105 protein-coding genes and 3 tRNA genes are annotated in these 105,884 nt (G+C 69.1%); 71 read left to right on the top strand and 37 right to left on the bottom strand.

All coding sequences use genetic code 11. The features are described from left to right. Nucleotides 1–119: 119 nt before the first annotated feature. The gene (locus ABT304_RS19250; RefSeq protein WP_350717566.1) at nt 120–776 is read right to left on the bottom strand and encodes a GNAT family N-acetyltransferase; all 657 of its coding nucleotides are present in this window, start codon (nt 774–776) and stop codon (nt 120–122) included. A 67-nt stretch (nt 777–843) separates the two neighbouring features. Between ABT304_RS19250 and ABT304_RS19245 the strand changes: the two genes are divergently transcribed. Next, complete coding sequence (locus ABT304_RS19245; RefSeq protein ID WP_160026114.1) at nt 844–2,160, top strand: aminotransferase-like domain-containing protein; 1,317 nt, start codon at nt 844–846, stop codon at nt 2,158–2,160. Between the two features lie 227 nt (nt 2,161–2,387). On the opposite strand, the gene ABT304_RS19240 is transcribed toward ABT304_RS19245, so the two are convergent. From ABT304_RS19240 to rsmG, 3 genes are all read right to left on the bottom strand, one after another. Continuing rightward, nucleotides 2,388–3,428: a ParB/RepB/Spo0J family partition protein gene (locus ABT304_RS19240; RefSeq protein ID WP_350717564.1), complete on the bottom strand. Its 1,041-nt coding sequence runs from the start codon at nt 3,426–3,428 to the stop codon at nt 2,388–2,390. 213 nt (nt 3,429–3,641) lie between these two features. Continuing rightward, nucleotides 3,642–4,634, bottom strand: coding sequence for a ParA family protein (locus ABT304_RS19235; RefSeq protein ID WP_350717562.1), 993 nt, complete (start codon nt 4,632–4,634; stop codon nt 3,642–3,644). Nucleotides 4,635–4,746: 112 nt separating this feature from the next. Further along, complete coding sequence (rsmG, locus tag ABT304_RS19230; protein ID WP_350717561.1) at nt 4,747–5,487, bottom strand: 16S rRNA (guanine(527)-N(7))-methyltransferase RsmG; 741 nt, start codon at nt 5,485–5,487, stop codon at nt 4,747–4,749. Between the two features lie 344 nt (nt 5,488–5,831). Between rsmG and ABT304_RS19225 the strand changes: the two genes are divergently transcribed. Continuing rightward, on the top strand, nt 5,832–6,161 hold the full coding sequence (locus ABT304_RS19225; protein ID WP_350717559.1) for a GIY-YIG nuclease family protein: 330 nt from the start codon (nt 5,832–5,834) through the stop codon (nt 6,159–6,161). A gap of 394 nt (nt 6,162–6,555) precedes the next feature. Next, on the top strand, nt 6,556–7,311 hold the full coding sequence (locus tag ABT304_RS19220) for a L,D-transpeptidase family protein (protein WP_350717557.1): 756 nt from the start codon (nt 6,556–6,558) through the stop codon (nt 7,309–7,311). A 112-nt stretch (nt 7,312–7,423) separates the two neighbouring features. Here the strand turns inward: ABT304_RS19220 and ABT304_RS19215 are convergent, their stop codons facing one another. Genes ABT304_RS19215 through rpmH form a run of 5 tightly spaced genes read right to left on the bottom strand, consistent with a single transcriptional unit; the run spans nt 7,424 to nt 9,787 of the window. Continuing rightward, on the bottom strand, nt 7,424–7,918 hold the full coding sequence (locus ABT304_RS19215) for a Jag family protein (protein ID WP_201451176.1): 495 nt from the start codon (nt 7,916–7,918) through the stop codon (nt 7,424–7,426). A 23-nt stretch (nt 7,919–7,941) separates the two neighbouring features. Beyond that, entirely contained in the window at nt 7,942–8,931 is a 990-nt protein-coding gene (gene yidC, locus ABT304_RS19210) for a membrane protein insertase YidC (RefSeq protein ID WP_160026111.1), read from the bottom strand. A gap of 4 nt (nt 8,932–8,935) precedes the next feature. Continuing rightward, on the bottom strand, nt 8,936–9,274 hold the full coding sequence (yidD, locus tag ABT304_RS19205; protein WP_350717555.1) for a membrane protein insertion efficiency factor YidD: 339 nt from the start codon (nt 9,272–9,274) through the stop codon (nt 8,936–8,938). Further along, entirely contained in the window at nt 9,271–9,624 is a 354-nt protein-coding gene (gene rnpA / locus ABT304_RS19200; protein WP_350717554.1) for a ribonuclease P protein component, read from the bottom strand. Before rnpA ends, yidD begins: the two co-directional genes overlap by 4 nt. 25 nt (nt 9,625–9,649) lie before the next feature. Beyond that, the gene (gene rpmH / locus ABT304_RS19195) at nt 9,650–9,787 is read right to left on the bottom strand and encodes a 50S ribosomal protein L34 (protein ID WP_091044043.1); all 138 of its coding nucleotides are present in this window, start codon (nt 9,785–9,787) and stop codon (nt 9,650–9,652) included. Between the two features lie 545 nt (nt 9,788–10,332). Between rpmH and dnaA the strand changes: the two genes are divergently transcribed. The 3 genes from dnaA (at nt 10,333) to gnd (ending at nt 14,775) form a co-directional block, all read left to right on the top strand. After that, entirely contained in the window at nt 10,333–12,078 is a 1,746-nt protein-coding gene (gene dnaA / locus ABT304_RS19190) for a chromosomal replication initiator protein DnaA (RefSeq protein ID WP_350717552.1), read from the top strand. Nucleotides 12,079–12,685: 607 nt separating this feature from the next. Next, a complete protein-coding gene (gene dnaN, locus ABT304_RS19185; protein ID WP_008355535.1) occupies nt 12,686–13,825 on the top strand; it encodes a DNA polymerase III subunit beta in 1,140 nt (379 codons plus the stop codon). Between the two features lie 59 nt (nt 13,826–13,884). Next, nucleotides 13,885–14,775 (top strand): phosphogluconate dehydrogenase (NAD(+)-dependent, decarboxylating), encoded by an 891-nt coding sequence (gnd, locus tag ABT304_RS19180; protein WP_350717550.1) that lies wholly within the window; start codon nt 13,885–13,887, stop codon nt 14,773–14,775. Between the two features lie 42 nt (nt 14,776–14,817). Here gnd and ABT304_RS19175 read toward each other — a convergent pair whose 3' ends face one another. Continuing rightward, on the bottom strand, nt 14,818–15,264 hold the full coding sequence (locus ABT304_RS19175) for a DUF2752 domain-containing protein (protein WP_350717548.1): 447 nt from the start codon (nt 15,262–15,264) through the stop codon (nt 14,818–14,820). Next, on the bottom strand, nt 15,239–15,661 hold the full coding sequence (locus ABT304_RS19170; protein ID WP_350717546.1) for an NINE protein: 423 nt from the start codon (nt 15,659–15,661) through the stop codon (nt 15,239–15,241). Before ABT304_RS19170 ends, ABT304_RS19175 begins: the two co-directional genes overlap by 26 nt. Nucleotides 15,662–15,690: 29 nt before the next feature. On the opposite strand from ABT304_RS19170, the gene recF reads away from it, so the two are divergent. The 7 genes from recF to ABT304_RS19135 all read left to right on the top strand — a co-directional run bounded on the left by recF (nt 15,691) and on the right by ABT304_RS19135 (nt 24,129). After that, on the top strand, nt 15,691–16,845 hold the full coding sequence (recF, locus tag ABT304_RS19165; protein ID WP_350717545.1) for a DNA replication/repair protein RecF: 1,155 nt from the start codon (nt 15,691–15,693) through the stop codon (nt 16,843–16,845). Further along, nucleotides 16,838–17,407 carry a DciA family protein gene (locus ABT304_RS19160; protein WP_350717543.1) on the top strand — a complete coding sequence of 190 codons (570 nt, stop codon included), beginning with the start codon at nt 16,838–16,840 and terminating at the stop codon, nt 17,405–17,407. Before recF ends, ABT304_RS19160 begins: the two co-directional genes overlap by 8 nt. 356 nt (nt 17,408–17,763) lie before the next feature. Then, nucleotides 17,764–19,827: a DNA topoisomerase (ATP-hydrolyzing) subunit B gene (gyrB, locus tag ABT304_RS19155; protein ID WP_350717698.1), complete on the top strand. Its 2,064-nt coding sequence runs from the start codon at nt 17,764–17,766 to the stop codon at nt 19,825–19,827. A 49-nt stretch (nt 19,828–19,876) separates the two neighbouring features. Then, a complete protein-coding gene (gyrA, locus tag ABT304_RS19150; RefSeq protein WP_350717541.1) occupies nt 19,877–22,576 on the top strand; it encodes a DNA gyrase subunit A in 2,700 nt (899 codons plus the stop codon). Beyond that, complete coding sequence (locus ABT304_RS19145) at nt 22,576–23,130, top strand: DUF3566 domain-containing protein (RefSeq protein WP_350717540.1); 555 nt, start codon at nt 22,576–22,578, stop codon at nt 23,128–23,130. The genes gyrA and ABT304_RS19145 overlap by 1 nt, the downstream gene beginning before the upstream one ends. Before the next feature lie 156 nt (nt 23,131–23,286). Continuing rightward, a tRNA-Ile gene (locus ABT304_RS19140) sits at nt 23,287–23,360 on the top strand. 109 nt (nt 23,361–23,469) lie between these two features. Beyond that, the gene (locus ABT304_RS19135) at nt 23,470–24,129 is read left to right on the top strand and encodes a YdcF family protein (RefSeq protein WP_350717538.1); all 660 of its coding nucleotides are present in this window, start codon (nt 23,470–23,472) and stop codon (nt 24,127–24,129) included. A gap of 540 nt (nt 24,130–24,669) precedes the next feature. Here ABT304_RS19135 and ABT304_RS19130 read toward each other — a convergent pair. Next, nucleotides 24,670–25,599, bottom strand: coding sequence for an MBL fold metallo-hydrolase (locus ABT304_RS19130; RefSeq protein ID WP_350717536.1), 930 nt, complete (start codon nt 25,597–25,599; stop codon nt 24,670–24,672). A gap of 72 nt (nt 25,600–25,671) precedes the next feature. Between ABT304_RS19130 and ABT304_RS19125 the strand changes: the two genes are divergently transcribed. The 4 genes from ABT304_RS19125 to ABT304_RS19110 all read left to right on the top strand — a co-directional run bounded on the left by ABT304_RS19125 (nt 25,672) and on the right by ABT304_RS19110 (nt 27,709). Beyond that, nucleotides 25,672–26,619, top strand: a complete 948-nt coding sequence (locus ABT304_RS19125; protein WP_350717535.1) for a hypothetical protein — start codon at nt 25,672–25,674, stop codon at nt 26,617–26,619. Nucleotides 26,620–26,699: 80 nt separating this feature from the next. Next, entirely contained in the window at nt 26,700–26,819 is a 120-nt protein-coding gene (locus ABT304_RS19120; protein WP_008355567.1) for a DLW-39 family protein, read from the top strand. Nucleotides 26,820–26,836: 17 nt separating this feature from the next. Beyond that, nucleotides 26,837–26,912: transfer RNA gene (locus ABT304_RS19115), tRNA-Ala, on the top strand. 17 nt (nt 26,913–26,929) lie between these two features. Next, complete coding sequence (locus tag ABT304_RS19110; protein WP_350717533.1) at nt 26,930–27,709, top strand: protein phosphatase 2C domain-containing protein; 780 nt, start codon at nt 26,930–26,932, stop codon at nt 27,707–27,709. A 46-nt stretch (nt 27,710–27,755) separates the two neighbouring features. Here ABT304_RS19110 and ABT304_RS19105 read toward each other — a convergent pair whose 3' ends face one another. From ABT304_RS19105 to ABT304_RS19090, 4 genes are read right to left on the bottom strand one after another with little or no spacing between them, the layout of a single operon-like run. Next, nucleotides 27,756–28,352, bottom strand: coding sequence for an SRPBCC domain-containing protein (locus tag ABT304_RS19105; protein ID WP_350717531.1), 597 nt, complete (start codon nt 28,350–28,352; stop codon nt 27,756–27,758). Between the two features lie 3 nt (nt 28,353–28,355). Beyond that, nucleotides 28,356–28,688, bottom strand: coding sequence for an ArsR/SmtB family transcription factor (locus ABT304_RS19100; protein ID WP_160026093.1), 333 nt, complete (start codon nt 28,686–28,688; stop codon nt 28,356–28,358). A gap of 47 nt (nt 28,689–28,735) precedes the next feature. Then, entirely contained in the window at nt 28,736–29,233 is a 498-nt protein-coding gene (locus ABT304_RS19095; protein ID WP_350717530.1) for a hypothetical protein, read from the bottom strand. A 33-nt stretch (nt 29,234–29,266) separates the two neighbouring features. Next, nucleotides 29,267–29,668 carry a DUF1304 family protein gene (locus ABT304_RS19090; RefSeq protein WP_350717528.1) on the bottom strand — a complete coding sequence of 134 codons (402 nt, stop codon included), beginning with the start codon at nt 29,666–29,668 and terminating at the stop codon, nt 29,267–29,269. A 169-nt stretch (nt 29,669–29,837) separates the two neighbouring features. Between ABT304_RS19090 and ABT304_RS19085 the strand changes: the two genes are divergently transcribed. The 7 genes from ABT304_RS19085 (at nt 29,838) to ABT304_RS19055 (ending at nt 35,297) form a co-directional block, all read left to right on the top strand. Then, entirely contained in the window at nt 29,838–30,257 is a 420-nt protein-coding gene (locus ABT304_RS19085; protein WP_350717526.1) for a MarR family winged helix-turn-helix transcriptional regulator, read from the top strand. A gap of 350 nt (nt 30,258–30,607) precedes the next feature. Beyond that, on the top strand, nt 30,608–31,612 hold the full coding sequence (locus tag ABT304_RS19080; RefSeq protein WP_160026088.1) for a TauD/TfdA family dioxygenase: 1,005 nt from the start codon (nt 30,608–30,610) through the stop codon (nt 31,610–31,612). Between the two features lie 94 nt (nt 31,613–31,706). Continuing rightward, nucleotides 31,707–32,609, top strand: a complete 903-nt coding sequence (locus ABT304_RS19075; protein ID WP_350717524.1) for a hypothetical protein — start codon at nt 31,707–31,709, stop codon at nt 32,607–32,609. 22 nt (nt 32,610–32,631) lie between these two features. Beyond that, on the top strand, nt 32,632–33,468 hold the full coding sequence (locus ABT304_RS19070; RefSeq protein WP_350717522.1) for an SURF1 family protein: 837 nt from the start codon (nt 32,632–32,634) through the stop codon (nt 33,466–33,468). Further along, nucleotides 33,465–33,797, top strand: a complete 333-nt coding sequence (locus ABT304_RS19065; RefSeq protein ID WP_160026085.1) for a DUF3817 domain-containing protein — start codon at nt 33,465–33,467, stop codon at nt 33,795–33,797. Before ABT304_RS19070 ends, ABT304_RS19065 begins: the two co-directional genes overlap by 4 nt. Before the next feature lie 78 nt (nt 33,798–33,875). Next, a complete protein-coding gene (locus ABT304_RS19060; RefSeq protein WP_350717520.1) occupies nt 33,876–34,385 on the top strand; it encodes a peptidylprolyl isomerase in 510 nt (169 codons plus the stop codon). 105 nt (nt 34,386–34,490) lie between these two features. Continuing rightward, a complete protein-coding gene (locus ABT304_RS19055; RefSeq protein WP_350717518.1) occupies nt 34,491–35,297 on the top strand; it encodes a rhomboid family intramembrane serine protease in 807 nt (268 codons plus the stop codon). A gap of 144 nt (nt 35,298–35,441) precedes the next feature. On the opposite strand, the gene ABT304_RS19050 is transcribed toward ABT304_RS19055, so the two are convergent. After that, a complete protein-coding gene (locus tag ABT304_RS19050; RefSeq protein WP_350665255.1) occupies nt 35,442–35,903 on the bottom strand; it encodes a cell division protein CrgA in 462 nt (153 codons plus the stop codon). A 43-nt stretch (nt 35,904–35,946) separates the two neighbouring features. Between ABT304_RS19050 and ABT304_RS19045 the strand changes: the two genes are divergently transcribed. Continuing rightward, nucleotides 35,947–36,735, top strand: a complete 789-nt coding sequence (locus tag ABT304_RS19045; RefSeq protein ID WP_160026082.1) for a DUF881 domain-containing protein — start codon at nt 35,947–35,949, stop codon at nt 36,733–36,735. A 34-nt stretch (nt 36,736–36,769) separates the two neighbouring features. On the opposite strand, the gene pknB is transcribed toward ABT304_RS19045, so the two are convergent. The 7 genes from pknB to ABT304_RS19010 are packed head-to-tail and all read right to left on the bottom strand — an operon-like array spanning nt 36,770 to nt 45,525. After that, entirely contained in the window at nt 36,770–38,578 is a 1,809-nt protein-coding gene (gene pknB, locus ABT304_RS19040; RefSeq protein ID WP_350717516.1) for a Stk1 family PASTA domain-containing Ser/Thr kinase, read from the bottom strand. Beyond that, nucleotides 38,571–40,118 (bottom strand): serine/threonine protein kinase, encoded by a 1,548-nt coding sequence (locus ABT304_RS19035; RefSeq protein ID WP_350717514.1) that lies wholly within the window; start codon nt 40,116–40,118, stop codon nt 38,571–38,573. Before ABT304_RS19035 ends, pknB begins: the two co-directional genes overlap by 8 nt. After that, entirely contained in the window at nt 40,115–41,581 is a 1,467-nt protein-coding gene (locus ABT304_RS19030; protein ID WP_350717512.1) for a peptidoglycan D,D-transpeptidase FtsI family protein, read from the bottom strand. The genes ABT304_RS19035 and ABT304_RS19030 overlap by 4 nt, the downstream gene beginning before the upstream one ends. Beyond that, complete coding sequence (locus tag ABT304_RS19025) at nt 41,578–42,984, bottom strand: FtsW/RodA/SpoVE family cell cycle protein (protein WP_350717510.1); 1,407 nt, start codon at nt 42,982–42,984, stop codon at nt 41,578–41,580. The genes ABT304_RS19030 and ABT304_RS19025 overlap by 4 nt, the downstream gene beginning before the upstream one ends. 23 nt (nt 42,985–43,007) lie before the next feature. After that, nucleotides 43,008–44,342, bottom strand: a complete 1,335-nt coding sequence (locus ABT304_RS19020; RefSeq protein ID WP_160026077.1) for a PP2C family protein-serine/threonine phosphatase — start codon at nt 44,340–44,342, stop codon at nt 43,008–43,010. Next, complete coding sequence (locus ABT304_RS19015) at nt 44,339–44,821, bottom strand: FHA domain-containing protein FhaB/FipA (RefSeq protein ID WP_141802030.1); 483 nt, start codon at nt 44,819–44,821, stop codon at nt 44,339–44,341. Before ABT304_RS19015 ends, ABT304_RS19020 begins: the two co-directional genes overlap by 4 nt. Further along, nucleotides 44,818–45,525: an FHA domain-containing protein gene (locus ABT304_RS19010; RefSeq protein WP_045550788.1), complete on the bottom strand. Its 708-nt coding sequence runs from the start codon at nt 45,523–45,525 to the stop codon at nt 44,818–44,820. Before ABT304_RS19010 ends, ABT304_RS19015 begins: the two co-directional genes overlap by 4 nt. Nucleotides 45,526–45,769: 244 nt before the next feature. On the opposite strand from ABT304_RS19010, the gene ABT304_RS19005 reads away from it, so the two are divergent. The 12 genes from ABT304_RS19005 (at nt 45,770) to ABT304_RS18950 (ending at nt 57,807) form a co-directional block, all read left to right on the top strand. After that, nucleotides 45,770–45,853, top strand: a tRNA-Leu gene (locus tag ABT304_RS19005). A gap of 664 nt (nt 45,854–46,517) precedes the next feature. After that, nucleotides 46,518–46,991 carry a hypothetical protein gene (locus ABT304_RS19000; RefSeq protein WP_350717508.1) on the top strand — a complete coding sequence of 158 codons (474 nt, stop codon included), beginning with the start codon at nt 46,518–46,520 and terminating at the stop codon, nt 46,989–46,991. Further along, a complete protein-coding gene (locus ABT304_RS18995; RefSeq protein WP_350717506.1) occupies nt 46,978–48,096 on the top strand; it encodes a protein kinase domain-containing protein in 1,119 nt (372 codons plus the stop codon). Before ABT304_RS19000 ends, ABT304_RS18995 begins: the two co-directional genes overlap by 14 nt. A gap of 468 nt (nt 48,097–48,564) precedes the next feature. Beyond that, nucleotides 48,565–48,807 carry a hypothetical protein gene (locus ABT304_RS18990; protein ID WP_350717505.1) on the top strand — a complete coding sequence of 81 codons (243 nt, stop codon included), beginning with the start codon at nt 48,565–48,567 and terminating at the stop codon, nt 48,805–48,807. A 524-nt stretch (nt 48,808–49,331) separates the two neighbouring features. Continuing rightward, nucleotides 49,332–50,024 (top strand): dual OB domain-containing protein, encoded by a 693-nt coding sequence (locus tag ABT304_RS18985; RefSeq protein ID WP_350717503.1) that lies wholly within the window; start codon nt 49,332–49,334, stop codon nt 50,022–50,024. An 18-nt stretch (nt 50,025–50,042) separates the two neighbouring features. Further along, on the top strand, nt 50,043–50,651 hold the full coding sequence (locus ABT304_RS18980; protein ID WP_350717501.1) for a DUF488 domain-containing protein: 609 nt from the start codon (nt 50,043–50,045) through the stop codon (nt 50,649–50,651). After that, nucleotides 50,651–51,091 carry a DUF488 domain-containing protein gene (locus ABT304_RS18975; protein WP_350717499.1) on the top strand — a complete coding sequence of 147 codons (441 nt, stop codon included), beginning with the start codon at nt 50,651–50,653 and terminating at the stop codon, nt 51,089–51,091. The genes ABT304_RS18980 and ABT304_RS18975 overlap by 1 nt, the downstream gene beginning before the upstream one ends. Before the next feature lie 389 nt (nt 51,092–51,480). Next, nucleotides 51,481–51,852, top strand: a complete 372-nt coding sequence (locus ABT304_RS18970; RefSeq protein WP_350717497.1) for a DoxX family protein — start codon at nt 51,481–51,483, stop codon at nt 51,850–51,852. A gap of 135 nt (nt 51,853–51,987) precedes the next feature. Continuing rightward, nucleotides 51,988–53,340, top strand: coding sequence for a phosphoribosyltransferase family protein (locus tag ABT304_RS18965; protein ID WP_350717495.1), 1,353 nt, complete (start codon nt 51,988–51,990; stop codon nt 53,338–53,340). Continuing rightward, nucleotides 53,337–54,650: an erythromycin esterase family protein gene (locus tag ABT304_RS18960; RefSeq protein ID WP_350717493.1), complete on the top strand. Its 1,314-nt coding sequence runs from the start codon at nt 53,337–53,339 to the stop codon at nt 54,648–54,650. Before ABT304_RS18965 ends, ABT304_RS18960 begins: the two co-directional genes overlap by 4 nt. A gap of 92 nt (nt 54,651–54,742) precedes the next feature. Further along, nucleotides 54,743–57,295: a helix-turn-helix transcriptional regulator gene (locus ABT304_RS18955; protein WP_350717491.1), complete on the top strand. Its 2,553-nt coding sequence runs from the start codon at nt 54,743–54,745 to the stop codon at nt 57,293–57,295. A gap of 65 nt (nt 57,296–57,360) precedes the next feature. Next, nucleotides 57,361–57,807 carry a cupin domain-containing protein gene (locus ABT304_RS18950; protein WP_350717489.1) on the top strand — a complete coding sequence of 149 codons (447 nt, stop codon included), beginning with the start codon at nt 57,361–57,363 and terminating at the stop codon, nt 57,805–57,807. 90 nt (nt 57,808–57,897) lie between these two features. Here the strand turns inward: ABT304_RS18950 and ABT304_RS18945 are convergent, their stop codons facing one another. Both ABT304_RS18945 and ABT304_RS18940 read right to left on the bottom strand, forming a co-directional pair. Then, nucleotides 57,898–58,029 (bottom strand): methionine/alanine import family NSS transporter small subunit, encoded by a 132-nt coding sequence (locus tag ABT304_RS18945; protein ID WP_160026071.1) that lies wholly within the window; start codon nt 58,027–58,029, stop codon nt 57,898–57,900. After that, nucleotides 58,026–59,579, bottom strand: a complete 1,554-nt coding sequence (locus ABT304_RS18940; protein WP_160026070.1) for a sodium-dependent transporter — start codon at nt 59,577–59,579, stop codon at nt 58,026–58,028. Before ABT304_RS18940 ends, ABT304_RS18945 begins: the two co-directional genes overlap by 4 nt. Nucleotides 59,580–59,764: 185 nt before the next feature. On the opposite strand from ABT304_RS18940, the gene ABT304_RS18935 reads away from it, so the two are divergent. Both ABT304_RS18935 and ABT304_RS18930 read left to right on the top strand, forming a co-directional pair. Next, nucleotides 59,765–60,958: a cytochrome P450 gene (locus ABT304_RS18935; RefSeq protein WP_350717487.1), complete on the top strand. Its 1,194-nt coding sequence runs from the start codon at nt 59,765–59,767 to the stop codon at nt 60,956–60,958. Next, complete coding sequence (locus ABT304_RS18930) at nt 60,955–61,500, top strand: TetR/AcrR family transcriptional regulator (protein WP_350717485.1); 546 nt, start codon at nt 60,955–60,957, stop codon at nt 61,498–61,500. The genes ABT304_RS18935 and ABT304_RS18930 overlap by 4 nt, the downstream gene beginning before the upstream one ends. Before the next feature lie 5 nt (nt 61,501–61,505). Here the strand turns inward: ABT304_RS18930 and ABT304_RS18925 are convergent, their stop codons facing one another. After that, complete coding sequence (locus tag ABT304_RS18925; RefSeq protein ID WP_350717483.1) at nt 61,506–62,444, bottom strand: helix-turn-helix transcriptional regulator; 939 nt, start codon at nt 62,442–62,444, stop codon at nt 61,506–61,508. Nucleotides 62,445–62,585: 141 nt separating this feature from the next. Between ABT304_RS18925 and ABT304_RS18920 the strand changes: the two genes are divergently transcribed. The 4 genes from ABT304_RS18920 (at nt 62,586) to ABT304_RS18905 (ending at nt 66,660) form a co-directional block, all read left to right on the top strand. Continuing rightward, a complete protein-coding gene (locus ABT304_RS18920; protein WP_350717481.1) occupies nt 62,586–63,818 on the top strand; it encodes a cytochrome P450 in 1,233 nt (410 codons plus the stop codon). A gap of 3 nt (nt 63,819–63,821) precedes the next feature. Next, on the top strand, nt 63,822–64,844 hold the full coding sequence (locus tag ABT304_RS18915; protein WP_350717479.1) for a 2Fe-2S iron-sulfur cluster-binding protein: 1,023 nt from the start codon (nt 63,822–63,824) through the stop codon (nt 64,842–64,844). A 107-nt stretch (nt 64,845–64,951) separates the two neighbouring features. After that, nucleotides 64,952–66,052, top strand: coding sequence for an S-(hydroxymethyl)mycothiol dehydrogenase (locus ABT304_RS18910; protein WP_350717477.1), 1,101 nt, complete (start codon nt 64,952–64,954; stop codon nt 66,050–66,052). Next, nucleotides 66,049–66,660, top strand: a complete 612-nt coding sequence (locus ABT304_RS18905; protein WP_350717476.1) for an MBL fold metallo-hydrolase — start codon at nt 66,049–66,051, stop codon at nt 66,658–66,660. The genes ABT304_RS18910 and ABT304_RS18905 overlap by 4 nt, the downstream gene beginning before the upstream one ends. Nucleotides 66,661–66,673: 13 nt before the next feature. Here ABT304_RS18905 and ABT304_RS18900 read toward each other — a convergent pair whose 3' ends face one another. Beyond that, nucleotides 66,674–67,252, bottom strand: coding sequence for a PadR family transcriptional regulator (locus ABT304_RS18900; protein WP_350717474.1), 579 nt, complete (start codon nt 67,250–67,252; stop codon nt 66,674–66,676). Between the two features lie 16 nt (nt 67,253–67,268). On the opposite strand from ABT304_RS18900, the gene ABT304_RS18895 reads away from it, so the two are divergent. After that, nucleotides 67,269–68,072 (top strand): alpha/beta hydrolase, encoded by an 804-nt coding sequence (locus tag ABT304_RS18895; RefSeq protein ID WP_350717472.1) that lies wholly within the window; start codon nt 67,269–67,271, stop codon nt 68,070–68,072. Here ABT304_RS18895 and ABT304_RS18890 read toward each other — a convergent pair. Continuing rightward, nucleotides 68,053–68,841 (bottom strand): IclR family transcriptional regulator, encoded by a 789-nt coding sequence (locus tag ABT304_RS18890; protein WP_350717470.1) that lies wholly within the window; start codon nt 68,839–68,841, stop codon nt 68,053–68,055. The two genes, ABT304_RS18895 and ABT304_RS18890, sit on opposite strands and share 20 nt — an antisense overlap. Before the next feature lie 134 nt (nt 68,842–68,975). Here ABT304_RS18890 and ABT304_RS18885 point away from each other — a divergent pair, with 134 nt between their 5' ends. The 15 genes from ABT304_RS18885 (at nt 68,976) to ABT304_RS18815 (ending at nt 83,896) form a co-directional block, all read left to right on the top strand. Beyond that, nucleotides 68,976–70,268, top strand: a complete 1,293-nt coding sequence (locus ABT304_RS18885; protein WP_350717469.1) for an MFS transporter — start codon at nt 68,976–68,978, stop codon at nt 70,266–70,268. Continuing rightward, nucleotides 70,265–71,005 carry a fumarylacetoacetate hydrolase family protein gene (locus ABT304_RS18880; protein WP_350717467.1) on the top strand — a complete coding sequence of 247 codons (741 nt, stop codon included), beginning with the start codon at nt 70,265–70,267 and terminating at the stop codon, nt 71,003–71,005. The genes ABT304_RS18885 and ABT304_RS18880 overlap by 4 nt, the downstream gene beginning before the upstream one ends. Further along, nucleotides 71,002–71,961 carry a sugar kinase gene (locus ABT304_RS18875; protein ID WP_350717465.1) on the top strand — a complete coding sequence of 320 codons (960 nt, stop codon included), beginning with the start codon at nt 71,002–71,004 and terminating at the stop codon, nt 71,959–71,961. The genes ABT304_RS18880 and ABT304_RS18875 overlap by 4 nt, the downstream gene beginning before the upstream one ends. Before the next feature lie 32 nt (nt 71,962–71,993). Beyond that, nucleotides 71,994–72,923 carry a 2-hydroxyacid dehydrogenase gene (locus ABT304_RS18870; RefSeq protein ID WP_350717463.1) on the top strand — a complete coding sequence of 310 codons (930 nt, stop codon included), beginning with the start codon at nt 71,994–71,996 and terminating at the stop codon, nt 72,921–72,923. Between the two features lie 89 nt (nt 72,924–73,012). After that, nucleotides 73,013–73,117 (top strand): mycofactocin precursor MftA, encoded by a 105-nt coding sequence (gene mftA, locus ABT304_RS18865; RefSeq protein WP_008355686.1) that lies wholly within the window; start codon nt 73,013–73,015, stop codon nt 73,115–73,117. Beyond that, nucleotides 73,117–73,401 (top strand): mycofactocin biosynthesis chaperone MftB, encoded by a 285-nt coding sequence (gene mftB, locus ABT304_RS18860; RefSeq protein WP_141802063.1) that lies wholly within the window; start codon nt 73,117–73,119, stop codon nt 73,399–73,401. The genes mftA and mftB overlap by 1 nt, the downstream gene beginning before the upstream one ends. Next, nucleotides 73,398–74,642, top strand: coding sequence for a mycofactocin radical SAM maturase (mftC, locus tag ABT304_RS18855; RefSeq protein ID WP_350717460.1), 1,245 nt, complete (start codon nt 73,398–73,400; stop codon nt 74,640–74,642). The genes mftB and mftC overlap by 4 nt, the downstream gene beginning before the upstream one ends. After that, nucleotides 74,639–75,841: a pre-mycofactocin synthase MftD gene (gene mftD / locus ABT304_RS18850; protein ID WP_350717459.1), complete on the top strand. Its 1,203-nt coding sequence runs from the start codon at nt 74,639–74,641 to the stop codon at nt 75,839–75,841. Before mftC ends, mftD begins: the two co-directional genes overlap by 4 nt. Continuing rightward, nucleotides 75,825–76,520, top strand: a complete 696-nt coding sequence (gene mftE, locus ABT304_RS18845) for a mycofactocin biosynthesis peptidyl-dipeptidase MftE (protein ID WP_350717457.1) — start codon at nt 75,825–75,827, stop codon at nt 76,518–76,520. Before mftD ends, mftE begins: the two co-directional genes overlap by 17 nt. Further along, nucleotides 76,517–77,923, top strand: a complete 1,407-nt coding sequence (gene mftF, locus ABT304_RS18840) for a mycofactocin biosynthesis glycosyltransferase MftF (protein WP_350717456.1) — start codon at nt 76,517–76,519, stop codon at nt 77,921–77,923. Before mftE ends, mftF begins: the two co-directional genes overlap by 4 nt. A gap of 102 nt (nt 77,924–78,025) precedes the next feature. Next, the gene (gene mdo / locus ABT304_RS18835; RefSeq protein ID WP_160026054.1) at nt 78,026–79,318 is read left to right on the top strand and encodes an NDMA-dependent methanol dehydrogenase; all 1,293 of its coding nucleotides are present in this window, start codon (nt 78,026–78,028) and stop codon (nt 79,316–79,318) included. Nucleotides 79,319–79,403: 85 nt separating this feature from the next. After that, nucleotides 79,404–80,594 (top strand): AAA family ATPase, encoded by a 1,191-nt coding sequence (locus ABT304_RS18830; RefSeq protein WP_350717454.1) that lies wholly within the window; start codon nt 79,404–79,406, stop codon nt 80,592–80,594. A 19-nt stretch (nt 80,595–80,613) separates the two neighbouring features. Continuing rightward, nucleotides 80,614–82,134 carry a VWA domain-containing protein gene (locus tag ABT304_RS18825; protein WP_350717452.1) on the top strand — a complete coding sequence of 507 codons (1,521 nt, stop codon included), beginning with the start codon at nt 80,614–80,616 and terminating at the stop codon, nt 82,132–82,134. Then, complete coding sequence (gene mftM / locus ABT304_RS18820; RefSeq protein ID WP_350717450.1) at nt 82,131–83,051, top strand: mycofactocin oligosaccharide methyltransferase MftM; 921 nt, start codon at nt 82,131–82,133, stop codon at nt 83,049–83,051. Before ABT304_RS18825 ends, mftM begins: the two co-directional genes overlap by 4 nt. A 242-nt stretch (nt 83,052–83,293) precedes the next feature. Continuing rightward, nucleotides 83,294–83,896: an acetate uptake transporter gene (locus ABT304_RS18815; protein WP_350717449.1), complete on the top strand. Its 603-nt coding sequence runs from the start codon at nt 83,294–83,296 to the stop codon at nt 83,894–83,896. A 17-nt stretch (nt 83,897–83,913) separates the two neighbouring features. Here the strand turns inward: ABT304_RS18815 and ABT304_RS18810 are convergent, their stop codons facing one another. Genes ABT304_RS18810 through ABT304_RS18795 form a run of 4 tightly spaced genes read right to left on the bottom strand, consistent with a single transcriptional unit; the run spans nt 83,914 to nt 88,482 of the window. Beyond that, a complete protein-coding gene (locus ABT304_RS18810) occupies nt 83,914–84,627 on the bottom strand; it encodes a MadR family response regulator transcription factor (RefSeq protein WP_350717447.1) in 714 nt (237 codons plus the stop codon). A 19-nt stretch (nt 84,628–84,646) separates the two neighbouring features. Then, nucleotides 84,647–86,014, bottom strand: a complete 1,368-nt coding sequence (locus ABT304_RS18805) for a MadS family sensor histidine kinase (protein WP_350717445.1) — start codon at nt 86,012–86,014, stop codon at nt 84,647–84,649. Between the two features lie 10 nt (nt 86,015–86,024). Then, on the bottom strand, nt 86,025–87,269 hold the full coding sequence (locus ABT304_RS18800) for an iron-containing alcohol dehydrogenase (RefSeq protein WP_350717443.1): 1,245 nt from the start codon (nt 87,267–87,269) through the stop codon (nt 86,025–86,027). Nucleotide 87,270: 1 nt separating this feature from the next. Next, the gene (locus ABT304_RS18795) at nt 87,271–88,482 is read right to left on the bottom strand and encodes a helix-turn-helix domain-containing protein (protein WP_350717442.1); all 1,212 of its coding nucleotides are present in this window, start codon (nt 88,480–88,482) and stop codon (nt 87,271–87,273) included. Nucleotides 88,483–88,628: 146 nt separating this feature from the next. Between ABT304_RS18795 and exaC the strand changes: the two genes are divergently transcribed. From exaC to ABT304_RS18770, 5 genes are read left to right on the top strand one after another with little or no spacing between them, the layout of a single operon-like run. Continuing rightward, nucleotides 88,629–90,152 carry an acetaldehyde dehydrogenase ExaC gene (exaC, locus tag ABT304_RS18790; protein WP_350717440.1) on the top strand — a complete coding sequence of 508 codons (1,524 nt, stop codon included), beginning with the start codon at nt 88,629–88,631 and terminating at the stop codon, nt 90,150–90,152. Continuing rightward, complete coding sequence (locus ABT304_RS18785; protein WP_141802077.1) at nt 90,152–90,544, top strand: DUF779 domain-containing protein; 393 nt, start codon at nt 90,152–90,154, stop codon at nt 90,542–90,544. The genes exaC and ABT304_RS18785 overlap by 1 nt, the downstream gene beginning before the upstream one ends. Before the next feature lie 37 nt (nt 90,545–90,581). Further along, nucleotides 90,582–92,543 carry an acetate--CoA ligase gene (acs, locus tag ABT304_RS18780; RefSeq protein ID WP_350717438.1) on the top strand — a complete coding sequence of 654 codons (1,962 nt, stop codon included), beginning with the start codon at nt 90,582–90,584 and terminating at the stop codon, nt 92,541–92,543. Nucleotides 92,544–92,550: 7 nt separating this feature from the next. Beyond that, nucleotides 92,551–92,823, top strand: coding sequence for a hypothetical protein (locus ABT304_RS18775; protein ID WP_350717436.1), 273 nt, complete (start codon nt 92,551–92,553; stop codon nt 92,821–92,823). Between the two features lie 23 nt (nt 92,824–92,846). Beyond that, nucleotides 92,847–92,969 (top strand): hypothetical protein, encoded by a 123-nt coding sequence (locus tag ABT304_RS18770; RefSeq protein WP_350662686.1) that lies wholly within the window; start codon nt 92,847–92,849, stop codon nt 92,967–92,969. A gap of 49 nt (nt 92,970–93,018) precedes the next feature. Here ABT304_RS18770 and ABT304_RS18765 read toward each other — a convergent pair whose 3' ends face one another. The 3 genes from ABT304_RS18765 to ABT304_RS18755 form a co-directional block, all read right to left on the bottom strand. Then, complete coding sequence (locus ABT304_RS18765) at nt 93,019–93,240, bottom strand: heavy-metal-associated domain-containing protein (protein ID WP_350717434.1); 222 nt, start codon at nt 93,238–93,240, stop codon at nt 93,019–93,021. Between the two features lie 62 nt (nt 93,241–93,302). Next, nucleotides 93,303–94,745: an MFS transporter gene (locus tag ABT304_RS18760; RefSeq protein ID WP_350717432.1), complete on the bottom strand. Its 1,443-nt coding sequence runs from the start codon at nt 94,743–94,745 to the stop codon at nt 93,303–93,305. 58 nt (nt 94,746–94,803) lie between these two features. Next, complete coding sequence (locus tag ABT304_RS18755) at nt 94,804–97,887, bottom strand: ATP-binding protein (RefSeq protein ID WP_350717430.1); 3,084 nt, start codon at nt 97,885–97,887, stop codon at nt 94,804–94,806. Nucleotides 97,888–98,033: 146 nt separating this feature from the next. On the opposite strand from ABT304_RS18755, the gene ABT304_RS18750 reads away from it, so the two are divergent. The 4 genes from ABT304_RS18750 (at nt 98,034) to ABT304_RS18735 (ending at nt 103,352) form a co-directional block, all read left to right on the top strand. Beyond that, the gene (locus tag ABT304_RS18750; RefSeq protein ID WP_350717428.1) at nt 98,034–98,930 is read left to right on the top strand and encodes a DUF8832 domain-containing protein; all 897 of its coding nucleotides are present in this window, start codon (nt 98,034–98,036) and stop codon (nt 98,928–98,930) included. Nucleotides 98,931–98,973: 43 nt separating this feature from the next. Further along, nucleotides 98,974–99,180: a heavy-metal-associated domain-containing protein gene (locus ABT304_RS18745; RefSeq protein ID WP_350717426.1), complete on the top strand. Its 207-nt coding sequence runs from the start codon at nt 98,974–98,976 to the stop codon at nt 99,178–99,180. 72 nt (nt 99,181–99,252) lie between these two features. After that, on the top strand, nt 99,253–101,520 hold the full coding sequence (locus ABT304_RS18740) for a heavy metal translocating P-type ATPase (protein WP_350717424.1): 2,268 nt from the start codon (nt 99,253–99,255) through the stop codon (nt 101,518–101,520). A gap of 128 nt (nt 101,521–101,648) precedes the next feature. Next, nucleotides 101,649–103,352, top strand: a complete 1,704-nt coding sequence (locus tag ABT304_RS18735; protein ID WP_350717422.1) for a cation:proton antiporter — start codon at nt 101,649–101,651, stop codon at nt 103,350–103,352. 1 nt (nt 103,353) lies between these two features. On the opposite strand, the gene ABT304_RS18730 is transcribed toward ABT304_RS18735, so the two are convergent. Continuing rightward, nucleotides 103,354–103,758: a winged helix-turn-helix transcriptional regulator gene (locus ABT304_RS18730; protein ID WP_350717420.1), complete on the bottom strand. Its 405-nt coding sequence runs from the start codon at nt 103,756–103,758 to the stop codon at nt 103,354–103,356. 87 nt (nt 103,759–103,845) lie between these two features. Between ABT304_RS18730 and ABT304_RS18725 the strand changes: the two genes are divergently transcribed. The 3 genes from ABT304_RS18725 to ABT304_RS18715 all read left to right on the top strand — a co-directional run bounded on the left by ABT304_RS18725 (nt 103,846) and on the right by ABT304_RS18715 (nt 105,751). Then, nucleotides 103,846–104,211 (top strand): DoxX family protein, encoded by a 366-nt coding sequence (locus ABT304_RS18725; RefSeq protein ID WP_350717418.1) that lies wholly within the window; start codon nt 103,846–103,848, stop codon nt 104,209–104,211. Nucleotides 104,212–104,311: 100 nt separating this feature from the next. Beyond that, complete coding sequence (locus ABT304_RS18720; RefSeq protein ID WP_350717416.1) at nt 104,312–105,193, top strand: sigma-70 family RNA polymerase sigma factor; 882 nt, start codon at nt 104,312–104,314, stop codon at nt 105,191–105,193. Nucleotides 105,194–105,280: 87 nt separating this feature from the next. Continuing rightward, the gene (locus ABT304_RS18715; protein WP_350717415.1) at nt 105,281–105,751 is read left to right on the top strand and encodes a carboxymuconolactone decarboxylase family protein; all 471 of its coding nucleotides are present in this window, start codon (nt 105,281–105,283) and stop codon (nt 105,749–105,751) included. Nucleotides 105,752–105,884 lie beyond the last annotated feature (133 nt).

Below are 105,884 nucleotides of genomic sequence, written 5' to 3'. Positions count from 1 at the left end.
GTGGTCTCGACAGGCTCGACCACCGGGGCGGGTCGTGGTCTCGACAGGCTCGACCACCGGGGCGGGTCGTGGTCTCGACAGGCTCGACCACCGGGTGACCACCGTTTCACGGGAAACATTCACTCGCCGTCGCGGTGCAGCTCGGTGGAGGCAGGCGACGGGTGGCTGCGGGGGCGTACGACCTCCCGCAGCCGCTCCCAGGCGGACTCGAAGTCGTCGATCCAGGTGACCGTCTGCTTCAGGTCCATCCGCATCCGCGGGACGGTGGGGTGGTCCCGGTGGGTCTTGAACCCGACCCGGCCGAGGAAGTCGGCCGGGGCAGCGCAGCGGCGACCGTGGATGCCGCTCATCGGCCCCACGTCGCCGAAGGCCTCGATCGCCCGGAACTCGCCGCGTTGTACCAGGTCACGGGCCATTCCCTGGACCAGCATCCGGCCGATCCCGCCGCCGGCTCGGCGCGGGTCGATCCACACCGTGGTCATCAGGACGGCGTCGGCGGAGACCGGTCCGGAGGGGAACGAGGCGACCCGCGGGACGAAGACCGGCGGCGCGTAGAGCACGAACCCCGCCGGCGTACCGTCCACCACGGCCACGCGCCCGCACGATCCCCACTCGCGGAGCACCTCGGAGATCCATGCCTCCTTGACCCCGACCGTCTCGGCGGAATCGACGCGGCGATGGCCGACGGGATCACGCTCCCAGAACAGGCAGGCGCGGCACGGCGCCGGGACCTCGGCGAAGAGATCCAACGTCAGCGGAAGAATGCGGCGTGCCATGTCTCACCCTTGATACTCGGTTAAGGGTCTGTTACCAGCGTATGCGATCCTTCATGATGGTGACACCATGACTGATCTTCCCCAGCGCGCAACATCATCCCGCCTCGATCCGTACGCCGACCGTTATGCCGCACGCACCGCGGGCATGACGGTCTCCGAGGTCCGAGCACTCTTCGCAGTCGCTGCGCGCCCGGAGGTCGTCTCGCTGGCAGGCGGCATGCCCAACATCTCCAGCCTCCCGCTGGACGTGGTCGGTGACTCGATCAAGGACCTGATCCTGACCCAGGGGCCGACCGCCCTGCAGTACGGCGGCGGCCAGGGCGATCCTGTCCTGCGCGAGCAGATCTGTGAGGTCATGCGCCTGGAGGGCATCGAGGCCCACCCCGACGACGTCGTCGTCACCGTCGGCTCCCAGCAGGCCGTCGACCTGGTCACCCGCGTCTTCTGCGACCCCGGCGACGTGGTGATCTGTGAGGCTCCTTCGTACGTCGGTGCTCTGGGTGTCTTCAAGGGCTACCAGTGCGACATCGTGCACGCCGAGGTCGACGCCGACGGCCTGATCCCGAGCGCGCTCGAGCAGGCGATCGTCTCCACCAAGTCCGCGGGCCGCAAGGTGAAGTTCCTCTATACGATCCCGAACTTCCAGAACCCGACCGGCGTCACCATGACGCCTGAGCGCCGCACCGAGATCCTCGAGATCTGTCGGCGCCACGACATCCTCGTCCTCGAGGACAACCCGTACGGCCTCCTCGGCTTCGACGACGAGCCCCGCCCGGCGATGCGCGCCCAGGACCCGGGCGTCATCTACCTCGGCTCCTTCTCCAAGACGTTCTCCCCCGGCCTGCGGGTCGGCTGGGCGCTGGCCCCCTCCGCGATCCGCGAGAAGCTCGTCCTCGCGCAGGAGTCCGCGACGCTCTGTCCGCCGCCGTTCAACCAGATGGCCGTCTCCGCCTACCTCTCCAACCACGACTGGCAGGGCCAGATCAAGCAGATGCGGGAGATGTACCGCGAGCGCCGCGACGCGATGCTCGACGCGCTCGAGGCCTACATGCCCGCGGCCTGCACCTGGACCAAGCCCGACGGCGGCTTCTTCGTCTGGCTGACTCTCCCCTCCGGCATCGACAGCAAGGCCATGCTGCCTCGCGCGGTCACCTCGCGAGTCGCGTTCGTCCCCGGCACCGGCTTCTTCGCCGACGGCTTCGGCGCCTCCTCGATGCGGATCTCCTACTGCTATCCCACCCCGGAGCGGATCCGAGAAGGCGTACGTCGCCTGGCCGGCGTCATCGAGGCCGAGATGGAGCTCCTGGAGACGTTCGGTGCCACCGGCCCGATCCCGGGTCTCCCCATCCGCGGCGCCGAGCACCCCTCGACGAACACGCAGTAGCTCAGCCTCCGGTGGTCGAGCCTGTCGAGACCACCGCCCTGGCGAAGCGTCATCTCGACAAGCTCGATGACCGGCAACCCCGGTGGTCGAGCTTGTCGAGACCACCGATCCCGGCACAAGGGTCATCTCGACAGGCTCGATGACCGGGCGGCGCTCGATGGCCCGGGGGACGCTCGAGGCCCAGGGTAGAAATCTATTTGTCGACAAAGCGCTTTAGCGCTTGATGTCTAAATGGCTTTGTCGGGTGCGGGTGACATGAGCTCGACGATGCGGCGCAGGTCTTCCAGCGTGGCGAACTCGACGGTGATCTTTCCCTTGGAGCGGCCCAGATCGACCTTGACCCGGGTGTCGAAGCGGTCCGAGAGCTTGTCGGAGATCTCCTTGAGCCCAGGAGCAGTCGGCTTGGCTCGCCGCACACGCGGCGTGGCAAAGGCGTCGCCGTCAGGATCGCCCAGGGCGACGATCTCCTCGAGGCCACGTACGGAGATGCCCTCGGCGACCACCTTCTGAGCCAGCTTGTCCTGCTGCGCCTCGCCGTCGACGGCGAGTAGCGCCCGGGCGTGACCGGCCGAGAGCACGCCGGCGGCGACACGCCGCTGGACCGACGGGGACAGCTTCAGGAGCCGGATCGTGTTGGAGATCTGCGGTCGCGACCGACCGATCCGCTGAGCGAGCTCGTCGTGTGTGCACTCGAAGTCGTTGAGCAGCTGCTGGTAGGCAGCCGCCTCTTCGAGGGGATTCAGCTGGGAGCGGTGGAGGTTCTCCAGGAGCGCGTCCCGGAGCATGTCGGTGTCGTCGGTCTCGCGGACGATCGCCGGGATGACATCGAGGCCTGCCTGCTGAGTCGCGCGCCACCGGCGCTCACCCATGACCAGCTCGTAGGAGTCTGCCGCCACTTTCCGGACGACGATCGGCTGCAGAAGGCCGATTTCATTGATCGAATGGACCAGTTCGGCCATCGCTTCCTCGTCGAAGACCTGACGAGGCTGCACGTGGTTGGGGTGGATCTGTTTGACCGGCAGCTCGGCGAAATATGCGCCGTCGACGGGGGCCAGATCCGAATTCTCGATCTGGCGGCCTTCTGCCGAGTCGGCGGACCTGGGGTCCACGGATGGGCCAGAAGTCGCTCCAGCGGAAAGGTCCGAATGACGGACGTCCGGCTGGACAGCAGCGCTGTCCGCCGACTCATTTCCACCGGCCGGTGGAGCGGTCGGGATCAGCGAGCCCAGACCTCGTCCGAGACCACGCTTCGGCGGCTGCTTACTCATATCTGGATGTCCCCCATGTCAGTTCCATGCTGCTGATGGTGGTCTCGACAGGCTCGACCACCAGGATTCTTCATGTCGGTTCCGTGCTTGCGTGTTGACGTCTCGACAAGCTCGACCACCGGGATTCTTCATGTCAGTTCCGTACTGATGGTGGTCTCGACAGGCTCGACCACCGGGTCATGCTCTGCTGTGATCTCGACAAGCACGATCACCTCAGTGCTCGCTCTGTTTGGCGAGCTCCTTGGCGGCCTCGAGATAGCTCAGCGCACCCGGCGAGCCGGGGTCGTACGTCATCACCGTCTGCCCGAACGACGGCGCCTCGGACACGCGCACGGCGCGGGGGATGAACGTGCGCATGACCGTGTCGCCGAAGTGCTCGCGCACCTCCTCGGCGACCTGAGACGCGAGGCGGGTGCGGGCGTCGTACATCGTGATCAGCATCGAGGAGACCCTGAGCGACGGGTTCAGCGCGGCGCGCACCATCTCGACGGTCTTGAGGAGCTGGCCGAGACCCTCCAGCGCGTAGTACTCCGCCTGGATCGGAATCATCACCTCGGTGCTGGCGACGAGCGCATTGACCGTGAGCAGGCCTAGCGACGGCGGGCAGTCGATGAGGACGTAGTCCCACCGGTCCTCCGCATCGCCCACACGGGGAGACCTGGCCAGCGCCTCCTTCAGGCGCTGCTCGCGTCCGTCCTCCTCGACGAGCTCGACCTCGGCGCCGGCCAAGTCGATGGTCGCCGGCACCAGCTCGAGGCCCTCGAGCTTAGGAACAGGCACGACGACGTTCTCGAGGCTGGCTCCCTCGACGAGGACCTCGTACGTCCCTGGGGTGCCCTGGAAGTGGTCGACGTCGAACGCGGTGCAGGCGTTGCCCTGCGGGTCGAGGTCGATGACCAGAACTTTCTGACCGAGCTGCGCCAGGGCCGCGGCGATGTTCACCGTCGAGGTGGTCTTGCCGACGCCGCCCTTCTGGTTGGCGGAGACGATCACGCGCGTGCTCGCCGGGCGTGGCAGCGGCGGCCGGTTACTCGCAGCACCACGCGCCAGAAGCGTGTGCTCGGCAGCGGCCGCCAGCGGCGTCGCCTCCGTGTCGAAGTCGTTCTCGAAGGACGCGATGTCCCCGGCCGTACGGAGCCTGATCGACACCGGTTCGTCGGTTTCACGTGAAACGGCGTTCTGTGCGCTCTCGTCGTCGTACGGCATGTTCCTCATCCTCATCGTTCGGTCATCGAGCCTGTCGAGATGCGGTGTATCGAGCTTGTCGAGATGACGTCTCACGCCCGAAATCTCGTGGTCTCGACAAGCTCGACCACCTTCAGCGGCGGCGCTTCTTCTTTCGAGACCCGCCCTTGGGCCCCTTCTGGCCGCCCTTCGGGACCGGCGGCCAATCTACCCGTGCGGGATCCGACCAAACCACCCGAACCGCGACAGTTGTCGTCTCCAAAACGCCTACACCGAGCTCGGAGGTCGTCGGGGGCGCGCATCCCCACTTCTTCAGCACCGCGTCGGCCTCGTCGATCTCCGCCTCGATGCTCGACCCCTTCATCGCGACCAGCGCGCCCGTCGGGACGACCAACGGCATCGACCAGTCGAGCAGCTTGCCCAAGCCGGCCACGGCTCGCGAGGTCACCACGTCGAACCCGAGCTCGCCGTGGAAGGCATCCGCCCTCCCCCGCAGCACCGTCACGTTCTCGAGGCCGAGATCCTCGGCAACCTCCTCGAGAAAGGTCGTACGCCGCAGCAGCGGCTCGATCAGCGTGATGTGCAGATCCGGGCGGGCGATCGCGAGGACCAAGCCGGGGAGTCCAGCACCAGACCCGATATCCGCCACCGCGACTCCCTCAGGGATCACCTCCCCCAGCACGGCGCAGTTGAGGATGTGCCTGTCCCACAGCCGCGGAACCTCCCGCGGCCCGATCAGACCGCGCACCACCCCCGCGTCGGCCAGCCAGGCGGCGTACCTCTCCGCGAGCTCCAGTCGATCGGCAGGAAAGACCTTCTCCGCCCGAGGATCCACCTCGCCCAGACCACCCAAGTCCCCACATTCCTCGCTCACACACAAACTGTTTCACGTGAAACGCACAACCAAGAACTCCCGGAGTCGAGCGTCATCTCGACAAGCTCGATGACCGATGGTCGAGCGGCGGTCGAGCGGCGGTCGAGCGGCGGTCGAGCGGCGGTCGAGCCTGTCGAGACCACCCCACACACATCCACGTCATCTCGACAAGCTCGATGACCCGGTGGTCGAGCCTGTCGAGACCACCACCCCACTGAACAGAGAGGTCTCTACAAGCTCGATGACCCGGTGGTCGAGCCTGTCGAGACCACCACCCCACTGAACAGAGAGGTCTCTACAAGCTCGACCTCCAGACTGTCGGTGGTGCCGCTCATGATGAGGACATGGCTTACACATACATGCTTCTCTGCGCAGACCGGACCCTCTACGTCGGCAGCACGACAGACCTCGAACGCCGGATGACCGAGCACCGAGTCGGCCTCGGGTCCGAGTACACCCGACATCGCCTCCCGGTGGAGCTCGTCTGGTACGAGCAGTACGACAACGTCGAGCATGCGTTCATACGGGAGAAGCAGATCCAGAACTGGGGCCGGGCGAAGCGGCTCGCGCTCATCCGAGGAGACCTCGGCGAGCTCCCACGCTTGGCCAACACATCGACGACCCCGCACCCCTTGCCCACTCCACGGCAGGGGTCATCTCGACAAGCTCGATGACGGCATGACGTACGTGACGTCATCGACAAGCTCGATGACCTACAGGGCGTACGCGACGTCATCTCGACAAGCTCGATGACCGGGCGGTGGTCGAGCTTGTCGAGACCACTACCTGCACGCACACGCGGTGATTCCAGCGGCTCGACGACCACCCGCGTTTCACGTGAAACCCACTCCCCGAAGACGCCTGGACGAACGTCTACCCAACGAATCGGCAGACGGGATCCCAAAGGCGTCGTCGGGGCGTCGGGTGCGCTAAAGTCCGCGAGCAGCCTCGCGAATCTGATGCAACCGCGCACGCTGCTCGAACGTCTTTCTCGTAGAACGTCGCACTCGGGGTGCGACTCCAGCGGCCCGTGCGACCGGGCCACCATCCATGACCCACGGAGCTGATGTGAACGTCCGTAGAACCCCGGTGGCGATCTTCCTCACCACCATCCTCGCCTTGGGATTCTCCCTGGGCTCGATCGCGGCGCCGAGCAGCGCCCAGGCCACTGCACCGTCGGCCTCCGTCGGGCAGATCGGACTGCACACGGCGTACACCGTCCTCTACCAGCAGGGCTCGACCGGCCTCGGGGTGCGCAAGATCCAGGCGCGCCTCAAGGAGCGGAGGATCTACAGCGGCCGAGTCACCGGCAACTACGGCTCGAAGACGACCGGCGCCGTGAAGGTCTTCCAGCGCAACCAGCGGCTGGCCATCACCGGCAAGGTCAACCAGCGCACCCTCGACCGGCTCCGCTCGCTGACGAGCACGCCGACCGACGCGGCGCTCTACAACCTCGACCGTCGCTGCCTCACCGGCCGCGTGCTCTGCGTCGACAAGACCGACCGCCGGATGCGCTACGTACGCGCCGGCAAGATCGTCCGGGCGATGGACGCCCGCTTCGGTTGCGCCGACACCAAGACCCGCGAGGGCGCGTTCAAGGTCTACCGGAAGAGCCGCAACCACGTCTCCTCGATCTACCACACGCCGATGCCGTACGCGATGTTCTTCAACGGCGGCCAGGCGGTGCACTACTCGTCCGACTTCGCTGCCCGCGGTTACAACGGCTGCTCCCACGGCTGCGTGAACGTACGCAACAAGTCGTCCATCGCGTGGGTCTTCGACCAGATCCGCATCGGTGACCGGGTCGTCGTCTACTGGTCCTAACCCCACCGGTGATCGAGCCTGTCGAGATCACCGCACGTTCCACGTGAAACACCCAGAAATGAGAATCGCCCCTCGTGCACACGGCACGAGGGGCGATCTCTTTGTGTCAGCGTCACTCAGGCAGGACGACCACGTAACGTCGCGGCTCCACACCGGAGGACTCGGAGGTCAGTCCAGCAGCGGCGACGGCGTCGTGGACGACCTTCCGCTCGAAGGGCGACATCGGCTTGAGCGAGACCGGGGCACCGGACTCCTTGACCTTCGCGACGGTCTCCTCGGCGAGCGCCATGAGCGTCGAGCGACGGTCGGCACGGTAGCCGCCGACGTCGAGCATCAGGCGGGACCGCTCGCCGGTCTCGCGGTAGACCGCGAGCCGGGTCAGCTCCTGGAGCGCGTCCAGGACCTCGCCGTGACGGCCGACCAGCTGCTGCAGGTCGCCACCGACGATCGAGACGGCGGCACGGTCGCCCTCGACGTCCATGTCGAGGTCGCCATCGAGGTCGGCGATGTCGAGGAGCTCCTCGAGGTAGTCCGCCGCGATGTCACCTTCCTGCTCGAGCTGCTTGAGGCGCGTCTCGTCGCTGACCTCCTCCACAGGCTCGGTCACGGTCTCGCTCACATCCTGAGTCGTCACTTGGTTCCCCCGTCCTTCTGGGTCGTGGAGCGACCGGCGGTCGTGCCGGCCTTCTTCCGCTGGCTCCTGGTCTGGCTCTTGGGCTGGGTGCGCTGCGCGGGACGCTTCTCGGCCGCGGCCTCGTTGGCCTCGGCGATGTCGATCTCCGCGTCGGGCAGACCCTTCTTACGGCGCTTCTCCCGCTCGCGCTCCTGCTTGGCGTCGAACGCCGGCGTCCCCGGTGCGGGGTTGTTGCGGATCACGTAGAACTGCTGGCCCATCGTCCACAGGTTGGAGGAGGTCCAGTAGAGGATCGTTCCGACCGGGAAGGCGATACCACCGACGGCGAACACGACGGGCAGCACGTAGAGGAGCAGCTTCTGCTGCTGGGCGTACTGACCGGTCATGGCGTCGGCCGGCATGTTCTTCGACATCAGCTGACGCTGGGTCAGGAAGGTGGTCGCGATCATGGCGACGACCAAGAAGCCGGTGAGGAAGTACGTGCTCATGTGGTCGGCCGTCGTGAACTGGTCCGAGAGCAGCGAGCCCAGCCAGGTCGACGTCGCGAACTCGTGCGCGGCCTCGTCGCTCAGGAAGCCCTTGCCGACACCGTCCGAGGCGTGCTCGAGCATGCGGAACAGCACGAAGAAGATCGGCATCTGCAGCAGCAGCGGCAGGCAGGACGCGAACGGGTTGGTGCCCGAGTCCTTGTAGAGCTTCATCGTCTCGTTGGCGAGCTTCTCGCGGTCGTGACCGTACTTCTTCTGCAGCTCCTTGACCTTCGGCTGCAGCAGCTGCATGTTGCGGCTGGAGTTGATCTGCTTCACGAACAGCGGGATCAGCAGCGCGCGGATGGTCACGGTCAGGCCGACGATGGCCAGGGCCCACTGCCAACCTTCAGACGGGATGACGTACGAGAACGCCTTCTGCCAGACGAGCAGGATGCCCGAGATGGCGTAATACAGCGGTGTTGCGATCCATCCGAACAGATCGCCTATGGCTCCCACGGAATCAGGCTCCTCGGTTTGGGGAGTCCGCACTTACACGGACCAGGTCTTCAGGGTCTCTTCGATACTTCTTCGGGGTCGGTACGGGATCGAAGCCCCGGGTCTTGGCCCAGGGGACGCAACGGGCCAGACGGCGCGCCGTCAGCCAGCTCCCGCGCCAGGGGCCGTGCGTCTTGACGGCCTCGAGCCCGTACGCCGAGCACGACGGGTAGTAGCGACACACATCGCCGTAGAGCGGACTGATCAGAGTCCGCCACACGTGAAGCAGCCCGATCAGGACGGCCGCGACCAGGTGGTCGAGCTTGGCCAGACCACCACGTACGACGCGGGCCGCGGTACTCATCGGAGCACCCGCTCCAGGCAGCGCCGCAGATCGGCGCCCAGGGCGTCGTAGTCGGCGTCGGCGGCAGCAGGAAGTGCACGGACCACAAGCACAGCAGAGCCCGGGAGTCCGCTCAGGGACTCCCGGGCCTGGTGACGCAGTCTGCGCTTCACGCGATTCCGGACGACGGCCGGACCGACGGCCTTGCTCACCACGAAGCCCACCTGCGGCTCGCTCTCCCGGTCGGCAGCTGGGCCGGTGCCGGGGACGAGCAGGTGGACCACCAGGCTCTTCGAGCCCGCGCGCTTGCCTCGTCGTACTGCTTCTTTGAAGCCCGACGAATCGACCAGTCGGTGGCGACGTGGCAACACGCGCGTGGTGGCTGAGGCCGCGGCCTCAGACGGTCAGGCTCTTGCGACCCTTGCCGCGGCGCGCAGCGAGGATCGCGCGGCCGGCACGGGTGCGCATGCGCAGGCGGAAACCGTGCGTCTTGTGACGGCGGCGGTTGTTCGGCTGGTAAGTACGCTTGCTCACGGGTGCTTCCTTAGTGGTGTGGTGTGGGCCGGTCGCTCGTCCGGCACTATGGGGTCGCCCTCGGTGGTTCCAGGCGGGCCGATTCAACAAGCACCGCCCGTCCGCGCCTCGGCGACCGAGGCGTGGACATGCGGCACCCGTAGATCCGGGCGACCTAGTAACGGTACGTGGACGGCGAAACCACGGTCAAACTCGCGCCCTATCACATTCCTGTGATTAGGCCTCCACCTGTGGAGGACGGGTTGCCCATGACCCTCGCCAGCCGGTAGTTTCGTCCTCTACCGAGGTTTCCCTGCACATCGTCAGGAGCGTCGGCCGCATTCGGGGGGATGCCACGCAGGGAACTAGTTTTCCCGCCTGACCTGCCGAAACGGTCGGATTCTCGAGGACGGCGACGTGTCTCGGTTGGTCTCCGATGCCTACATTCGGGGATGCTCCACAGCTTGTGGAAAAGTCTGTGGAGGATGTAGACCGGACCGCTGCACGAATCCAGGCTGCATCAATACAAGACCACCCACCCGAGCCATCAGGGAAGGCAGGAACCTGTGGAGCACTCCGGCCTCGCGCCAGAACCACAGCCAGATCTCCAGTCCGCATGGACGAAGGTGGTCGCCGAGCTTCCGCCGAACCAGCGGGCCTGGCTCCGGGACAGTGAGCCTCTCACTCTGCACGGGTCGACCGCGATCGTCGAGGTCCCCAACGACTTCACCCGCAACCAGATCGAGGGCCGCCTGCGCGGCTCCCTCGAGAGGTCCCTGGGCGAGATCTTCCGTCGCGAGATCCGTATCGCGGTCACCGTGAACCCCGATCTCGACGTCACGCCGGATCCCGACACACAGGCGATCATGATCTCCGAGCGGGAGATCGCCGCCGCGGACGCGGCCGCCGCCGCTGCCCTGCAGCAGCAGTCGCCGTTCTCGAACAGCGCGGCCCCGCACCAGTCGGCCTTCCCGCACCAGTCGGTCTACCCGCCCAGCTCGCCCGGCCTGATCCCCGGCGTCCCGCCGGCGAGCGCGCCGCACGACGAGCAGGGCGCGCCCGCCGCGTACTCGGCGCCGCAGGCTCCCGTCGTTCCGCCTGCCGCGCAGCAGCAGGCTCCGCCCGCCGCGCATGAAGACGTACGTCCTGGATATGGCGACATGTCGACAAATCCCCCGGCACCTCCGGTGGCTCCCATCGAGGAGCCGGTCCCGCCGCGGCCGCTCGTCCCGGGTCCGCCCACGCGGCCGAGCGAGCCGAGCCACAACGTCCTCGAGACCCGGCTGAACCCGAAGTACACCTTCGAGACGTTCGTCATCGGGTCCTCCAACCGATTCCCGCACGCGGCCGCGGTCGCGGTCAGCGAGGCCCCGGGCAAGGCCTACAACCCGCTGCTCGTCTACGGGGAGTCGGGTCTGGGCAAGACCCACCTGCTGCACGCGATCGGCCACTACGTGCGGAGCCTCTACTCCGGGGCGAAGGTGCGCTACGTCAGCTCGGAGGAGTTCACCAACGAGTTCATCAACGCGATCCGCGACGACCGGCAGGACCGGTTCAAACGGCGCTACCGCGATGTCGACGTCCTGCTGATCGACGACATCCAGTTCTTGGAGGGGAAGACCCAGACGCAGGAGGAGTTCTTCCACACCTTCAACACGCTCCACAACGCCAACAAGCAGATCGTGCTCACCTCCGACCGGCCGCCCAAGCGGCTCGAAGCGCTGGAGGACCGGCTGCGCAACCGGTTCGAGTGGGGCCTGATCACCGACGTCCAGCCGCCTGACATCGAGACCCGGATCGCGATCCTTCGGAAGAAGGCCGCCATGGAGCGGCTCACCGCGCCGCCGGACGTGCTCGAGTTCATCGCGAGCAAGATCCAGACCAACATCCGTGAGCTCGAGGGTGCGCTGATCCGGGTGACGGCGTTCGCCAACCTCAACCGGCAGGACGTCGACCTGACCCTGGCCGAGATCGTGCTCAAGGACCTGATCCCCGAGGGCGGCGAGCCCGAGATCACCGCCGGCCTGATCATCGCCCAGACCGCGGCCTACTTCGGGCTGTCGATCGACGAGCTCACCGGGCCCTCCCGCGGGCGTCACCTGGTGATGGCCCGTCAGATCGCCATGTATCTGTGTCGTGAGCTCACCGAGGACTCCCTGCCCAAGATCGGCAAGCACTTCGGCGGCCGCGACCACACCACCGTCATGTACGCCGAGCGCAAGATCAACCAGCTGCTCGCCGAGCGCCGGGCCGTCTTCAACCAGGTCTCCGAGCTCACCAACCGGGTCAAGATGCAGGCACGCCAGGCCTGACCGAACCAGCAGTCGTACGCGGCCGCCGCCCCTCCCGGGCCGGCGGCCGTTTCGCGTTTTGGGATTTCCAAAACCCACAGGACGAGATTTCCCAGGTTGTCCACAGCCCACAGGCTGGGTGGAACCTGTGGAGAACCGGCCGTTCAAATGGGATGGAAAAGGGGATGGCCTGTGCACAAAACACTGGAACGGGCCGACAACTCTCCACAGCCCACAGTGACGTGCGTCATTTCAGCATGGCGTCCACATCCCCTGTGGAATCACATTTCCGGTCGTGACCAGGGAAGACGCCACTCATCCACATTTCCCACAGATGCTCTTACGACGTACGAAACTATTTAGATCCATGGATCCTCCGTGAAATTCCACGAACGCCCTTTCCTGGGGACAACCCGCTCGACGAGCTGAGTGCACAGGTACGCCTGTGCAGACCCGACACTGCTGAGCGCTTACCGGTTGTCGGCGGTCCGTGGCAGGATGCGTACTCCAGGTCATGTCAACGCGGGGGCGTTCCGGAACCGGTGGCGTCTTCCCCCAGGTTCAAGCACAGCCCGGGCCGCATGCCCTCAAACGCCCCGATGTCGAGTTAGAAGAAGGACAGGTCATCGTGAAGTTCCGCGTCGACCGCGACGTGTTCGCGGATGCCGTCGCCTGGGCTGCCCGCAGCCTTCCGGTCCGCCCCAGCACCCCGGTGCTCTCAGGTCTCCTGATCGAGGCGGGTCACGAGGGCCTGGTGCTCTCGACATTCGACTACGAGACCTCCGCGCGGGCGACGCTCTCGGCCGAGGTCGCCGATGAGGGCAAGGCACTGGTCTCAGGCAAGCTGCTCGCCGACATCTGCCGCAGCCTTCCGGCCAAGCCGGTCGAGATGGTCACCGATGGGGCCCGCGTCTCGCTCACCTGCGGGAGCGCGCGGTTCAGCCTCCAGACCATGCCGGTCGAGGACTACCCGACGCTGCCGGAGATGCCGACCGCGGCCGGCACGGTGAAGTCGGAGCTGTTCGCCCACGCTGTGGCCCAGGCCGTGACCGCCGCCGGTCGCGACGACATGCTGCCGGTGCTGACCGGTGTGCGGCTCGAGATCGAGGGCTCCACGATCTCGCTGCTCGCCACCGACCGCTTCCGGCTCTCCCACCGCGAGCTCGAGTGGAACCCGGCGACTCCCGACGAGAGCCTGGCGGCCCTCGTGCCGGCGAAGGTCCTCGGTGACACCGCCAAGTCGCTGACCAGCGGCAGCGAGGTCACCCTCGCGCTGTCCACGACCGGCACCGGCGAGGGCATCATCGGCTTCGAGGGCGCGGCTGCGGGTGGCGTACGACGCACCACGACGCGCCTGCTCGACGGCGAGTTCCCGAAGGTGCGCAGCCTCTTCCCGGCCGAGCACCTCACCACCGCGCTGGTCGACAAGGCCTCCCTGGTCGAGTCGGTCAAGCGCGTGGCTCTGGTCGCCGAGCGCAACACCGCGGTCCAGATGGTCTTCGAGGACGGCGTGCTCACGCTCGACGCCGGCTCCGGCGACGAGGCCCAGGCGTCCGAGTCGATCGAGGCGACCATGGAGGGTGAGGGGCTGACCACCGGGTTCAACCCGCAGTTCCTCCTCGACGGGCTGCAGGCCATCGACGAGCAGGTCGTCGAGCTCGCCTTCACCCAGGCTCCGAAGCCCGTGGTGATCAGCGGCAAGCCGGCCGAGGGTGGCGAGGAGCCGGGGTTCCGCTACCTGTTGATGCCGCGCCGCCTGCTTTCCTGACATCTGTCGCTCGTAGGGTGGTCTCGACAAGCTCGACCACCGTGGATTGGAAAAATCGCATGCATATCGGACTCGTGGGTCTCGGCAAGATGGGTGGCAACATGCGCACCCGGCTGCGGGAGGCTGGTCACACCGTCGTCGGCTACGACCGCAACCCCGATCTCGCCGACGTGGCGAGCCTGGCGGAGATGGTCGAGGCGCTGCCCAGCCCCAAGGTGGTCTGGGTGATGGTGCCGGCGGGCGACCCGACGCGTTCCACGATCGCCGAGCTCAAGGAGCTCCTCGGCGAGGGCGACCTGGTGGTCGACGGCGGCAACTCGAAGTACACCGATGACGCCAAGAACGCCGCGAGCCTGGCCGAGAAGGGTATCGGCTTCGTCGACTGCGGCGTCTCCGGCGGCGTCTGGGGCCTGCAGAACGGCTATGCGCTGATGTACGGCGGCTCCGACGAGGACGCCGCCAAGGTGATGCCCGCCTTCGAGGCGCTCAAGCCGTCCGGCACCGAGGACGGCCTGGTCCACTGCGGTGTGACTCCCGGCGCAGGTCACTTCTCCAAGATGGTCCACAACGGCATCGAGTACGCGATGATGCAGGCCTACGCCGAGGGCTGGGAGCTCCTCGACAAGGTCGACATCGTCGACAACGTCCCCGAGATCTTCGCCTCGTGGCGGACGGGCACCGTCGTACGTTCCTGGCTTCTCGATCTTCTCGTCGACCAGCTGCGCGCCGACGAGCACCTCGACAAGATCAAGGGCTACGCCGAGGACTCCGGCGAGGGTCGCTGGACCGTCGAGGCAGCGATCGAGAACGCCGTCCCGATGCCGGCGATCTCGGCATCGCTGTTCGCGCGGTTCGTCTCTCGCCAGGAGGACGACCACGCCATGAAGGCGATCGCCGCGATGCGCAACGGGTTCGGCGGGCATGCGGTGATCTCGGAGTCGGAGGCCTGAGCACCCCGCTTACGCGGGGGTGGTCTCGACAGGCTCGACCACCTAGATGGCGGGGATTGCTCCGGTCATGGTGAGGATCAGGCGTACGGCGCCGTAGGCGACGAAGAGGGCGAAGAAGCCGAGGATGATCGGGCTTCGCACCAGCTTGTCGAGGTCTGCGGGGCGTCTCCGGTTCAGTCGGGCGCGCACCGAGACCACGGCCAGGACGAGGATCGCCAGGATGAGCACCGGCCCGAACCAGTTGCTCGCCAGAGACGAGCCGATGTCGCCGTGCATCAGATAGACCCACGACCGGGTCAGTCCGCAGCCGGGGCAGGGCAGTCCGGTGAGGGCACGGAACGGGCAGAGCACCGGGCCGTCCTCGATGCCGCCGGCCGGCAGTAGTGCCGCGATGACGATCCCGCCGACGCCGATGGCGGCGGTGACCTCCGTGGAGCTCACCGCCGCGATGCGCTGATGCAGGTCAGGCGAGGGGTTTGCCGTCGGCATCCGGGAACTTTCGCACGATGACGAGGATGAGGTCGACGATCGTCCAGATCCCGAAGCCACCACAGGTGATCAGCTTGAGGATGCCGAGGCCGATCTGTCCGACGTAGAACCGGTCCACGCCGAAGGAACCCAGGAAGATCGAGAGCAGCAGGGTGACGAGCCACTCGCGGCGCGAGAAGACACCCGGGATCTGTTTCACGGGAAACCACTGCTGGTCGGTGCCGAGGCTGGCCGGGGTGTCTGACTTGATCTGCCCGGCGGCAGCCATCTGGGCGAGCTGCTGGACCGGGTAGGGCCCGTGGACCTGGCCCATGACCGACAGATAGAAAGGTCCGGCCGGCTCGCTATAGGCGGGTTGCCCTGGAGGCGGGCCGTACGGGTTGGGAGACTGGGTCATGCAGGCACCTTAACGAGAGAGGAAACTCGATGTACGTCTCACACCTCTCTCTCCACGACTTCCGTTCCTATCCGAGCGTCGAGGTCCCGCTCGAGGCGGGCGTGACCGCCTTCGTCGGGAGGAACGGCCAGGGCAAGACCAACCTGGTCGAGGCGATCGACTACCTCTCCCGCCTGCAGTCCCACCGGGTCGCCACCGATGCGCCGCTGGTCCGGGCCGGCGCCGAGCAGGCGGTCGTGCGCGCCGCCGTCGTACGCGACGGTCGCACCGCCACGCTCGAGGTCGAGATCAACGCCGGCCGCGCCAACAAGGCCCGGATCAACAAGAGCCCGCTCCCCCGCACCCGCGACCTGGTCGGCCTGGTCCGCACCGTCGTCTTCTCCCCCGAGGACCTGACCCTCGTCAAGGGGGATCCCTCCGACCGGCGGCGCTTCCTCGATGACCTGATGATCCTGCGCGCACCCCGTCTGGCAGGCGTACGCAGCGACTACGACCGCGTCCTCAAGCAGCGCAACTCGCTGCTGAAGACCGCCGGCCTCGCGCGCGGCTCCGCCCGCGAGGGTGCGCTCGCCACCTTGGCCGTCTGGGACGACCACCTCGCCGCCATCGGCGCCGAGATCCTCGCTCAGCGGCTCGCTCTGGTGGAAGCGCTGCGGCCGTACGTCGGCAAGTCCTACGAGACGGTCGCCCGCGGCGCGAGCCGCGACGACGCTGAGATCACCTACAAGTCTTCGGTGGTCGAGCCTGTCGAGACCACCCCGAGCGTGGAGTCGCTTCGCCAAGCGATCCTCGCCGAGCTCGCCCGACGCCAGAAGGACGAGCTCGACCGCGGGATCAGCCTGGTCGGTCCCCACCGTGACGATCTGCTGCTGTTCCTCGGCCACGGTGCCGGCGCTGAGCGCCTCCCGGTCAAGGGCTACGCCAGCCATGGCGAGTCCTGGTCCTTCGCGCTGGCGCTCCGGTTGGCGGCGTACGACCTGCTCCGAGCGGACGGCGACGACCCGATCCTGATCCTCGACGACGTCTTCGCCGAGCTCGACAGCCAGCGCCGGGTCCAGCTGGCCGAGCTGGTCGCCGACGCCGAGCAGGTCCTGGTCACCGCGGCGGTCCCCGAGGACGTACCTGCCGCTCTCGCCGGTGCCCGCTACCACGTCAAGGCAGGCGAGGTGACCCGCGATGAGTGACGAGGATCCGCCGGTGGTCGAGCCTGTCGAGACCACCCCGGAAGAGGAAGAACCAGAAAAGCGCCCCGACGGCCTAGACCTCGCCCGCTCCCTGACCCGAGCCACCGCCAAGATGCCCGCGCCCAAGGCGGGGATGCGCAAGAAGAGGCGTACGCCCGACAACGCCACCCGGCGCGGCACGGTCTCCGGCGCCCGGCCCGATGATCGCGACCCCCAGCTCATCGACTCGGTGGTCAGCCGGATGGTCAACGACCACGGCTGGGACACCTCGCTGCGCGTCCACGGCGTGATGGCCCGCTGGCCCGACATCGTCGGCGAGGAGATCGCCGACCACACCACCCCGGAGTCGTACGCCGACGGCAAGCTCTCCGTACGCACCGACTCCACCGCCTGGGCCACCCAGCTCAAGCTGCTGGCGCCCACCCTGGTGAAGCGTCTCAACGAGGAGCTCGGCCATGGAACCGTCCTCGTCATCGAGGTGCTCGGCCCGCATCTGCCCTCGTGGAAGAAGGGTCCACGAGGCGTACGCGACGGTCGCGGACCGCGCGACACCTACGGCTGAGACCCAGGCCGAGAGCAGGGCATGAACATGTGTTCGAGGCCCGGCGCGTGAGCCGCGATCTGCCGCTCTAGGCGCCCCGAGGACGTATAGGGACTCACCGAGCCCCCTGCTGAGGGCGCAGAGACACCGTCAGGAGACGTACAGACGCTCATTTCGATCACAGTTCCCCCTCAGGAACGGCGGCGTGCGTGGAATCCGGGCTTCCACGGGGTAAGATGGGGGTTGGGTCGATCGTCCTAGGTTTTACTTCCCCGGCGCTGGTCGGCCCGTTGCATGCCCGACCGACACCATGTCCGATTCCGGACCGAAATGACAGGTGGATCGCACCGGTGACCGCTGCCGACCAGACGACTCCTATGCCGGACGACAAGACCACAGACGGAGTCGAATACGACGCGTCTGCCATCCAGGTCCTCGAAGGGCTCGAAGCGGTCCGCAAACGACCGGGTATGTACATCGGCTCGACCGGAGCCCGCGGCCTGCACCACCTGATCTGGGAGATCGTGGACAACGCGGTCGACGAGGCTCTCGCCGGCTACTGCGACACCATCAAGGTGACGCTGCGTGAGGACGGCTGGGTGAGCGTCTCCGACAACGGCCGAGGCATCCCGACCGACACCGCGGCCGGCCAGGAGATCCCCGCGGCGACGCTGGCGCTGACCGTGCTGCACGCCGGCGGCAAGTTCGGCGGTGGCGGCTACAAGGTCTCCGGTGGTCTGCACGGCGTCGGCTCGTCCGTGGTGAACGCGCTCTCGACCAACCTCCACATGGAGATCAAGAACCGGGGCCGCCTGTGGGAGCAGGAGTTCACCCGCGGCGTACCCGACTACGACCTGCGCGAGGTGCGCGAGCTCGAGGAGGGCGAGCGCACCGGCACCACGATCTCCTGGAACGCCTCGAGCGACATCTTCGAGTCGACCGACTACAACCTCGAGACCATCTCGAGCCACTTCCGTGAGACCGCGTTCCTCAACAAGGGTCTGCGGATCGAGCTGCGCGACGAGCGCCCGGAGGCCTCCGCCCTCGCCGAGGCCGTCGAGGACGGCACGATCGAGTCCGACACCGACAGCGCCGACGAGCTGCACAGCTCCGGCAACGGTGAGCGGGTGCTGGAGCAGTCCTTCTACTACGAGCGCGGTCTGGCCGACTACGTCGACCACCTCAACAAGCGCAAGACCCCGGTCTCCAGCATCATCGCGTTCGAGACCGAGACCGACGACAAGGCGCCCAACCCGATGAGCGTCGAGATCGCCATGCAGTGGCAGGCGTCCTCGTACAACGAGTCGGTCCACACCTTCGCCAACACGGTCAACACCCCCGGCGGCGGCACCCACGAGGAGGGCTTCCGCGCCGCGCTCACCACCCTGATCAACCGATGGGGCGAGGAGTGGGGTCTGATCAAGAAGAAGGAGGACCGGCTCACCGGTGACGACATCCGTGAGGGTCTCACCGCGATCATCTCGGTGAAGATCAGCGAGCCGCAGTTCGAGGGTCAGACCAAGGACAAGCTCGGCAACACCGAGGTCAAGGGCTTCGTGCAGGGCGCCGTCAACGACCAGCTCGGCGCCTGGCTGGAGCAGAACCCGGCCGAGGGCAAGGAGGTCATCCGCAAGTCGATGGCCGCGGCCTCGGCCCGGATCGCCGCCCGCAAGGCCCGCGACCTGGCCCGCAACCGCAAGGGCATCGGCGGCGGTGGCGGCCTGCCGGGCAAGCTCGCCGACTGCCAGTCGACCAACCCCGAAGAGTGCGAGATCTTCATCGTCGAGGGTGACTCCGCGGGTGGCTCGGCCAAGTCGGGCCGCGACCCGCGCATCCAGGCGATCCTCCCGATCCGAGGCAAGATCCTCAACGTCGAGAAGGCCCGGATCGACAAGGTGCTGGCCAACCAGGAGGTCCAGTCGATCATCTCCGCGCTGGGCACCGGCGTGCACGACGACTTCGACATCAACCGGCTGCGCTACCACAAGATCGTGATGATGGCCGACGCCGACGTCGACGGCCACCACATCAACACGCTGCTGCTGACGCTGCTGTTCCGGTTCATGAAGCCGCTGATCGAGCAGGGCTACGTCTACCTGGCCCAGCCGCCGCTCTACCGCCTGCGCTGGAACAAGCCGGCCGAGCACGAGTTCGTCTACTCCGACTCCGAGCGGGACGCCCTCATGCGCGACGGCATCGAGCAGGGCAAGAAGCTGCCCAAGGAGAACCCGGTCCAGCGCTACAAGGGTCTGGGCGAGATGAACGCAGACGAGCTGTGGGAGACCACGATGGACCCCTCGCAGCGGCTGCTGCTGCAGGTCACCCTCGAGGACGCCGCCCACGCCGACGAGATCTTCTCCATCCTCATGGGTGAGGACGTCGCCGAGCGACGCTCCTTCATCCAGCGCAACGCCAAGGACGTCCGATTCCTCGATATCTGAGTCTCGCTGAGCCCCTAGATACCGATAGACGCACGCAGAAAGTGAAATCGTGACCGAGACTCCTCCGGAAGGCTCCGGGCAGACCGCTGCCGGCGGCCGGATCGAGACCGTCGAGCTGCAGGCCTCGATGCAGTCGAGCTACATCGACTACGCGATGGCCGTCATCGTCGGCCGCGCGCTGCCTGACGTACGTGACGGGCTCAAGCCCGTCCACAGGCGCGTCCTCTACGCGATGTACGACGGTGGCTACCGTCCCGACCGCGGGTTCTCCAAGTGCGCCCGTGTCGTCGGTGAGGTGATGGGTAACTACCACCCCCACGGTGACACCGCGATCTACGACACCCTGGTCCGGCTGGCGCAGCCGTGGGTGATGCGCAACCCGCTGATCCACGGGCAGGGCAACTTCGGTTCGCCCGGCAACGACCCGGCCGCGGCCATGCGTTACACCGAGTGCCGGATGGCGCCGCTGGCGCTCGAGATGGTCCGCGACATCACCGAGGACACCGTCGACTTCGGCCCCAACTACGACGGCCGCTCCCAGGAGCCGGCCATCCTTCCGGCCCGGTTCCCCAACCTGCTGGTCAACGGCTCGGCCGGCATCGCGGTCGGCATGGCGACCAACATCCCGCCGCACAACCTGCGTGAGGTCGCCTCCGGCGCCAAGTGGGCGCTCGAGCACCCCGACGCGACGCGCGAGGAGCTCCAGGACGCGCTGCTCGAGCGGGTCAAGGGCCCCGACTTCCCCAACGGCGCGCTGATCGTGGGCCGCGAGGGCATCGAGCAGGCCTACCGCACCGGCCGCGGCTCGATCACCCAGCGTGCGGTGATCGAGGTCGACGAGGACGCCAAGGGCCGCACCAACCTGGTGATCACCGAGCTCCCCTACATGGTGAACCCGGACAACCTCGCCCAGAAGATCGCCGACCTCGCCGACACCGGCAAGGTGCAGGGCATCGCGGACGTCAAGGACAACACCTCCTCCCGCACCGGGCAGCAGCTCGTGGTCGTGCTCAAGCGCGATGCCGTCGCCCGCGTCGTACTCAACAACCTGCTCAAGCACACCGAGCTGCAGACCAACTTCTCCGCCAACATGCTGGCGCTGGTCGACGGTGTGCCGCGCACGCTCTCGATCGACCAGTTCATCTCCAACTGGGTCGAGCACCAGATCGACGTCATCCGGAGGCGTACGGCATTCCGGCTGCGCAAGGCCGAGGAGGACGCCCACATCTGGCGCGGCCTGGTCAAGGCGCTCGACCAGCTCGACGCCGTGATCGCGCTGATCCGCTCCTCCCCCGAGGTCGACGACGCCCGCCAAGGCCTGATCCGGCTGCTCGAGATCGACGAGGTCCAGGCCAACGCGATCCTCGACATGCAGCTGCGCCGCCTCGCGGCGCTGGAGCGGCAGAAGATCGTCGACCGTCTGGCCGAGCTCGAGGTCATCATCGCCGACCTCGAGGACATCCTCGCCAACGTCGCCCGCCAGCGTCAGATCGTCGGCGACGAGCTCGACGAGATCGTCGCGAAGTACGGCGACGACCGCCGCACCCAGATCATCGCGGCCGACGGCGACCTCTCCATGGAGGACCTCATCCCCGATGAGGAGCTGGTCGTCTCGATCACCCGCGGCGGCTACGCCAAGCGCACCCTCGCCGGTGAGTACCGCACCCAGAAGCGCGGTGGAAAGGGCGTACGCGGCGCCACCCTGCGCGGCGACGACGTGGTCGAGCACTTCATCTCGACCACCAACCACCACTGGCTGCTCTTCTTCACCACCGCCGGCCGGGTCTACCGGATCAAGGCCTACAACCTGCCCGAGGCGGCGCGTGACGCCAAGGGCGGTCACGTGGCCGGGCTGCTCTCGTTCCAGCCGGACGAGTCGATCGCGCAGGTGCTCGCGATCCGCGACTACGAGCAGGCGCCCTACCTCGTGCTGGCCACCCGCTCCGGTCTGATCAAGAAGACGCGGCTCGGTGACTACAACTCACCTCGCCAGGCCGGCGTCATCGCTATCAACTTCCGCGAGGACGACGACGAGCTGATCGGCGCCGAGCTGGTCAACTCCGAGGACGACATCCTGCTCGTCTCCCGCAAGGGCCAGGCGATCCGGTTCCGCGCCGACGACAACCAGCTGCGGCCGATGGGCCGGGCGACCTCGGGTGTCACCGGCATGAAATTCCGGGAGAGCGACTCGCTGCTGTCGATGTCGGTCATCCGGGCCGAGCACGTCGCCGCCGAGATCGCGGCCGGGCTCTCCGAGGCCAACGAGGACACCGCGGACGTCGCGGCGCCCGTCTCCGGCGCCGAGTCGCCCGACGAGGTCAAGGAGCAGTTCGTCTTCACCATCACCGACGGCGGCTTCGCGAAGCGTACGAAGATCTCCGAGTACCGGCTGCAGTCCCGCGGCGGTCTGGGCATCAAGACGATGGCACTGGCCAACGCCGACCGCGGCGGTCTGGTCGGTGCGTTCATCGTGGTCGACGGCGACGAGATCCTCTCGATCACCGCGACCGGCCAGGTCGTACGCAGCCCGATCAACGCCGACTTCCGGGCAACCGGTCGCTCCACCCAGGGCGTCAAGTTCGTCTCACCCAAGAAGGGTGACTCGGTCGCCGTCGTGGCGCGTTCCGTCGAGGCCCGCGAGGTCGACGATGACGCTGTCGCTGGGACAGAGGTTGTCGAGGATGCAACAATCGGTGGAGACGGCGTGGATGAGACGTCGCCCGAGACCACTACGGAAGATGAATCCTGATGGCGGACCGCACCGCAGAGCACACGACCGGGGGAGTCGCGATGACCGAGCGGAATGAGACCGCACAGCCGGTGACCCAGCGGATCACGGACACGGTCGCCAACGCGGCCAGGCGTACGACTTCGGCGGTGGCCTCGACCGCCCGCACCTCCGGCCCTGCCGGCGCGGAGCGGGACGCGGTCAGCGGCTCGGCTCGCCGGGCCCGCCTGAGCCTGAGCCGCATCGACCCGTGGTCGGTCATGAAGATGGCCTTCCTGCTCTCGATCGCGCTCAGCGTCGTGGTGATCGTCGCCGTCTTTGTGATCTGGTCCGTGCTCGGCGCCGCCGGTGTGTGGGACTCGATCAACCAGGCGGTCCAGGACGTCGTCGGTGACTCCAGCGCCGGCTGGAACGTGCAGGACTACCTCGGTCTCTCCCGCATCATGGGATTCACCATGGTCGTCTCGGTCGTCAACATCGTCCTGATGACCGCCGTCGCCACCCTCGCCGCGTTCCTCTACAACATGGCCGCTGCCCTCCTGGGCGGCGTCGAGGTGGAGCTCACCGAGAACTGAGCCGCAACACGCATCGAACGTAGGAGGGCAGGAGTCTCACCGAGGCTCTTGCCCTCCTACGTCTCAGGGCTCGCTTCGTTTTGGTGGTCGACTGGGCTGCCAGGTAATGTTTCCTCTCGCCCGCTGGTAGGGGCTTCCACCCTCCAGTTGGCGCCTGCGCTTATAGCTCAGACGGTTAGAGCACCACACTGATAATGTGGGGGTCGGAGGTTCAAGTCCTCCTAAGCGCACAGCAGTTTCACCAGGTCAGAGGCTCCTTCGGGGGCCTCTTCCTCGTTTTCAGGGCCATCGTTCGAGGTTGTCCTGGAGCGGCACCTTCGCCATGCCAGACTGATAGGCATGCCTGCGCTCATGGAGGACGCCCGGACGCTGTGGGAGTTCCACCAGATGCACCACGAGCCACGTGAGACCGACGTCGCGATCGGCCTGGGCAGTCACGACATCGGCGTGGCCGAGCACGCCGCGGAGCTCTACCGCCAAGGGCGGTTCCCGCTGATCGTCTTCACAGGTGCGAACGCCCCGACGACCGTCAACGACTTCCCTCGAGGTGAGGCGGTCGAGTTCGCGGAGCGGGCCGAGGAACTAGGTGTTCCCGCCTCCGCGCTGCGGATCGAGCCCCGAGCAACCAACACGGGCGAGAACATCACGTTCACACGTGCTCTCCTCGAGGACGAGGGCATCACGCCACGCACTGCAACCCTGATCAGCCGGCCCTACCAGCAGCGACGGGCGTACGCGACAGCCCGCAAGGTCTGGCCGGAGCTCGAGGTGATCTGCTCCGCACGTGTGCAGGAGCTGTCCGACTACATCGTCGGCATCGGAAGCACTCGTCGCGTCCTCGACATGCTCGTCGGAGACACGCAACGCCTGTGGGTCTACGCCGACCGTGGCTTCGCTACTCCTCAGCAGATCGACGACGACGCGTATGCGGCGTACGAACGGCTCGTGGCTGCCGGCTACACCGGCCGACTGCTTGAATCGAACGCACGTTCGATATGATGAGGTGTGTCGGCCAACCCTCCTAAGAACGACGCCTGGCCTGCTCCCAGGAACTGGCTGCACGTCTGGGTGCACCGCCGCCGACGGAACTATCCGCCGCCGATGCCCGGTCTCATACTCAAGTGGGAGCTCCACAAGGGCGTGGCGCGCGTGGGTGATCTGGGTCGACACCACGTACGACAAGCCCGAGATCCGGTGGGACTGGTTGGGTGTCGACGAGATGCGGCCCGCGAAGAGCGACATCAACGTATGGAACGACCGGAGACGCAGGTAGCCATACGTGCGCTCTCCAGCCCTCCGAGGCGCCCGCCAGAGGGTCGCTAACTAGACCGCGGTCCCGGGTCGGTGCCCGAGACCACGGCACCAGCGGAACACTTCGTGGTGTCACACTCCACGTAGGAGAAGTCACCCAGATGGCCCGTTGGCGCTGAACACGGTAACCAGTCACGCGCCTTGGATGCACGTGGCGGCGTCCAGTCCGTGATACCCAGACGATCCCGGCTCCAGGAGATGGGCCGATGGCGCGGGGGTTCCTTGCTCCTAGAGCTTGCTGGACGCGTCGTGGTCGTGGGTGGGGACGACCCGCATCAGGTGGCGAGCCAGGTGCAGGCGGTGGAGGGTGGCGAAGGCGGCGTCTCGGTCCTCGTCGACGAGGTCTCCGGGGAAGGCCGGCTTCTGCCTGATCAGGTCGACCTGGTCGTAGTGCCAGGCGGCGTCGCCGGCGATCAGGACCCAGCCCGACGGGGTTCGGGCGAGGACGCCGATGCTGCCCGGCGTATGGCCGGCGAGCTCGACGAGCAGGACGGAGCTGTCGCCGAACAGGTCGTGGGAGGCGGTGAAGGTCGCGACGGGCGGGCCGTCGAGGTCGTACGTCTCCACGGGGCGGCCATCGGTCAGGGCCGGGCGGACGCCGCCGACAGGAGGCTGACCCGGGCCGAGGATCCAGTCGCGCTCGATGGTCCGCAGGCGTACCGGCAGGCCGGGGAGATCCAGGAGGCCGCAGACGTGGTCCCAGTGTGCGTGGGTCGGGAGGGCGAAGTCCGGCTTGACCAGCGCCGTCTGCAGTGAGTCGACGGTGGCAATGGTGTCCGCCGGCGGCGTGACCAGGCGTCGCAGCATGCCCGGGAGCTCGCTCAGGGCTCGTTCGGGGGCGTCGCGGCAGTAGGACGGATCGACGACGAACGTCGCCTCGGGATGAGTGATCACGAAGCAGGTCATCGCGTTGCGTACGCGCCGGCGGAGTCCCGCGCCTTCGATGAGGCCGCCGGCGGGCAGGCTGCGTGGGACCTGAGGCATCGTGCTGACCGTCACCGTTCGGTCGCCCGGGGGCAGGCCGGCGTCGGTGATCGAGGAGAGAAGTCGTTCGTCCGGGCGTCGCGGCCGCAGCATGCCGCGCCCGAATCCGGTCAGGGCGCCGCTCAGCTCTCGAGCCGTCGGCGTGGCAGGGGAAGCAGTGGGGTCGCTCGTCACACAAAGAACCTAGCGACCAGGGCACGGTACGCCATCCGACCGCGGTAGGAACCGCATGCGAATATCACCATCATGACGAAGATCGACCTTCCTTTCGACCTCGACTCCATCCCGGGACGTACTCGCCGGTGGGTCAGAGGCGGGATGAAGCGCACCGAGAGGTGGGGGAAGCGGATGGGCGGTCGGGTCGGCCCGCTCATCCCCAACACGCTCGCCACCGGGGGCACCGACGACTGGACGCCGCAGGGGCTGGGCTACGGCCCGGACACCAACATGCTGGCCCAGAGCTACTACTCCCACGACAAGGGGTCGGCGCTGGTGCTGGTCGACCTGAAGAGCGGGAAGACCGCCGCCGAGGTGCTGCTCGTGGGTCACAACGGCAAGGCCGGTCCCGGGCACGCCGGCGGGGTCGCGATCGACGGTGACGACGTCTGGGTCTCCAAGGGCGCCGGCGGCGGCAAGGGTCGGCTCTACCGCTACTCGCTCTCGGCCATCCGGAATGCGGCGAAGGGCGCCGAGGTCGAGCCGATCGAGGCACCGGCGAAGGTCGCGGCCGGCTCCTACTGCCGGATCCGTGGAAACCGCCTCTATGTCGGCGGCTTCGGAAACCAGACGATGTTCGCCTACGAGAAGGACGCGAACGGTGAGTGGGACTTCTCCGAGCCGGTCCTCTCGACCACCACCCCGCCCAAGGTCCAGGGCGTCGTCGTGCGCCGCGACGAGTACGTCTTCTCCTCCTCGTTCGGCCGGCACCGGCCGAGCACGATCTTCGTCTGCGAGCGGAAGCCCGACGGCGGTGTCGGTGCGGTGCGCCGCAAGTTCAGGTTCCCCAACATGGCCGAGGCGATCGTCGAGGTCTCGGGCGAGCTCATCACCACCTACGAGTCCGGCGCCTCCCCCTACAGTCGGCCCTCGGCGCGAGGGTTCGGCATCCTGATCGGCCGGATGTGGGCGAGCACCCACATGACCTGCACCCCGATCGCCTCCCTGGGCCTCGCCCCCGACCCCGAGGCCGGTTGATTTCGTACGCTTCATGGCGGGCCGGTACGCTTTCCTGGTCTAACGGGCAGCGATGTCCACCACGACCTGCAGGAGAAGACATGAAGAAGATCGTCCTCGTACTGCTGGCCGCGGCTGGCATCGTCCTCGCCAAGAAGAAGCTCGACCAGTCCAACCCCGAGAAGGGTCACTGGGCCGCGGCGACCGACAAGGTGAACTGACCGACGGACACCCGTCCGGGGCGTTGGCGCAATTGGTAGCGCACCTGCTTTGCAAGCAGGGGGTTAGGGGTTCGAGTCCCCTACGCTCCACCAGGATTCGAGGTTGCTGCGTGAGCACCCGTCTCAGCAGCGAGGTCTACACCGAGACCTCACCGACTCATCAGGTCAACGAGGACTTCGTGCTCGTCGGGCAGGACTTCGTCATCGTGCTCGACGGTGCCACACCGGTCGCCGGGCTCGAGAACGGCTGCAGCCATGACGTGCCGTGGCTGGTGCGTCATCTCGGCCTCCATCTGGCCGAGGGCTTCATCGCTCCTGGCGACGCCAGCTTGGTGAGCATCCTCGAGGATGCGATCCGTCGAGTCTGCGAGGCTCATGCCGACACGTGCGATCTCGACGACACGAACAGCCCGTCCTCGACGGTCGCGCTCCTCCGCCTCCGGGGCGAGCGCGCGGACTACCTGGTCCTGGCGGACTCGTCGGTCGTGTTCCGGATGACCGACGGCAGCATCCTCCCGATCACGGACGACCGACTCGACCATCTCGACGACTACTCGGTCGCCGGCGTCGGCGCGGTTCGCAACACCGCCGAGGGGTTCTGGGTCGCCAGCACCAAGCCGGAGGCCGCGCGGCAGGCGATCACCGGCAGCGTCGACCTCGGCTCACGCTCGGTCCATTCCGTCGCTGTGCTGACCGACGGTGCCGCGACGCTCGTCGAGAGGCATGGCCGGACGTGGGCGGAGCTCTTCGCCGTCCTCGACCTCGGTCCGGAGGCGCTGGTGCGGCGTACGCGGGAGGCCGACGAGGCCGCCACGGCCGAGTTCCGGGGCAAGCGGCACGACGATGCGACCGCCGTGCTGTGCCACCTCGTCGACGGCGACATCCCCTGACGGCGTACGAACGAAAATTCGTTCGTACGCCGGTCACCCGCGCCGGCTATGAGAGCAGGGTCGTGTACGTCGGTCGCAGCTCGTCGGTGCGGTCCTTGACGTGCTGGACGACGCGGGCTGAGGCCTCCTCGGTGATGGGCGAGGGGCCCTTGTCGAGGAGGTCGGCGAGCTCGTCCAGGCAGACGTGCCAGCCGACGGCGGTGTCCGTGTTGCCGGTGGGGCTGCCGAGCCAGGTCGTGAAGGTGAGGCGGGTGCCGTCGTCGGTGGGCTCGAGGTCGAAGCGGAGCAGATCCGTCAGGTCCTCGCGACCGTCCATCCCCCAGGTGAACTCGAAGGCCCGAGGCGGGTCCCAGACCCGCAGCTCCCCCTCCGAGACGTAGTTGCCCGGGTCGACGCCCATCTCCTCGATCGCCTCGGTGGTGCTCGCCAGCTCCAGGCCCTCGGGCCAGAAGGGGAGGCTCAGCCGCGCCCCGACCGTACGCTCGCCGACGATGTCGGTCGGAAACCAGTGCCGCAGGCCGTCCGTCTCGGTCAGGGCCCGCCACACCTTCTCGGGTGAGTGGCGGAGCAGACGTACGTAGCGAAGACCCCTCCGCTCGCCGTCGATGAGCACCTCGCCCATGGGTCCGGTCGTCGTGGTCATCTTTCAGTCCTCCTTGTGGTCGGGGTCGTCGAGCTGGTCCAGGTGCCGCTCGAGCGCATCGAGACGGTCGGCCCACATCCGGCGGTACGGCGCCAGCCACTCCTCCAGCTCCCGGAGCCGCTCGGGACGCAGCCGGTAGTGACGGCGCGGTCCGTCGATGCGTACGTGAACCAGGTCCGCCTCGCCCAGTGTCCGTAGATGCTTGGAGACATTCGGCTGAGCGAGCCCGAGGGTCTCGACCAGCTCGCCCACCCCCATCTCGCGCTGACAGAGCAGGTCGAGGATCTGCCGACGGGTCGGGTCGGCGATCACGCTGAAGACGTCTCGGGTGGGCACTTCACAAATATGCCTCTATGGGAATATGCCTGTCAAGGCATGTGTTTTCAGTTCAGCAGCTGATCGGCGGCGAGCCAGATCGCGAAGACCGCGAAGCCGCCGGCCAGCAGACCCAGACCTACCGAGGCGTACGCCCGGAGCGGTAGCGACGAACGAACACGTCGTGGGGCGTGCCAGGGCGATGTAGGGCCTGTCGGGAGAACCGGGGGCAGTGTGCCGGGCGTCGGCGGCTTGCTCCTCTCGTCCGTCCCGAAGATGTCGTCCATGGTCGCGGGTCCCCTGTCGGCGGGTACGTGCGTGCCGTCGGGTATTGGCATGGGGGCGAGGGGCGTCGCACCGGTCAGGGCGCTCAGGTGCTCGGCCTCGGCGGCGAGGGCGGCGTCCAGGTGGACACGCGCCGGATGGCCGTACGGAAGATCCTTGAGGATCTGGGTGTAGCGCTCGATCCGGCTGAGGACCCGGGCCTGTCGGCTGCCGTTCTGCAGGCCCCAGGCGAGGCAGGCGAGCGCTACAGCGAAGAGTCCCGAGACGATCGCGGTACCCATGCTCAGGAGCGTAGTGGCCCGGGTGCGTTCCCGCTATGAGACCGCGATCGCGATCAGCGCGATGGCGGGGAGCACGGACGCGGCGATGGTCCCCTTGATGCTGCCGCCGCGTGGGAGCCAGTATCCGAGGGCGTCGGCGATCCCCATGAACAACGAGGCGAGCAGCATGTAGATGGTGGTGACGACCACGACGGTGACACCGGTGGACTCGTCGCCGAAGTTCACCATCCAGAGGCCGACGAGCGTGCCGACGCCGGCGAGAGCGTTGCGGGCGCCGATGCAGAACGACCACAGGTGGACGTTGCGGATCCCGTTCGGTTCGATCCCGAGGAACCGCTGGACCTCGGGGCGATGGATGAGGAAGGCCTCGAAGGGGAAGACGGCGATGAGGATCAGCGCGGCGATGGCGGCACTGAGCTGAGCGACTGCGTTCATGGGGACCTGCTTGCGACGGGCCCCGACGCGCGAGGCTGTGGCGATCGTGGATGCAACACGCGTCCGGCGGAGCCCCGTGAACAGACGACTGTGTCTGGACACCGGAAAGCGATATAGTCAGTCTTACTGACTATATTGACGAGGGCGCCGCACGGTGTCAAGGGGTTCGATGGACGTCGCAACGCTCATGCTCATCGCCTACCGGGCGATGGACGAACGGGTCATCTCCGCGATGCGGGACGCGGGCTATGACATCACCGTCGCGCAGGCCCGGCTGGCACAGCGGATCGCCGAGACCGGCTCGCGCCTGGTCGATCTGGCCGAGCAGGCCCAGGTCACCAAGCAGACCGCGAGCGTGCTGGTCGCGGCACTGGAGAGCAAGGGGCTCGTGGAGCGGGTCCCGGACCCGGTCGACGGCCGGGCGCGCCTGATCAGGTTCACCGCCACCGGGCAGGATGCCGCCGACCGCGCTCGCGAGGTGGTGATGAGTGTCGAGCAGGAGTGGAACGACCACCTCGGCCCCCATCTGGCCTCAGCCCTGCGTGAGGCGCTCACCTCGCTGCGCGAGCTCGTCGATCCTTACCAGTGATGCTTGGCCGATGGCCGGCCAGTGGGAAGCCCCGAGGAGGTAGCGGCCTCGACGGGCCGCGTACGGCCCTCAGAACCCGGGCTAGACGGGCAATTCGTCGGTAACTGGTAAACCGCAGGGGGGATACATTCCCTAAACAGGTTCGCGGCGATTACGCAAGGGGCCTAATACCTATCGTCTCGATATTTGGACCTATCACTCGTTTGAATTCCGTACGGCGGAACAAAGTGGTCTCGAACTTAGGAAACCCTTTGGTGCGGGCGCCAGAAAACGCTTCTGACGAACCCTTCCACCGCAAAGTCCGAGAGGTCAATGTCGTGGGCGCAGAGTCCGTAGTCACCCGGGTCGAGATGACCCCAGCAGAGTCCCAGGCCGCAGCCGAACTGTCGGAGTCCTTGCTCGCCCGGTTCGAGAGCCCGGTCTCCTCGGAGTTCCTCGAGACCGCGCCCTTCCTCGGCGGCGAGCTTCCCGACAGCGTCGCCAAGGCGATCCGCGCCTTCCGCTACGGCGATGCGACCGACGCCCTGGTGATCAGCGGACTCCCGGTGACCGCCGGCCCGACTCCGCCGCACTGGAACCACCCCGACGCTCAGGCGCCGCACATGGCCGACTTCTGGCTCGCCCTGATCATGGCCCAGCTCGGCGACGCCGTCTCCTGGTCCTCGCTGCAGGGTGGCCAGCTGGTCAACAACATCCTGCCGATCCAGAAGCAGGAGAGCCTGCAGACCGGGCACAGCAGCGACGTCGTGCTCGACCTGCACATCGAGGACGCGTTCAGCAACCTTCGCTGCGACCACCTCGGGCTGATCTCGCTGCGCAACGAGGACATGATCCCGACCACCGCGGTCGGCATCAGCTCGATCGACGTGACCGGCCCTGAGTACGCTCCGCTGTTCGAGCCGCGCTACGTCATCCACCCCGACGACGAGCACCTGCGCAACCTTCGCGAGGCCGGCGTCAACGAGGGCGAGCTGCTCGCCGCGCCGACCGCCGTTCTCTCCGGCTCGCCCCAGGCTCCCGATGTCCGGCTCGACCCGCCCTACATGGCGGCTCTGCCGGGTGACGTCGAGGCCGACCGGGCGCTCCAGCTGCTCATCATGGAGCTCTCCGCGAACGTCGAGGACGTCGCGCTGGCCCCCGGCGAGATCCTCATCGTCGACAACCACCGTGCTCTGCACGGCCGTAAGCCTTTCACGGCTCGCTACGACGGCACCGACCGTTGGCTCCGCCGCCTCACGACCGTCAAGGACCTGCGCCGCAGTCGGGTCGCTCGGTCCGAGGCCTCCTCGCGGATCATCGACCCGGTGCTCGAGCCTCTTCCCGCATCCCTTGAGCTCACAGGCGCTGGTCGCTGACGCTCGGGATCAGGAGGCCGCAGGCGCGTTCCGCCTGCGGCCTCCATCTATTTCGTGCCGCCGACCGTGACAGGGATCCGGAATACTCGTTGGGGTGAACGTGAGGCGATGGGGCATGTGCGTGCTGGCCGTTGGGCTGGCCCTTGCGCTGGTCGGCTGTGGGGACGACAGCGAGCCGAAGAAGCCGGAAGCGGCGCCGTCGGAGGACACCTACCCCGTGTACGCCGCGACCATGGGCCCCGTCGAGGCGGCCATGACGTTCGTGCCGGAGAGCGCGAAGACGCTGGCGGTGACCGACTACGACGAGGTGAAGTCGCTCTTCGGGCTCGACGACATCACCGGCCGGTCGAGCCCCGCGGACCAGAGTGACCTGTGGAACCGGGCCGACAAGGAGGCCGCCCAGGTCAGCGGTGGTCTGCTGCGAGGTGTCGACCAGCGTCTGCGCGACACGTACCAGTGGGGCGCGGCCGATGTCGTCTGGGAGGCCAGGTTCACCGGCGGCGGCAAGGACGGGTACGTCATCAAGGTCGCCGACCGGGTCAAGCCCGGACCGGCGATCAAGGCGGGCGTCGGCCCGCTGAAGGGCGCGACGTTCGACCCGGAGACCCACCTGATCACCAAGAACACCGCACGCCCGGACGCGGAGAACTGGGCGGCGCAGGAGGTGATGGTCGCCATCGCCGGAGGCCCTGCGACCTCGACGTACGTCGTCAAGGGCTGCGCCGAGGGTGGGCCGAAGGAGAAGACCCGGCTGGCACCGGTCGAGGCCTACTCGGTCGAGTTCGGCGGCGGGCTGGCCACCCTGCGTCTCGGCGAGGACCGTGACGACCTGTTCTATCGGCTGAAGCTGGGCGATCAGGTCGCGGCGTACGAGAAGGTCTTCACCAACGGTGTCGCCGATCCGTCCACGGGGCGGATCGGGTTCCGGGTGACGAACCCGGTGACCGCGGCCACCCTGGTCACCACGGAACCCGTCCCGTTCGCGGTCTGTGACTGAGGGGCCGTACTCTGGAAGGGCTATGGCCGCCCAGACCAGTCCCCCGCGAAGCATCCTCTCCCCCAGGTTGTGGGGTGCGCACGCGCTGGTGGTGATCTTCGTGACCGGCGCGGTGCTGCTCGGGGTCTGGCAGTACCAGTCGAGCCAGCAGGACAAGCAGGACCAGGTCGCGGAGCTGGTGCACGCGAAGCCGAAGGCGTTCACCGACCTGATCGGACCCAACGACGCCTTCCCGTGGGAGCAGATCGGCCGTCCCGTGACCGTCTCCGGGATCTGGATGCCCGAGGAGACCATCTTCATCGACGGGATGGAGCGAGGCTCTCAGGTCGGCTTCTGGGCCGTCACACCGGTGCTCGTCGAGGACACCGAATCGGCCGTCTACGTCGTGCGCGGCTGGACCCCTGAGGTCGGCAGCGCACCGCCCGCGCCGCGCGGCCACGTCACCGTCACCGGTTGGCTGCAGCCCAGCGACTGGACCGACGTCGCCGACGACCGCAAGTCCGACAACGTCTTCCCGCAGCTGGACGTCTCCGACCTGATCTCGCGCACCAGCTACGACCTCTACAGCGCCTACCTGGTGCGCGCGCCGGTCGAGGACAACTGGCCGGCCAGCTCGATGCCGGTCAACGACGGGGCCACGGACGTCGCCGACGTGCCCGCCCCGCAGCTGCCCGAGCCGGAGGCCACGACCGGGCTCCGCAACCTCCTCTACGCGATCGAGTGGTGGCTGTTCGGCATCTTCGGGATCTACGTGTGGTGGCGCTACGTGCGCGACACTCTGCGTCCCCGTGATGACGGCGAGGACGAAGAAGACCCTGAGAAAATCACTCAGGATGAGCGCGTACCCTCGGACGCGTGAACAAGCTGTTCGGCACCTACAAGGTGCTTGCGTACGTCGTGGGTGTGCTGCTGCTCGTCGGCACGATCTCCTCGCTGTTCAAGTATCTGCTGCCCGAGGGCACCGCCCTGCAGTCCTTCGGCGAGGCGATGACGCCACTGTGGGTCGCGCACGGCTGGATCTTCATCATCTACGTGATCGTCGCCTTCCTGTTGACGCAGAAGGCCCGCTGGACGATCCCCGAGTTCCTGCTGATGATGATCGCCGGCCTGATCCCCGGTCTGATCTTCTGGGTCGAGCGCCGCGTCGCCGACCGGATCGCTCCCAAGCTCGCTGACGCGGCCTCCTGACCTCAGGTCCGCGACCGACACTGTGGGAGGATCGAGGAGTTACATCCCGTACCAATCCCAATGTCGGAAGGGCAGGTCATGGCTGACCAGAAGGCCATCCTCCACACCAATCACGGTGACATCACGATCACCTTGTTCCCCAACCATGCTCCGGAGACGGTCGCCAACTTCGTCGGCCTCGCCACGGGGACCAAGGAGTACACGGACGACGCCGGCCGCTCCGGTGTTCCCTACTACGACGGTCTCGGCTTCCACCGTGTCATCGCAGGGTTCATGATCCAGGGCGGTTGCCCCCTGGGCACCGGTACGGGCGGCCCGGGCTACACCTTCAAGGACGAGCCGCACCCCGAGCTCACCTTCGACAAGCCCTACCTGCTCGCGATGGCCAACGCCGGTCCCGGCACCAACGGCTCGCAGTTCTTCATCACCACCGGCCAGGCGCCGTGGCTGAACTTCAAGCACACCATCTTCGGTGAGGTCGCCGACGAGGAGTCGAAGAAGGCCGTCGACTCGATCTCCGGCACCAAGACGGGTGCGATGGACCGCCCGGTCGAGCCGGTCGTCATCGAGAAGGTCGAGATCGTCTAGTTGTCCGACTCGACCCCGGTCGGGGTGCCGGTCTGCTACCGCCACCCCGACCGTGAGACGCATATTCGCTGTCAGCGATGCAGCCGGCCTATCTGCCCTGACTGCATGACGCCCGCCTCGGTCGGCTTCCAGTGCCCCGAGTGCGTGCGTGAGGGCCACAAGTCCGTACGCCAGCCCAAGCGCTTCACCGGCGCGCGCGTGAGCTTCCGGGCGCTCCCGGTGACCTTCTCGCTGATCGGCGTCAACGTCCTGGTCTGGCTGAGCATCGTCCTGACCGGTGGATCCGGGTCGAGGATCGCCGACTTCCTCGCGATCCGGCTACAGGGCTACTGCCTGACGCCTGACGGCGGGTTCGCGGTGCCGAACGACGTCTGCCGGGCGAGCGGCTACACCTGGATGCCAGGGGTTGACGACGGAGCGTTCTGGCAGCTGCTGACCTCGACGTTCACCCATGTCTCGATCATCCACCTGGCCGTGAACATGCTGTCGCTCTACATGCTCGGCTCGTTCCTCGAGCCGATCGTGGGCAGGCTGCGGCTCCTGGTCTTCTACCTGATCTCCGGCCTGGCAGGCTCCGCCCTGGTGGTCTGGGCGTCGGCACCGGCCGGGTCGACAGTGGGCGCCTCCGGTGCCATCTTCGGCCTGCTGGGTGTCCTGGTGGTGCTCTTCGTCAGGGCCGGGCAGTCGCTCTCCCCGCTGCTGCCTGTGCTCCTGATCAACGCGGGCATCACCTTCTTCGGCAACGGCATCTCCTGGCAGGGGCACGTCGGTGGCTTCATCGGCGGGCTCGTCGTCGCGGGCATCTTCACCTCGCTCCGGGCCGATCGGAAGGCACCGTTGCAGTGGGCTGCCCTGGGTGCCTTCACGTTGGGCTTGCTTGCCCTGATCGGCGTACGGATCATGCTGTTCTGACGCCTTCGAGGCAGGTGTTTTCGGGGCGTTTTCACCGCGTGGACAAATCCACAGGTGTGGATGGCCCTGTGGAGAACTACATCCGTGTAACGCAAAGCGGCGCAAACCAAAGGTTTGCGCCGCTTTCGCTGTCTAACGAGAGGGTCACTCCCACTTCGTGGCGAAGGTGAAGCCCACCGCCATGAAGCCGATGCCGACCAGGAGGTTCTTCTGGCCCAGGTCGTTGAAGACCCAGATCTTGTCCAGGTGGTCGTTGGCGAAGACGTAGAAGACGCAGATCCAGATCAGGCCGATGACGAAGCAGCCGAGCATGCCGACCACGACGCCGCGGCCGCGGCCCAACGGCGTCTTCGGGTGGGCGGCGACGGCCAGGCCCAGGAAGAGCAGGATGAAGCCGATCAGGTAGTTCCACCCCTCGAGCTTCTGCACCGGTTTCGGCCCGGTGAAGTCGCCACCGACCTCATTGGGGCGGACCCCGACGTAGTAGTAGGCGATCCAGCCGATGCCGAGGGCGATCAGCAGCAGGGCGACCCCGAAGCGCGGAGTGAAGATCGGCTCCTTGGGAAGGTCGAGATCACTCTTCTTCGAGAGCTTGAGCTTGGCCACGGGTGATGCTCCTCAGACAAATGTGATTGCTGCGCATACCCTAATGGTCGTGAGCTCCGGAACCCAGGCGAACCCCACACCTAAACCAAAGCGCTGGTCCCGCGTGACCTCTTGGAGGCTTGGTACGCCCGTCGTGGTGCTGCTCTGTGGCGGCCTGCTCGCGGTGAGTTTCGTGAACGCCGACGGCACCGACCTGCGTCCGGGCCGCTACGAGGACCTGGCGACGCTCGTCGACGGGGAGCGGATCCGCTACAACCGCCTCGAGGCCCAGCTGACCGACCTGCAGAGCGAGGTGGACCAGCTCACCAGCGGCGTCACCGACAAGGACGTCAAGAAGCTCCAGCACCAGTCCGCGCGGCTGGCCGACCCGGCCGGCACCTCCGACCACAGCGGCGCCGGCATGCAGATCGTCCTCGGCGACGCGCCCTCGGAGGTCCAGGAGAGCTACACCGGTGACGACCCCAACTCGCTCGTGGTGCACCAGCAGGACATCCAGGCCGTCGTCAACGCGCTCTGGGCCGGCGGCGCCGAGGCGATCACCATCGCCGGCAAGCGGATCATCACCACCACCGGCATCAAGTGCTCCGGCAGCACCGTGCAGCTCGACGGCGTCCCCTACCCCCAGCCGTACGTCATCGAGGCGGTCGGCGACCCCGACCGGCTGCAGGCCGCGATCGACCGTGACAACCACGTGCAGAACTACCGGGCCGACGCCCGTGACCCCAACGTCCAGATCGGCTGGTTCCTCAAGCCCCTGACCTACCTCACCGCGCCGGCCTACGACGGCCTGCTCGACGTGAAGTACGCAAAGCCCCTGCCTCAGGAGAAGTGAGACAGGGGCTTCGGCTGAGCCTCGGCGTCCGGGGCTACGGCGCCGCCGGGGTGCTCGGCGGGAGCGCCGGGTCGCACGTCGGCGGGTCACCCGGGTCGGCGGTCTGCGTGGCCGAGGCCGACGGGTTGGCCGGGTCCGTGCCGGGCACCAGCGTCTGACAGCTCGGCAGGGCCTCCTCCTTCGTCGAGACGAAGATGATCACCTCGCCGTCCTGCGCGAGCGGCGTGCCCTTGGCCGGTGTCTGCTCGACGACGGTGCCCTTGGGCTTGTCGGCGTTGGGCTCGTCCTTGCGTACGGGCGTGAACCCGGCGTTGCGGAGGATCTCCTCGGCCTGCTCGGCCGTCTTCCCGACCACGTTCGGGACCTTGTTCGGGCCCTTGGAGACGGTGAGGGTGACCACGGTCGACTTGCCGGTGGTGACGCTCTCGCCGTCGACCGGGTCGGACTCGATCACCGTGCCCTTGGGCTTGTCGGACTCTTCCGTCTCGATCTTCACCGTGAAGTTGTAGGGATCACCCTCGAGCAGCTCCTTGGCCGTCTTCTGCGGAGATCCGATCACGTTGGGCATCTCCCGGTTGGGTGGCCCGGTGGAGACAGTCAGGGTGACGGTGCTGCCCTCTTCGACGTCCTCGCCGGCGGACGGGTCCTGGGAGATCACGACGCCCACGGCGACGGTGTCGCTCGACTCCTGCTTGATCGCGCCCTTCAGCTTGGCCGTGCTCAGCTCGGCCATCGCCTTCTCCTGGGTCAGACCGGTCACGTCGGGCGCAGGGGTGGTCTGCGGGCCGAGGGCCGCAGGCAGGAAGTAGGCACCCAACCCGATGAGGCCGACGATGACCAGACCGAGCAGGATGAGCACCCACGGGCGAGGGCCTTCGGGGCGGTCGTCCTGGGGCGGGTAGTAGCCACCGTTGGTGGGGTCGCCACCGTAGGCGCCGACAGCGCGGTTCTGGGCGACCTGCGTCTGGTCCATGCTCGGCGGCACGGTCGCCTGGACCGGACGCCCGGCGAGGTAGCGCTCGATGTCGGTGCGCATCGCCTGCGCGGACTGGTAGCGGTCCTCGACCCGCTTCGCCAGCGACTTCATCACGATCGCGTCGAGCTCACGGGTCAGTGTCGGGTCGTGGGCCGAGGGAGGCTGAGCCTGCTCGCGTACGTGCTGGTAGGCCACCGACACCGGCGAGTCGCCGACGAACGGCGGACGACCGGTGAGCAGCTCGTAGAGGAGGCAGCCGGCCGAGTAGACGTCGGAACGGGCGTCGACCTGCTCGCCACGGGCCTGCTCGGGGCTCAGGTACTGCGCGGTGCCGACCACGGCCGCGGTCTGGGTCATCGTCGACTGGGCGTCGTTGAGAGCCCGGGCGATGCCGAAGTCCATCACCTTCACGTCACCGGCCGGCGTCAGCATGACGTTGCCCGGCTTGATGTCGCGGTGGATGATCCCGTTGCGGTGGCTGTAGTCGAGAGCGTTGAGTACGTCGGAGCTGATCTCCAGCGCCCGCTCGGGCAGGATCTTGCGACCCTCACGGAGTACGTCGCGCAGCGTGCGGCCGGCGACGTACTCCATCACGATGTAGGGCTGGGCGACGCCGTCGTCGGACTTCTCCTCGCCGGTGTCGTAGACCGACACGATCGAGGGATGGTTGAGCTTGGCCGAGGACTGCGCCTCGCGCCGAAAACGGGCCTGGAAGGTCGCATCGCTGGCGAGATCGACCCGCAGCCGCTTGATCGCGACCACGCGGCCGAGCCGGTGGTCGGTGCCCTTGCGGACCTCCGCCATGCCGCCACGGCCGAGCAGCTCGCCGACCTCGTAGCGACCGGCCAGGAGAGCTCCCTCAGCCATTGCCGCCCCCGTTGCCGTTGCCGCCGCCGCCATCGGTGTTCTCGTCGCCCGGAAGATCAGGGATGCCCCAGTCGGAGGACTCTCCGTCGGTCGGCTCCTCCTCGTCGGGCTCTTCCTCGTCGGGCTCCTCGGCGGGAGGCTGCTCGACCACGGGGCGCTCGCCGTAGTAGCGGATGGTGATCGGGTCGCCCTCGTAGAGGTTGCGGGTCGGGTCGAGGCCGGCGACCGTGTCGGGCTCGTAGCTGCCGTCGTTGTCCTGGACCGCCACCTTGACCTTCAGGCCGAGGTCGTTCAGCTCGGAGCGCACCTCATCGACGTTGCGGCCGACGTAGTCGTCCTCGTTGATCTCGACGGCCTTCGGCTCCTCTTCGGCCTCCTCCGACGGGGTGGGAGTGGGGGAGGCCGACGGGGTGGTGGACGTGTCGTTGGCCGGAGGAGTCTTCGGGTCCGCCGCGAGGGTCGAGATGATCCAGATGATCGCGACGATGACGGCCACGAGCATCAGGATGATGACGATGTTGAACGGCTTCTTGTACCAGGGCTTCTGCTCGTCGTCCTCGTCGTACCGGTCGTACGGGTCCTGGTAGCGAGGCGGCGGCGGACCCTCGGGCCCGCCCGCGGCGCCCTGCATGCCGACGTAGTTCTGAGTGGGCGACGGGACCGGGTCCATGACCGACGTCGCGGTCGCGTCGGTCGGAGCCGCGGCGACGACCGTGGTGGCATCCGCGTCCGGGTCGGAGGCGCCGTGGCCGATCATCGCGCTGGTGAACGCGGCCGCATCGGCGTAGCGGAGGCTCGGGTCCTTCTGCAGGCTCCGCATCACGATCGCGGCCAGGTCGGCCGGGACGTGGTCGGGCAGCGGCGGGACCGGGTCGTGCAGGTGGGCGATCGCGGTCGCGACCGGGGTCTCCTTCTGGAACGGCCGGTAGCCGGCCAGGCACTCGAAGGCGACCACGCCGAGGGAGTAGACGTCGGAGGCGGGCGTGGCCTTCTCGCCACGCGCCTGCTCGGGGCTGAGGTACTGAGGCGTGCCCATCACCTGGCCGGTGCCGGTGATACCGGTCGAGGCCTGCGCACGGGCGATGCCGAAGTCGGTGACCTTCACCTTCCGCTGCGGCGTGATCAGGAGGTTGGCGGGCTTCACGTCACGGTGCACGATGCCGGCCCGGTGCGCGGCGGCCAGCGCGTCGCCGGCCTGACCGAGCAGGTCGCGGACGACCTCGGGGGCCAGTGGCCGCCCATCACGGATGAGCTCCGAGAGCGGCTTGTGGTCGACCAGCTCCATCACCAGGAACGGTCGCATCAGGCCGGAGGCGGTCGGCATCTCGCCGACGTCGTAGACGGCCACCACGTTGGGGTGGTGGAGCGCCGCGGCATGCTTCGCCTCGGACTCGAACCGGGACCGGCCGATCGGGTCCTCGGCGTGCTCGGGCTTGAGGAGCTTGATCGCGACCTCGCGGTTGAGGGTCGTGTCAGTCGCTCGCCACACCTCGCCCATCCCGCCGGTGCCGATGAGCTCGTGGAATACGTAACGACTCATGAGATCGCTGCCTCCATCATGGCCTTCGCGATTGGGCCGCCCAGCCGTCCGCCGGCGATCTCGCTGCGTTCGGTGCCGCTCTTCTGGACCATCACGGCGACCGCGATGGACGGGTTCTCCGCCGGGGCGAACGAGGTGAACCAGGCGTACGGCGGCTTGTCGGGCGTGGTCTGTGCGGTGCCGGTCTTGCCGGCGACGCTCACGCCGTCGATGGCCGCCGCCTCGGCGGTGCCGTTGTCGACGGTGCTGACCATCATCTGGGTCAGGATCTCGGCGGTGTCCTGCGAGACCGCCGGCTGGTTGTCGATCGGGGTCGGGTTGCCCTGGTCGATGACGTCGAGCGAGGAGGACGTCACCCGGTCGACGAGGTAGGGCTTCATGACCTCGCCGCCGTTCGCGATCCCTGCCGAGACCATCGCCATCTGCAGCGGGGTCGCGATCACGCTCTGCTGACCGATCGCGGCACGGGCCTGCTCGGCCTTGCCGTCGTTGGGCGGGTACTGGCTCTTGGCCAGCGGGCCGATGTCGTCGAGGTAGTCCTGGCCGAAGCCGAACCCCTCGGCCTGCTCCTGCATCTCCTCGTCGGAGAGCTCCATACCGAGAGAACCGAAGGCGGTGTTGCAGGAGACCTCGAGAGCGTGGGTGAGGGTGATCTGCTCGCCGCCGCAGCTGGTGCCGTTGAGGTTGGGCAGGTCGGTCGTGGTGCCGGGGAGGTCGAGCGACGCGCCGCCGTAGACCATGCTGTCACCGTCCATGCCGAGGTTCTCGATCGCGGCCGCGGCGGTGACCAGCTTGAAGGTCGATCCCGGCGGCAGCGCGGTCTGGATGGAGCGGTTGAGCAGCGGCTCGTTCTCGTCCTTCGAGAGCTGGTTGTAGGACTTCGTCGCAGCACCGAAGTCGTGGTTCGCCAGCTTGTCCGGGTTGTAGGTCGGCGTGGAGGCCATCGCCAGGATCTTGCCGGTGCTCGGCTCGATCGCCACCGCCGCCGCCTGGACGTCGTCGCCGAGAGAGGTCAGGCCCTCGTACGCAGCGTCCTGGACCTTCGGGTCGATGGTGAGCTCGACGTTGCCGCCGGCCGGCTCGGAGTTGGTGACCAGGTCGACCAGACGGTTGGTGAAGAGCTTGTTGTCCTGACCGGACAGCACCGAGTTCTGGGAGCGCTCGATCCCGGTCTGGCCGTAGGAGTAGGACATGAAACCGGTGATGGGGGCGTATTTCTTGCCGCCGGGGTAGGTGCGCTGCCACTCGTACTTGTCGTCGCTCGGCTTGCTGGTGGCGATCGCCTTCTTGCCGACCAGGATGTCGCCGCGCTGCTGGGAGTAGGCATCTTCGGTGACCCGCCGGTTGTCGGCTCGGTCGTTGTACCAGTTCGCCTTGAAGAACTGGACGTACGTCAGGTTCAACATCAGCGCCACGAACAGGAGCAGGCAGCCGACGCTGAGCGTACGGATGGGGCGGTTCACTTGCTCATCGCCCCTTTGTCGAGCTTGACGATCTGGGTCTCCTCAGCGGCGAGGTCTTCATCGGACGGCGCCGTCGGCAGTGGACGGCGGGACTGGTCCGAGACGCGCAACAGCAGGGCCACGATCACCCAGTTGGCGACCAGCGAAGACCCACCATACGAGAGGAACGGTGTGGTCAGACCAGTCAGCGGGATGAGCCCGGTCACGCCACCGACGACCACGAAGGTCTGCAGCGCGATCGAGGTGGCCAGGCCAACGGAGAGCAGCTTGCCGAAGTCGTCGCGGGCCACGATCGCCGTGCGCAGGCCGCGCTCGACGATCAGGCCGTAGCAGAGCAGCAGAGCCAGGAGCGCGGTCAGACCGAGCTCCTCGCCGATCGCCGGGACGATGAAGTCGGAGTTGGCGTACGGGATTCGCCAGGGCTCGCCCGAGCCGAAGCCGCGGCCGATCATGCCGCCCCAGGCCATCCCGAACAGCCCTTCGACCAGCTGCCCCGACGAGGTCACGCCATCTTCGCCCACGGGGTAATACTTGAACGGGTCCAGCCAGGTGAACACCCGGACGCGGACGTGGCTGAACAGGGTCAGAGCAGCGAAGACACCACCTGCGAAGAGCAGGCCGCCGACGACGATCCAGCCCTTGCGCTCGGTCGCGACGTACAGCGTCACCACGAAGAGGCCGTAGAACAGCAGGCTGGAGCCGAGGTCGCGCTGCAGCACCAGGATCGCGAGGCTGATCGCCCACATCATCAGCAGCGGGCCGAGGTCGCGGCCGCGGGGCAGGTCGATGCCGGCGAATCGGCGCCCCGCCAGAGCGAGCGCGTCGCGGTGGACCGCCAGATAGCCGGCGAAGCAGATCACCAGCAGCACCTTGGCGACCTCACCGGGCTGGAAACCCACCGGACCGATGTTGATCCAGATCCGGGCGCCGTTGATCTCCTTGCCGATGATCGGGAGCATCGGCAGGATCAGCATGACCACCGCGCCGAGGCCGGCGGTGTAGGTGAACCGCTGCAGCATCCGGTGGTCGGGCACGAAGAAGAGCGTGATCAGGAACAGCGCCACGCCGATCGTCATCCAGGTCAGCTGCTGGCCTGCGAAGTCCGCATTCTCAGCCGCCGGGCGCGACAGGTCGAGCCGGTGGATGACCGCCAGACCGAAACCGTTGAGCATCGCCACCAGGGGAAGCAGCACGGGGTCGGCGTACGGAGCCAGCAGACGTACGCCGATGTGGGCCGCCACCAGGAGCGCGACCAGCCAGGTGCCGTAGCCGACGATGTCGACCGGGATCTCCTCCTTCACCCCCAGACCGACCGCGGCGTACGCACCGATCCCGACGACCAGGGCCAGGATCAGCAGGACCAGCTCCGCTCCTCGCCGCGAACGGTGGACGAAAACGGGCATGGAGCTAGCCGGAGTGAACCCGCTCATGACCCGCTTCCCGCGTCCGCGGCGCTCTGGTCCGCGAGAGACTGCACCTTCTCCTGGGCGCCGGCGAGGTCCTTGCTGTGGATCCCGTCCTCGAGCTGGTTCTGGTAGGTCTCGGCCAGGTCGGCGACCTTCAGGTTGGAGGTCTGGTAGGGCTCGGACAGATCGAGGCCGATCATCGTGGTGGGTACGCCACGGAAGATTGTGACATTGCCGTCCTGCTCGCCGATGTACCACTGGTTCTGCGACCAGACGAACGCGGTCGCAACGGCGATCCAGACGACACCGAGAAGGGTCAGCAGGCCGAAGGCCCAGCGCAGCTTCAGATACTTGGCCGGCGCCTGGAGCGCGTAGCGCATCTCCTCCGGGTCGGCCGCGATCGCGCCGTCGGGGATCTCCTCGTCGATCGGGTCCAGCTCGCCGGTGTCGCCCATCCGGTGACCGCGGAACAGGGCGGTCATCTGGCCGGTCTTGGTGGTCTTCCGCTTGAGCTCGGCCGCCGCGCCCACCATCTGGGCCTCGAGGCCGGGGGACGGGATGGTGTCGCTCGGCACCACGTCGGCGACCACGCAGGTCACGTTGTCGGTGCTGCCGGAGTCGAGGGAGACGCGGACCAGCTCGACGGCTGCGTACTCGGGCGTGCCGGTGGCCAGGATGTCGGCGATCCGCGGGTCGTCGACGTAGCCGCAGACACCGTCGCTGCAGAACATCAGCCGGTCGCCGGCGACGAGGTCGACGATGAACAGGTCGGGCTCGAGCTCCCGGGTGCCGTCGAGGGCCTTGAGGATCAGGTTGCGGTGGGGGTGGGTCTTGGCCTCCTCCTCCGTGATCCTCCCCTCGTCGAGAAGCGTCTGCACGAAGGTGTGGTCGTGGGTGACCTGGTGGATCGCGCCGTTGCGGAGGAGATAGGCGCGGCTGTCGCCCACGTGGCCGACGGTCAGCTTGGAGCCGTCGAAGAGGCCGACGGTCGAGGTCGTGCTGGTGCCGTTGAGCGTCGGGTCGTGGTCGACCAGGTGGCCGATCTCGTCGTGGGCCATGTGCAGCGCGTGGGAGACCAGGCCGATCAGGTCGTCGTCGACCAGCCCGAGGGCCGGCTCCTCGTCGAGCTTGCGCAGCTGCTGGACGGCCGTGCTGGAGGCGATGTCACCGCGGGCAGCGCCGCCGACACCGTCGCAGACGGTCAGCAGCCAGGGTCCGGCGTACCCGCTGTCCTGGTTGTCCTTGCGCACCCGGCCGACGTCCGAGACCGCCGCGAACTCGAGGCGGAAGGGACGTCCGTCGGCAGAGCCGGGACTGGGTGCGGGGTCGGGGGTGGGGTCGGTCGCAGCGGTCACTTGCGCAGCTCCAGGATTGTCTTACCGATCCGCACCTGGGTCCCGAGAGAGATGGCGGTCGGCTGATTGATCCGGACGGACCCGATGTAGGTGCCATTGGTCGATCCGAGGTCCTCCACGAACCACTGGTCGCCGGAGACGGCGATCCGGGCGTGGCGGGTGGAGGCGTAGTCGTCATCGAGGATGATCGCGGCATCGCTGCCGCGGCCGATGACGATGGGTGCCTGCGAGAGAGGCACGGTCACCCCGGCGTTGGAGCCGGTGGTGACGGCGACATGCGTGGGTACGCCGCGCCGCGGTGCGCGCGCCGCGGCAGCCTTGCCGCGAGCCGGCGGGGCCGCGGGCTGGCCGCCGGCGGAGGCGTTGGTGACCCGCGCGCCGAACATGTCGGAGCGGATCACCGACAACGCGGCCAGCACGAAGATCCACAGGATCGCCAGATAGGCGACCCGGATGAGGAAAAGGGTCAGCTCGCTCAACGGCGCTCCTCCACGATATGCGCGGTGATGACGGTGGTGCCGATGCGCACCTGAGAGCCGTCGTCCAAGGTGGCACTCGCCATCTTCTGCCCGTTGACCAGCATGCCGTTGGTCGAGCCGAGGTCATAGACCTCGACGCGCACACGGTCGCCGGCCTGCTTCGAGCGGAACTCGATGTGGCGGCGGCTGATGCCGGGGTCGTTGATGCGCAGGTCGGCGTCGGTGCCCCGGCCCACGACGAGGTTGCCGTGGAGCGGGTGCCGGGTGCCGTTGATCTCCAGGTAGGCCTGCGCGCGGCTCACCTGGGTGTCGCTCATGTCGGCGCCGGAGACGGCGGCCTGGGCGCGGCTGCGCACCCGGAACCGGCCGATCGTCAGGTCCTTCGCCTCGCCGAACTCGATGCTCACGCGGCCGGGGAAGACGAACCCCTGCGCCTCGGCGTGGTCCATCAGTTGGCGCTTCAGCTCTTCCTTGAGGTGGGGGCCGTACGACTCCAGCTTGCTCAGGTCGCTGGAGGACAGCTCCACGAAGAAGTCGTTGGGGACCAGGCGCCGCTGGCGGCTGAGCACCTGGGCGTTGTTGTCGATCTCGCGCTGGAGCGCGGCGACGATCTCCACCGACTTCACCTCGGAACGGAACGCCTTCGCGAAAGCGCCTGAGATGAGCTGCTCCAACTTCTGCTCGAACTTCTGCAGGCCGCTCACGTTGTTGCGCTCCTCTCAGGTGCCGGGGGTGGGCCGGTCGGGGTGGGTGGTCAGTCGCGTACGGGCACAGTGGTCCCCGGGATTCGGCCCGATCGTATCGGTGCACCCTAGGGGATCTGCCACTTCCCGCATTCTGCGTGGTTTCGATCCTCCCACGATCGGGTGACCACCAGCGTCAAGGCGACCGGGGTGCCGTCGTTTTGGGTCGGTGGACGCCCGTGGGCTAACGTTTCCTCTGCTGCACGCGCGAGTGGCGGAATAGGCAGACGCGCACGGTTCAGGTCCGTGTGTCCGAAAGGACGTGGGGGTTCAACTCCCCCCTCGCGCACGTGGAGCGGTTCACGAACTAGACCGCTCGATTGCACAGACTGAATCTGGCCCCCGACCTGGGAAAGGTCGGGGGCCAGATTCGTTTCGTGGGGCTAGTGGCGCTGCGGGCATTGAGCGTGCAAGTCCGCCTCGCGGCGATCAGAGGGCGAGTGATGCGCGAACCGAAGGATCCGGTGCTGGTCGCACTCGGCTGGCGAGTCGATAGTGAGGTCGACCTTGGGTTCGGCCTCTCTGCTTTCCCTGGTCGCTCGCGTTCAGGTTCCGACCGAGGTGACCGGGCGGATAAGCCCCACGCTCTATGTAATGCAGGCCGGCTGCGGTCAGTGTTGCATGCCATCGAGGGCCACGGCCCCTGATCTTGACGAACTTTCGCCTCTCCAAGGCGCGTGCCGTCAGCCGCTGGTTGGTCGCCTCGCTGGCGCCGGGCTCTCCCGCAAGCCAGTTGAGCATGGCCACCTGGGTGACGTTGAGTCGTGCTGTCACGTGCCCTGAGCCTAGGGCGATGAATCGGCGACCATCGAGCAGAATCGCGCGTAAATAGGCCCGTCCGTCCAAATTGTGCAGCGTGTGATGGGACCTCGGACCTGTTCGGCCAAGGCTGATTGCGGTCAGCACCACGGTTTGTACTCATAGCGCCGGTTTCGAGGCCTACCATCCGTCTTGTGACGACCTTGGGAGTTAACTCGGCCAGTGACATCATGTGGTTGGCGTCTGCCGCCGGGGACACGGTCGCCGCAACCGACCCAATCAAGCTCGAACTACCTACCGGCCTCGAAGCTGGTCGGCAGCTTGCCGCCCTTGCTGAGGACACCGAGCGGGTATTGCGGGCTCTGAATATCGACAACGTTGTCATCCTCGACCCGGAGCCGAACAACCGACTCACGTTCGCCCAGTCGCGACGGCGAGTGACCGGCGAGACCTTGGTGGCGCTGGCCGCAGCACGCCTCGATCGCTCATGTGACCACCTCTCCCGACGGCGACTGCGATCACTCCTTGATCTGCCGGCGGGCGGAGACTTGTCAACCCTGTCGGCGAGCGTGATCGACCTGCCGCTGGCGCCGCACTGGAAGAGGAAGCGTGATCTGGCGGCGTTGGCTGCGCTCGCCGGTGAGAGGGAGATCCATGCTGCGGGGTGAACGGCTTGACCGGCCGACCTACTCGTTCCTTCGGACCATCACCGACGAGGGCAACACCGCTATCTGCTCGCGTGGGATCCACGAGATCTACGAATGCGAGGTCGTTCAGAAAACGATCTCAACGCTGGGCATGCCCGATTCGATCGCCCGCGAGCCCCAGTTACTCAAGGAGGTCAAACACGAACGGATCATCGAGGTCTGGGAAGCACAGTGGGACCCCCAGTACCAGGAACTACAAGCGATCACGTTCGTCACGCCCTACATGGCCGGCGGCAGCATTCACACGGCACTGACCGAGGGCGAAAGGTTCAGCATCCAGCAGGTGGTGCAGATTGCGTGCGACGTGCTGGTCGCACTCGACGCCCTTCACGACCAACACCAGATCCTTCATCGCGACGTCAAACCCGGCAACATCCTTCTCGAACCGGATCGGCGTCGAGCACTCCTCGGTGACCTAGGCAGTGCCGCGCGAATGGGTGGCGAGGATTGGGGCGCCGACGCACACGCGGGATCCCCCCTCTACCGGTCCCCCGAAGCGATGTCGACCGGTCGTGTCACCGCCCGATCAGACCTCTACTCGCTCGGTGTGACGATGATCGAGATGCTCAACGGCCCGTTCCCCTACGAGTACCTGGACCGCGACAACATCGACCAGCGTCTGGCCAACGGCCGCCGCCCACTGGCGGATCGCAGTTACAAGCCGGCGCCGTGGGTTCCGAAGCCGCTGGCCACCTTCATCCGAAGCCTGATCAACGTCGACCCCGACAAGCGCCCCGTCGATGCGGCCACCGCTCTGCGCACCCTGCGGGCCCTGCGCCTCATCGACTGGCGACGGACCAGCGGTTCAGACCTCGTGGGCAAATGGTTGGGCTACTGGCCTCCCCAGGAACGACGTCAGCGTCAACGCATGATCGAGATCGAGACCACCCTCGTCGAGCGCGGTGTCAACAAGGGACGTATCGCTGCCGCCGCTCGGTGGCGTACCGCCAACGGCAAGTGGCGAAACTACGCCCGGCTCAACGCGCGACTCGAGGCGACGCCCGAGGCGCTCGCGACATACTTCAACGAGGTCGAGCGCGCCGCCCAAGCAGCACCAACGAGGTAGACCGCGGCGGCCGCATCCGCGGGAAGCCGCCCAAGCTCGCGCTGCGCCGCCATCCTGCCGCGGCCGCTCGGTGCGTACCAGGCCCGAGGCCCATCTTCGATGGCCTCGAGCATGCCAGAGTTGGCGGCATCCCACAGCGCGCGCGTCAATCCGGTCACGCGGCGGCCGACATCAGGGTCTGGACGAGAATCGATCTGCGTGTGGAACCGCTTCAACAGTTCCTCAGCCCCCTCTTCATCGGCTCCATGCAAGGACAGAAGTGCTTCATGTGCCGCTCGAGGATCGTGCGCGTCTAGCGCGGCCACGCCTCCGGCCGTCATGATGGTGACGACCAGGGCGGACAGACCTTGCATAGACATATATTTATCCTACCTTCGAGGTCCGACAATGGCAGGCGAACGACACTCGGTCCAGGCCGACGAGAGGCTCGATGCGAGTCGAGATCGACAGGTGTCTTTCCGCCTACCGATGGCCCTCGATAAGCGGCTCGATGCGCTGGTCGATCGCGCCCTCGACGCCGGGGAGCGGACCAACCGTCGCGAGTTGCTCAGCGCACTGCTCCTCCAAGCAGCACACGACGGCGACGAGCTCGGTGCGCTGCTGCGGGACTACCGACGAGCCAAGGTTCGTGATGCTCTCCTCGACCAAGACGACACCAACGTCGTCGAATTCGTCCGCCGAGCACCGGGGCCCCGGCCTCGATCTCACTGACAACAACGGGGCGCTGTCACGATCCGGCCTCGGCCGCTCCTATTGGGCCGGCGACCGAACGTCAAACATGTCCGATTCGTCGAGCTGGTGGCCTTCTCGGCGCCCTCGCTGCTGCCCGCCTGCCTGAGTCCATTCTCGGACTAGGTAACAGAAGGAGTCGCGACCGAGACACGGTCCAGTATCGAAGGTCCTTCTCCAAGGTACGGCCGTACGTCGGCCGCTCGCGCCTCGGCGTTCCCAGACTCTCCGTCCGCACGATCCGAAGTGCCACACCCAATGCGCACGCGAGGGATTGGGTCGGCAGGGACCGCCCGCTCCGACGAAATGGTGACCCGTAGCCGATGCTGCGCGTGCGTCAGCCTCATTGGGAGTCGTCATCACCGAAGCCCCCAAACCTCAGCGGCCCTGCACCCGGTGACGCGAGCTGGACAAATCCGCTGTGACCCAATTTGGACGTTTCGCGTCCGCGCCGGCCGCGAGGCTCTTACGCTCGCTGACCGGGAGAAGAGGGAGGTGTCGACGCAATGGTTGAGATCAAGACGATCGTCTGTTTGGCGAACTCGTGGAAGCACCACGATTCGTGCGTTGCGGGTATCGAACTGACTCAGGGTGGTGACGTCGGCGACTGGATCCGGCCCGTGAGCGCCCGGCAAGGGCATGGCATCAGCCTCAAAGAGCAGACGCTTACCGACGGCACAGCGCCCCAGGTGCTCGACGTCATCGCGATCGGGCTTCGGAAGTACGCGCCCAAAGAGTTTCAGGTCGAAAACTGGCTACTTGACCCCCAGGTCCAGTGGACCCGCGTCGAACGCCTTACGTACGCAGATGCGGCGGCCATCGTCGATACACCCGCCACTCTGTGGACTCTTGGACATTCGACACAGCTGGGTACGAACGACTGCGTGCCGGCACGAGAGCTCGAATCCATCGAAAACTCCCTCGTGCTCGTCGCGGTCAACAATGCAACTGTGGTGGTCGAGGTCAATCCGTGGGATGGGAAGACGCAGGTCCGCCTTGCTTTTGACTACAACGGGGAGGAGTACGTTTTGCGCGTCACCGATCCGGATCATCACGGCCGATACGAGAAGCTGGGAAAAGGCCGATACGACCTCAGCCCACAGACTCTTGTTACCGTCAGCCTGGTCGAGCCTTGGGCCAGGCCGGATGGAACCACGGCGGACTCCTACAAGGTCGTGGCCGCCATCATCCAACCGTAGTGACAGAGGAGGTGCTCGATGGACAACGACGGGACCATCTTCACCATCGGGCACTCAACTCTCGAAGCTGACGTCTTCGTAGCGCTCCTCCAACGACACGGCATCTCCGCTGTGGCCGACGTCCGGTCCGTCCCCGCAAGCCGATTCAATCCCCAGTTCAACCGCGACGCCCTCAAAGCCACGCTCGCAAAGAGTGGCATCGAGTACGTCTCTATGGGCCGGGAACTCGGTGCGCGGTCAGAAGACCCGAACTGCTACGTCAACGGCAAAGTGCAGTATGGACGCCTCGCGCAGGCGCCCCCGTATCAGGCGGGACTCGAACGCCTCGCGTCCGGCCGCCAAAAGCACAGGATCGCCATCATGTGTTCAGAAGGAGACCCCCTCGACTGTCACCGGGCAATCCTCGTCGCCGAGTCACTTGTGTCCTTGGCAATCCCTGTCATCCACATACTCGGCGACGGCATGCTCGAGCCGCATAATGAAACTCGTCTCCGTCTCCGACTGCTTCACGGCCTAGCCGAGGCTGACTTGTTCAACACTCTGGACGAGTTGACCAAGCAGGCATTGCACCGCCAAGAGATCAAGATCGCGTACGTCGACGACGGGAACGAGGAGGTCGCGGACTGATGGTCCAGCTTTACACGATCGGATTCACCAAGAAGTCCGCGCGGACGTTTTTCGGCCTGCTCAAAGACTCGGGCGCCAACGAACTCGTAGACGTACGCCTCAACAACATCTCGCAACTGGCCGGCTTCGCCAAGCGAGACGATCTGGAGTTCTTCCTTGCCGAGCTTTGCGACATGCGATACCGCCACGCCGCCTCGCTCGCGCCGACTCAGGAGATGCTCGACGCATTCAAGAAGAACAAGGGCGACTGGGGCGTATACGAGCGCGAGTTCGTTGACCTCATGCGCCGGCGGCACATCGAGGATGCCCTCGACCCGGCCATGCTGGACAGTTCGGTCCTGCTCTGCAGCGAAGAGAAGCCGCACCACTGTCACCGCCGGCTCGTCGCGGAGTACCTGGCTGAGCACTGGGCCGACGTACGCATCACCCATCTCGGCTGACGATCCGGAGACATCAGTCAGCCTGCCCTCCCTGCCGAACAGCGGTTCGACGGCATCAGCCTTCCCGCATGCGCAGCAGGCGCGACCCTGCTCGGCGACGGAGAGGGCCACTTCCATTGCACGGTCCACGATGAGCTCGGGGGCGACCACCTGATCGTGCTGTCGCGCTCGCGCGCCGTCGAACTCGCCGCCGGCCGCCCGGGTCTTCCACCGCAGCGACTTCGGAAGGTTTGTCTGGGCGGTCTGCGCCCTTTCGAACAGTTGCCACCGATGACGGCAGGAGCAGGGACGAGCGCTGGTGGACTGGCGCGTTCGTCTGATGTCACAGATCGATCCGGGGCCTCGTCGCAAGGTTGAACATCGAGATCATCTGAACACAGGGAGACATTATGAACATCGCGCTCTGGATCGTCGCCGGCGTATTCGCCTTCGGCTACATTGCCGGTGGCATCGTCAAGCAGACGATGCCCTATGAGAAGTACGCCGCGAAGCTGGGCTGGCCGGAGGACTTCACGCCGGCCAACGTGAGGTTCATGGGTGTCGTCGAGGTCCTCGGCGGGATCGGGCTGGTCCTGCCGGGGCTGGTGAGCGTGGCGCCGATCCTGGTGCCGGTCGCCGCGTCGGGCATGGCGCTCTACATGGCCGGGGCGATCACCGAGCGGATCCGGCGAGGTGAGTACAAGGAGCTCGTCGGTGACCTGGTGTTCCTCGCCGCGATGATCTTCATCGCGTGGGGGCGCTTCGCGATCGAGCCGTTCTAGCGGTCCGGGCCTTCGGTCGGCAGCCTCACGGATGGTGGCCATCAGTCCGTGATGCGTGGGCCGAAGGTCTCTGCCCGTGGCGCCTGCCGGGATCCACGATCGGTGGAGAGGCAACGAGCGGCGGGGAGGTCAGCCATGGTTCACCGCGCGGGTAGGGACTTCGAGGATCGCGTCGACGCCGGCCGGCGACTGGGCCGGCGACTGGCGTATCTGCGGGGAGAGGGCGCAGTGGTCCTGGGCCTTCCGCGGGGAGGCGTGCCGGTGGCTTTCGAGGTCGCCCAGGAGCTGCACGCGCCCCTGGACGTGATCGTGGTTCGCAAGCTCGGGTTGCCGTTTCAGCCCGAGCTGGCCATGGGAGCGATAGGCGAAGGCGGGTACGAGGTGCTCGACCGGCCATTGATCGCTCACGCTGGTGTGACTGATCAGGAGCTGCATCTGGTCGAGTCCCGTGAGCGATCCGAGCTGGAGTCCCGGGTGAGGAGGCTGCGTCGGGGGCGTGATCCGCTCGATCTCACCGGACGCGTCGCGCTCATCGTGGATGACGGCATCGCCACCGGGGCCACGGCGCGAGTCGCGTGTGAAGCGGTACGCCACAAGGGCGCTCGACGAGTGGTTCTCGCCGTTCCGGTCGGTCCGCCCGACATCCGCCACGGGATCGCCGGTGCCGACGAAGTAGTGGTGCTGGAGACCCCGGATCCGTTCCTGGCGGTGGGTCACCACTATCGAGACTTCGCCCCGACCAGTGACGAGGAAGTGGTCGCGCTGCTCGCGGAGGCGTCGCGACGTGAGCGGCGACGCGCGGTCGAGGCGGCGGCTGACTGTGACATCGACGTGGAGATTCCGGCCGGACCGGTCGTACTCCAGGGGCATCTGCACCTGCCGGACCAGCCCGCGGGCGTGGTGGTGTTCGCACACGGCAGCGGCAGCAGCCGGCACAGCCCCCGCAACAGGTACGTCGCCTCCGTCCTGTACGACGCCGGCCTGGGCACGCTGCTGCTGGACCTGCTCACCCCGGAGGAGGAGCGCGACCGCGCCAACGTGTTCGACATCGAGCTGCTGGCCGACCGGCTCGGCGCGACGGTCCGCTGGGTCCGGCGCCGCACGGACACAGCCGGGGCTCCGGTCGGTCTCTTCGGCGCCAGCACCGGGGCCGGCGCGGCCCTGTGGGCCGCAGCCGATCCGAGGCTGGACATCGCCGCCGTGGTGTCTCGTGGCGGGCGGCCCGATCTGGCCGAGCCGCGGCTGGGGTCGGTGACGGCGCCGACCCTGCTGATCGTCGGCGGCGCCGACACCGAGGTGCTGCGACTCAACAAGACGGCGGCCGCTGAGCTGGCCGGCCCGAGCCGCGTGAGCGTCGTACCCGACGCGACGCATCTGTTCGAGGAACCGGGTGCCCTGGAGGAGGCCGCTCTGCTCGCCCGGGACTGGTTCCGCCACCACCTTGCGGCGGACGACCGCCACAGGTCGACACAGGGTGCCACCCGATGAGCGAGCCGGTCGACGGTGAGGCTCGGACGCAGATCCGGGATCTGGCGCTTCCGCTGGTGGGGCTCTCCGATCTCGACCCGCTGGTCGAGCGTCTGGGCCCGATGCGCTTCGCCTGCCTGGGTGAGGCGTCGCACGGCACCCACGACTTCTACCGGTGGCGGGCGGAGCTGAGCCGCCGGCTGATCGGGGAGCAGGGCTTCACCTGGATCGGCGTGGAGGGCGACTGGCCGGACTGCTGGCGGATCAACCGCTGGGTCCGCGGCATGACCGGACCCGACCTCAGCGCCCGGCAGGTCCTGGCCGGGTTCGAGCGCTGGCCGACCTGGATGTGGGCCAACAGCGACGTCGCCGACTTCCTGGACTGGTTGCGTGCCTGGAATCTCGCCCTGCCGAGGGAACGACGGGTCGGGTTCTACGGGCTCGACCTCTACTCGCTGTGGGACTCCCTGCGCGAGCTCATCGCCTGGCTGTACGAGCACGCCCCGGCAGCAGTGGAGCAGGCCCTCCGGGCCTGGCAGTGCTTCGTGCCCTACCGCGAGGATCCGCACCAGTACGCATGGGCCACTCGCCTGGTCCCGGAATCGTGCGAGGACGAGGTTGTGGCCGCGCTCGTAGCGGTCCGCCGGCGCACCGTCGTGCCCGGTCTCCCGGACGACGAAGGTGCCTTCGACGCGTGGCAGAACGCCGAGGTCGCCGCGAACGCCGAGCGCTACTACCGGACCATGGTCCGTGGCGACCGCATGTCCTGGAACATCCGTGACCACCACATGGCGAGCACGGCCGCGCGGGTCGCCCACCATCTCGGACCAGGGTCCAAGGGACTGCTGTGGGAGCACAACACCCACATCGGAGATGCCCGGGCCACCGACATGGCACGCGCTGGGATGGTCAACGTGGGACAGCTGATGAGGGAGCGGCATGCCCGCGACGGTGTGGCCCTGGTCGGGTTCGCCGCACACCGGGGAACTGTCCTGGCGGCGTCCGGGTGGGGTGAGCCCGAGGTCGTGTTCGACGTCCCCGAGGCAGTTCCTGGCAGCCACGAGGATCTCCTGCACGGCACCCTCGGTGAGCCGGCCTGTCTGATCTTCCCCGAGGACCGCGGCGGTCAATGGCTCACCGTTCCGCGTGGGCACCGTGCCATCGGAGTGGTCTACGAACCCCGGAGCGAGACCGGAAACTACGTCTCCACCGTGATCGGCCGGCGGTACGACGCACTGATCTGGCTGGAGCACACCAGCGCTCTGCGGCCCCTCCACCACGAGGCACCACCCCACGAGCCCGAGTACGAGACCGAGCCGTCGGGACTCTGACGCCGCGCCGGCCGCAAGCAGACGTGCCGGGCCCTCGGGATGCCCGCATTTTGAGTGATGCGCGCGGGGAACCGGGTCGCTAGCCTGACGCCATGGAGCGGCCGTGGCCGCTGACCGGGCGGGACGACGAGCTGCGCAAGGTGGCGGCGGCGATCCGGCCCGGTGCGGCGGGCGTCATCGTTGCGGGTCCGGCGGGGGTGGGGAAGACCCGGCTCGCCCGTGAGGCGTTGGCGGCCTCTGCCCGTGCCGGGCGATCCGTCGTGTTCGCCCATGGGAGCACAGCCGCCCGGCCGTTCCCGCTCGGCGCGTTCGCCGGCCTGCTCGATGTGCCGCCCGGAGAGGCTGCCGAGACGATCGGCCGGGCTCTGGACCAGCTCGTTCGGCAGTTGCCGCTCGTGCTGACGGTCGACGACGCGCACCTGCTCGACGAGCACTCCGCGATCGTCGTGCACCGGGTGGTGGCCCGGCGGCTGGCGCCGGTCCTGATCACGCTGCGTACTGGGGAGCCCGCGCCCGACATCGTGACCTCGCTGTGGAAGGACGACCACCTCCCCCGCCTGGACCTGGCGCCGTTGGATGCCGAGGAGAGCACCCGGCTGATCGCCCGGGTGCTCGGCGGTCCGGTGGACACGGACTCCGCGCACCGGCTGTGGACGATGACCGAGGGCAGCCCGCTGTTCCTGCGGCACCTGCTTGCTGGCGAGGTGGCGACAGGGAGGTTCACCGCGGCGTCCGGGATCTGGCGGTGGACCAGCGAGCCGGCGATCTCGCCGGAGCTCGCCGGTCTCCTGGAGCGGGAGATCGGGGACCTCGCGGCCGGGGTGCGGGACGTCGTCGACCTGGTCGCCCTGGCCGAGCCGGTGGCGGTCCGTACGCTGTCGGCACTGACGTCCGTGGAGGATCTCGAGGAGGCCGAGAGGCGCGGGCTCGTGCGCACCGATGGGGTGGTGGCCCGGCTCGCGCACCCCCTCTACGGCGAGGTACGCCGCACCGCCATCGGCACGCTGCGTGCCCGCCGCCTCCGCGGTCGGGTGGCGCTCACCCTGGACCCGGAGCCGGACCCGATCCCCCGCGCCGTACTGACGCTCGACTCCGACCTGCCACCGGAGCCGGCGCTGTTCCTGCGGGCCGCCGAGGCCGCGACCCGGATGTACGACCTGCCGCTGGCCGAGCGGCTGGCGCGCGCGGCCGCTGCCACCGGCGACATCGCCGCGAGGGTCGTGCACGGCGCGGCGCTCTCCTGGCTCAGCCGTGGCGAGGAGGCCGAGGCGATCCACGAGGACATCGTCGCCACCGCGTCCGACCCGGGGCTGCTCGCCATGGTGCAGCTGCACCGCACCGGCAACCTGCTCTTCACGATGGCCCGGCCCGACGAGGCTCATCGGGCGTTGGCCGCGGCCGAGGCCACCGGGGCAGCCCCGGCCCACGTCGCCGCCATGTCGCTCGTCCTGAATCTGGTGGACGGTGAGATCTCGGGCGTGCTCGCCCGGGCGCCGCAGCTGCTGCGGAGCGAGCTGCCCGACGACCTGGCCGGCATCCTCGTGGCCACCGCCGCTTCCGCGGCGGCCGCCGTCACCGGTGACCGCGAGCTCCTCGACGAGGCCGCGATCGTGGGTGGGTTGACCGCAGACCGGGTGCCGACCGTCATCCCCGGCTTCGGGCTCGCCGACTTCCAGGTGCTCGGGCACCGTCTTGCCGGCACGCCGGACCGGGGCGCGGACCTGGCCCGGAGGATGCGGGCGGCATCGGCCGACCTCCCCGGGCCGGCCAGGCTCATGGGGCTCGTCGTCGCAGGTCACGCGGCCCTGGCAGAGGGCCGCCTGCTCGATGCCCTGCTCTCGCTGCGCGAGGCCTGGGCCGGGCTGGAGGGCTCCGGCCACGAGTTCCGGTTCCGGTGTCGTACGTTGCTGGCGACCGCATCGGCGCAGGCCGGCCAGCCGGAGAACGCCGCGCCGCTGCTGGCCGACGTGGCTGCCGGGCACCATCCGGCGTACCGGCTCTATCTGCCCGACGATCGCCTGGCGCAGGCGTGGGGTGCCGCGGCCGAGGGATGGACGACGGAGGCGATCGGCCACGCGGTCGCCGCGGCGGCTCTCGCTCGCGAGGCGGGTTCACCGGCGTACGAGGTCCTCGCCTGGCAGACCGCGGTCCAGCTCGGCGACACGACCGTGGCGCCGGCCCGCCGGCTCGCCCCGCTGGCCGGACTCGGCCCTCGCGCCGACACGGCCCTGGCCCACGCCGGGGCCTGGGCCGACGAGGACGGCGACGCGCTGCTCCGGGTGGCGCATGCGTGGGCCCGGCTCGGTGACCTCGTCGCCGCGGGCGACGCGGCCGCGCAGGCCGCCGACGTGCACCGCCGCGCGGGGCGGCAGGGGTCGGCCCTGACCGCAGCGGCCACCGCGGCGAAGCTGGCCGAGAGGTCGGGTGCCCGCACCCCGGCGTTGGTGGTCGCGGCCCGACCACTGCCGCTGACAGCCCGCGAGCGCGAGATCGCCGCCCTGGCCGCCCGAGGGCTGTCGAACAAGGACATCGCGGCGCGACTGACCCTGTCGGTGCGCACCGTCGAGGGCCACCTCTACCGGGCCGGCCACAAGCTCGGCGTCTCCGAACGAGCCGGGCTGGCCGACACCCTCGGAGTCGAGTAGCGCACTACTCGCCCCACCCCGGCTCCAGCGGCGGATGCTGAACGCACCCAACCGGAGGAGGAGTCATGAGCACCACGTACGTTCGGCCCGACGAGGGCCGGCACATTCCGATGATCGACGGCGACCACATCGCGAAGGCGGCCGTGAAGGACGCCCAAGGTGCGTTCGAGGTCTTCGAGGTCGTCGCCCCCGCCGCGCCGATGGCGCCGCCACACGTCTCGCCGTGGAGCGGGGTGCTGTACCTGCTCGAGGGTCGCGTCACCGCGTACGTCGACGGCACGGCCTACCACGTGGAACCCCACGGGATGGTCGTCTGCCCCGCGGGGACGCCCCTCACCTTCGAGGTCGTCGGCGACTCCGCCCGGTTCCTCGCGATCACCACCGGCGACGGCGCCGGCCGGTTCTTCGCCGACTTCGCCAGCTCTGTTCCCGCCGACCAGCCGGCCGCGGACTCGATGGCCGCGATCATGTCGGTCACCGAGCGCCATGGCGTCGCGCTCGCGGGCGGGTGATCCGCGCGACTCGACAACAGAGGCCTGCCTCGGAACGCGACGTCGTGCCGCGTTCCGAGGCAGGCCCGGTGTGTTCGGGTCGGTGACCCGTCAGAGGTCGCGCCGGATCTCGTCCTCGCGCGGAAGGTCCGGGCTGCGTCGCAGGTTGACGACGGCCAGGGCCAGGCCTCCCCAGATGACCAGCATCGCGACGAGCATCATGACGATGGCGGAGCCGCTCATGACTGTGCTCCCTTCTCGTTGAAGTGAACCGTGGACAGAGCCTCGGGGTCTCGCCACTTGGCCTGAGCGGCCAGGAACCCGAAGACGATGACGGCGCCGGCGGCGCCCCAGCCGAAGACGGCGAGCATCCAGCCCGGGTAGCCGCCGTAGGGGGTCTTCAGGTCCTCCCAGAAGGAGAGCCCGAGCACGAGGACCAGGCCGATCGGAGCGACGATGCTGACCAGGATCCGCCACCAGGCGCCGACGACGATCGAGCTGCCGTCGGACAGATGGTCGCTGAACGTCGGCAGCACGCGCAGCCCCCAGCTCATGATCAGCATCGAGATCACCGCGACCAGCAGGATGCCGAACTGGTTGATGAAGTGGTCGATGATGTCGAGCACGTAGATCCCGCTCGTGGTGGCGAAGAACACCAGGCTGAGCACTGCCATCGGCACGGTGACCGCGATCGTGGCGGTGGTGCGCGTCATCTCGAACTTGTCACGCACCGCCGAGATCACGACCTCGACGATGGACACCATCGAGGTGAAGCCGGCGATGACCAGGGAGAAGAAGAAGAGCACCCCGATCAGGGCCCCTGCGGGCGCCTCGCTGATGATCGCGGGGAAGGCGACGAACGCCAGACCGATGCCAGAGGTGGCGACCTCGCCGACGGCGACCCCGTTGGCCTGCGCCATGAAGCCGAGCGCGGCGAAGACGCCGATGCCGGCGAGCAGCTCGAAGCTGGAGTTGGCGAAGCCGACCACGAGGCCAGAGCCCGGCATGTCGGTGTGCTTGTGGACGTAGGAGGAGTAGGTGATCATGATGCCGAAGCCGATGGACAGCGAGAAGAAGATCTGTCCGTACGCCGCCGCCCACACCGTTGCGTCGGTCAGCGCTCCCCAGTTCGGGGTGAAGAGCGCGTCCAGCCCCTCGGCCGCACCGGGGAGGAAGAGCGAGCGCACCACGAGGATCGCGAAGGCGACGACGAGGATCGGGATGAAGATGGCCGAGGTCGCGCCGACGCCCTTCTGGACGCCGAGCAGCATGACGGCCAGGATCGCGACCCACACCAGCAGCAGCGGGATCAGCACTCCCCACACGGGGGTGGCGTCGACGCCCGGATCGCCGGCCTTGAGGAACTCGCCGAAGAAGAAGCCCTCCGGGTCGTCACCCCAGGCCTTGGTGACGCTGAAGATCGTGTAGCGCACCGCCCACGCCATCACGGCTGCGTAGTAGATGGCGATCATGAAGCAGATGCCGACCTGCCACCAGCCCAGGCCCTCGGTGCCGCGGCGCAGGCGCGCGAACGACAGCGGGGCGGATCCGCGGTAGCGGTGGCCCAGTGCGTAGTCGAGGAACAGGAACGGGATTCCGGCTGTCAGCAACGCGACGATGTAGGGGATGACGAACGCGCCACCCCCGTTGTCGTAGGCGACGTAGGGGAAACGCCAGATGTTTCCCAGGCCCACCGCGGAGCCGATCGCCGCGAAGATGAAGACCTGTCGCGATGAGAACGCTCCGCGTTTTGCCGCGGCTGCTTCCTGCACGCCCTCAGGTGTCGTGCTCATATCCGCCTCCTTGCTCGATATGTGCGTGGCGCTTGTGGCGCCGAATGTACTGCTGGCGACGCTTGTGACGCCGATCACAGACAATAGTCATCCGGCCGCCAGCGGTCGATTTCGGGGCTTGGCGGCTGTCGGCGGCGTCGTCCGAACCATTGACAAAGAGGCGTTGAGTGTTGATTGTGTGAGACATGAACTCATATGTGTCTCACGACCGGGTCGCGTACGCCCCGTTGAGCGGGGAGTCGTGGGCCGACCCGTGGCCGATGTACGCCGCGCTGCGCGAGCACGAGCCGGTCCATCACGTCGCCCGGGGTGACTACTGGGTCCTGACCAGGCACGACGATGTCTACGCGGCGGTGCGTGACCACGAGACGTACAGCTCGACCGGAGGGCTGACGACCGCTCATGACGAGCTCGACCGGATCGGGCTGGCCGACAACCCGCCGATGGTGATGACCGATCCGCCGGCGCACACGGCGTTCCGAAAGCTGGTGAACCGCGGGTTCACCCCGAAGCAGGTCGAGGACGTGACTCCACGGGTCACCCAGTTCGTCGTCGAGCGGGTCGAGCAGCTCAGGGCCGCCGGCGGTGGGGACATCGTCACGGAGCTGTTCAAGCCGTTGCCGAGCATGGTGGTGGCCCACTACCTCGGCGTCCCCGAGGTGGACTGGGGTCGCTTCGACGTGTGGACCGACGCGATCGTGACGGCCAACGCCGCTCAGGACGAGAGCATCGGAGCCGGTGCCGCCGCCGAGCTGATGGGCTACTTCGCCGAGCTCATCGAGCGGCGCCGGCGGGAGCCCGGCGACGACACCGTCTCCCATCTCGTCGCCGCCGGGCAGGCCGATGATGACGCCGGCCTGCTGCGGGTGCTCGCGTTCGCCTTCACGATGGTCGCGGGCGGCAACGACACGACGACCGGGCTGCTGGGTGGTGGCCTCCCGCTGCTGGCGGAGCGCCCCGACCAGCGCGAGCTCGCCCTGCAGGATGTTCCGGCCGCCGTCGAGGAGCTGCTGCGTCTCACCTCGCCGGTGCAGGGGCTCGCCCGGACCACCACCCGCGACGTCACTCTCCACGACGTCACCATTCCCGCGGGCAAGAAGGTCCTGCTCTGCTACGCCGCGGCGAACCGGGATCCGCGCGCCTTCGGCGCGGACGCCGAGGAGCTCGACGTCACCCGCCGGCCCCGGCAGATCCTGACCTTCGCTCAGGGCGCGCATCACTGCCTGGGCGCGGCGGCCGCCCGGATGATGGGCCGGGTGACGCTCACCGAGATACTCACCCGGATGCCGTCCTTCACCGTCGACCACGACTCCCTGCGATGGGCGCCGGGGAGCTACGTACGCAGGCCCGTCAGCCTTCACGTCGAGGTGACGGCGTGAGCTGGCTCGAGGCGGAGCGGACCGAGCTCGCCGCCGAGCGGATCCTCGACGCCGCGGGCGCGCTCTTCGTGGAGCGGGGCGTCGACAAGCCGGGCATGGACGAGGTCGCCCGCGCGGCCGGCTGCTCGCGCGCGACCCTGTACCGCTACTTCGAGAACCGGCAGGCGCTGATCTACGCCTTCGCCCACCGCGAGGCGCGGCTCATCACCAAGCAGGTCGGGGAGGTCGCGGCCGAGGTGACCGACTCCCGCAGTCGCGTGGTCGAGGCCGTCGTCGCCTGCCTCGCCGCCGTGCGCGAGCGCCCCCACCTCGCCGCCTGGTACGCGGGTGACAGCACTCTCCTCCGCGAGGTCCTCCACGACTCCCCTGTCATCCGCGGCGTCGCCCAGAGCTACCTCGCCTCCGACTCGGAAACCACCGATCCCGACCTCGCCGACTGGATCCTGCGGATCATCCTGTCGTTCCTCTCCAACCCCGGCGACGACGAAGAAGCCGAGCGCCGCCTGCTGGAGCGGTTCCTCGTGGTGCCGGCGAGCAGCTAGACCCGTCAGCGGCGGGCGGCCGACGGGGCGGTGCCGTACTTCCGTCGGTGGGCGGCGGCGAAACGGCTCGCGGAGGAGAAGCCCCACCGCGCCGCGACGTCGCCGACGCTGAGGGTGGGGTCGGTGGTGAGGTCGGCGTGGGCGCGCTGGAGCCTGATGTCGAGGAGGTAGCGGGAGGGTGCGCAACCCAGCCACTGCTGAAAGCCCTCCTGCAGGCGGCGGACGCTGGTGCCGGCGAGGGTGGCCATGTCGGCGGCGGTCCAGGCCCGGGCCGGGTCGTCGTGGAGGGCCTCGACCACGCGGCGGATCGTCCTCGGCTGCGCAGCTGCGGTGACACCGCCGTCGGGGCAGCACATCTCCATCAGGCCGGCGGCGACCGCGCCGGCGAGCTGGCGGCGTACGAGCTCGCTGTCGGCGAAGAGGTCCGGGGCGTGCAGGTTGGCGGCCAGGCTGGTGATCAGGCGGTGCCAGGCGCGGCCGCGGCCGCGTTCCAGCGACAGCTGCTCCGGGAGGATGGCGCGGGTGTTGACGCGATCGGTGCCCAGGATCCGCTCGGTCTCGACCTCCAGCCAGTCGCTGTCGAACTTCACGCCGAGCACGGTGCAGGTCGCGTCCCAGTGGCTGATCAGGGACGGGGTGTCGGCCCGGAAGACGGTGCCCTGGCCGACCACCGAGGTGATCTCCCCGAACCGGCCGCGGCTCTCCAGGTGGCCGGTGATCGGCATGTTCACCTCGTACGCGCTCGGGTAGTCGCACTCGATCGCGACGTCCGCGCCCCAGCCGACGTGGCCGATCAGGACCGGCCCGAGATCGAGCGTACGCAGCGTGAGCCGCGGCTCGTGCGCGCCGCCGACCGGCCGGAGCTCGTGCGGGAAGTACGCCTGGGCCACGACGCGCGAGGCCTGCCCCCAGTCCCTGGGAGCGGCTCGCATACGACCGGACATGCCGCTGAGCGTACCTGAGACGAGCGTCACAAATCGGCCGCGCTCAGGGTGCCGAACCCGCGCAATCCGTGTCGCCGCTGCGTCGGGACCGACCTACTTTCGAGTCCTGTTCGGAACCTCCCACCCTCCCGAGGAGCACCCATGACGACCACGCAGCAACCCGGCAAGCAGGACCTCTCCTGGCTCGACGAGGTGACGATGACCGAGCTGGAGCGGAACCCCTACCCGACCTATGAGCGCCTTCGCCGCGAGGCGCCGCTCGCCTTCGTCCCGGTCCTCGGCTCCTATGTCGCCTCCACCGCGGAGATCTGCCGCGAGGTCGCCACCAGCCCCGACTTCGAGGCGGTGATCACCCCGGCCGGCGGACGTACGTTCGGGCACCCGGCGATCATCGGCGTCAACGGCGAAATCCACGCCGACCTGCGCGGCATGGTCGAGCCCCAGCTCCAGCCGGCCGAGGTCGACAGCTGGGTGGACGACCTGGTCCGCCCGATCGCCCGGAACTACGTCGAGCAGTTCGAGGAACGCGGCCGCGCCGAGCTGGTCGCGGAGTACTGCGAGCCGGTCTCCGTACGCTCGCTCGGCGACCTGCTCGGGCTGCAGTCGGTCTCCTCCGACAAGCTCCGCGAGTGGTTCCACAAGCTGAGCGTCTCGTTCACCAACGCCGCGGTCGACGAGAACGGGGAGTTCACCAACCCCGACGGCTTCACCCCCGGTGACGAGGCCAGGGCCGAGATCCAGGCGGTCGTCGACCCGCTGATCGACCGGTGGATCGAGCACCCCGAGAACACCGCGATCTCCCACTGGCTCCACGACGGCATGCCGCCGGGAAAGACCCGCGATCGCGCGTACATCTACCCCACCATCTACGTCTACCTGCTGGGCGCGATGCAGGAGCCCGGCCACGGGATGGCCTCGACCCTGGTGGGGCTCTTCAGCCGCCCCGAGCAGCTGGAGGAGGTCGTCGACGACCCGTCGCTGCTGCCGCGGGCCATCTCCGAGGGCATGCGCTGGACCTCCCCGATCTGGTCGGCGACCGCGCGGATCAGCACCAAGCCGGTCACCATCGCCGGCGTCGACCTGCCCGCCGGGACCCCGGTGATCCTCTCCTACGGCTCCGCGAACCACGACTCCGGGAAATACGATGCGCCGACGGCGTACGACCTGCACCGGCCGCCGCTGCCGCACCTCGCCTTCGGCGCCGGGAACCACGCGTGCGCCGGCATCTACTACGCCAACCAGGTGATGCGGATCGGGCTCGAGGAGCTCTTCGAGGCGATCCCGAACCTGGAGCGCGACACCGGTGAGGGCATCGAGTTCTGGGGCTGGGGATTCCGCGGCCCGACCAGCCTGCACTGCACCTGGGAGGTCTGAGCGATGTCCGCCGCGATCAGTGTCTCCGGCCGCCGCGTCGAGTGTGCCGAGGACCAGTCGATCCTGGAGGCGTTCCTCCGCGCCGGCGTGTGGATGCCGAACTCCTGCAACCAGGGCACCTGCGGCACCTGCAAGCTGCAGATCCTGTGCGGCGACGTCGACCACCGCGACTCGCCGCTCGAGACGCTGACCGCGGACGAGCGCGCGAGCGGTCTGGCGCTGGCGTGCCAGGCCCGGCCGCTCGAGGACACCGAGGTCGCTCTGCGTGGCACGGAGGCGGGCCGCGCCACCCATCCGCTCCGTGACCTCACCGCCACCGTCGTCGACGTAGAGGATGTCGCCCGCGACACCCGGCGCGTCCGGCTCGGTCTCGAGGAGCCGCTCGCGTTCTCGGCGGGACAGTACGTCGAGGTGCTCGTCCCCGGCACCGCCGAGCGCCGCCAGTACTCGCTCGCCAACACCGCCCAGGAGGACAAGGTCCTCGAGCTCCATGTACGCCGGATCCCCGGCGGCGTGGCCAGCGACTGGCTCTTCGGGCCGGTGGCCGTCGGCGACCGGGTCGAGGTACGCGGCCCGTTGGGCGACTTCCACGTCCCGGACGCGGACCGGGACGAGGGCGAGCCGATGGTGCTCATCGGTGGCGGCACCGGTCTGGCGCCCCTGCTGGGCATCGCCCGCACCGCGCTCCAACGCCACCCCGACCGGGTGATGGTGCTCTACCACGGCGTACGCACCGAGGCGGACCTCTACGACACCGACCGGCTCGCGGAGCTGGCTGAGAGGTATCCGAGCTTCAGCGTCGTGACCGTGCTCTCCCGGGAGACGCGACCCGGTCACCGCAGCGGCTACGCGCCCGACGCCTTCGTCGAGGACGTCGCCAGCGCCCGTGGCTGGTCCGGGTGGCTGTGCGGCTCGCCGGCGCTGGTCGACGCCGGGGTCAAGGCGTTCAAGCGGCGCCGGATGGCGCCCCGGCTCATCCATCGCGAGAAGTTCGAGCCGGCCGACGGGCTCGGACCAAGCGTCTGACCCGCGAAAACCCCCGGCGCCGAGACCGGTTCTTGCCGAGATATATCACAAACCCCCAGGATGGAGCGCGAGCGACCGGATGCCTCCGGCGCCTCGAGAGGAGAGACATGCAGCAGGTCAAGGCCGTCGTCGCCCGTGCCAAGGGCGCGCCCGTCGAGCTCGTCACGATCAACGTCCCGGACCCGGGACCGGGCGAGGCGGTGGTGAAGATCCAGTCGTGCGGGGTGTGCCACACCGACCTGCACTACCGCGAGGGCGGGATCAACGACGACTTCCCGTTCCTGCTGGGTCACGAGGCCGCCGGGGTCGTCGAGGCGGTGGGTCCGGACGTGACCGACGTGGCACCGGGTGACTTCGTGGTGCTCAACTGGCGCGCGGTCTGCGGCAGCTGCCGGGCATGCAAGCGCGGCGAGCCGCAGTACTGCTTCGCCACGTTCAACGCCACCCAGAAGATGACGCTCGAGGACGGCACGGAGCTCTCGCCCGCGCTGGGCATCGGTGCCTTCGCGGAGAAGACGCTGGTCGCGGCGGGTCAGTGCACGAAGGTCGACCCGGAGGCCCGGCCTGCCGCTGTCGGACTGCTCGGCTGTGGCGTGATGGCCGGTATCGGTGCCGCCATCAACACCGGCGGCGCGACCCGCGGCAGGTCGGTGGCGGTCATCGGGTGCGGCGGCGTCGGAGTGGCGGCGATCGCCGGTGCGGCGCTGGCCGGGTCGAGCCCCGTCATCGCCGTCGACATCGACGCGAAGAAGCTGGAGCGCGCCGCGGCCATGGGCGCGACGCACACCGTGGACTCCTCGCAGGCCGACCCGGTCGAGGAGATCCGACGGATCTGCTCGGAGACGTACGAAGGTGCCGAAGGCGCCGACATCGTCGTCGAGGCGGTCGGGCGCCCGGAGACCTGGAAGCAGGCCTTCTACGCCCGCGACCTGGCCGGCACCGTCGTGCTCGTCGGTGTGCCGACGCCCGACATGACGGTGCCCGAGATCCCGCTCATCGACGTCTTCGGACGCGGTGGTGCCCTCAAGTCCAGCTGGTACGGCGACTGCCTCCCCAGCCGCGACTTCCCGATGCTGGTCGACCTCTATCGCCAGGGGCGGCTCGACCTGGACGCCTTCGTGAGCGAGGAGATCGGGATCGAGGATGTCGAGGCGGCCTTCGAGAAGATGCATCACGGTGGCGTGCTGCGTTCGGTGGTGGTCCTGTGACCGGCGTACGCATCGACCACGCCGTCACGAGCGGCACGTTTAGCCTCGACGGCGAGACCCACCAGGTCGACAACAACCTGTGGGTGATCGGTGACGACGAGGAGTGCCTGGTCATCGACGCCCCTCATTCGGTCGAGGACATCCTGGCCGTGGTGGACGGTCGCCGCGTGAAGGCGATCGTCTGCACGCACGCCCACGATGACCACGTACGCGTGGCGCCGGCGCTGCGAGAGGCCGTCCGGGCCCCGATCCTGCTGCATCCCGACGACCGGCCGCTGTGGGAGCTCACCCACTCGGACGAGCTGTGGGACGCGGACCTGTCCGACGGCCAGGTCATCGAGATCGGCGACACCTCGGTGACCGTCCTGCACACGCCGGGTCACGCGCCCGGGGCGGTCTGTCTGTCGGTGCCGTCGCTGGGGTGCGTCTTCACCGGGGACACCCTGTTCCAGGGCGGTCCCGGGGCGACCGGGCGCTCGTTCAGCGACCGGCCCACGATCGAGTTGTCGATCCGGGCCAAGCTGTTCACGCTTCCTGGAGACACGGTCGTCCACACCGGGCACGGCGAGGACACCACGATCGCCGCGGAAGCCGCCGGTCTGGGCTGACGCAGGACCCCGGCTATCCGCGTCGCTCGGCGTCTGCGAACTCCGCGCGCATCCAGGCGCACCACTCCAGTGCCGTACGCCGCGACCGGATGCCTCCTTCGAGGGTGATCCGTGTGGCGAACAGCGGGTTCGACGGGTCGCGGACGCCGGGGCGGTCGGCGATCTCGGCCAGCTCCTCGAGGTAGTGGTCGAGGGCGCCCTGATGGGCCTCCTCGAGCCGGCCGACCAGCTCGGTGGCGGCGTCGGGCTCGACGGTCCAGATGGACCACAGCCGGAGGATCTCCAGGTCACGGACCGGCTGGGGCTCGAGGTCGCCGACGACCCAGGCAGCCAGGGCGGCCCGGCCGGTCTCCGTGATCCGGTAGCGCTTCGTCGGCCTGGGGCCGGCTCCGTCGATGACCTCGTGGTCGACCAGGCCGGCGGCGTCGAGGCGGTTCAGCTCCGGGTAGATCTGGGAGTGGCGGGCCGTCCAGAAGTAGCCGATCGGCTGGCGCATCCGCTGCGCGACCTCGTAGCCGGTGCTCGCTCGCCGTGCCAGCAGGCCGAGGATCGCGAAGCCGAGGTTGGAAGCGGTGACCTCGGGATCATTCATATGTCAATATTGACATATGCGGAGCATGAAGTGCGTAGCGGCCGGGGCGGCGATCCTCGGCCTGTTGCTGGCAGGCTGCGGCGCCGACGACGCCGGCCCGGCGAGGGCGAAGGCGTCGGGTCCGGTGCTGCCCACCGACGGGCCGTACATCGAGGGCGAGCTCGGCGGCTGCTTCCTGCCGGAGACCGACGCCGGGGTGGAGCCGATGCAGGTCGTCGGCAAGGAGCTCGAGCTGCCGGCCATCCGCTTCTCACCGCCGGACGGCCAGGACCCGTCGGCGGTGCTGGTGATGCTCCACCAGACCGACGGGGACCGCTGCGGCTGGGGAGACTTCGCGATCCTTGCGGCTCTCCACGGCGTCGCCGGCCTCTCGTTCGACCTCTGCGGCTACGGCGATGCCGACTGCGGGATCAAGGACCCCGACGACCCGGTGCCGCAGGTGCAGGCCGTGCTGAGCGAGGTCGAGAAGCAGTGGCCGGATGCGCCGGTCGTGCTGGTCGGCGCCTCGATGGGAGGCAGTCAGACCGTCCGGGCCGTCGCCGCCGGCGTGGACGTCGACGGCTGGGTCGACCTGTCGGGGCCGTCGAACTGGGCCGGCGTCGACCTGGCCTCGGTCGCCGACTCGATCAGCACGCCGGGCCCGATCGCCATCGCCGAGGACACCGACGGCGCCGAGGAGGCCGACGCCGCCCAGGCGCTGGCGCAGGCCACGTCCTCGGAGTTCGTCCCCGTCGAGGCGGGGCACGGCTGGGAGCTGGTGGTCGAAGAGGGCCGGCTCACGCCGCTCGGTCAGCAGGTCGTCACGTACGCCGCGAGGTGATCGGCAGCACGATCGAGAGCCGCTCGGCGGCAGCCTGGAGGTGCGGGAGCAGCTCGACCATCCGGGCCATCTCCATCCGGTAGGAAGGGGCGGCGATCGACACAGCGGCGAGGGCATGGCCGTCCGGGCTGAGGACGGGGACACCGAGTGCGCGGATGCCGATCTCGTGCTCCTCGTCCGCGACGGCGTACCCCTGCTCGCGCACTTGGTCGATCGTCTCCGCGAACGCGGCGCGGTCGGCGATCGTGTGAGGCGTCTTGGCGTCCAGGTCGAGGTCGTCGACGAGGCCCTTCCGCTCGGCGTCGGGGGCGAAAGCCACCAGGACCTTGCCCATCGAGGTGCAGTGCAGCGGTCCGAGGCCGCCCGGCGTGCCGATCACACTGACCTGCTGCGGTCCCTGGACGTGGTGGACGTAGAGCTGGTTGTGAGCCGAGCGGACCGACATCAGCGAGGTCTCGCGGGTCTGCTCGGTGAGCTCCTCCAGCGCGGGCAGCGCCGAGCCGGCGAAGCCGCGGCGGTGCGCGACGTACTGGGCGAGGGAGAAGACCTTGAGCCCGAGGGAGTAGCGCTTGCTGTCCTCGTCGAAGGTCGCGAAGCCGTCGCGGATCAGCGCCGCCGCGAGCCGGTGGCAGGTGCTGAGCGGGAAGCCGGTCTCCCGGCTGAGAGCGGAGAGCGGTACGCCGGAGGGATAGGCGGCGAGCCGGTCGAGCAGGAGCAGCGCCTTGCCGACCATGTCGCGCTTGGCTGCCGCATCCGTGGTGTCGTCCATACCGCCATTCTTCCATATGGTGGAAGCGATATCTGAAATATGGAAGGAATGCGTTGACGGGCTGATGTGGCCGCCGCCACACTCGCATGGTGAAAGTGACTTCCGCCACGCGGGAGTGGAGCGAAAGGAACCCGATGACCACCTCCGACCTCCGCGCCGACTCCGGCGCGACGATCGGCACGCAGCGCTGGGCACGCCTGCTGCCGATCGTCTTCATCACCTACAGCCTCGCCTACCTCGATCGCTCCAACTTCTCCATCGGCATCGCCGGTGGCATGGAGGAGGAGCTCGCCATCACGCCGGCGGTCTCCGCGCTCATCGGTGCGGCGTTCTTCCTGGGTTACTTCGCCTTCCAGATCCCGGGAGCGATCTACGCCGAGCGGCGCAGCGTACGGTCGCTGATCTTCTGGAGCCTCATCGCGTGGGGCGTGCTCGCCTCGGTGCAGGGGCTGCTCAGCTCGGCGACCGCGCTGATCGTCGTACGCTTCTTGATCGGTGTCGTCGAGGCGGCGGTGCTGCCGGCGATGGTCATCTTCCTCAGCCACTGGTTCACCAGCCGCGAGCGCGGCCGTGCCAACACCTTCCTCATCCTCGGCAACCCGGTCACGGTGCTGTGGCTGACGGTCGTGTCCGGCTTCCTCATCGAGGCCACCAGCTGGCGGTGGATGTTCATCATCGAGGGCCTGCCCGCGGTCGCCTGGGCGTTCGTGTTCCGGGCCATGGTCAGCGACCACCCCGAGCAGGCGAAGTGGCTCAACCCGGCCGAGCGCGACGCCGTCGTCGACCAGCTCAACCAGGAGCAGCGTGCGCTGACCCCGATGAAGGGCTACGGCGAGGCGTTCCGGTCGCGCAACGTCATCCTGCTCTCGCTGCAGTACTTCCTGTGGAGCGTCGGAGTCTATGGCTTCGTCTTCTGGCTTCCGTCGATGGTGAAGGCGGCCTCCGGCCAGGGCATCGGGATGTCCGGGCTCATCTCGGGGATCCCGTACGTGCTCGCGGTCGTGCTGATGATCCTCAACAGCCGTGCCTCCGACCGTGCCGGGACGCGCGGCCGGTTCGTGTGGCCGTGGCTGCTGCTCGGCGCGGTGGCGTTCTACGGCTCCTACCTGCTCGGGCCCGACCAGTTCTGGCTCTCCTTCCTCCTGCTGGCAGTTGCTGGCGGTGCCATGTACGCCCCGTACGGCCCGTACTTCGCGCAGATCCCGGAGTTTCTGCCGCGCAACGTGGCCGGAGCGGCGATCGCGCTGATCAACTCGTTCGGTGCGCTCGGCGGATTCGCCGGCAGCTACCTCGTCGGCTGGCTGAACGGCACCACCGGGAGCACCGACGCGTCGTTCCTGTTGATGGCGGGCTGCCTGGCGCTGGCCGCCGTGGTGATGCTGCTGGTCAAGGCGCCTTCCGCCGAGAACCCGGAGCCTGCTCGATGAGGATCGCCCGGATCGAGCATCCCCACGGGATCGACCACGCGGTGGTCGAGACCGACGGCTATCGCCTGATCGAGGACGTGTTCGCCCCGGAGATCCGGTGCCAAGACCGATGGGTGCCGCTCGCCGATGCCCGCCTGCTGGCTCCGGTCGAGCCGCGCACGGTGGTCGGGATGGCCCACAACACCGGGCCGGGCGACCGGCGGCTGCCGCCGCAGGCGTTCCTCAAGCCGGCCCGGTCCGTGATCGGACCCGGTGACCCGGTGCCGGTGCGAGCAGAGCTCGGACTGGTCCACGCGGAGGCCGAGCTCGCGGTCGTGGTCGGGAGCGCTGGCGCGGTGCTGGGCTACACGGTCGCCAACGACGTCACGGGGCGCGACCTGCAGGCCGAGGACTCACTGTGGACGCAGGCCAAGGGACAGCGCGGGTTCACTCCGCTCGGGCCGTGGATCGAGACCGATCTCGACCCGGCCCGCGTGGTGGTCGGGCTCGCGGTCGACGACGCGACCTCGCCGCGGGCCCGCACGGACCAGCTGGCCCGAAGCGTCGCCGAGGTGGTCGCGTGGGTCAGCGAGTTCCTCCCGCTCGGGCCGGGTGACGTGATCCTGACCGGCGCCCCGGGAACCAGCCTGCCGATCCGGCCGGGACAGCAGGTCACCGCGAGCGTCGCGGGCATCGGGGAACTGGTCAACCCGGTGACCGAGGGAATGGGCGAGCGTACGGAGAGGGGAGCGGCATGACCGGGATGGACGCGGTCACCTTCGGTGAGGCGATGGCCATGTTCGTCGCCCAGGAGAGCGGACCGCTGCACCGGGCGGCGACCTTCGTGCAGGCGACCGCCGGGGCCGAGACCAACGTGGCGACCGGGCTGGCTCGGCTGGGACATCGCTCTGGCTGGGTCGGGCGCCTGGGCGACGACCCGCTGGGTCGGTTCATCGAGGAGGAGCTCGGCCGCTGCGGCATCGACCTGTCGCGGGTCGAGATCGACCGGGAAGCACCGACCGGCTTCCAGCTGAAGTCGCGGGCCGATGGTGGCGACCCGGAGGTGGTCTACTTCCGGCGCGGCTCCGCGGGCAGCCGGCTGGTGTGGAGCGAGCAGATGAGGACGTACGTCTCCACTGCCCGTCATCTCCACCTGACCGGCATCCCGCTCGCGATCTCGGCGACGGCGCGGGACTTCGCGTTCCAGGCGATCGCCGCGGCCCGGGCGGGCGGCGCGAGCGTGTCGTTCGACCCGAACCTGCGGCCGTCGCTGTGGGCGAGCGAGGAAGAGATGGTCTCGGTCGTGAACGAGGTCGCGATGCTCGCCGACTGGGTGCTCCCGGGGGTCGAGGAGGGACGGGTGCTGACCGGGCAGAGCGACCCCGAGGGCATCGCCGAGCACTATCTCGCCTCGGGCGTCACGCGCGTGGTCGTCAAGAACGGCTGTGCCGGTGCTGTCGGGTTCGGCCCGGAAGGCACCGTCCGGCAGGGCGCGTTCCGGGTCGAGGCGGTGGACACCGTCGGCGCCGGAGACGGCTTCGCCGCCGGTCTGATCAGCGCCCATCTGGACGGTCTGGGGATCCGGCCGGCACTCGAGCGGGCCGCCGCCGTGGGGGCCTTGGCCACGACCTCGGCCGGCGACAAGGACGGCCTGCCGGACCGGGAGGGACTGGAGCGGTTCCTCGCGACCACCTCCACCCTGACCCTGCAGTGAGCACGAAGACACCAGTGAAAGGAAGCGACTCGATGCGCGCACTCGTCCCGTGGACCCACCTGGAGAGCCAGATGGGCGGCTGGCCCGACGGCCTGCAGGTGGAGGTGTTCGACGGCACCGGCTCGCCGCCGGCCGACGTCTCCGACGTGGCGTTCTACGTCCTGCCCTACGGCTGCAGTGCGGGGCGCGATCTGCTGGCGCGGATGCCGGCGCTCCGTGCCGTACAGAGCCTGAGCGCGGGTGTGGAGAAGGTGCTCCCGCTCATCGGTCCCGAGGTCACTCTGTGCAACGGGCGCGGTCTGCACGACGCCAGTGCCGCCGAGCACGGGCTCGGCCTGATCCTGGCCGCGCAGCGGGAGCTGCCCCGCTGGGTGCGCGACCAGGACGCCGGCCGCTGGCAGCCGGAGCACACCAGGTCGCTGGCCGACTCGCGGGTGGTGATCGTCGGGTACGGCTCGATCGGGGCCGCGCTCGAGCAGCGCCTGCTCGCGTGCGAGGCCGAGGTCGTGCGGGTCGCCTCCACGGCGGATCCCAGCCGTGAGGTGCACGGTGTCGACGATCTGCCGAGCCTGCTGCCCACGGCCGACATCGTGGTGCTCACCCTCCCGGAGAAGCCCGCCACCATCGGCCTGATCGGTGCGGAGCAGCTCGCGCTGCTGCCCGACGGCGCGCTCGTGGTGAACATCGGCCGGGGCCGCACGCTCGAGACCGGCGCGCTCCTCGCCGAGCTCTCCACCGGGCGCCTGCGGGCCGCGCTCGACGTCGTGGACCCCGAGCCGCTCCCGGCGGATCACCCGCTGTGGTCGATGGCCGGCGCGATCGTGACCCCGCATGTCGGCGGGGGCGCGGCGACGTTCTACCCGCGCGCCGAGCGCCTGGTGGCCGAGCAGCTGCGACGCTTCGCCGAAGGCCGCCCGCTGCTCAACGTGGTGCCCCGAGCGGGTGCGGCCACACCTCTCTGATCCTGCCCGCAAGACTCTCCGATCGGGGAGGTTGCTCCGCTCACGCCGTGATTAACGTGCGAACGGTCACCCCGTGAGAGGAGCAGCAGATGGAACCCCAGAACGAGTCGAACCCGGTCGACATCGCCAGCGACGTCGCCACCGAGGACCTCATCGAGGAGGTCTCGATCGACGGAATGTGCGGCGTCTACTGATGCCCGATCGCATGCTCGAGGAGCCGTGGACACTCTCGCCCTCGGTGGCGCTGCGTCCTGAGCCCTTCGGGGCCCTCGCCTACCACTTCGGCAACCGGAAGCTGACCTTCCTCAAGCGGCCGGAGCTGGTCGAGGTGGTCCGGCTCCTCGAGCAGCACCCCCGTCTCGGCAGCGCGCTCGACGCGGCCGGCATACCGCCGGAGCAGCACGACGCGTACGCGGCGGCGCTCCGCGCCCTCGCCGAGACCGACATGATCCGCCCCCGCCATGAGGAGGCAGTGTGACCCTCGCACCAGAACGCCCCATCACTCCCCAGGGCCGTCCCGCAGGCGGCAGCCTCGTCGAGCAGTTCGAGTTCGGCCTCGACGCCCCGATCTGTCTGACCTGGGAGCTGACGTACGCCTGCAACCTCGAGTGCGCCCATTGCCTGTCGAGCTCGGGCCGGCGCGACCCGCGCGAGCTCAGCACCGAGCAGTGCAAGGCGGTCATCGACGAGCTGCAGCGCATGCAGATCTTCTACGTCAACATCGGCGGCGGAGAGCCGACGATCCGCCCCGACTTCTGGGAGCTCGTGGAGTACGCCGTCGACCACCAGGTCGGCGTGAAGTTCTCCACCAACGGCTTCCGGATCACCCCCGAGCGTGCCGCCTTCCTGGCCTCGACCGACTACGTCGACGTACAGATCTCACTGGACGGCGCGACGGCGGAGGTCAACGACCGGGTCCGCGGAGCCGGCTCGTACGACACCGCGCTGCTCGCGTTGAGGAACCTTCGCGACGCAGGCTTCTCCGACGCCAAGATCTCCGTGGTCTGCACCCGGGAGAACATCGGCCAGCTCGATGACTTCAAGGCCATCGCCGACGAGTACGGCGCGACCCTGCGCCTCACCAGGCTGCGCCCCTCGGGTCGCGGCGCCGACGTCTGGGACGAGCTGCACCCGCTGCCCGAGCAGCAGCGCGAGCTCTACGACTGGCTGATGGCTCATGCCAAGAATGGGCAGAGCGACGTCCTCACCGGCGACTCCTTCTTCCACCTGGCCGCGTACGGCGAGTCGCTCCCCGGGCTCAACCTGTGCGGCGCCGGGCGGGTGGTGTGCCTGATCGACCCGATCGGCGACGTGTACGCCTGCCCGTTCGCGATCCACGACCAGTTCCTGGCCGGCAACCTGCTCGGTGAGGGCGGATTCCAGGAGGTCTGGCAGACCTCCGCGCTCTTCCAGGAGCTCCGCTCGCCGCAGACCGGCGGTGCCTGCACGAAGTGTCAGCACTTCGACGCCTGCCGCGGTGGCTGCATGGCCGCCAAGTTCTTCACCGGGCTGCCGTTGGACGGCCCGGACCCGGAGTGCGTCCAGGGCTACGGCGAATCAGCCCTCGCCGGCGACCGGCTCGTCCCGCCGGCGAGCCAGGACCACTCGCGCAGCCAGGCCAGCCGCAACGCACCGGTGCTGCTCAACCTCGGTGCCACTAGGCGGCGCCCCGTCTCCGCCTGCAACGAAGACCCGCTCGCCGGAGGTGACCTGTCATGAAGCTCGAGAACCCCTGGAAGAAGAACCCGTGGTTCGAGTCGGTCGCGGTGGCCCAGGAACGAGCCCGGCGCCGGCTGCCCAAGCCGGTCTACGGCGCGCTGGTCGCCGGCTCCGAGCGCGGCCAGAGCATGACCAACAACCAGGCCGCCTTCGCCGAGCTCGGCTGGGCGCCCCACGTCGTCGGACAGCACGCCAAGCGCGACCTGGGCACGACCGTCTTCGGCCACTCCGTCCCGCTGCCGGTCCTGATCAGCCCGACCGGCGTCCAGGCCGTGCATCCCGACGGGGAGGTCGCGGTCGCCCGCGCCGCCGCGGCCCGCGGCACCATCATGGGCCTGTCCAACTTCGCCTCGCGGTCGGTGGAGGAGGTGGCGGCGACCGGTGCCACCACGTTCTTCCAGATGTACTGGACCGGCGACCGCGACACGATGATCCAGCGCATGCAGCGGGCGCACGCCGCCGGTGCCCAGGGCCTGATCGCCACCCTCGACTGGTCCTTCTCGATCGGCCGAGACTGGGGCAGCCCAGAGATCCCGGAGAAGGTCGACCTGCGGACGATGCTGCGGCTGGCGCCGCAGGTGGCGGCCCGGCCCCGGTGGGCGTGGCAGTTCGGGCGTACGGGCTCCTTCCCGGACCTCACCGCGCCGAACCTCGCCCCGCCTGGCGGCAGCGCGCCGACGTTCTTCGGGGCCTACTACGAGTGGATGACCACCCCGCCGCCGAGCTGGGACGACGTCGTCTGGATGCGCGAGCAGTGGCACCAGATCAGTGGCACGCCGTTCGTGCTGAAGGGCGTGTGCCGGGTCGACGACGCGCTCCGCGCGGTCGACGCCGGGGTCGCGGGCATCTCGGTGTCCAACCACGGCGGGAACAACCTCGACGGCACCCCGGCCGCGATCAGGATGGTCAAGCCGATCGCCGACCGCGTCGGGGACCAGGTCGACGTGGTGATGGACGGAGGTGTACGCCGCGGCTCCGACGTCGTCAAGGCGCTCGCGCTCGGGGCGAAGGCGGTGCTGATAGGCCGGGCCTACCTGTGGGGTCTGGCCGCCAACGGCCAGGCCGGGGTCGAGAACGTCCTCGACGTGCTCAGCGGTGGCATCGACTCGGCGCTGCGGGGGCTCGCGGTCGGGTCGGTCGCCGAGCTGAGCCCGGAGCGCCTGATCGTCCCGGACGGCTTCCATGTCCACGCTGGCTGACGCCACCTGGCCTGAGGTGGGCATGGGCACGGTCCTGCTGGTGCCCGTCGGCTCGCTGGAGCAGCACGGACCGCATCTGCCGTTCGACACCGACACCACCATCGCGGCCGCGGTCACGCAGGGGGTGGCCGAACGGCTCGCGGAGCAGGGTGTCCAGAGCTGGGTGGCGCCGCCGATCGCGATCGGCTCCAGCGGCGAGCACCAGTCGTTCCCCGGCACGGTGTCGATCGGGAGCGATGCGCTCCATCTGGTCGTCGTCGAGCTCGTCCGTTCGGCCCGCACCTGGGCCGAACGGGTGGTGCTGGTCAACGGCCACGGCGGCAACGCCGCCGCACTGACCAGCGCGGTCAACCAGCTCACCTTCGAGCGGCAGCCCGCGTGCTGGCTGCCGTGCCGCACCGAGGAGTTCGACCTGCACGCGGGCCGCACCGAGACGTCCCTGATGCTGCACCTGCGGCCCGAGGCCGTACGCATGGACCTGGCCGAGCCCGGCGACACCCGGCCGCTCGCGGAGATCCTCCCGGCGATGCGGGCGGGCGGGGTCGCGGCGGTCTCCGCCAACGGCGTGCTCGGCGACCCGACCGGCGCCACCGCGGCGCAGGGAGCCGAGGCGCTCACCCTGATGATCGAGCAGACCACGATGGACGTGCTGGCTCCCGGCGGCGTGGCAGTGGGGTGAGATTCCCGACCGGCTTCCGGGTCCGAGTCCGGGAGGACGTACGCCGCATCGACCGGCGGTTGCTGGTCGGTGGCTCGCCGCTGCGTGCCGTCCGACTCACCGATGCCGCACTGGCCCGTCTCGACGACGGCGAGATCACGGTGGTCGACGCGGCCACCGAGGCGCTCGCGGCCAGGCTCGTCGACGGCAACCTGGCCGATCCCGTGCTCAGCGGCCCCGGGGTGGACCCGGCCCAGCTCACCGTCGTGATCCCGGTGCGCGACCGCCCCGACCAGCTCGACCGTGCTCTCGGCCCGTTGACCGGTCTCGAACGCATCGTCGTCGACGACGACTCCCACGATCCCGACGCGGTCGAGAAGGTCGCCCGCCGCCACGGGGCGCGCATCATCCGACTGCCGGAGAACCTCGGCCCGGCCGGCGCGCGCAACGCCGGCCTGCGGGCCGTCCGCACGCCGTACGTCGCCTTCGTCGACTCCGACGTCACGGTCGAGGCGCGCACGCTGCTGGACCTCTCCCGCCACTTCGCCGACAGCCGGGTCGCGCTGGTGGCACCGCTGGTCCGCAGCCGCGCCCGCAGCCGGACACCACGGTGGTTCGAGCGCTTCGACGAGGACGACTCCTCGCTCGCGCTCGGCACCCGGGCCTGCGTGGTCCGCCCCGGCGCCGCGGTGGGCTGGCTGCCCAGCGCCTGCCTGGTCGGACGTACGTCCCGGCTCGGCCAGGGCTTCGAGGAGTCGATGCGGGTGGGTGAGGACGTCGACCTGGTGTGGCGGCTGGTCGAGGCCGGCGAGGTCGTCCGCTACGACCCGGACCAGGTGGCCTGGCACGACACCCGCACCACGATCCGCGGCTGGTTGGGCCGCAAGTACCTCTACGGGACCGGCGGCGCCGACCTCGCCGTCCGGCACGGCCGCAAGGGCGCGCCGGCGGTGATGACCGCCAGCATGGCTGCCACCGCGGCCGCGCTGATGGTGCACCGCCGGTGGTCGATCCCGGTCGCCGCCGCCGGAATGGCCTACGGCGTCCTCTCGCTGCGCCGACGGCTGCCGGAGACGCCGGGACGGGACCGGCTCGCGGTCCAGCTCTGCGCCCAGGGCCTCGGCTGGACGGTCCGCCAGGAGGCCGCGCTGCTGTTGCGGCACTGGTGGCCGCTGACCGCGCTCCTCGCTCCGCACAGCAGGCTCCTGAGGCGCGCCCTGGCGGCCTCGTTGGTCGTCGACGTGATCGTCGCCCAGGTCGACAACCCCGGCACGAGATACCGCCCGCTGGCCCGGCGGCTGGACGACCTGGCGTACGGCGCAGGGCTCTGGGCCGGCGCGATCAGAGCACGTTCGGTGACCTGTCTGCTGCCGCGCCGACCCGGCCAGAAGACCGGCCAGGGAGGCACCTCTCCCAACGGGTAGGTAGGCCCCTCCCGGGCCGGGCTGTTTCCCGTTCCTCGCCTGTTCGCGGCTCTGTCGGCGTACCTAATGTGCTGAGCGTCACACACCAACCGGAGGTTTGCCATGCAGGTCGACGAACTACTCAAGCCCTTCCCCATCAAGGAGTTCCACCCGTTCCCTCGAGCCCTCATGGGCCCCGGCGCTCACGAGATGATCGGGCCCGAGGCTCTGAAGATGGGCTTCCGCAAGACCCTCGTGATGACGTCCGGCCTGCGCGGCACGGACATCGTCACCAAGATCGTCGAGTCGATGAAGTACCACGGCCTCGAGGTCGTCGTGTACGACAAGGTCGAGTCCAACCCCAAGGACTACAACGTCATGGACTCGGTGAAGCTCTACCAGGAGAACGAGTGCGACTCGTTCGTCTCCATCGGCGGCGGCTCGTCGCACGACGCCTGCAAGGGTGCGCGCATCTCGGTCGCCCACGACGGCCGTAACGTCAACGAGTTCGAGGGCTTCAACATGTCCGAGAACCCGAAGAACCCGCCGCACATCGCCGTCTCGACGACGGCCGGCACCGGGTCCGAGACGTCCTGGGCGTACGTCATCACCGACACCACCACCGACCCGGACAACCCGCACAAGTACGTCGCCTTCGACGACGCCTCGGTGGCCAGCCTGGCGATCGACGACCCGGTGCTCTACTTCGACTGCCCGGTCGACTACACCGCGCAGTGCGGTTTCGACGTCCTGGCCCACGCCAGCGAGCCGTACGTCTCCCGGATCAACTTCCAGCCCTCGCTCGGCAACGCGCTGCACGCGATCAAGCTGACCTCGGAGAACCTGCGGCAGGCGGTCTGGAACGGCCAGGACCTCGGCGGCCGCGAGGGGATGATGTACGCCCAGTACATCGCCGCTCAGGCGTTCAACTCCGGCGGCCTCGGCATCATCCACTCGATCAGCCACGCCATCAGCGCGTTCTACGACACCCACCACGGCCTCAACAACGCGATCGCGCTGCCGCGGGTGTGGGCGTTCAACATGCCCACGCACTACAAGCGGTTCGCCGACATCGCCCGCGCGATGGGCGTCGACACCCACGGGATGACCGACGTGCAGGCCGCCGACGCGGCGCTCGCCGCGGCCATCCGGCTGCTGCGCGACGTCGGCATCACCGAACGGTTCGTCGACGTCAAGCAGGACACGTACTCGAAGAACCGGCTCGGCCAGGGGCCGACCGCGTACTACGAGAACGCCAAGGAGATCGTCGGCGACGACACCGACGTCGACCGGATCACCAACCACGTCCTGGGTGACGCCTGCACGCCGGGCAACGCCAAGGAGTGCACGTTCGAGACCGTACGTCCGGTGGTCGACCACTGCCTGAACGGCGACCTGGACGACCTGCTCGGCTGATCGATCCGTCTGATCGATCCCAGCGTGGCGGGCCCGGCGACCGGGCCCGCCACCTCGGCCCCACCCACCACCTCGAGGAGTGCACGTGTCGACCACCACCGAACCGATCCAGGGCTTCACCGACGTCGAGAACACCCGCGCCCAGCTGGCGACGTGCGGCTACCTCGCCGACGACCGGCTCGCCACCACGGTCTTCCTGCAGACCCGGCTGGAGAAGCCGGTCCTGCTCGAGGGCCCGGCCGGCGTCGGCAAGACCCAGCTGGCCGAGAGCCTGGCCGCCGCGACCGGACGGCGCCTGATCCGGCTGCAGTGCTACGAGGGCCAGGACGAGACCAAGGCGCTCTACGAGTGGGACTACGGCAAGCAGCTGCTCTACACCCAGATCCTGCGCGAGAAGATCGGCCAGGTCGTCGAGGACGCCGCCGACCTGAACGAGGCCGTTGAGAGGATCGCCAAGCAGGACTCGGTGTTCTTCTCCCAGCGGTTCCTGGCCGCGCGGCCGCTGCTCGAGGCGATCGACTCCGACACCCCGGTGGTGCTCCTCATCGACGAGGTCGACCGGGCCGACGAGGCCTTGGAGGCGGTGCTGCTCGAGCTGCTCGCGGAGTTCCAGATCTCCATCCCCGAGATCGGCACCGTGACCGCAAGGACGATGCCGTACGTCGTCCTGACCTCGAACAACACTCGCGACCTCTCCGCCGCGCTCAAGCGCCGGTGCCTCCATCTCTTCCTCGACTATCCCGACGCGGCCCGTGAGCTGGAGATCATCCGGTCCAAGGAGACCGGGCTCGCCGACTCGCTCGCCGCGCGCCTCGTCGACATCGTCCGGGGCATCCGCGAGCTGGAGCTGCGCAAGGCGCCCAGCATCTCCGAGACCGTCGACTGGGCCCGGACGCTGGCGGTGCTCGGCGTCGAGGAGCTCACCGCCGACGCGCTCTCCACGACCCTCAACGTGGTGGTGAAGTACGAGCGCGACCTCAAGCGGGTGATGGAGGCGCTGCCGCGGCTGGTCGACCCGAACGCCGAGGTCCCCGACCACCTGCACGGCCACGGCCACGGGCATGGCCATGGTCACGGGCACTCCCACGCCCCGGCCGACGGCCCGAGCGATGACGACGTCGACGGCCGTGCCGAGCGGAAGGCGAAGGACCAGCCCGGCCGGCACAACGCCGGCTACTACGGCGGAGCCGGCGGCACAGGGCCGCGTACGGCACCTTCGGTGTCCACCAGCCAGGGCAGCCGGGCGTTCCCGTCGGCCCGCAAGCGTCCGGTCTGAGCCGGGATCGGGGCCCGACATGGAGACCGCACTCCACCGCTTCATCCGGCTGCTCCGGCTCTACGGCGTACGCGTGAGCACCGCCGAGGTGATCGACGCGATGCACGCGGTCGCCCAGCCCGGGGTGCTCGAGCAGCGCCACCTGCTCCACGCCGCGCTGACCGCGAGCCTGGTGAAGGACCGTCGCGACCTGGCCACCTTCGACCTGGTCTTCGACCGGTTCTTCGGGCTGCGCCCGGTCGTCGAGGACGCGGACGAGCACGGGCACAGCCACGACGACCTGTCCGACGACGGCGAGCTCACCGACTTCACGCTCTCCGAGGAGCCGGGCGAGGTGCCCGAGGACGGGCACAGCCACGGCAAGCCGGACGACATCAAGGAGTACTTCAAGCCCGAGGACATGGCGCAGCGCTACAACCTCCACCAGGAGGCGAACAAGATCGACATCGCCGCGCTCACCGACGAGATCGTCCTCTCCAACGACCCCAAGTCGAGCCCCGGGGAGGCAGCGCGGGTCCAGCTCTCGACCAGCCGGATGCACAACCCGGGCAACCCGGGCGAGCTGATCCAGGACGGCGGGATGCAGCTCGACACCGAGCTGTCGGTGCAGGAGGAGATCGCCCTGCTGAGCTGGCTCGAGGAACGCGAACCCGACAGCGGCATCGATGACGACGATGCCCTGGCGGAGCTCCGCAAGGCGCTCTCCCCGTGGCTGGCCACGCTGCCCGAGCGGATCCGCGACCACCTCGAGCGGCTGATGAGCATGGAGCGCGAGATCGAGTCGCGGGAGATCCAGGCGGCGCAGGCCGAGACCGTGGCTGAGCACGACCGGGCCGCACTGGAGGAGTCGCTGCGGAGGCTGCTCAGGAAGCTCCACGGAGCGCCCCGCCCGCGGCGTACGGTCGCCGCCCGTGGCATCGTCGACGGCCGGCGGACGATGCGCACCAACATGAAGTACGACGGGGTGCCGTTCCGCCCGGTCACCGTCGCCAAGGCGCACGACCGGCCACGGCTGCTCGTCCTCTGCGACGTCTCCCTGTCCGTACGCTCCACCGCCCGCTTCACGCTGCACCTGCTGCACAGCCTGCAGTCGGTGGCCACCTCCGTGCGGTCGTTCGCGTTCGTGAAGGACCTGGTCGAGATCACCGACCTGTTCGCCGAGCACCGGATCGAGGACGCGCTGTCCCTGGTGCTGGCGGGCCTGCCGGCCGGCGGGGTGCTCGACGTGGACGCGGACTCGAACTACGGGGCCTCGTTCGAGCAGTTCCTCGAGCAGTTCGGCTCGGCGGTGAACCGGCGGACCACCCTGGTGATCCTCGGCGACGGCCGCGGCAACGGCAAGGATCCGGGCTTCGCCGCCTTCGAGGAGCTCACCCGGCGCGCCCGGTCGACGATCTGGCTCACCCCCGAGCCGCGCTACTCCTGGGCGCTCGGGGGCTGTGACCTGCCGGAGTACGCCGAGTGGTGCGACAAGGTCCAGGTCGTCCGCAATCTGCGCGGCCTGGACAACGTCACCCAGACGATGTCGGTCGGCCGATGACCACGCCGCCCGGCGAGCTGGACGTGATCGACGCGCTGCGACCCGGCCCCGAGGCCGGGGTCTACCGCGACGAGCTCGTCAGCGTCCGGGCCTGGCAGGGTCCGCGCCCGCGGCGTCATCTCGGGACGATCCGCACCCGCCACTTCGACGTGCACCGTGAAGGCCACCAGGTCCATCTGATCCACTGCCTGCGTACGGACCAGATCGACGACGACCTCTCGGGTCTGCTGGCCGAGGAGCTGTTCCAGCCCGGTTGGCTGCGCGGTCCAGACCTCTTCGAGCGGCTCTTCACCGGGGTCGTGGTCAGCAGCGCTCAGGACCCGGTGCAGGCGTGGGCGGCGTTCTACCGCAACACGCTGCGCCGCGTGGAGCAGGCACTGCACCGGCCCGGTCCCGCCGCCCCGGCTCACGGAACCGTCGCCGAGTACGCCCCCGTCTACCGCTTCGTCGAGCAGCAGCTGGCGCCCGGCTCGGTCCTCGAGGTCGGCTGCTGCTTCGGGTTCCTCTCGCTGCGGCTGGCCTCCGCGGGACGGGACGTGACCGCCTCCGATCTCTCCGCCGGCACCGTGACGCTGCTCAGCGCCGCGGCGGCCGGGCTGGGAGTGCCGCTGGCGACGCGAGCCGCCGACGCCACCCGGCTGCCGTGGTCGGACGGGGCCGCTGACAACGTGCTGCTGATCCACCTCCTCGAGCACATCGAGCCGGATCTCGGCGACCGGGCGGTCGCGGAGGCGATCCGGGTGGCGCGACGCCGGGTGGTGATCGCCGTACCCCTCGAGGACGAGCCCGACGAGACCTGGGGACACGTCCGGACGGTCTCGCTCGACGACCTCGCCGCCTGGGGCGCGGCCTCGGGACACCCGCACCGGGTCGTCGAGCACCACGGTGGCTGGCTCGTCATCGACACCGACCGCTGATCGCCTCTCCGGTGGCGACCTGTCCGTCGGCGACGCGGACGAGCCGTCGTCCTCCCGGCGCCGCGTCAGGCCTGGTCAAGGGCCGGTCCGACCTGTCCGTCGACCGCACGCAACCGCGCCGGAGGGCTACCCGCGGGCAGGTGCGCTACCGCCCGCTCGGCGGGTCCGTCGGTGTGTCGTACGTCACTACTTTGTGAGAACCGTGGCCCAGCCGGACGACGGTTGAACCCTTGGAGGAACCGATGACGAACACATCCATCGACGCAGTAGAGACCATCCCAGGCGCCGCACCGACGACGTGGGGCGACCCGTTCCCGCTCGGACTGGCCAGCTTCGGGATCTCGGCCCTCGTCCTGTCCACCGTGATGTCGGGGATCGTGGACGCGGCCGCCCTGCCCGCTGTCCTGCCCCTCGCGCTGGCCCTGGGCTTCGCGACGGAGCTCGTGGCCGGCCTGGTCCACTTCCGGCGGGGCGAGACGTTCCCGGCCCTGGTGTTCACCGCGTACGCCGGGTTCTGGCTCTCCTACGCCCTGCTCGTGCAGTTCTACGGCCCGATGGTGACCGCAGGCGGGGCCGCGATCACGGGGATGTTCCTGCTGGCCTGGGCGGTGTTCACGACCTACATGCTGCTGGCCGCGCTCCGCACCAACACCACCACGATCGTGATCTTCGTGCTCCTGGCCGGGGTCTTCTACCTGGCGGCCTTCGGGTCGTTTCTCGGCAGCGCCGCTCTCGGCCGGACGGCCGGCTACGTGCTGATCCTGGACGCCCTGGTGGCGCTCTACGCCTCCGCCGCGATCATCGTGAATACGACCTGGGACCGCACCGTCCTGCCGGTGCCGTGACGTCTCCGGCCGCCGGGTCAGAGGAGGCCGAGCTTGGACGCCTCGTACACCGCCTCGGCCCGGCGGCTGACGCCCAGCTTCCGCAGGATGTTGCCCACGTGGAACTTGGCGGTGGTGTCGGAGATGTAGAGCCGGTGGCCGATGGCACGGTTCGACAGCCCGTGCGCGAGCAGCTCCAGCACCTCCAGCTCGCGGGCGGTGAGCTCGGAGTCGTCGCTGGTCACCGGCATGTTCACGCCACGGATCATCGCCGCCGCGGAACGCGCGTCGAAGGCGCTCCCGCCGCTCGCGACGTCCCGGATGGCGCGGACCAGCCCGGTGGTGTCGACGTCCTTGACGACATAGCCGCGGGCGCCGGCGCGGATCGCCTGCATCACCAGCTGCTCGTCCAGGAACGTCGTCAGCACGAGGATCAGCGCCTCCGGGTGCCGCTGAGTCAGCGCGGCGCACAGCTCGAGCCCCTCGGCGTCCGAGGACGAGGAGAGCTTGAGGTCGAGGAGCACGATGTCCGGGCGAGCGCTGTTGACCCGGGCCAGCGCCTCGGCCGCCGTCGCCGCCTCCGCGACGACCCGGAGGCCGGGCTCGCGCTCGAGGATCGAGCGCAGACCCTGACGGACGATCGCGTGATCATCGACCAGCAGTACGTCGATGCCTGCTGTGGCCCCGGTCTGTGCCCCGGTCTGGGCCGCGGCCTGGGCCGGGGCCGCCAGGGGTGGGCTGAGCGTGTTCATGGGTTCCTCCTCGAAGCGGCTACTGCGGGTCCTCGATGAGCCCGCAGATCGTTCCTCGGCCGCGATCCACGACCGGCAGCGGCACCCGGAGCTCCACCCGTACGCCGCCGAGGTGCGAGCGCCGGAACGCGACGGTGCCGCCGAGCTCGCTGATCCGGGTCTCGATGTTGGCCAGGCCCCGGTGCCTGCCGTCGATCGAGGCGCCGCGCTCGAGCCGCAGCTTCCGGGCGAGCAGGCCCGGATCCCCGCGGCCGTCGTCGGCGACCCCGACGTAGAGCTCGTGCTTGCGGTAGCGGAGCCGGAGCACCGCCTGGCTGGCCTCGGCGTGGATCGCCACGTTGAAGAGCGCCTCGCCGACCGCGCGGGCGATGTCGTGCTTGGCCTCCGCGGGCATCGGGCAGACCTCGCCCTCCACCCGCACCGACACGTCCAGATGCGGACGGTGGTGCTCGGCGACCTCGTGCAGCAGCTCGGGCAGCGACGACACCGTGTCGCGATGCGGCTGGTGCAGGGCGTAGATCGCCCGGCGGAGCTGCTCCACGGCGTCCTGGGTGAGCTTCTTCGCGGTGTTGAGGAGCTCGCCGATCCGCTCCCCGGCCGGACCCAGCTCCTCCGTCTCGCCCCGGGCGACCTCGACCGACATCCCCGCCGAGAGCACGAACTGGGTGACGCTGTCGTGCAGCTCCCGCGCGATGCGGTGGCGCTCGTGGTCGACCAGCTCGCGCTGGCGTGCCACCAGCAGCCGCTCCTCGGCCTGACGCAGCTCACGGGTGCGCTGCTCGAGGTCCCGCTCCCGGGCACCGACCTCGTCGTAGAGCCGCTGGGCGCGGCGGTGCTGGGCGAGCCCGGCCTGGTACTGCTCGGAGGTGTGCAGCGCCACCGCGGCCTCGTTGGCCAGGATCCGCAGCACCGACAGGTCCCCGGGCTCCGGGTCGTCGGCGAGCCCGTGGAGACCGACCAGGCTGCCGATCATGACGCTCTCCAGTGTCATCGGCACCCGCACCCAGCGAGCCGGCCCGGGCGCCCCGGTCGCATGGCCGGCCCGGATCGCGCCGAGCTCGCGACGTACGACTCCGGGGAGCTCCTCCTCGTCGCCGACCACCCGGCCGTCGTGACCGACGACGATGAATCTCGGCCGGGCCCCGGTCAGGTGGCCGTCGGCCAGCGCCAGGATCGTCCACTCCGCGGCGAGGTGCACCGCGGCCGCACGGGCCACCTCCTCCAGGAGCGCCCGGGGACCCTCGACCGTGCGCACCAGCGCACGCGAGATCGAGTCCATGGCACGTACGGCCTGCTGCATGCGCTCGTCGGAGCGCAGGAAGGCGCGGTAGTAGGAGCGCTTGCCGGAACGTACGCCGGTCAGTGCTGCCAGGTCGGGAGCGCTCACTGGATCGCCCTCACAGGGCTTCTCGGAAGAGCGAGTGGATCTCGGCGCGGCTCGCCGGGCGAGGGTTCGTCGTCAGGCAGGCGTCGTCGAGGGTGGTCACCGACAGGGTGTCGAGATCGGTGTCGGTCACCCCGAGGTCTCTCAGGCCTCGAGGCACGCCGACGTCGTCGGCCAGGCGCCGCACGTGGTCGGCCAGCATCTCGGCGGCGACGTCACCGGGGACGCCGTCGACCGGCAGTCCGGCGGCCCGGGCGAGGCCGACGAACCGCTCGGGGACCGAGCGCGCGTTGTAGCGGATGACGTGCGGGAGCAGGACCCCGTTGACCACACCGTGCGGAGCGTCGAGCAGCCCGCCGACCTGGTGGCTCATCGCGTGGGTCGCGCCGAGGATCGCGTTGGTGAAGGCCAGGCCCGCCTGCAGGCTCGCCTGCGCCATCATCGCGCGATGCTCCATCGAGGTCGGGTCGGTGACGGTCGAGCGCAGGTGCCGGCAGACGAGCGCGACCGAGCTCATCGCGTGCCCGTCGGCCAGCGGGTTGTGCGCCAGCGAGACGTACGACTCGATGCCGTGGGTCAGCGCGTCCAGGCCGGTCGCGGCGTTGAGCGCCTCCGGCATCGTGGTCAGCAGGCGGGGGTCGGTGATCGAGACGTCGGGCACCAGGGCGCGACCCATGATCGTGATCTTCACCCGGCGGTCGGTGTCGGTGACGATGCAGAACTGGGAGACGTCGGCGCCGGTCCCCGAGGTGCTCGGGATCATCAGCATCGGCGGGATCGGCCGGGCGATCTGGTCGATCCCGGCGTAGTCGAGGATGTCGCCGCCGTTGCCCGAGAGCACCGCGACACCCTTCGCGGCATCCATGCAGGAGCCGCCGCCGATGGCCACGATGACGTCGGCCTCGGCCTCGACGTACCTCTCGTAGGCGCGGCGTACCTCGTGGTCCTTGGGGTTCGGCGTGACCTCGGTCCACAGCACCGGGACGAGCCCTTCGGCCCGGAGCAGCCGGAGCAGCTCGTCGACCCAGCCGGCCTCGACGATGCCGGGATCGCTGACGACGAACGGTCGTCTGGCCCCGAGCCGGGCAGCGGCGTAGCCGGCCTCCTCGAGCGAGTTGTGCCCGAAGACCACCTCGGGAGCCTGGAACTTCACCACCTGGTCGAGCGGCGCAGCGGCAGGCGGGACCTGCTCCTGCCGAGGAGCCACCTCCCAGCTGCGTGCCATCACCGCCGTCGTCGGCGCCATTCCAGCGGTCATCTCAGAGACCGACCTCGCGGTCCAGGCGGGCGATCTGACCGTCGGCGAGGGCCAGCAACGGCGAGCCGGAGGGCAGCAGGGTCCGGAGCCGGAGCCACATCTCGTAGTCGTCGGCGCCCCACGCCGACCGGGTCCACGTCGAGACCAGGTCGGGCTGGCCCGACTGCAGCACCGCCGCGCGTAGCTGCTGCGCCAGCGTCTCGCGGAGCCGGACCACGCCCGGCGCGACCGAACGCGGCAGGATCGGGCCGCGATAGCAGCGGAGCGCGCCGGCGACGTCGCCGACCGCCAGCCGTGCCTCGACGCCCAGCCAGTCGCCGGTCACCTCGGTCGTGAGCCGGTAGGGCCGCGAGGCGAGGAACTCCTCCCCGAGCAGGTTGCGCAGCCGGTTCAGCTCGGCGCGGAGCGTCGAGGAGCCGCCGTCGTCCTCGTACAGGAGGACCGCGAGCTCGTCGCCCGAGAGTCCGCGCGGGGCGCTGGCGAGGAGCAGGAAGATCTCGCTGTGGCGTGGGGAGAGCCGCAGCTGCGCGCGATGCCCGCGGCCGTCGTCGATCGACAGCAGCAGGTCCTGGCGGCCCAGGGTCTCGACGGCGATGCGTGCCCAGCCGGGCCGGGTCTCGGGCGGCCTCGGCAGCAGCTGCTCGCGGGCGAGCTCGGACTCCGCGAGCCTCGCGGCGGCGCGCACCATCGCCATCGTCTGGGGTACGACGATGGAGTCTCCGCCGGTGATGTCGAGCACGCCGAGCAGGCGCGAGTCGCCCGGGTCGTGGATCGGGGTGGCGGCGCAGCTCCACTGCTGCACCGAGCGCCGGAAGTGCTCGGCGGCGACGACGCTGGTCGGCCGGTCGAGCCGGAGCGCGAGCCCGGGCGCGTTCGTGCCGGCCAGGCGCTCGTCCCAGTTGCTCCCCTCGACGAAGCCGATCCGCTCCGCGCGGCGGAGCGCCGCCGGGGCACCGCACACCCAGAGCAGCTGACCGGCCTCGTCCGAGACGGCCATGATCGCGTCGCAGTCGCGCGCCGCCTGCCCGAGCACGTCATCGAGGAGCGGGAACACGCGAGCCAGCGGGTGGGCCGCGCGGATGTCCCGGAGCTGGTCCTCGGGCAGGGTGATCGGCGCGGACGTGTCGTCCGCGGTCACCCCGGCGGCAGCGGATCGGTGCCACGAGTCCGCCACGGCTGCACGCATGGAGGGGCTCTGCTTCGTGTCGTTCATCCGGACCTCCTCAAGTGATGAGGGTCACATTTGAAGGTTGCATTCACGTTGCATCGGTCGCGCAACGTTGCTGCAACCTCAGCGTTCCTAGCGTCTGTGACCACGATCACGCCCCAATGCCTGACTTTGCCTGAGGAGAATTCCCGATGACCGTATACACAGCTCCCGGCCAGCCCGACTCGCTGGTCACCGTCCAAGGCCGCTACGGCCACTACATCGGTGGCGCCTGGGTCGACCCGGTCAAGGGTGCCTACTTCGAGAACATCTCGCCGGTGAACGGCAAGCCGTTCACCGAGATCGCCCGGGGCACGGCCGAGGACATCGAGGCCGCCCTGGACGCCGCACATGCTGCCGCTCCGTCGTGGGGGAAGACCTCGACGACGGAGCGGGCCAACATCCTGCTCAAGATCGCCGACGTGATGGAGGAGAACCTCACCGCGATCGCCGTCGCCGAGACCTGGGAGAACGGCAAGCCGGTCCGCGAGACGCTGGCCGCCGACATCCCGCTCGCCATCGACCACTTCCGCTACTTCGCCGGCGTGCTGCGTGCCCAGGAGGGCACCATCGGTGAGATCGACGAGAACACCGTGGCGTACCACTTCCACGAGCCGCTGGGCGTCGTCGGCCAGATCATCCCGTGGAACTTCCCGATCCTGATGGCGGTCTGGAAGCTCGCCCCGGCGCTCGCCGCAGGCAACTGCGTCGTCCTGAAGCCGGCCGAGCAGACCCCCTGGTCGATCCTCAAGCTCGTCGAGCTGGTCGGCGACCTGCTGCCCGCCGGAGTGCTCAACGTCGTCAACGGCTTCGGCGTCGAGGCCGGCAAGCCGCTGGCCTCCTCGCCGCGCGTCGCCAAGGTCGCCTTCACCGGCGAGACCACGACCGGCCGCCTGATCATGCAGTACGCCAGCCAGAACATCATCCCGGTGACCCTGGAGCTCGGCGGCAAGAGCCCGAACATCTTCTTCGACTCCGTCGCCGCGGAGAAGGACGCCTTCTACGACAAGGCGCTCGAGGGCTTCACGATGTTCGCCCTCAACCAGGGCGAGGTCTGCACCTGCCCGTCGCGTGCGCTCGTCCAGCGCTCGATCTACTCCGACTTCGTCGGCGACGCCATCGCCCGGGTCGAGAAGATCAAGCAGGGCAACCCGCTCGACGACACCACGATGATCGGCGCCCAGGCCAGCAACGACCAGCTCGAGAAGATCCTGTCCTACATCGAGATCGGCAAGGACGAGGGCGCCAAGGTCCTCACCGGTGGCGAGCGGACCATTCTCGAGGGCGACCTCGCCGAGGGCTACTACGTGCAGCCGACCGTCTTCGAGGGTGACAACTCGATGCGGATCTTCCAGGAGGAGATCTTCGGACCGGTCGTGTCGCTGACCGGCTTCGACGACGAGGCCGACGCGCTCAAGGTCGCCAACGACACCCTGTACGGCCTCGGCGCCGGTGTCTGGTCGCGCGACGGGTCGCAGGCGTTCCGGGCCGGCAAGGAGATCAAGGCCGGCCGGGTCTGGACGAACTGCTACCACGCCTACCCGGCCCACGCGGCCTTCGGTGGCTACAAGCAGTCCGGCATCGGTCGCGAGACCCACAAGATGATGCTGGACCACTACCAGCAGACCAAGAACCTGCTCGTCAGCTACAGCCCCGACGCACTCGGGTTCTTCTGATGAGCGCGACCCACGCCTCCTCCCTTCCGGCGCGGGTCGCCGTGACCGACGGGGCGGCGGACCTTCTCCGCCGCCTCGTCGGTATCCACGGGCCGGTCATGTTCCACCAGTCCGGTGGATGCTGCGACGGCTCCGCCCCGATGTGCTACCCGAGCGGCGACTTCATGCTCGGCGACGCCGACATCCACCTGGGTGACCTGGACATCGGGCTGGACCAGCAGGTGCCGGTCTGGATGTCGCGCTCGCAGTTCGAGTACTGGTCGCACACCCACCTCACCATCGACGTCGTCCCCGGACGCGGCGCCGGGTTCTCCCTGGAGGCGCCCGAGGGCGTGCGGTTCCTGATCCGGTCGCGACTGTTCACCGACGACGAGGCCGCCCTGCTCGGCTAGCGCCTCCCCTTCCGCCCTCCCGAGAAAGCACGACGCCATGACCGACCTGACCATCCCCAGCAAACCGATCCGCTTCGATCCTCCGGCCGACCTGGCCGCCGCCGCCAACGTCACCGAGGAGGCGTACGCCCGGGCCGAGTCCGACGTCGAGGCCTTCTGGGCCGAGCAGGCGAAGCGGCTGACCTGGGCCGAGCCGTTCACCGAGGTGCTGGACTGGTCCGACGCACCCCACGCGCGGTGGTTCGCGGACGGGAAGCTCAACGCGGCGTACAACTGCGTCGACCGGCACGTCGAGGCCGGTCGCGGCGACAAGGTCGCCTTCCACTTCGTCGGCGAGCCCGGTGACACCCGGGACATCACCTACTCCGACCTCAAGGACGAGGTGTCCCGAGCCGCCAACGCGCTGACCGACCTCGGCGTGGTCAGCGGCGACCTGGTCGCGATCTACCTGCCGATGATCCCCGAGGCCATCGTGGCGATGCTGGCCTGCGCCCGCATCGGGGCGACCCACACCGTGGTCTTCGGTGGGTTCTCGGCCGAGGCCCTCGCCTCGCGGATCGAGGACTGCCGGGCCAAGCTGGTCATCACCTCCGACGGCGGCTACCGTCGCGGGGCTCCGTCGGCGCTGAAGCCGGCGGTCGATGCGGCCCTGGCGCGGCTGGGCGGCCAGAGCCCGGTCGAGCACGTCCTCGTCGTGCGCCGCACCGGGGAGTACGTGCCCTTCGACGACGCCACCGACCTGTGGTGGCACGACGTCGTCGACAGTGCTTCGCCCGAGCACACGCCGGAGGCGTTCGACGCCGAGCACCCGCTGTACGTCATGTACTCCTCGGGCACGACCGGGAAGCCCAAGGGCATCCTGCACACCACCGGCGGCTACCTCACGGGCGCGTCCTATACGCACCACGCCGTGTTCGACCTCGAGCCGGACACGGACGTCTACTGGTGCACCGCCGACATCGGCTGGGTCACCGGCCACAGCTACATCGTCTACGGGCCGCTCGCCAACGGCGTCACCCAGGTGCTCTACGAGGGCACTCCGGACAGCCCGCACCGGGGTCGCTGGTGGGAGATCATCGAGCGGTACGGCGTGACCCTCTTCTACACCGCACCGACGGCGATCCGGACGTTCATGAAATGGGGACGCGAGATCCCGGACAGGTACGACCTCACCTCGCTGCGGCTCCTCGGATCGGTCGGCGAGCCGATCAACCCCGAGGCGTACCTCTGGTACCGCACGGTCATCGGCGGCGACCGCTGCCCCGTCGTCGACACCTGGTGGCAGACCGAGACCGGTCAGATGATGATCAGCCCCCTCCCCGGGGTCACCTCCGGCAAGCCCGGCTCGGCGATGCGGCCGCTGCCCGGCATCGGCGCCGACGTGGTCGACGAGGAGGGTCGTTCGGTGTCGAACGGGTCGAGCGGCTACCTGGTTCTGACCAAGCCGTGGCCCGCCATGCTGCGTACGTTGTGGCAGGACGACGACCGCTTCGTCGAGACGTACTGGACTCGTTTCGCGGACCTCGGCTACTACTTCGCCGGCGACGGGGCCAAGAAGGACGAGGACGGCGACATCTGGATCCTGGGCCGCGTCGACGACGTGATGAACGTGTCCGGCCACCGCCTCTCCACGAGCGAGATCGAGTCCGCTCTGGTCTCCCACCCGCGGATCGCCGAGGCAGCCGTCGTCGGCGCCGCCGACGAGACCACCGGCCAGGCCGTCGTCGCGTACGTGATCCTGCGCTCCGGGGACGGCAACACCGGCGAGGCGCTGATCCAGGAGCTGCGCAACCATGTGGCCCGAGAGATCGGGGCCATCGCCAAGCCGCGGCAGATCACGATCGTCCCGGAGCTGCCCAAGACGCGGTCCGGGAAGATCATGCGCCGCCTGCTGCGCGATGTCGCCGAGGGCCGAGACGTCGGCGACACCACCACACTCAGCGATCCGAGCGTCATGGCCCTGATCGCAAACCGCGACACCGAAGCTGTCGGGGGATGAGATGACCGTGCCCGCCACAGGCGTCGATCCCAGGACCGTCGGGCGCAGCTGGGTCATCGTGGCCCGGCACCGCCAACCTGCGGGGACAGCGGCTCCTGCGCCCTGGGGCGAGGCGCACCTCAAGCGGATCGGCACCCAGGTGACCCTCTGCGGTGCGCCGACCCAGGGCTGGCACGCGTTCTGGCACCTGCGCTCCGAGGACATCCGCCGGTGGTGCGCCTCCTGCTCGGTCGCAGCACGCCCGACCCGCACCGTGTCAGGCTCACTGAGCACCAAGTGACCCCACCGAGAAGAGGACGATCAATGAAGACCGTGATCCGCACCTGCCGATGCCCGGAGGTGTTCCACGATCTCGGGCTGCACACCCGGGAGGGCGTGCTGCGAGGCCCGCGCTGGCTGCAGTTGCTGGCACAGCTGCTGCGCTGAAGGCGACCGAGGCACGTATCGTCCGGGTCCTGCCGGACCGACGACGGCCTCAACGCACGGGCGTCACGGAACGTACCTCGGCCGTGAAGCTGCTGCCCGCGAGGGCGGAGAGCAGGTCGGTGGCGGCGACGTCTCCGGTGACGGTGATGCGGCCGGTGCCGCGGTCGGCGGTGAGGGTGGCGATGCCGGGGAGGTCCCGGAGCCGAGCGGTGGCCTCACGGACGCATCGAGGGCAGCGCATGCCCTCGACGTACAGCTGGATGGTCTGCATGGCGGTCTCCTGGTGCCGTCGTGGCCCCGGACGGATCCGGGGCCACGAAGAGGGTCGGACTGCTAGCGGCCGGCGGGAACCGACTCGGCGGCGGTCGCGGTGCGGACCGGCTTCCAGCCGATCCCGGTGACGACCGCACCGGCGAGGGCGATGCCGGCCGCGCCGAGGAAGCCGGCTGAGAAGCCGTCTGTCATGGCGGCCAGGTCGCCGACCTGGTCGGAGCCGTACGCGGAGGCGACGACGGTCATCGCCGCCAGCCCCAGCGCGGAGCCGACCTGGTAGCTGGTGTTGACGATCCCGGCGGCGAGACCGCCCTCCTCGGGTGCGGCCGCGCCGAGCGCCGTGCTCAGCGACGGGATGAACGCCAGCGCCATGCCCGCCGCGGTGACCAGCGTCGCCGGGAGCACGTCGACGGCGAAGGTGCCGTCGGCGTCGATCCGGGAGAGCCAGACCAGGCCGATCCCGAGGACGACGAGGCCGCCGACGGTCATCGCCTTGGGTCCGTACGCGGCGGTCAGTCGCGGGGCGATGGCGACCATGCCGAGCATGATCGTCACCGTCATGGGCAGCAGGGCGGCGCCGGACTCGAAGGCACCGAGCCCGAGCACCTGCTGGAGGTAGAGGTTGATGAAGAAGAACATCGGGATCCAGGCCGCGCCGAGCAGGAGCTGGGCGATGTTGGCGGCGGCCAGGTTCGGCGCCCGGAAGATCCCCAGGCGCATCAGCGGTGCCGCCGAGCCGGCCTGCAGAGCCACGAAGGTGGCGAGCAGGGCGATGCCGACGAGACCGGCGATGAGCGTGCTGGGCGATCCCCAACCCTGCTCGGGGATGCGTACGACGGCGAACACCACCGCGGCGAGGCCCAGCGTGACGGTGAGCGCGCCGAGAACATCGATGCGGCCGCGCTGCGCCTGGCCCGCCGGCATCACGGCGGGCGTCAGGAGGAGTACGCCGAGGGCGATCGGCACGTTGATGAAGAAGACCCACGGCCAGGACAGGTACTCGGTGAGCACGCCACCGAGGAACACGCCGGCCGTGCCGCCGGCCGGGGCGGCTGCGCCGTAGAGCGCGAGCGCCTTGGTCAGCTCCTTCGGGTTCGCCCCGAAGGTCATGAACAGGAGCGTCAGTGCCGACGGTGCGATGAGCGCGGATCCGGCGCCCTGGACGGCGCGACCGACGATCTCGACCGTGACGCCGTCAGCGAGTCCGGCGACGAGGGAGCCGACTCCGAGGACCAGCCACCCGATGGCGAAGATCCGTCGGGCGCCGAGCAGGTCGGAGAGCCGGCCGCCCAGCAGAAGGAGGCCGCCGAAGGCCACCACATAGGCGTTGAACACCCAGCTGAGGTCCTGCGGGGCGAATCCGAGGTCGCGCTGTATCTCGGGGAGTGCGACTCCGATGATGGAGGTGTCCATGATGACCATGAACTGGGCGGCGGCGATGAGGCCGAGCGCGAGCCAGCGGCGGCTGTTGGCACCCGCCGCCGGGGATGCTGTGGAAGACATGGTTCTCTCTTTTCGTCAGGGCGGCCGTCCGGCCGCGTGAAAGAGAACCTGTCCCGGGTCACTGTCCCTGGACTGTCCGGCCGCCGTCTGTGCGGCCGCCGGCCAGCCGAGCCAGCGCCTCCTCGGCCCGAGCGGCGACGGCGGTCTCGCCGGCGGCGAGGCCGAGCGCGCGGGCCTCGTCGTAGCGCTCCGCCGCGGCCTCCGGCTCGGCGACCTGCTCGTGGCACCGGGCCAGTGCCAGCGTGGCCTTCGCCGTCATCGCGGGCGTCTCCAGCGTCTCGAAGCCCTGGATGGCGCTCGACAACAGCGAGATGGCGCTCGACCAGTCCTGCTGGCGCTCGGCCAGCCGGCCCCGTCCGTACGCGGCGAGGACCGACCCGGCGCGGTCGCCGACGTGACGGGACGCGAGCTCGGCGCGACGGAAGGCGTCCCGCGCTGACTCCTCGTCCCCGAGCTCGAGGTGGGTGATCCCGAGGTCGGCGAGGGCCCACTGCACGGTGTTGTGGATGCCTGCGGACGCCGCGACGTCGATGGCCTGCTCGAGCGTCCGGGCCGACTCCCGCAGGCGTCCGAAGTGCCGCAGGCCGTAGCCGAGGTGGTAGAGGACGGCGCTCTGACCCCACGGGTCGTCGAGGTGACCGAACTCGGCCGCGGTGGCCCGTCCGAGGCGTATCGCAGCCGGCTCGTCCCTGGCCTTCAGCGCGGTCTCCAGCCGGACGAAGCCGGCGACGGCGAGACCCCAACGGTCCCCCTGCTCGCGGAACCACGTCTCGGCGTCGTCCAGGAGCGCGGCGGCCTCCGGGTCCGTCCCGTTGACGCCCTCGACGGCGAGCAGCACTCGGGAGACCGCGGCACCGTCGGCGTCACCGTCCGCGAGGAAGATCGCGAGGCTCTCCCGGGCTGCCTCGGCGCAGCGCGGATGGGGGTGGACGACGCAGGCCCGGGGACGCTCGACCAGCGCCACCGCCTGGAGGGCAGCCGCCCGGGCCGCGGCCGAGCCGCGGTCCTGCTCGAGGAGCCGACGCAGGATCCGGCGGCCCTCGAGATGGCGGCCCTGGTGCCAGAAGAGCCCCAGATGACCGGCCAGGCGTAGCGCGGCGTCGATGTCGCCGGCCGGACCCTCCAGCCAGGCGATGGCCGAGCGTACGTTGGCCTGCTCGTCGACGAGGAGGAGCCTGGCCCGGGCGTCCCCCTGACCGCGCATCGCCTGTGCCGACCGCTCGGCGACCTGGGCGAAGTAGTGCGCGTGCCGGGTGGCCAGGGCGTCGTTCCGGCCGGTCTGTGCCAGCCGGTCGGCGGCGTACTCACGCAGCGTCTCGAGCATGCGATAGCGGGTGACCGGCCCGCGCTCGGCGACGATCAGGGACTGCTCGACCAGCCTGCCGACGGCGTGGATGATCTGGTTCGAGTCGGTCTCGTCGTCGGAGAGGATCTGCTCGGCAGCGGTGAGGGTCCAGCCGCCGTGGAACACGGCGAGCCCTTCGAAGACACGCTTCTCGAGGTCGTCGAGCAGGTCGTAGCTCCAGTCCACGGTCGCGCGGAGCGTGCGCTGGCGGTCCTCAGCCGTCCGCGCTCCCGAGGTGAGGAGCGTGAATCGCTGGTCGAGCCGGTCGGCGAGGTCGCTCGGGGAGAGCGTGGCCGCGCGGGCCGCGGCCAGTTCCAGTGCCAGCGGCATGCCGTCGAGCGCGCGGGCGATGCGACCGAGCGGGGCGTATGCCTCCTGGTCGGCCTCGATCCCCGGCAGGACCGTCGCGATCCGGCGGAGCAGCAGCTGTACGGAGGCGGTCGCGGCGATCGCCTCGTCGTCATCGTCCTCGCGCGGCGTCGGGAGCGGCCCGACGAGGGTCTGCACCTCGCTCGGCAGGGCGAGGGGCTCGCGGCTGGTGGCGATGACGGTGAGCCGGGGGCAGCGTGCTAGGAGCTGCTCGACCAGGGTCGCGACCGGGTCGACGAGGTGCTCGCAGTTGTCGATGACGAGGAGCAGGTGCTTGTCGGCGAGGAAGTCGGCCAGCCGTTCCTGGAGGTCGATCGCCGAGCCGTCCTGCGGCATCGCCACGGCCGCGGCGACGGCCGGCACGATGTGCTCCCGGCTGCGGATCGCGGCGAGCCGGACGAGGAAGGTGCCGTCCGGGAACCGGTCGGCGACCCGCTGCGCGGTCTGCAGGCCGAGCACGGTCTTCCCGGATCCGCCGGGGCCGACGAGGGTGGTGAGCCTGGATGTGCCGACCCGCTCACTCAGGGACGTGAGCAGCTCCTCGCGTCCGACGAGCGGGGTCAGGTCGGTCGGCAGGTTGGAGAGCCCGGGCCGGGGGCGGTGCGGACCGGTTGCGGGGGTCGACAGGGTGACCTCGCCGGAGGAGCCGAGCGACGGGTCCTGCCGGAGCACCCGTTCGTGGAGCGAGCGGAGGGAGGCCGACGGTTCCAGGCCGAGGTCGGCGTCCAGCGTCGTCCGGGTGCGGGTGAACACCTCGAGCGCGTCGGCCTGCCGGCCGGCGCGGTAGAGCGCGACCATCAGCAGTCCGGCCATCGCCTCGTGCGTCGGGTCGGTACGCAGCAGCGGCTCGAGATCGGTGACGACCTCCGCGTGCCGGCCCAGCGACAGCGCGATCTGAGCACGCTCGGCGTACGCCGTCCGGCGGAGGTCTTCGAGTCGTACGGACTCGGGCACCGCCCAGGGCTCGGTGGCGAAGTCGGCGAGCGCGTCGCCGCGCCAGAGTCCGAGCGCCGCGTCGTAGGCGTCGAGGTCGGTCTCGGTCGGGCTCCCGCCGCCGGCGACCGACGCCCGGGCCCGGCGGATCCGGCGTTCGAAGTCCTCGGCGTCGATCGTGACCGGATCGACCGCGGCCCGGTAGCCGCCGCCGTCGCGCTGAACCAGGTCGAGGCCGGCGGTCTTGAACACCCGCCGCAGCTTGGAGACCCGGAGCTGGAGGGCGTTCAACGGGTCGGCGGGCAGCGACGAGTCGGCCCACAGTCGGTCGATCAGCGCTGAGGCGGGCACGATCCGGCCGCGCGCCAGGAGCAGCACCGCGAGCAGGGCTCGCTCAGCCGACCCGGGGACCTTGACGATGTCGCCGTCGACCGCGGTCTCGAAGGGGCCGAGCAGCCCGAACCGGATGTCACGCGAGGTCGGGGTCGGCAGCACATCGAGATCGTAGTCAGACCGGGCGCAGGCGCCGATCGGATATCTGTCCGGGCCCCGACAATCCCGGGACAGTCCGCAGACAGATCGGCCGAGCAACCTCTGGCACGTCATCGAGAGTCATCGAGATTCGAGCCAGGAGAGATCACATGAACGCCATTGCCAAGGTCGGTGCGTTCGCCGGAGCCGTCGTTGCCCTCGGCGGCCTGGGTTCCGCCGTGGGTGCCTCCGTCGGCCCCGTCGGAGAGCCGGAGCGTCCGACCCACCAGAAGCACGAGGCTGCGAGCGGTGGCCACGGCGGTCACGCCGGGCACGGCGCGACGAAGGTGCCCGAGGCCACCGGACTCAATGTCAGCGAGGCCGGCTACACGCTCGACCTCGTCGAGGACCGCTACCAGCGCACAGCCGACGCCACGCTGCGGTTCCGGATCCTCGGCACCGACCACGAGCCGGTGACCCGGTTCGAGACGGCCCACGGGAAGAAGCTCCACCTCATCGTCGTACGCCGCGACGTGGCCACCTTCCAGCACGTGCACCCGGTGATGGCCGCCGACGGCACCTGGTCGGTCACCGCCGACCTGGCCGCGGCGGGGACCTACCGCGTCTTCGCCGACTTCCGGCCGGCGGCCGCGGCCGAGGGGCTGACCCTCGGTCAGGACCTCTTCGTCGCCGGCCCCCACGAGCCCGAGCCGCTGCCGCCGGCCGCCACCACCAGCACCGTCAGCCCCTACGCAGTGAAGCTGGACGGTCATCTGGTGGCCGGCCGGACCTCGCGCCTCACCCTGACCGTGGCCCGGGACGGCGAAGCCGTCACCGACCTGGAGCCCTACCTCGAGGCGTACGGGCACCTGGTCGCGCTCCGCGACGGCGACCTCGCCTACCTCCACGTCCACCCCGAAGGAGCACCCGGAGACGGGCGCACCGACCCCGGGCCGGAGATCACCTTCTCCGCCGAGGTGCCCTCGGCCGGGACGTACCGGCTGTTCCTCGACTTCAAGCACGCCGGCGAGGTGCGTACCGCTGCCTTCACCGCCGAGGCCCACTGACCCCCTGCCTGAGCAGGGTCCACCACAGAGAAAGGAAAGCACCATGTGCAGCACCACCTACACCGTTTCCGGGATGACCTGCGGCCACTGCGTCAGCTCCGTCACGGAGGAGGTCGCCCAGATCGCGGGCGTCTCCTCGGTCGACGTCGACCTGGCCACCGGCCAGGTGACCGTCACCTCCGCGAACGAGCTCGACCGCGTGCAGGTTCAGCGCGCGGTCGAGGAGGCCGGCTACCAGCTCGCCGGCTGAGCCACCCGCGTCGGCTCCCTGTGAGCGGGGAGCCGACGCGCACCACGATCACCCACCCGAAGGACACCAGTGATGACCGTCTCCGGAACCTCTACCCCCACGACCGACTTCGAGCTCGAGATCAACGGCATGACCTGCGCGTCGTGCGCGAACCGCATCGAGCGCAAGCTCAACAAGCTCGACGGTGTCGCCGCCACCGTCAACTACGCGACCGAGAAGGCGAAGATCTCCGTCGCCGCGGACAGCACCGACATCGACGCGAGCGTGTTGATCGCGACGGTCGAGAGCGCTGGGTACGGCGCCAAGGAGCCCCGACACGAGGCGGCTCCTTCGAATGCCTCCGCCGACGCCGACGTCACGGACCCGGTCGCCCTCCTCAAGCGGCGGCTGCTGGTCTCGACCCTGCTCACCGTCCCGGTGGTGCTGCTGGCGATGGTGCCGGCGCTGCAGTTCGAGAGCTGGCAGTGGCTCTCGCTCACGCTCGCCGCACCGGTCGTCGTCTGGGGCGCGGCGCCGTTACACCGGGCAGCCTGGACCAACGCCCGCCACGGTGCGGCGACCATGGACACCCTGGTCTCCATCGGCACCCTGGCCGCCTTCGGCTGGTCCCTGTACGCCCTCTTCCTCGGCACCGCCGGCGAGCCCGGCATGACCCACGCGTTCAGCTTCGCCATCGAGCGCACCGACGGGCTCGGCAACATCTACCTCGAGGCGGCGGCCGGGGTCACGACGTTCATCCTCGCCGGCCGCTACTTCGAGGCCAGGTCCAAGCGCCGCGCGGGCGCCGCCCTGACCGCGCTCCTCGAGCTCGGCGCGAAGGAGGTGGCCGTCCTCCGGGACGAGGTGGAGACCCGGATCCCGATCGACGAGCTCGCCGTCGGCGACCTGTTCGTCGTACGTCCCGGGGAGAAGATCGCCACCGACGGCATCGTCGAAGACGGGTCCTCCGCGATCGACGCGGCCATGCTGACCGGCGAGTCGGTGCCGGTCGAGGTCGGACCCGGTGACGGTGTCACCGGTGCCACCGTGAACGCCGGCGGGCGCATCGTCGTCCGGGCGACCCGGGTCGGTGCCGACACCCAGCTCGCCCAGATGGCGCGCCTGGTCGAGGAGGCGCAGACCGGCAAGGCGGCGGCTCAGCGGCTCGCCGACCGCATCTCGGGGATCTTCGTACCCATCGTGATCGCCCTCTCGGCCATCACCCTCGGATTCTGGCTCGGCGCCGGCGCGGGGACCGCCACCGCCTTCACCGCGGCGGTCGCGGTGCTGATCATCGCCTGCCCGTGCGCGCTCGGTCTGGCCACTCCCACGGCGCTGATGGTCGGAACCGGACGTGGCGCCCAGCTCGGCATCCTGATCAAGGGACCGGAGGTGCTCGAGAGCACCCGCAGGATCGACACCATCGTGCTCGACAAGACCGGCACGGTCACCACCGGCAGCATGACCCTGACCGACGTCATCGCCGCGCCCGGCGAGGAGGTCGACGAGATCGCGCGGCTGGCCGGCGCCCTCGAGTACGCCTCGGAGCACCCGATCGCCCGGGCGATCGCCGCCGGGGCCGAGGCCCGCGTCGGCACCCTGCCCGCGGCCGAGGACTTCGCCAACGTCCCGGGCCTGGGTGTCCAGGGCATCGTCGAGGGCCACGCGGTCCTCGTCGGCCGGGTCCGCCTGCTCGAGGAGTGGAGCCAGTACCTGCCCGAGGACCTCGCGTCCGCGATGGCTACGGCCGAGAGCGAGGGCCGCACCGCCGTCGCCGTCGGCTGGGACGGACAGGCGCGCGGCGTCCTGGTCGTCAACGACGTGATCAAGGCGACCTCAGCCGAGGCGATCGCCGAGTTCCAGCGCCTGGGCCTGACCCCGGTCCTGCTCACCGGCGACAACGAGACCGTGGCTCGGAGCGTTGCCGCCGAGGTCGGGATCCCGGTCTCCGCGGACACCGTCATCGCCGAGGTTCTCCCCGAGGACAAGGTCGCGGTGGTCCGTCGCCTGCAGGAGGAGGGCCGTGTCGTGGCGATGGTGGGGGATGGTGTCAACGACGCGCCGGCGCTCGCCCAGGCCGACCTCGGCCTCTCGATGGGCACCGGCACCGACGTCGCCATCCAGGCCAGCGACCTGACCCTGGTCCGTGGAGACCTGCGGGTCGCGGCCGACGCGATCCGACTCTCCCGCCGGACCCTGGCGACCATCAAGGGCAACCTGTTCTGGGCGTTCGCCTACAACGTCGCCGCGATCCCGCTGGCCGTCGCCGGACTGCTCAACCCGATGCTCGCCGGTGCCGCGATGGCCTTCTCGTCGGTGTTCGTGGTGAGCAACAGCCTCCGGCTGCGCCGCTTCCGCTGATCCCACCGCCGACAACCCACCGATCGCCGAGTCGGCTCGTCATGACGCGCCGACTCGGCGTGGTTTTGCGTCAGGACGCGCCGACTCGGCATCCGGAGCCATGTCCAGCGGTTTCCTAGGCTCCTGACATGGACCATCGGGTAATGCTGATCGTCGGGGTGGCGCTGGCGATCATGATCGCGGCGTCGGTGTTCGCGCGGCGTACGGGAGTGGCGGCGCCGCTGCTGCTCGTGGGGCTCGGGATCGGGGCGAGCTATCTGCCGGGGGCACCGGCGATCGAGCTCGATCCGGAGTGGATCCTGGCCGGCGTACTGCCGCCGTTGCTCTACTCCTCCGCGGTGAACCTGCCGGTGATCGACTTCCGGCGGAACCTCCGGCTGATCAGCTGGCTCTCGGTCGTGATGGTGATCGTCTCCGCGCTGGTGATCGGGGCGGTCGTCCACTGGCTGTTCCCGGAGATCTCCTTCCCGCTCGCGGTCGCGCTCGGGGCGGTCGTCAGTCCCACCGACGCGGTGGCGGCGACGGCGATCGGGCGCCGGGTCGGGCTGCCACCGCGGGTGATGACGGTGCTGGAGGGCGAGAGCCTGGTCAACGACGCCTCGGCCCTCGTCGTCCTCCGGACGGCGGTCGCGGGGATCGCGGCGGCCAGCTCGTTCTCGCTGGGACGTACGGCGCTGGAGTTCGGCTGGGCGGTGCTGGGCGCGCTCGTGATCGGCGGCGTGGTCGGCTGGCTCACCGTCCTGCTCCGCCAGCGCCTGGACGACCCGGTGCTCAACACCACGATCTCGTTCGCGGTGCCGTTCATCGCCTACTTCCCGGCCGAGGAGCTGAACGCGTCCGGCGTGCTCGCCGTCGTCGTCGCCGGGCTGGTGACGGGTGGCCTCGGCAGCCGCCGGTTCAGCGCCCGCGACCGACAGACCCAGACGACCACCTGGGCGACCTTCAACTTCATCCTGGAGAGCGGCGTCTTCCTGGCGATGGGCTACCAGCTGCCCGACTTCGTCGATGCCGCCCAGGGCGAGACCACCCTGGGCGAGATGGCCGGGCTGGTCGCGATCGTGGTCGGCCTGCTGATCCTGCTCCGGTTCGCCGGGCTCGCCGGGCCCGCCCTCCGCGACCGGGAGGAGAGCAAGGAGCAGGTACGTGCCCGCCTGGACCAGTTCGAGGAGAAGATCGAGTCGCTGACCCCGGCCGACGACCGGGAGGACGCCCGGATCACCTCGGCCCGCAGACGGCTGGCCAGAGGTCGGGCAGACATCGACTTCGAGGAGCGGGAGCCGATCACGAAGCGCGGCTTCCTGACGATCGGCTGGGCCGGGATGCGCGGCGTCGTCACGGTCGCCGCCGCCCAGACGATCCCGGTCGGCACCTCCCACCGTGCGACCGTCGTGCTCGCCGCGTTCCTGGTCGCGCTGATCACCCTGGTGCTCTTCGGCCTCACCCTCCCGGCGGTGATCCGCCGGATGCGGTTCTCCCCCGAGAGCGCCAAGGAGAGGCACAACGCGTTCCGCGCCCTGCTGCGTCAGGTCGGGGAGTCGGCGGTCGACACCCTCGGACCGCTGGAGTCGCAGACCATCGACGGCGAGCCGATCGACCCGCAGCTGGTGACGAAGCTGAAGGACCGCATCCTCCCGCGCGTGCTCGCGGGCGTACGCGACACCCCGAGGCTCAAGCCCGCGGTGATGGAGCAGACGATGATCCTCCAGCTGCGCTACCTCGACGCGATGCGTGACGCACTCGCCGCCGAGCGCGGCATCGGGGCGTACAGCTCGCAGACCTACCGCAAGGTCGAGTCACTCCTCGACGACATGGAGAAGCGGCTCGAGGTGTGAGTCAGTCCAGGCGGGCGTCGTAGTCGCGTCGCTGCTGATCGATGAGCGGGTTGTGCCGGATCGCCCACTCGGCCAAGGAGACCGCGGGACCGACCAGCGTCCTGCCCATGTCGGTCAGCTCGTACTCCACCCGCGGCGGCACCTCGGGGTAGCTGGTGCGTGCCACCAGCCCGTCGCGCTCGAGGTGGCGCAGGGTGAGCGTGAGCATGCGCTGGGAGACGCCCGGGACGTGCCGCTTCAGATCGCCGAACCGCATCCGACCGCCGTCCAGGGTGGCGATCACCAGCAGACTCCACTTGTCCCCGATGCGATCCAGGATGCCGCGGATCGCGCGTCCGCCATCGCCCCTGATCAGGCAGGCCTTCTCGTAGTCCGACACGCTCTGCTCCCGCCGCTCCTCAGGCACACCGATGTGCCTTTTGTACGCCCCTCGAAACCCGTCCATGCTGGGTGGTCATTGCTCAGTTACTCATCGTAACCAAAGGAGTTCGACATGGCTGTCGCGTACTGGATCGTCGCCGCGCTGCTCGCTGCCTTCTATCTCTATTCGGGCGGGATCAAGGTGGTTCGGAGCCAGGAGCAGCTGGCGCCGATGATGGCGTGGGCCGGCACCTCGATCCCGATGGCGGGAGTCCGGGCGATCGGTGCGGTGGAGATCGCCGGCGCTCTGGGGCTGATCCTCCCGCCGCTGACCGGCATCGCCCCCGGCCTGGCGGTCTGGGCGGCGGGCGGGCTGGCCGTGGTGCAGGTGCTCGCCGCGATCTTCCATCTCTCGCGCGGAGAGCGTGGGGACCTGTGGCTCAACGGTGTGCTGGTCGTGGTCGCCCTGGCCGCGCTGTTCCTGGCCGTCGGTCGCTAGCTCGGGGTCGTCCGGGTCGGATCTCACCGTCGTGACGGTTACCTTGGCGTCTGCGGAGCCGTCATCACCATGACGGAGTTTCCGCGAGGAAGGTAACGACATGACCGGATCAGGTCCACACGAAGCGACGGCGGAGGCCTTCGAGCAGCAGCGGGAGCGCCTGGTGGCGGTCGCGTACCGGATGCTCGGGTCGAGGGCGGACGCCGAGGACGCGGTGCAGGAGGCGTGGATCCGGCTGTCCCGGCAGGACGAGGCCTCGATCGACAACCTGGCCGGCTGGCTGACGACCGTGGTGGGGAGGGTCTGCATCGACGTGCTCCGCTCGCGGAGGACCCGGCCGGAGCTGTCGTACGAGGACCGGCTGCCGGAGCTCGTGGTGGCCGTCGACGGTGGAGCAGCACCCGAGGACGACGCGATGCTCGCCGAGTCGGTCGGGCTGGCACTGCTCGTCGTGCTCGACTCGCTCACGCCCACCGAGCGGCTGGCGTTCGTCCTGCATGACATGTTCGCGGTGCCCTTCGCCGAGATCGGCGAGATCATCGGCCGGTCCACCGATGCGACCAAGATGCTCGCCAGCCGGGCTCGCCGGAAGGTGCAGGGCACCCCGCTGCCGCAGGATGAGCCGCGGCGCCAGCGTGCCGTGGTCGACGCATTTCTCGCCGCGTCACGGGACGGGGACTTCGAAGGGCTCGTCGCCCTGCTCGATCCGAACGTGACCTGGCGGACGTACCACCCGAAGGGCGTGCTGACCACGGTCGGCGCAGCCGAGGTGGCCGAACCGGTCCTGCGCGGCGCCCGCTCGATGACCTCGACGCTCCCGGTCCGCGTCAACGGCGAGCCCGGGTTCGTGGCCTGGGGCGCCCACGGCAAGGTGCTCGGCCTGGTGGTGTGCACCGTGGTCGAGGGGCGGATCGTCGAGCTGGTGACCGTGAGCGACCGCATGCGCCTCGACGCCATGGATCTGCCCCCGCGACCCGAGTAGCGCGCCCGTCGTCGCCCCGGGTTGTTACCTCGTTGACAACGGCTCCGTCGTACTGGTGCAAGCATCCGAAGACGAAGGAGACCCAAGATGGAAAGCCGGATCAACCCGATGGGCAACGAGATCGGGGCCGCGTGGGCGAAGCACATCATCTCGTCGAACAAGATCATCGCCGGCTCGACATTGCCGAAGGCGGTGCAGGAGCTGGTGAAGATCCGCGCCAGCCAGGTCAACGGCTGCGGCGGCTGCCTCGACATGCACACCAAGGACGCCGCGGCCGCCGGTGAGAGCGCGATGCGGATCAACCTGGTGGGGGCATGGCGGGAGACGACCGTCTACACCGAGGCGGAGCGGGCGGCGCTGGAGCTCACCGATCAGGGCACTCGCCTCGCCGACTCCAGCGGCGTCACCGATGAGGCGTGGGCGAACGCGGCGAAGCACTTCGACGAGGACCAGCTGATGGCCCTGGTCGGACTGACCTGCCTGATCAACGCCTTCAACCGTCTCAACGTGATCACCCGGACTCCCGGCGGCGAGTATCAGCCCGGGCAGTACGCCTGACCCGACGTGCCTCGGCTCGCGGCGGGCCCCGCCGGGGCCGCCCCCGCCCCACAACAGATAGATTGTGTCCACGCGCAGTAACAAAAAAAAACCCCAATGGGTCAGGGCCCGGCAGGATGGCCGCCCCAAACAC

The sequence above is a fragment of the Nocardioides sp. NPDC000445 genome, assembly GCF_040300245.1.
Taxonomy (GTDB): Bacteria; Actinomycetota; Actinomycetes; order Propionibacteriales; family Nocardioidaceae; genus Nocardioides.
Note: the sequence above shows the minus strand (reverse complement) of the source record. Positions and strands in the feature narration are given on the sequence as shown.

Coding starts and splice junctions, on each gene's coding strand:
- ABT304_RS19250 (WP_350717566.1), bottom strand. CDS start 776: ATGGCACGCCGCATTCTTCCGCTGACGTTGGATCTCTTCGCCGAGGTC.
- ABT304_RS19245 (WP_160026114.1), top strand. CDS start 844: ATGACTGATCTTCCCCAGCGCGCAACATCATCCCGCCTCGATCCGTAC.
- ABT304_RS19240 (WP_350717564.1), bottom strand. CDS start 3,428: ATGAGTAAGCAGCCGCCGAAGCGTGGTCTCGGACGAGGTCTGGGCTCG.
- ABT304_RS19235 (WP_350717562.1), bottom strand. CDS start 4,634: ATGCCGTACGACGACGAGAGCGCACAGAACGCCGTTTCACGTGAAACC.
- ABT304_RS19225 (WP_350717559.1), top strand. CDS start 5,832: ATGGCTTACACATACATGCTTCTCTGCGCAGACCGGACCCTCTACGTC.
- yidD (WP_350717555.1), bottom strand. CDS start 9,274: ATGAGTACCGCGGCCCGCGTCGTACGTGGTGGTCTGGCCAAGCTCGAC.
- gnd (WP_350717550.1), top strand. CDS start 13,885: ATGCATATCGGACTCGTGGGTCTCGGCAAGATGGGTGGCAACATGCGC.
- ABT304_RS19175 (WP_350717548.1), bottom strand. CDS start 15,264: ATGCCGACGGCAAACCCCTCGCCTGACCTGCATCAGCGCATCGCGGCG.
- ABT304_RS19170 (WP_350717546.1), bottom strand. CDS start 15,661: ATGACCCAGTCTCCCAACCCGTACGGCCCGCCTCCAGGGCAACCCGCC.
- recF (WP_350717545.1), top strand. CDS start 15,691: ATGTACGTCTCACACCTCTCTCTCCACGACTTCCGTTCCTATCCGAGC.
- ABT304_RS19160 (WP_350717543.1), top strand. CDS start 16,838: ATGAGTGACGAGGATCCGCCGGTGGTCGAGCCTGTCGAGACCACCCCG.
- gyrB (WP_350717698.1), top strand. CDS start 17,764: ATGCCGGACGACAAGACCACAGACGGAGTCGAATACGACGCGTCTGCC.
- ABT304_RS19145 (WP_350717540.1), top strand. CDS start 22,576: ATGGCGGACCGCACCGCAGAGCACACGACCGGGGGAGTCGCGATGACC.
- ABT304_RS19135 (WP_350717538.1), top strand. CDS start 23,470: ATGCCTGCGCTCATGGAGGACGCCCGGACGCTGTGGGAGTTCCACCAG.
- ABT304_RS19125 (WP_350717535.1), top strand. CDS start 25,672: ATGACGAAGATCGACCTTCCTTTCGACCTCGACTCCATCCCGGGACGT.
- ABT304_RS19120 (WP_008355567.1), top strand. CDS start 26,700: ATGAAGAAGATCGTCCTCGTACTGCTGGCCGCGGCTGGCATCGTCCTC.
- ABT304_RS19105 (WP_350717531.1), bottom strand. CDS start 28,352: ATGACCACGACGACCGGACCCATGGGCGAGGTGCTCATCGACGGCGAG.
- ABT304_RS19095 (WP_350717530.1), bottom strand. CDS start 29,233: ATGGGTACCGCGATCGTCTCGGGACTCTTCGCTGTAGCGCTCGCCTGC.
- ABT304_RS19090 (WP_350717528.1), bottom strand. CDS start 29,668: ATGAACGCAGTCGCTCAGCTCAGTGCCGCCATCGCCGCGCTGATCCTC.
- ABT304_RS19085 (WP_350717526.1), top strand. CDS start 29,838: ATGGACGTCGCAACGCTCATGCTCATCGCCTACCGGGCGATGGACGAA.
- ABT304_RS19080 (WP_160026088.1), top strand. CDS start 30,608: ATGACCCCAGCAGAGTCCCAGGCCGCAGCCGAACTGTCGGAGTCCTTG.
- ABT304_RS19070 (WP_350717522.1), top strand. CDS start 32,632: ATGGCCGCCCAGACCAGTCCCCCGCGAAGCATCCTCTCCCCCAGGTTG.
- ABT304_RS19060 (WP_350717520.1), top strand. CDS start 33,876: ATGGCTGACCAGAAGGCCATCCTCCACACCAATCACGGTGACATCACG.
- ABT304_RS19055 (WP_350717518.1), top strand. CDS start 34,491: ATGACGCCCGCCTCGGTCGGCTTCCAGTGCCCCGAGTGCGTGCGTGAG.
- ABT304_RS19045 (WP_160026082.1), top strand. CDS start 35,947: ATGGTCGTGAGCTCCGGAACCCAGGCGAACCCCACACCTAAACCAAAG.
- pknB (WP_350717516.1), bottom strand. CDS start 38,578: ATGGCTGAGGGAGCTCTCCTGGCCGGTCGCTACGAGGTCGGCGAGCTG.
- ABT304_RS19035 (WP_350717514.1), bottom strand. CDS start 40,118: ATGAGTCGTTACGTATTCCACGAGCTCATCGGCACCGGCGGGATGGGC.
- ABT304_RS19025 (WP_350717510.1), bottom strand. CDS start 42,984: ATGCCCGTTTTCGTCCACCGTTCGCGGCGAGGAGCGGAGCTGGTCCTG.
- ABT304_RS18995 (WP_350717506.1), top strand. CDS start 46,978: ATGCTGCGGGGTGAACGGCTTGACCGGCCGACCTACTCGTTCCTTCGG.
- ABT304_RS18990 (WP_350717505.1), top strand. CDS start 48,565: ATGGCCCTCGATAAGCGGCTCGATGCGCTGGTCGATCGCGCCCTCGAC.
- ABT304_RS18985 (WP_350717503.1), top strand. CDS start 49,332: ATGGTTGAGATCAAGACGATCGTCTGTTTGGCGAACTCGTGGAAGCAC.
- ABT304_RS18980 (WP_350717501.1), top strand. CDS start 50,043: ATGGACAACGACGGGACCATCTTCACCATCGGGCACTCAACTCTCGAA.
- ABT304_RS18975 (WP_350717499.1), top strand. CDS start 50,651: ATGGTCCAGCTTTACACGATCGGATTCACCAAGAAGTCCGCGCGGACG.
- ABT304_RS18970 (WP_350717497.1), top strand. CDS start 51,481: ATGAACATCGCGCTCTGGATCGTCGCCGGCGTATTCGCCTTCGGCTAC.
- ABT304_RS18965 (WP_350717495.1), top strand. CDS start 51,988: ATGGTTCACCGCGCGGGTAGGGACTTCGAGGATCGCGTCGACGCCGGC.
- ABT304_RS18960 (WP_350717493.1), top strand. CDS start 53,337: ATGAGCGAGCCGGTCGACGGTGAGGCTCGGACGCAGATCCGGGATCTG.
- ABT304_RS18955 (WP_350717491.1), top strand. CDS start 54,743: ATGGAGCGGCCGTGGCCGCTGACCGGGCGGGACGACGAGCTGCGCAAG.
- ABT304_RS18950 (WP_350717489.1), top strand. CDS start 57,361: ATGAGCACCACGTACGTTCGGCCCGACGAGGGCCGGCACATTCCGATG.
- ABT304_RS18945 (WP_160026071.1), bottom strand. CDS start 58,029: ATGAGCGGCTCCGCCATCGTCATGATGCTCGTCGCGATGCTGGTCATC.
- ABT304_RS18940 (WP_160026070.1), bottom strand. CDS start 59,579: ATGAGCACGACACCTGAGGGCGTGCAGGAAGCAGCCGCGGCAAAACGC.
- ABT304_RS18935 (WP_350717487.1), top strand. CDS start 59,765: ATGAACTCATATGTGTCTCACGACCGGGTCGCGTACGCCCCGTTGAGC.
- ABT304_RS18925 (WP_350717483.1), bottom strand. CDS start 62,444: ATGTCCGGTCGTATGCGAGCCGCTCCCAGGGACTGGGGGCAGGCCTCG.
- ABT304_RS18920 (WP_350717481.1), top strand. CDS start 62,586: ATGACGACCACGCAGCAACCCGGCAAGCAGGACCTCTCCTGGCTCGAC.
- ABT304_RS18915 (WP_350717479.1), top strand. CDS start 63,822: ATGTCCGCCGCGATCAGTGTCTCCGGCCGCCGCGTCGAGTGTGCCGAG.
- ABT304_RS18910 (WP_350717477.1), top strand. CDS start 64,952: ATGCAGCAGGTCAAGGCCGTCGTCGCCCGTGCCAAGGGCGCGCCCGTC.
- ABT304_RS18900 (WP_350717474.1), bottom strand. CDS start 67,252: ATGAATGATCCCGAGGTCACCGCTTCCAACCTCGGCTTCGCGATCCTC.
- ABT304_RS18895 (WP_350717472.1), top strand. CDS start 67,269: ATGCGGAGCATGAAGTGCGTAGCGGCCGGGGCGGCGATCCTCGGCCTG.
- ABT304_RS18890 (WP_350717470.1), bottom strand. CDS start 68,841: ATGGACGACACCACGGATGCGGCAGCCAAGCGCGACATGGTCGGCAAG.
- ABT304_RS18885 (WP_350717469.1), top strand. CDS start 68,976: ATGACCACCTCCGACCTCCGCGCCGACTCCGGCGCGACGATCGGCACG.
- ABT304_RS18880 (WP_350717467.1), top strand. CDS start 70,265: ATGAGGATCGCCCGGATCGAGCATCCCCACGGGATCGACCACGCGGTG.
- ABT304_RS18875 (WP_350717465.1), top strand. CDS start 71,002: ATGACCGGGATGGACGCGGTCACCTTCGGTGAGGCGATGGCCATGTTC.
- ABT304_RS18870 (WP_350717463.1), top strand. CDS start 71,994: ATGCGCGCACTCGTCCCGTGGACCCACCTGGAGAGCCAGATGGGCGGC.
- mftA (WP_008355686.1), top strand. CDS start 73,013: ATGGAACCCCAGAACGAGTCGAACCCGGTCGACATCGCCAGCGACGTC.
- mftB (WP_141802063.1), top strand. CDS start 73,117: ATGCCCGATCGCATGCTCGAGGAGCCGTGGACACTCTCGCCCTCGGTG.
- mftD (WP_350717459.1), top strand. CDS start 74,639: ATGAAGCTCGAGAACCCCTGGAAGAAGAACCCGTGGTTCGAGTCGGTC.
- mftE (WP_350717457.1), top strand. CDS start 75,825: ATGTCCACGCTGGCTGACGCCACCTGGCCTGAGGTGGGCATGGGCACG.
- mdo (WP_160026054.1), top strand. CDS start 78,026: ATGCAGGTCGACGAACTACTCAAGCCCTTCCCCATCAAGGAGTTCCAC.
- ABT304_RS18825 (WP_350717452.1), top strand. CDS start 80,614: ATGGAGACCGCACTCCACCGCTTCATCCGGCTGCTCCGGCTCTACGGC.
- mftM (WP_350717450.1), top strand. CDS start 82,131: ATGACCACGCCGCCCGGCGAGCTGGACGTGATCGACGCGCTGCGACCC.
- ABT304_RS18815 (WP_350717449.1), top strand. CDS start 83,294: ATGACGAACACATCCATCGACGCAGTAGAGACCATCCCAGGCGCCGCA.
- ABT304_RS18810 (WP_350717447.1), bottom strand. CDS start 84,627: ATGAACACGCTCAGCCCACCCCTGGCGGCCCCGGCCCAGGCCGCGGCC.
- ABT304_RS18800 (WP_350717443.1), bottom strand. CDS start 87,269: ATGACCGCTGGAATGGCGCCGACGACGGCGGTGATGGCACGCAGCTGG.
- ABT304_RS18795 (WP_350717442.1), bottom strand. CDS start 88,482: ATGAACGACACGAAGCAGAGCCCCTCCATGCGTGCAGCCGTGGCGGAC.
- exaC (WP_350717440.1), top strand. CDS start 88,629: ATGACCGTATACACAGCTCCCGGCCAGCCCGACTCGCTGGTCACCGTC.
- ABT304_RS18785 (WP_141802077.1), top strand. CDS start 90,152: ATGAGCGCGACCCACGCCTCCTCCCTTCCGGCGCGGGTCGCCGTGACC.
- acs (WP_350717438.1), top strand. CDS start 90,582: ATGACCGACCTGACCATCCCCAGCAAACCGATCCGCTTCGATCCTCCG.
- ABT304_RS18770 (WP_350662686.1), top strand. CDS start 92,847: ATGAAGACCGTGATCCGCACCTGCCGATGCCCGGAGGTGTTCCACGAT.
- ABT304_RS18765 (WP_350717434.1), bottom strand. CDS start 93,240: ATGCAGACCATCCAGCTGTACGTCGAGGGCATGCGCTGCCCTCGATGC.
- ABT304_RS18760 (WP_350717432.1), bottom strand. CDS start 94,745: ATGTCTTCCACAGCATCCCCGGCGGCGGGTGCCAACAGCCGCCGCTGG.
- ABT304_RS18750 (WP_350717428.1), top strand. CDS start 98,034: ATGAACGCCATTGCCAAGGTCGGTGCGTTCGCCGGAGCCGTCGTTGCC.
- ABT304_RS18745 (WP_350717426.1), top strand. CDS start 98,974: ATGTGCAGCACCACCTACACCGTTTCCGGGATGACCTGCGGCCACTGC.
- ABT304_RS18740 (WP_350717424.1), top strand. CDS start 99,253: ATGACCGTCTCCGGAACCTCTACCCCCACGACCGACTTCGAGCTCGAG.
- ABT304_RS18735 (WP_350717422.1), top strand. CDS start 101,649: ATGGACCATCGGGTAATGCTGATCGTCGGGGTGGCGCTGGCGATCATG.
- ABT304_RS18725 (WP_350717418.1), top strand. CDS start 103,846: ATGGCTGTCGCGTACTGGATCGTCGCCGCGCTGCTCGCTGCCTTCTAT.
- ABT304_RS18720 (WP_350717416.1), top strand. CDS start 104,312: ATGACCGGATCAGGTCCACACGAAGCGACGGCGGAGGCCTTCGAGCAG.
- ABT304_RS18715 (WP_350717415.1), top strand. CDS start 105,281: ATGGAAAGCCGGATCAACCCGATGGGCAACGAGATCGGGGCCGCGTGG.